General features: G+C 46.0%; 94 protein-coding genes, 2 tRNA genes, 1 other RNA gene, 3 pseudogenes, 2 CRISPR repeat arrays and 1 other annotated feature (1 of these 103 cut by a window edge). Of the genes and pseudogenes, 30 read left to right on the top strand and 70 right to left on the bottom strand.

The features are described 5' to 3' along the window. From recR to NYR52_RS00470, 7 genes are all read right to left on the bottom strand, one after another. Positions 1-298: the start of a recombination mediator RecR gene (recR, locus tag NYR52_RS00500; protein WP_022735706.1), read on the bottom strand. Its footprint begins 299 nt before the window's first position; the window shows 298 of its 597 coding nt (coding positions 1-298); its start codon is at positions 296-298; its stop codon lies beyond the left edge, outside the window. Between the two features lie 22 nt (positions 299-320). After that, positions 321-635: a YbaB/EbfC family nucleoid-associated protein gene (locus NYR52_RS00495; RefSeq protein WP_132222068.1), complete on the bottom strand. Its 315-nt coding sequence runs from the start codon at positions 633-635 to the stop codon at positions 321-323. Positions 636-657: 22 nt separating this feature from the next. Then, the gene (gene dnaX, locus NYR52_RS00490) at positions 658-2,352 is read right to left on the bottom strand and encodes a DNA polymerase III subunit gamma/tau (RefSeq protein WP_132222066.1); all 1,695 of its coding nucleotides are present in this window, start codon (positions 2,350-2,352) and stop codon (positions 658-660) included. A gap of 207 nt (positions 2,353-2,559) precedes the next feature. Next, positions 2,560-3,693, bottom strand: a complete 1,134-nt coding sequence (locus tag NYR52_RS00485; RefSeq protein ID WP_132221986.1) for a two-component system sensor histidine kinase NtrB — start codon at positions 3,691-3,693, stop codon at positions 2,560-2,562. Positions 3,694-4,086: 393 nt separating this feature from the next. Further along, positions 4,087-4,353: signal recognition particle sRNA large type (ffs, locus tag NYR52_RS00480), an RNA gene on the bottom strand. A gap of 182 nt (positions 4,354-4,535) precedes the next feature. Further along, positions 4,536-4,823 (bottom strand): hypothetical protein, encoded by a 288-nt coding sequence (locus NYR52_RS00475; protein WP_022735712.1) that lies wholly within the window; start codon positions 4,821-4,823, stop codon positions 4,536-4,538. Positions 4,824-4,951: 128 nt separating this feature from the next. Next, positions 4,952-6,259 (bottom strand): ArsB/NhaD family transporter, encoded by a 1,308-nt coding sequence (locus NYR52_RS00470; protein WP_259436100.1) that lies wholly within the window; start codon positions 6,257-6,259, stop codon positions 4,952-4,954. Between the two features lie 257 nt (positions 6,260-6,516). Between NYR52_RS00470 and NYR52_RS00465 the strand changes: the two genes are divergently transcribed. Next, positions 6,517-6,651: a hypothetical protein gene (locus tag NYR52_RS00465; protein ID WP_259436099.1), complete on the top strand. Its 135-nt coding sequence runs from the start codon at positions 6,517-6,519 to the stop codon at positions 6,649-6,651. 21 nt (positions 6,652-6,672) lie between these two features. On the opposite strand, the gene NYR52_RS00460 is transcribed toward NYR52_RS00465, so the two are convergent. Together NYR52_RS00460 and NYR52_RS00455 are read right to left on the bottom strand one after the other, a co-directional pair. Beyond that, positions 6,673-7,320, bottom strand: a complete 648-nt coding sequence (locus tag NYR52_RS00460) for a hypothetical protein (RefSeq protein ID WP_259436098.1) — start codon at positions 7,318-7,320, stop codon at positions 6,673-6,675. Positions 7,321-7,359: 39 nt separating this feature from the next. After that, the gene (locus NYR52_RS00455) at positions 7,360-8,046 is read right to left on the bottom strand and encodes an HD domain-containing protein (protein ID WP_259436097.1); all 687 of its coding nucleotides are present in this window, start codon (positions 8,044-8,046) and stop codon (positions 7,360-7,362) included. Positions 8,047-8,574: 528 nt separating this feature from the next. On the opposite strand from NYR52_RS00455, the gene thrC reads away from it, so the two are divergent. Together thrC and thrB are read left to right on the top strand one after the other, a co-directional pair. Further along, the gene (gene thrC, locus NYR52_RS00450) at positions 8,575-9,642 is read left to right on the top strand and encodes a threonine synthase (protein ID WP_259436096.1); all 1,068 of its coding nucleotides are present in this window, start codon (positions 8,575-8,577) and stop codon (positions 9,640-9,642) included. Beyond that, positions 9,639-10,559 carry a homoserine kinase gene (thrB, locus tag NYR52_RS00445; protein WP_259436095.1) on the top strand — a complete coding sequence of 307 codons (921 nt, stop codon included), beginning with the start codon at positions 9,639-9,641 and terminating at the stop codon, positions 10,557-10,559. Before thrC ends, thrB begins: the two co-directional genes overlap by 4 nt. Before the next feature lie 766 nt (positions 10,560-11,325). Here the strand turns inward: thrB and NYR52_RS00440 are convergent. Beyond that, entirely contained in the window at positions 11,326-13,188 is a 1,863-nt protein-coding gene (locus NYR52_RS00440; RefSeq protein ID WP_259436094.1) for a clostripain-related cysteine peptidase, read from the bottom strand. Between the two features lie 265 nt (positions 13,189-13,453). Between NYR52_RS00440 and NYR52_RS00435 the strand changes: the two genes are divergently transcribed. Both NYR52_RS00435 and NYR52_RS00430 read left to right on the top strand, forming a co-directional pair. Continuing rightward, the gene (locus tag NYR52_RS00435; protein ID WP_022735719.1) at positions 13,454-14,158 is read left to right on the top strand and encodes a response regulator transcription factor; all 705 of its coding nucleotides are present in this window, start codon (positions 13,454-13,456) and stop codon (positions 14,156-14,158) included. Positions 14,159-14,205: 47 nt separating this feature from the next. Beyond that, a complete protein-coding gene (locus NYR52_RS00430; RefSeq protein ID WP_259436093.1) occupies positions 14,206-16,212 on the top strand; it encodes a sensor histidine kinase in 2,007 nt (668 codons plus the stop codon). 187 nt (positions 16,213-16,399) lie between these two features. Here NYR52_RS00430 and NYR52_RS00425 read toward each other — a convergent pair whose 3' ends face one another. The 5 genes from NYR52_RS00425 to NYR52_RS00405 all read right to left on the bottom strand — a co-directional run bounded on the left by NYR52_RS00425 (position 16,400) and on the right by NYR52_RS00405 (position 20,845). Further along, positions 16,400-17,947: a DHA2 family efflux MFS transporter permease subunit gene (locus tag NYR52_RS00425; RefSeq protein WP_132221969.1), complete on the bottom strand. Its 1,548-nt coding sequence runs from the start codon at positions 17,945-17,947 to the stop codon at positions 16,400-16,402. 32 nt (positions 17,948-17,979) lie between these two features. Continuing rightward, positions 17,980-18,591, bottom strand: coding sequence for a biotin/lipoyl-containing protein (locus tag NYR52_RS00420; RefSeq protein WP_246026910.1), 612 nt, complete (start codon positions 18,589-18,591; stop codon positions 17,980-17,982). 49 nt (positions 18,592-18,640) lie between these two features. Further along, complete coding sequence (locus tag NYR52_RS00415) at positions 18,641-19,270, bottom strand: HlyD family efflux transporter periplasmic adaptor subunit (RefSeq protein WP_259436092.1); 630 nt, start codon at positions 19,268-19,270, stop codon at positions 18,641-18,643. Beyond that, entirely contained in the window at positions 19,267-19,734 is a 468-nt protein-coding gene (locus tag NYR52_RS00410) for a MarR family winged helix-turn-helix transcriptional regulator (protein ID WP_259436091.1), read from the bottom strand. The genes NYR52_RS00415 and NYR52_RS00410 overlap by 4 nt, the downstream gene beginning before the upstream one ends. 205 nt (positions 19,735-19,939) lie before the next feature. Further along, entirely contained in the window at positions 19,940-20,845 is a 906-nt protein-coding gene (locus NYR52_RS00405; protein WP_132222064.1) for a glycerophosphodiester phosphodiesterase, read from the bottom strand. Positions 20,846-21,141: 296 nt separating this feature from the next. Between NYR52_RS00405 and NYR52_RS00400 the strand changes: the two genes are divergently transcribed. Next, positions 21,142-21,351, top strand: a complete 210-nt coding sequence (locus NYR52_RS00400; RefSeq protein WP_022735726.1) for a cold-shock protein — start codon at positions 21,142-21,144, stop codon at positions 21,349-21,351. Between the two features lie 72 nt (positions 21,352-21,423). Here NYR52_RS00400 and NYR52_RS00395 read toward each other — a convergent pair whose 3' ends face one another. Then, entirely contained in the window at positions 21,424-21,912 is a 489-nt protein-coding gene (locus NYR52_RS00395) for a CarD family transcriptional regulator (protein WP_375163187.1), read from the bottom strand. Between the two features lie 258 nt (positions 21,913-22,170). On the opposite strand from NYR52_RS00395, the gene NYR52_RS00390 reads away from it, so the two are divergent. Then, positions 22,171-22,755, top strand: coding sequence for a hypothetical protein (locus NYR52_RS00390; protein WP_259436090.1), 585 nt, complete (start codon positions 22,171-22,173; stop codon positions 22,753-22,755). Positions 22,756-22,859: 104 nt separating this feature from the next. Here NYR52_RS00390 and NYR52_RS00385 read toward each other — a convergent pair whose 3' ends face one another. Then, positions 22,860-24,101, bottom strand: coding sequence for an amidase domain-containing protein (locus tag NYR52_RS00385; RefSeq protein ID WP_259436089.1), 1,242 nt, complete (start codon positions 24,099-24,101; stop codon positions 22,860-22,862). A gap of 621 nt (positions 24,102-24,722) precedes the next feature. Here NYR52_RS00385 and NYR52_RS00380 point away from each other — a divergent pair. Continuing rightward, positions 24,723-28,241: an efflux RND transporter permease subunit gene (locus NYR52_RS00380; RefSeq protein ID WP_259436088.1), complete on the top strand. Its 3,519-nt coding sequence runs from the start codon at positions 24,723-24,725 to the stop codon at positions 28,239-28,241. Between the two features lie 248 nt (positions 28,242-28,489). Continuing rightward, positions 28,490-29,008: a DUF1036 domain-containing protein gene (locus NYR52_RS00375; RefSeq protein WP_259436087.1), complete on the top strand. Its 519-nt coding sequence runs from the start codon at positions 28,490-28,492 to the stop codon at positions 29,006-29,008. A 59-nt stretch (positions 29,009-29,067) separates the two neighbouring features. Here the strand turns inward: NYR52_RS00375 and NYR52_RS00370 are convergent, their stop codons facing one another. The 5 genes and pseudogenes from NYR52_RS00370 to NYR52_RS00350 all read right to left on the bottom strand — a co-directional run bounded on the left by NYR52_RS00370 (position 29,068) and on the right by NYR52_RS00350 (position 32,233). Continuing rightward, complete coding sequence (locus NYR52_RS00370) at positions 29,068-29,466, bottom strand: DUF1259 domain-containing protein (RefSeq protein ID WP_132221954.1); 399 nt, start codon at positions 29,464-29,466, stop codon at positions 29,068-29,070. Between the two features lie 14 nt (positions 29,467-29,480). Beyond that, positions 29,481-29,828 carry a hypothetical protein gene (locus NYR52_RS00365; protein ID WP_259436086.1) on the bottom strand — a complete coding sequence of 116 codons (348 nt, stop codon included), beginning with the start codon at positions 29,826-29,828 and terminating at the stop codon, positions 29,481-29,483. Positions 29,829-30,122: 294 nt separating this feature from the next. After that, positions 30,123-31,472: pseudogene (locus NYR52_RS00360) on the bottom strand (IS1182 family transposase); the annotation flags it as partial. 26 nt (positions 31,473-31,498) lie between these two features. Continuing rightward, positions 31,499-31,720, bottom strand: coding sequence for a hypothetical protein (locus NYR52_RS00355; protein ID WP_259436085.1), 222 nt, complete (start codon positions 31,718-31,720; stop codon positions 31,499-31,501). Between the two features lie 135 nt (positions 31,721-31,855). Further along, the gene (locus tag NYR52_RS00350) at positions 31,856-32,233 is read right to left on the bottom strand and encodes an immunity 22 family protein (RefSeq protein WP_259436084.1); all 378 of its coding nucleotides are present in this window, start codon (positions 32,231-32,233) and stop codon (positions 31,856-31,858) included. Between the two features lie 579 nt (positions 32,234-32,812). On the opposite strand from NYR52_RS00350, the gene NYR52_RS00345 reads away from it, so the two are divergent. From NYR52_RS00345 to NYR52_RS00335, 3 genes are all read left to right on the top strand, one after another. Then, positions 32,813-33,052, top strand: coding sequence for a hypothetical protein (locus NYR52_RS00345; RefSeq protein WP_259436083.1), 240 nt, complete (start codon positions 32,813-32,815; stop codon positions 33,050-33,052). A 475-nt stretch (positions 33,053-33,527) separates the two neighbouring features. Next, positions 33,528-33,671: a hypothetical protein gene (locus tag NYR52_RS00340; protein WP_259436082.1), complete on the top strand. Its 144-nt coding sequence runs from the start codon at positions 33,528-33,530 to the stop codon at positions 33,669-33,671. Positions 33,672-33,728: 57 nt separating this feature from the next. Further along, positions 33,729-34,569 (top strand): IS5 family transposase gene (locus tag NYR52_RS00335; RefSeq protein WP_375163144.1). Its coding sequence is split into 2 segments (ribosomal slippage): positions 33,729-34,064 and positions 34,066-34,569, totalling 840 coding nucleotides; the frame shifts between segments, so codons are not numbered across the junction. Between the two features lie 905 nt (positions 34,570-35,474). Here NYR52_RS00335 and NYR52_RS00330 read toward each other — a convergent pair. Beyond that, complete coding sequence (locus NYR52_RS00330; RefSeq protein WP_259436081.1) at positions 35,475-36,038, bottom strand: imm11 family protein; 564 nt, start codon at positions 36,036-36,038, stop codon at positions 35,475-35,477. A gap of 42 nt (positions 36,039-36,080) precedes the next feature. After that, on the bottom strand, positions 36,081-37,658 hold the full coding sequence (locus NYR52_RS00325; RefSeq protein WP_259436080.1) for an AHH domain-containing protein: 1,578 nt from the start codon (positions 37,656-37,658) through the stop codon (positions 36,081-36,083). Between the two features lie 291 nt (positions 37,659-37,949). On the opposite strand from NYR52_RS00325, the gene NYR52_RS00320 reads away from it, so the two are divergent. After that, entirely contained in the window at positions 37,950-39,425 is a 1,476-nt protein-coding gene (locus NYR52_RS00320; RefSeq protein WP_375163165.1) for an IS1182 family transposase, read from the top strand. A gap of 93 nt (positions 39,426-39,518) precedes the next feature. Continuing rightward, a protein-coding gene (locus NYR52_RS00315) for an IS5 family transposase (RefSeq protein ID WP_375163157.1) occupies positions 39,519-40,359 on the top strand; the annotation gives its coding sequence in 2 pieces (ribosomal slippage) (positions 39,519-39,854 and positions 39,856-40,359; 840 coding nt in all). Between the two features lie 480 nt (positions 40,360-40,839). Here the strand turns inward: NYR52_RS00315 and NYR52_RS00310 are convergent. From NYR52_RS00310 to NYR52_RS00240, 15 genes are all read right to left on the bottom strand, one after another. Further along, the gene (locus NYR52_RS00310) at positions 40,840-41,298 is read right to left on the bottom strand and encodes an asparagine synthase-related protein (protein ID WP_246026928.1); all 459 of its coding nucleotides are present in this window, start codon (positions 41,296-41,298) and stop codon (positions 40,840-40,842) included. Positions 41,299-41,545: 247 nt separating this feature from the next. Then, positions 41,546-42,205: a hypothetical protein gene (locus tag NYR52_RS00305; RefSeq protein ID WP_259436079.1), complete on the bottom strand. Its 660-nt coding sequence runs from the start codon at positions 42,203-42,205 to the stop codon at positions 41,546-41,548. Positions 42,206-42,475: 270 nt separating this feature from the next. After that, positions 42,476-42,697 (bottom strand): LuxR C-terminal-related transcriptional regulator, encoded by a 222-nt coding sequence (locus tag NYR52_RS00300; protein ID WP_158283330.1) that lies wholly within the window; start codon positions 42,695-42,697, stop codon positions 42,476-42,478. An 83-nt stretch (positions 42,698-42,780) separates the two neighbouring features. Then, positions 42,781-43,008 (bottom strand): hypothetical protein, encoded by a 228-nt coding sequence (locus tag NYR52_RS00295; protein WP_158283329.1) that lies wholly within the window; start codon positions 43,006-43,008, stop codon positions 42,781-42,783. 257 nt (positions 43,009-43,265) lie between these two features. Further along, positions 43,266-43,357: transfer RNA gene (locus tag NYR52_RS00290), tRNA-Ser, on the bottom strand. Positions 43,358-43,482: 125 nt separating this feature from the next. After that, complete coding sequence (locus NYR52_RS00285) at positions 43,483-43,857, bottom strand: hypothetical protein (RefSeq protein WP_022738581.1); 375 nt, start codon at positions 43,855-43,857, stop codon at positions 43,483-43,485. A 163-nt stretch (positions 43,858-44,020) separates the two neighbouring features. Continuing rightward, on the bottom strand, positions 44,021-44,899 hold the full coding sequence (locus NYR52_RS00280; protein WP_259436078.1) for a DNA-binding domain-containing protein: 879 nt from the start codon (positions 44,897-44,899) through the stop codon (positions 44,021-44,023). Beyond that, entirely contained in the window at positions 44,877-45,293 is a 417-nt protein-coding gene (locus tag NYR52_RS00275; protein ID WP_259436077.1) for an ATP-binding protein, read from the bottom strand. Before NYR52_RS00275 ends, NYR52_RS00280 begins: the two co-directional genes overlap by 23 nt. Next, positions 45,248-46,165 carry a hypothetical protein gene (locus NYR52_RS00270; protein ID WP_259436076.1) on the bottom strand — a complete coding sequence of 306 codons (918 nt, stop codon included), beginning with the start codon at positions 46,163-46,165 and terminating at the stop codon, positions 45,248-45,250. The genes NYR52_RS00275 and NYR52_RS00270 overlap by 46 nt, the downstream gene beginning before the upstream one ends. 110 nt (positions 46,166-46,275) lie before the next feature. After that, positions 46,276-46,767 (bottom strand): tRNA adenosine(34) deaminase TadA, encoded by a 492-nt coding sequence (tadA, locus tag NYR52_RS00265; RefSeq protein WP_259436075.1) that lies wholly within the window; start codon positions 46,765-46,767, stop codon positions 46,276-46,278. 61 nt (positions 46,768-46,828) lie between these two features. Next, the gene (locus NYR52_RS00260) at positions 46,829-48,190 is read right to left on the bottom strand and encodes a TldD/PmbA family protein (RefSeq protein ID WP_132221928.1); all 1,362 of its coding nucleotides are present in this window, start codon (positions 48,188-48,190) and stop codon (positions 46,829-46,831) included. A 308-nt stretch (positions 48,191-48,498) separates the two neighbouring features. Next, positions 48,499-48,927 (bottom strand): Fur family transcriptional regulator, encoded by a 429-nt coding sequence (locus tag NYR52_RS00255; protein ID WP_022738588.1) that lies wholly within the window; start codon positions 48,925-48,927, stop codon positions 48,499-48,501. A gap of 35 nt (positions 48,928-48,962) precedes the next feature. Then, entirely contained in the window at positions 48,963-49,817 is an 855-nt protein-coding gene (locus NYR52_RS00250; RefSeq protein ID WP_132221926.1) for a metal ABC transporter permease, read from the bottom strand. Positions 49,818-49,866: 49 nt separating this feature from the next. Continuing rightward, the gene (locus NYR52_RS00245) at positions 49,867-50,625 is read right to left on the bottom strand and encodes a metal ABC transporter ATP-binding protein (protein ID WP_132221924.1); all 759 of its coding nucleotides are present in this window, start codon (positions 50,623-50,625) and stop codon (positions 49,867-49,869) included. Next, positions 50,622-51,578: a metal ABC transporter substrate-binding protein gene (locus NYR52_RS00240; RefSeq protein ID WP_132221922.1), complete on the bottom strand. Its 957-nt coding sequence runs from the start codon at positions 51,576-51,578 to the stop codon at positions 50,622-50,624. Before NYR52_RS00240 ends, NYR52_RS00245 begins: the two co-directional genes overlap by 4 nt. Before the next feature lie 292 nt (positions 51,579-51,870). On the opposite strand from NYR52_RS00240, the gene NYR52_RS00235 reads away from it, so the two are divergent. Further along, entirely contained in the window at positions 51,871-52,482 is a 612-nt protein-coding gene (locus tag NYR52_RS00235; RefSeq protein ID WP_259436074.1) for a poly-gamma-glutamate hydrolase family protein, read from the top strand. Positions 52,483-52,549: 67 nt separating this feature from the next. Here the strand turns inward: NYR52_RS00235 and NYR52_RS00230 are convergent, their stop codons facing one another. Together NYR52_RS00230 and NYR52_RS00225 are read right to left on the bottom strand one after the other, a co-directional pair. Beyond that, a complete protein-coding gene (locus NYR52_RS00230; RefSeq protein WP_259436073.1) occupies positions 52,550-54,574 on the bottom strand; it encodes a YhgE/Pip domain-containing protein in 2,025 nt (674 codons plus the stop codon). Positions 54,575-54,666: 92 nt separating this feature from the next. Beyond that, positions 54,667-55,269, bottom strand: coding sequence for a TetR/AcrR family transcriptional regulator (locus NYR52_RS00225; RefSeq protein WP_259436072.1), 603 nt, complete (start codon positions 55,267-55,269; stop codon positions 54,667-54,669). Between the two features lie 520 nt (positions 55,270-55,789). Between NYR52_RS00225 and NYR52_RS00220 the strand changes: the two genes are divergently transcribed. Then, positions 55,790-56,680 (top strand): sporulation protein, encoded by an 891-nt coding sequence (locus NYR52_RS00220; RefSeq protein ID WP_246026926.1) that lies wholly within the window; start codon positions 55,790-55,792, stop codon positions 56,678-56,680. A gap of 35 nt (positions 56,681-56,715) precedes the next feature. Here NYR52_RS00220 and asnB read toward each other — a convergent pair whose 3' ends face one another. Continuing rightward, positions 56,716-58,563, bottom strand: coding sequence for an asparagine synthase (glutamine-hydrolyzing) (gene asnB, locus NYR52_RS00215; RefSeq protein WP_259436071.1), 1,848 nt, complete (start codon positions 58,561-58,563; stop codon positions 56,716-56,718). A 172-nt stretch (positions 58,564-58,735) separates the two neighbouring features. Here asnB and NYR52_RS00210 point away from each other — a divergent pair, with 172 nt between their 5' ends. The 3 genes from NYR52_RS00210 (at position 58,736) to NYR52_RS00200 (ending at position 61,347) form a co-directional block, all read left to right on the top strand. Then, the gene (locus NYR52_RS00210; protein ID WP_259436070.1) at positions 58,736-59,398 is read left to right on the top strand and encodes a response regulator transcription factor; all 663 of its coding nucleotides are present in this window, start codon (positions 58,736-58,738) and stop codon (positions 59,396-59,398) included. Next, positions 59,391-60,848, top strand: coding sequence for a sensor histidine kinase (locus NYR52_RS00205; RefSeq protein ID WP_259436704.1), 1,458 nt, complete (start codon positions 59,391-59,393; stop codon positions 60,846-60,848). Before NYR52_RS00210 ends, NYR52_RS00205 begins: the two co-directional genes overlap by 8 nt. Before the next feature lie 85 nt (positions 60,849-60,933). After that, entirely contained in the window at positions 60,934-61,347 is a 414-nt protein-coding gene (locus NYR52_RS00200; protein ID WP_132221908.1) for a phage holin family protein, read from the top strand. Between the two features lie 98 nt (positions 61,348-61,445). Here NYR52_RS00200 and NYR52_RS00195 read toward each other — a convergent pair whose 3' ends face one another. From NYR52_RS00195 to NYR52_RS00185, 3 genes are all read right to left on the bottom strand, one after another. After that, positions 61,446-61,982, bottom strand: a complete 537-nt coding sequence (locus NYR52_RS00195) for an NAD(P)H-dependent oxidoreductase (protein ID WP_259436069.1) — start codon at positions 61,980-61,982, stop codon at positions 61,446-61,448. 373 nt (positions 61,983-62,355) lie between these two features. Then, positions 62,356-63,039 carry a winged helix-turn-helix domain-containing protein gene (locus NYR52_RS00190; RefSeq protein WP_132221906.1) on the bottom strand — a complete coding sequence of 228 codons (684 nt, stop codon included), beginning with the start codon at positions 63,037-63,039 and terminating at the stop codon, positions 62,356-62,358. A gap of 176 nt (positions 63,040-63,215) precedes the next feature. Beyond that, positions 63,216-65,435 (bottom strand): immune inhibitor A domain-containing protein, encoded by a 2,220-nt coding sequence (locus NYR52_RS00185; protein ID WP_259436068.1) that lies wholly within the window; start codon positions 65,433-65,435, stop codon positions 63,216-63,218. A 386-nt stretch (positions 65,436-65,821) separates the two neighbouring features. On the opposite strand from NYR52_RS00185, the gene NYR52_RS00180 reads away from it, so the two are divergent. Then, on the top strand, positions 65,822-65,998 hold the full coding sequence (locus NYR52_RS00180; protein WP_022738610.1) for a hypothetical protein: 177 nt from the start codon (positions 65,822-65,824) through the stop codon (positions 65,996-65,998). A gap of 112 nt (positions 65,999-66,110) precedes the next feature. On the opposite strand, the gene NYR52_RS00175 is transcribed toward NYR52_RS00180, so the two are convergent. Together NYR52_RS00175 and NYR52_RS00170 are read right to left on the bottom strand one after the other, a co-directional pair. Then, positions 66,111-67,493 (bottom strand): PepSY-associated TM helix domain-containing protein, encoded by a 1,383-nt coding sequence (locus NYR52_RS00175; protein ID WP_259436067.1) that lies wholly within the window; start codon positions 67,491-67,493, stop codon positions 66,111-66,113. A 191-nt stretch (positions 67,494-67,684) separates the two neighbouring features. Continuing rightward, positions 67,685-68,156: direct repeats of the CRISPR family, unit length 36 nt; unit sequence GTGCTAATCACATTTAATTCATCTAATCACTTAAAG. A 1,055-nt stretch (positions 68,157-69,211) separates the two neighbouring features. Continuing rightward, on the bottom strand, positions 69,212-69,421 hold the full coding sequence (locus NYR52_RS00170; RefSeq protein ID WP_154988179.1) for a hypothetical protein: 210 nt from the start codon (positions 69,419-69,421) through the stop codon (positions 69,212-69,214). Between the two features lie 208 nt (positions 69,422-69,629). Between NYR52_RS00170 and NYR52_RS00165 the strand changes: the two genes are divergently transcribed. Both NYR52_RS00165 and NYR52_RS00160 read left to right on the top strand, forming a co-directional pair. Further along, positions 69,630-70,937 (top strand): helix-turn-helix domain-containing protein, encoded by a 1,308-nt coding sequence (locus tag NYR52_RS00165; protein ID WP_259436066.1) that lies wholly within the window; start codon positions 69,630-69,632, stop codon positions 70,935-70,937. 124 nt (positions 70,938-71,061) lie between these two features. Beyond that, positions 71,062-72,411, top strand: a pseudogene (locus NYR52_RS00160) (IS1182 family transposase); the annotation flags it as partial. A gap of 287 nt (positions 72,412-72,698) precedes the next feature. Beyond that, positions 72,699-73,318: a CRISPR direct-repeat array (repeat unit 36 nt; unit sequence GTGCTAATCACATTTAATTCATCTAATCACTTAAAG). 378 nt (positions 73,319-73,696) lie between these two features. Here the strand turns inward: NYR52_RS00160 and cas2 are convergent. The 3 genes from cas2 to cas12b are packed head-to-tail and all read right to left on the bottom strand — an operon-like array spanning position 73,697 to position 78,957. Continuing rightward, positions 73,697-73,990, bottom strand: a complete 294-nt coding sequence (cas2, locus tag NYR52_RS00155; RefSeq protein ID WP_106341861.1) for a CRISPR-associated endonuclease Cas2 — start codon at positions 73,988-73,990, stop codon at positions 73,697-73,699. Positions 73,991-73,998: 8 nt separating this feature from the next. Continuing rightward, positions 73,999-75,645, bottom strand: coding sequence for a CRISPR-associated endonuclease Cas4g/Cas1g (cas4g/cas1g, locus tag NYR52_RS00150; RefSeq protein WP_132221896.1), 1,647 nt, complete (start codon positions 75,643-75,645; stop codon positions 73,999-74,001). 39 nt (positions 75,646-75,684) lie between these two features. Then, entirely contained in the window at positions 75,685-78,957 is a 3,273-nt protein-coding gene (gene cas12b / locus NYR52_RS00145) for a type V CRISPR-associated protein Cas12b (protein WP_259436065.1), read from the bottom strand. 250 nt (positions 78,958-79,207) lie between these two features. Here cas12b and NYR52_RS00140 point away from each other — a divergent pair, with 250 nt between their 5' ends. Then, positions 79,208-79,534: a hypothetical protein gene (locus tag NYR52_RS00140; protein ID WP_132221892.1), complete on the top strand. Its 327-nt coding sequence runs from the start codon at positions 79,208-79,210 to the stop codon at positions 79,532-79,534. 535 nt (positions 79,535-80,069) lie between these two features. Here NYR52_RS00140 and NYR52_RS00135 read toward each other — a convergent pair. The 4 genes from NYR52_RS00135 to NYR52_RS00120 form a co-directional block, all read right to left on the bottom strand. Next, positions 80,070-80,552, bottom strand: coding sequence for a hypothetical protein (locus tag NYR52_RS00135; protein WP_259436064.1), 483 nt, complete (start codon positions 80,550-80,552; stop codon positions 80,070-80,072). Next, complete coding sequence (locus NYR52_RS00130; protein ID WP_259436063.1) at positions 80,527-81,066, bottom strand: hypothetical protein; 540 nt, start codon at positions 81,064-81,066, stop codon at positions 80,527-80,529. The genes NYR52_RS00135 and NYR52_RS00130 overlap by 26 nt, the downstream gene beginning before the upstream one ends. Positions 81,067-81,615: 549 nt before the next feature. Then, a complete protein-coding gene (locus NYR52_RS00125) occupies positions 81,616-82,695 on the bottom strand; it encodes a hypothetical protein (protein ID WP_259436062.1) in 1,080 nt (359 codons plus the stop codon). A 34-nt stretch (positions 82,696-82,729) separates the two neighbouring features. Next, positions 82,730-83,329, bottom strand: coding sequence for a hypothetical protein (locus tag NYR52_RS00120; protein WP_022738615.1), 600 nt, complete (start codon positions 83,327-83,329; stop codon positions 82,730-82,732). A gap of 203 nt (positions 83,330-83,532) precedes the next feature. Between NYR52_RS00120 and NYR52_RS00115 the strand changes: the two genes are divergently transcribed. Continuing rightward, positions 83,533-83,757, top strand: coding sequence for a hypothetical protein (locus NYR52_RS00115; RefSeq protein ID WP_259436061.1), 225 nt, complete (start codon positions 83,533-83,535; stop codon positions 83,755-83,757). After that, complete coding sequence (locus tag NYR52_RS00110) at positions 83,754-84,968, top strand: YvbJ-related protein (protein ID WP_259436060.1); 1,215 nt, start codon at positions 83,754-83,756, stop codon at positions 84,966-84,968. The genes NYR52_RS00115 and NYR52_RS00110 overlap by 4 nt, the downstream gene beginning before the upstream one ends. A gap of 53 nt (positions 84,969-85,021) precedes the next feature. On the opposite strand, the gene NYR52_RS00105 is transcribed toward NYR52_RS00110, so the two are convergent. Together NYR52_RS00105 and NYR52_RS00100 are read right to left on the bottom strand one after the other, a co-directional pair. Further along, positions 85,022-85,447: a hypothetical protein gene (locus NYR52_RS00105; protein ID WP_259436059.1), complete on the bottom strand. Its 426-nt coding sequence runs from the start codon at positions 85,445-85,447 to the stop codon at positions 85,022-85,024. A gap of 22 nt (positions 85,448-85,469) precedes the next feature. Further along, positions 85,470-86,310 (bottom strand): IS5 family transposase gene (locus tag NYR52_RS00100; RefSeq protein ID WP_375163157.1). Its coding sequence is split into 2 segments (ribosomal slippage): positions 85,470-85,973 and positions 85,975-86,310, totalling 840 coding nucleotides; the frame shifts between segments, so codons are not numbered across the junction. Between the two features lie 118 nt (positions 86,311-86,428). On the opposite strand from NYR52_RS00100, the gene NYR52_RS00095 reads away from it, so the two are divergent. From NYR52_RS00095 to cdiI, 3 genes are all read left to right on the top strand, one after another. Continuing rightward, positions 86,429-86,761 (top strand): hypothetical protein, encoded by a 333-nt coding sequence (locus NYR52_RS00095; protein WP_259436058.1) that lies wholly within the window; start codon positions 86,429-86,431, stop codon positions 86,759-86,761. A 355-nt stretch (positions 86,762-87,116) separates the two neighbouring features. Continuing rightward, positions 87,117-88,484 (top strand): CdiA family toxin C-terminal domain-containing protein, encoded by a 1,368-nt coding sequence (locus NYR52_RS00090; protein WP_259436703.1) that lies wholly within the window; start codon positions 87,117-87,119, stop codon positions 88,482-88,484. An 82-nt stretch (positions 88,485-88,566) separates the two neighbouring features. After that, a complete protein-coding gene (gene cdiI / locus NYR52_RS00085; protein ID WP_102992376.1) occupies positions 88,567-88,968 on the top strand; it encodes a ribonuclease toxin immunity protein CdiI in 402 nt (133 codons plus the stop codon). Between the two features lie 87 nt (positions 88,969-89,055). On the opposite strand, the pseudogene NYR52_RS00080 reads toward cdiI, so the two are convergent. Beyond that, positions 89,056-89,897: pseudogene (locus tag NYR52_RS00080) on the bottom strand (IS5 family transposase). A 222-nt stretch (positions 89,898-90,119) separates the two neighbouring features. On the opposite strand from NYR52_RS00080, the gene NYR52_RS00075 reads away from it, so the two are divergent. Further along, entirely contained in the window at positions 90,120-90,560 is a 441-nt protein-coding gene (locus NYR52_RS00075; RefSeq protein WP_259436057.1) for a hypothetical protein, read from the top strand. A gap of 173 nt (positions 90,561-90,733) precedes the next feature. Here NYR52_RS00075 and NYR52_RS00070 read toward each other — a convergent pair. The 6 genes from NYR52_RS00070 to guaB all read right to left on the bottom strand — a co-directional run bounded on the left by NYR52_RS00070 (position 90,734) and on the right by guaB (position 97,101). Beyond that, positions 90,734-90,823: transfer RNA gene (locus NYR52_RS00070), tRNA-Ser, on the bottom strand. Between the two features lie 114 nt (positions 90,824-90,937). Continuing rightward, complete coding sequence (gene serS, locus NYR52_RS00065) at positions 90,938-92,218, bottom strand: serine--tRNA ligase (RefSeq protein ID WP_259436056.1); 1,281 nt, start codon at positions 92,216-92,218, stop codon at positions 90,938-90,940. A 44-nt stretch (positions 92,219-92,262) separates the two neighbouring features. Beyond that, positions 92,263-92,491 (bottom strand) — a binding site (T-box leader). Between the two features lie 32 nt (positions 92,492-92,523). Further along, on the bottom strand, positions 92,524-93,114 hold the full coding sequence (gene pdxT / locus NYR52_RS00060) for a pyridoxal 5'-phosphate synthase glutaminase subunit PdxT (protein WP_259436055.1): 591 nt from the start codon (positions 93,112-93,114) through the stop codon (positions 92,524-92,526). Between the two features lie 14 nt (positions 93,115-93,128). Next, positions 93,129-94,019: a pyridoxal 5'-phosphate synthase lyase subunit PdxS gene (gene pdxS / locus NYR52_RS00055; RefSeq protein ID WP_022737269.1), complete on the bottom strand. Its 891-nt coding sequence runs from the start codon at positions 94,017-94,019 to the stop codon at positions 93,129-93,131. A 96-nt stretch (positions 94,020-94,115) separates the two neighbouring features. Then, a complete protein-coding gene (locus NYR52_RS00050) occupies positions 94,116-95,357 on the bottom strand; it encodes a D-alanyl-D-alanine carboxypeptidase family protein (RefSeq protein WP_132221878.1) in 1,242 nt (413 codons plus the stop codon). A gap of 286 nt (positions 95,358-95,643) precedes the next feature. Next, the gene (gene guaB / locus NYR52_RS00045) at positions 95,644-97,101 is read right to left on the bottom strand and encodes an IMP dehydrogenase (protein ID WP_132221876.1); all 1,458 of its coding nucleotides are present in this window, start codon (positions 97,099-97,101) and stop codon (positions 95,644-95,646) included. 397 nt (positions 97,102-97,498) lie between these two features. Here guaB and NYR52_RS00040 point away from each other — a divergent pair, with 397 nt between their 5' ends. After that, positions 97,499-98,563, top strand: a complete 1,065-nt coding sequence (locus NYR52_RS00040; protein WP_259436054.1) for a YaaC family protein — start codon at positions 97,499-97,501, stop codon at positions 98,561-98,563. Between the two features lie 15 nt (positions 98,564-98,578). Here NYR52_RS00040 and gyrA read toward each other — a convergent pair whose 3' ends face one another. The 7 genes from gyrA to dnaA all read right to left on the bottom strand — a co-directional run bounded on the left by gyrA (position 98,579) and on the right by dnaA (position 107,500). Next, on the bottom strand, positions 98,579-101,041 hold the full coding sequence (gene gyrA / locus NYR52_RS00035; protein WP_132221872.1) for a DNA gyrase subunit A: 2,463 nt from the start codon (positions 101,039-101,041) through the stop codon (positions 98,579-98,581). Between the two features lie 31 nt (positions 101,042-101,072). Next, entirely contained in the window at positions 101,073-102,986 is a 1,914-nt protein-coding gene (gyrB, locus tag NYR52_RS00030; protein ID WP_132221870.1) for a DNA topoisomerase (ATP-hydrolyzing) subunit B, read from the bottom strand. Positions 102,987-103,036: 50 nt separating this feature from the next. After that, on the bottom strand, positions 103,037-103,291 hold the full coding sequence (gene remB, locus NYR52_RS00025; protein WP_022737275.1) for an extracellular matrix regulator RemB: 255 nt from the start codon (positions 103,289-103,291) through the stop codon (positions 103,037-103,039). A gap of 1 nt (position 103,292) precedes the next feature. After that, complete coding sequence (gene recF, locus NYR52_RS00020) at positions 103,293-104,414, bottom strand: DNA replication/repair protein RecF (protein ID WP_259436053.1); 1,122 nt, start codon at positions 104,412-104,414, stop codon at positions 103,293-103,295. Positions 104,415-104,428: 14 nt separating this feature from the next. After that, positions 104,429-104,644: a S4 domain-containing protein YaaA gene (gene yaaA, locus NYR52_RS00015; RefSeq protein ID WP_022737277.1), complete on the bottom strand. Its 216-nt coding sequence runs from the start codon at positions 104,642-104,644 to the stop codon at positions 104,429-104,431. Between the two features lie 23 nt (positions 104,645-104,667). Then, positions 104,668-105,801, bottom strand: coding sequence for a DNA polymerase III subunit beta (gene dnaN / locus NYR52_RS00010; RefSeq protein WP_132221868.1), 1,134 nt, complete (start codon positions 105,799-105,801; stop codon positions 104,668-104,670). 349 nt (positions 105,802-106,150) lie between these two features. Next, positions 106,151-107,500: a chromosomal replication initiator protein DnaA gene (gene dnaA, locus NYR52_RS00005; protein ID WP_029071952.1), complete on the bottom strand. Its 1,350-nt coding sequence runs from the start codon at positions 107,498-107,500 to the stop codon at positions 106,151-106,153.

Genomic DNA, 107,500 nt, shown 5'->3' with positions numbered 1-107,500 from the left:
ACTCACGCGTGCGTTCCATCGCCATCAAATCTTTGGTGTCCTGAACCACGCAAATAACCGACCGATCCCGCTGTTTATCCGAACATATATAGCATGGGTCATGATCAGTAATATTTCCGCAGACCGAACAAGTATGCAGATCGCGTTTGGCCCGAACCAAGGCTTTGGCCAAATCCAACACGTCATCCTCTTCCATCGTCAATACGTAAAACGCCAATCTCTGCGCTGTTTTGGGGCCAATCCCCGGCAACCGCATGAATCCTTCGATCAGTTTTGATATTGGTTCAGGCACATACAACGTTCGCCACCCCTAGCTTTTACTAAAACAGTCCGGGAATGTTCATTCCACCAGTAAACTTACCCAGATCTTTCGCCAACAACTCGTCAGCTTGCTTCATCGCATCATTAAAAGCGGCCGTAATCAGATCTTGCAACATTTCCACGTCATCGGGATCAACCACTTCCGGCGCGATTTCAATCCCCCGCAACTGTTTGTGCCCGTTCACAGTCACTTTGACCACACCGCCGCCTGCAGTGCCGGTAACTTCTTTGTGCTCCAGTTCTTGTTGCGCTTTAGCCATTTCCTGTTGCATTTTTTTTACTTGTTTCATCATTTGATTCATGTTGTTTCGCATCATAAGGACTGTTCCTCCCACACTAGTTTTGGTCAATTACCTTTACCAATCGCTCACCAAACAAGTCGATGGCCTTCTTAATAATATCATCTTCTCCGCCGGATTCCGCAGATTCATTCGGCTGTGTTTCCCGTTGTTTGCCATGGCGGGCCACAAATTCCTGCCATTCCGGCATCATGATGGTTTTCAACCGCATTGGCGTTCCAAACACTTGCGCCATTACCTGCTGAATCAAATCTTTGTGCTTATTTTCCACCGTCTCGCAATGGATCTTGCTACGGAAAGCCAACACAACCGTGTCTTTTGTCGCCCCCACTACTTCGCCGTCCACCAGCCAGGCATGCACCATGATTTTCTCTTCTTTGACCCGGTACAACACTTCCGGCCAAGCGCGCTTAATTTCTTTCAGTTTCTCAGAAGACAGCAAAGTGACCCACTGTTCGGTCAGAGCAGTCAACCGCGGTTGGCTTTTGGCCGCGGCAGCAGGTTTGGGATGTGCTGCCGGAGCTGGCGTTGCCCGTTCAACGGGTGCGGGGGGAACCGTTTGCAACGTGCGCAAGGCTTGCTCCAACTCACGAATCCGTTCTTCCAATTGGGCAAGTGGAGCCGAAGCAACCGCTTTCTGCTCCTGCCTACCCGTATCGCTGAGGCGAAGCATCGCCATTTCCAGCACAACCCGGGGATGTGCGACCCATTTCATCTGCTGCTGGTAATGGAGCAACAAATCCAACATCTGCGTCAAACGGTCTATGGACAACTGTTGGCCCAAACGGGGAAGCAAATCACTGTATCCCAGGCTTGATTTGACAACATCCAACTGCGGTGCCGTTTTAAACAGCATGACATCCCGAACCGCCTGAATCAAATCCTGAATCAGCTTCTCCGGCTCCATCCCGCCCGTGACGGCTTCATCCAACGCCTTCAGCGCTTCCGAAACGGAGCCGTCTACCACTGCTTGGAGCATGCGCAACATGATTTCTTTGGAAACGGCTCCTGTCACAGCCAAAACAGCTTGTTCGTCCAGCCGGTTTTCAGCAAAAGCCAGGGCCTGATCCAATAAGCTCAAGGCATCGCGCATGCCGCCGTCCGCCGCTCGCGCCACTGCGTACAGGGCTGTGTCGTCATAGGACACTCCCATCGACTCACAGATTACTTTCATATGGGCGACAATCAGCTCAAAAGAAATGCGGCGGAAAGAGAAACGCTGGCAACGGGAAATGATCGTCGGAGGGAGTTTGTGCGGTTCCGTCGTAGCTAAAATGAAAATGACGTGCGCTGGAGGTTCTTCCAATGTCTTCAACAAGGCATTGAACGCCTCTGTCGTCAACATATGAACCTCGTCGATGATGTACACCTTGTAACGAACTTCCGTTGGGGCATATTTCACTTTATCCCGCAATTCGCGGATTTCTTCCACTCCACGGTTGGAAGCGGCGTCGATCTCCACCACGTCCATCATCGCGCCCTCGGTGATCCGCTTGCACGCCTCGCACTCATTGCACGGTTCAGGTGCTGGGCCGTGCACACAGTTAACCGCTTTAGCCAAAATCCTAGCGGCACTGGTCTTCCCTGTCCCCCGTGGGCCATTGAAGAGGTAAGCATGCGAAAGATGCTTTTCCTTCAAAGCGTTTTTCAGCGTTTTTGTCACATGTTCTTGCCCAACCAAGTCTTCAAAACGTTGCGATCTCCATACCCGATATAATGCCCGATAGGACACACCCAACACTCCAGCCTTCCCCATGTGGGGCAAAATCTGATGATCCTTTTTATCATACTACACCGATTCTCTTTTTTCCAAAAGACAAGGCATCTTCGGAAAAACAAAAACCCACCGTCAAGTGGGTTCAGTCATCAACCGTAACAGCAGGATAGGAAGGGGTCACCAGCACGCCAGCATTGGTCGTGCTTCTGACAGAATCACAGATCAAGCCAGAGGCAAATAAAAGCGCATCGTCGTGCCTGACTCGTTGGAATCCGGCTCGATCGTCCCGCCCAACTCCATCAGGATTTGCCTGCAAATGGGCAGCCCCAACCCCGTGCCATTCTCTTTCGTGGTAAAAAAAGGCTCAAATATCTTCTCTTGTACCTCTTCGGGAATCCCCGGCCCCGAATCGATGATCTCCACACGCAATTGCCGTTCCTCTGCCATCGTAGCCAAACGGATGCTTAGCTTTCCACCCCGTTTCATCGCTTCGATGGCGTTTTTGCTCAAATTAAGAAAAACCTGCTTTAGCATCTCTCCGTCGGCGATGACAACAGGAAGAGCAGAGACGCTTTTTTCAAAAGAAACATCTATATTATGCAATAAGGCCTCATTTTTAATGATGGGCAATATCTCTCTCAAGACTTTGATCACATTCACAGCCCGCAAATCCGTTTGGCGGGGTTTGCTCAAGAGCAGGATCTCACCGACGAGATTGCTGATCCGCCCAATCTCTTTCAGCATGATATCGATATAGCCGCATTCTTTGCCTTGGCCGCTATCTTTTAACTTATGCCGGATCACTTGCAGAAATCCTTTAATGGCGGTCAAGGGATTGCGAATCTCGTGAGCCGTACCGGCCGCGATTTGCCCAATGGTGGCCAAACGGCTGTTGCGCCGAACTTGCAATTCCAACAATCGGAGTGCGGTCACATCTTCAATCACCAGCATATAGCCAGCCAACCGTTGCTCATAATCTTTGAGCGCTTGCATACGCAACGTAAAGTACCGCTCCTCCCCTTCATCATGCCACACCCAGTCCATCTCCTGTCCGTCCCAGGCTGAGTACACGAATGAAGTCAATTGCTCCTTTTCTTGTGCCTGCAAGCCCAACTGGGCAACCAATTCCTCAAATGATCGATAAACCACCCGCGCCCGATCCAATCTCAACAGCTTGGCGGCCGCAGGATTGAGTTCCAACACTTGGCTGCATTCATCCAGCACAATCACCCCAAGATGAATGTTCGCCATCATCTGGGCGGCCATGCGCTCAACCGTTATCATCGGATAAAAAGTAAGGTACTGGCAAGATGGATCAGCATGGTCTGTTAAAGATTTCATGTTCATATTAATCATAATCGCACCGCCACATCGTCGCTTCCCTTCTTCTCTTGAACTTCTTCCTACGTGAACACGGTTCTCTCGAAAGATTTCGCCTCGGACCAGCTACTTAGCATGGTCGCCGCCGATCCCAACGGATGCGCAACGTTCCGACAAGGGAAGGTTCCCCGCTCTCCATGAAAATCAGAAAAACAGGACGAGCCCCGATCGGCACGAGTCACCTCCATTTGGCTGACACTTTTTATGTTGGAACTTTTTTGTCTAAATTGTGATATTTTTTAATTCGCCATTTTCCACTTTCTTCCTTCAAAAAAATCAGTCTTTTTTGCCTTTTGCCGAAGAAGGGTGGAAAGCGCAAAAAAGCCCAAGCTCCAAAATGGAACTTGGACTTATCGTCATCTTATGTAGCCGCGCACCTATCCTTGACGCACCCAGCCCGAGCGGGCACTGGATCATCAGCTCAAACCAGGCACCCCTACGGCACACGAGGATTCTCCCTTAGTGCTGCTTCCGTCAGGACCTGACACGGTTCGGAAGGCCTCGTTGCGTAGGACCCAATTATCAACACTGATCATCCAGACCAGACCTCGCACAAGATGCGCCTCAGATAGGAATTCAACCCCGTTAAGGCGGATTACGGGTTACAGGGCACCGCCAGCTCCCCATCTAGCGCGGTGTTTCTATCATAACACAAGGTACCTTGCCATCGCAACGGGTGGATATATTTTACTGAAATACGATGAATATATAATCCAAGTATATAGAATCAATCTTGATTGCACTATTTTTCTTTGCAATCACTATTAGAACGTTCTGATGCATCAAGTTGGTGGGTTGAAGTGACGAAAAACCCTTTTTTAACCCCGGATGCTAATCCACTTGGTGGCCAATCGGATTGCCTCGAACTGGATCGCTTGATCGCTGTTCGAAAGCGTGAGACCTTCTCGGTCGACACACGGCTGGCATGCCCATCGTTCTTTTTCTGACGCGGCCACAATCCGGATCTCCCACGGCTTCACATTTTTATTGCAAAATTCGCAACGAGCTTGCGTATTTTCCGCATACTCTTCCATATCGAGTCGCCCTTTAAATTGAGCATGGTACTGCTTGGCCTGTTCCCGAACACGTGCTTTGCGCTCTTCCATTGTTCTTATCCTCCCTTGAGCCGCCGAAGGACTGTGCCGGCGCCGAATTTTCCTGTATTCGTGCATTTTACCACAACTTGCCCAGGTACGGGATTTCCGTTTGCGAACGAATTAAAACCGGTTTTGGCTTATTGAAAATGGATCAGGTAACGCAAATAGATATACAGATGCGAAATGGCCAAGGAAAGCAACATGATCGGCATACCCATTTTCATAAACTGCCAGAAGCTGAAACCGTGTTTTTCCCTAGCGGCAAGGCCCGCCACCACCACGTTGGCGGAAGCGCCGATAATCGTTCCGTTCCCACCAAGGCAAGCACCCAGGGACAAAGACCACCACAAGGCGTCAGCTTGCCGACCGTCGATGGCAAATCCAAGACCTGCAATCATATCTTGTATAAGCGGAATCATCGTAGCCACAAAAGGAATGTTGTCAACAAAAGCGGAAGCAATGCCAGATACCCATAAAATCAACACCGAGGCAACCGACACATCTCCGCCAGTCACTCGCAAGAGTTCGGTAGCCAATAACTTGATCACACCCACTTCTTGCAAGCTTCCCACCAGCACAAACAATCCAGCGAAGAAGAAGATGGTGGGCCATTCCACGTATTCAAACACCTTTTCTACATCTTCATCTTTCACACTGATCAGCAACAACAGCGTGGCACCAGTCATAGCCACCACAGCCGCCTCGATGTGAATGACCGAGTGAAGCACAAACCCCAAAATGGTCAAGCCCAGCACGATCAGGGATTTGATCAACAACTTCTGATCCGTGATGTAAGCCTTCTCATCCAATTTCATCAACTCAGTCACCATCGCTTGATCTACCTTCATCCGGCGACGGTAAATCAGGTACACCAGCAACAGCACCACCGCCATGATCACGATCACGACCGGCGCCAAGTTCAACAGAAAATCATTGAAGGTCAGATGCTTGTTGGCAGAGCCGATAATGATGTTGGGCGGATCACCGATCAACGTAGCGGTACCCCCAATATTGGACGCAACCGCTTCCATGATTAAAAAGGGAATCACATCCACTTTCAGCATGCGAGTGATGGAGAACGTCACCGGAACAATCAACAGCACGGTGGTCACATTGTCCAAAAAGGCTGACAATAGCGCCGTAAGTGCCGACAGCATAATCATGATGCGCACCGGATTGCCTCCAGACAGCTTAGCGGTTTTCACGGCGAGATATTGGAATATCCCCGTTTTATTGATAATCCCCACTAAGATCATCATCCCGATCAAAAGGATGATCGTCTCCCAGTCGATGTACTCGTGAAACGCTTTTTCCGTGTCCAAGATCCCCAACACAATGACGGCAGAAGCACCAAGCAAGGCCACAACAGCCCGATTCAATTTTTCAGTGATAATAAATGCATAAACAATTAAAAAGACCGTAACCGCTATCACCGCTGGGCTCATATCGTTTCTCTCCCCCTCTTGTTCATACTAATAGGGAGCCCAGGCCGAAGGGCTCCCTATTAGTATGGTTTCATTTCTTTTCCTATTATACTAGGACAGCCTAACGCCGTAAATTATCACCGTTCACTGGTAGCGTAATATCCGTCATACGCCGCCTGCTTCTTTTCGCTTATTTTTAAATATTCTCCTCTTCTCTCGCCCTACTGATCACCTATAATAGAAGTGTATCAAATTCCAACGATGAAGGAGCCGACAAGATGAGCTTATTTGAACCGTTCGATGTTGAAATTGAAGTGGATGAGAACGAGTTGGAAATTGAAATCGGCGGTGTCGAAGTGGAGTTGGAACTAAACGAAGACGGCCTCGAGCTCGAAGTAGAATTTGATGATTAAAGACAAAAAACGGCTTGGTTTTTATGAACCAGGCTGTTTTTTTGTCAACAGTTCAATCTCCTCGATCACTTCTGCAAAGGATCGGCCCGTTATCTCATCCTTAATCTGCACCTCTTCTTTTAATGTCACACGGGTGCCATCTGAAAGCTCTACAGTGGACTGGTTGTTTCTGCCGATCATAAGATTTGCCACTCCTCGCCCATCCCGTGCAATCATGAATGGTTGAAAAGCCGGTAAGTAAGTTCCGTCAGCATCGCGCCGGGACAAAAACAATACCATCGATTCGCCAGTCTTGGGTGCGATGTACTTCGGTCTTTTCAGCGCCACCTGCACTTTTTCCCCATCCACACTCAATGTCTCGACATGGCGATAAGGCACGCGCACATAAATGTTATCCGGCGCATCCCCCTTCAATGTATCCCGAACCTCAAACGAAAATACTTTGGTCTGCATGGAAGAACCAGTCGATGGCCGCTCCACCTCGCCTTGATGCACTGCTACCACGATCAGGGCGGCATCCTGAGTCATCTGTTTCAGAGTTTGTGCTACAATCGGTTCCGCCATGATAGTAATTCCCCGCTTCGAGGGACGCAACGCTTCATTCCCCCACCACAGCAACAGCCCGACAGCGCATATGCCTGCACTCCAAAACAAAACCGCTTTTTTCAAGGTGATCCCTCCCGATCGGCCGACGTGCGGCCCGTTTCATCAAACCAAGCCTGATCTTTCGCTCTTCGGCTGAATGAAAGACACTCCGCATTCCAGTTGTAATTCCTCCAAAAACCGTTCCATAAACGCATGGCGCTCTTCAGCCAACTTCCTTCCCGTTTCCGTATTCATCCGGTCTTTCAACAGCAGGAGTTTCTCATAAAAATGGTTGACTGACGTGCTTTGAGCCTGTTTGTATTCCGCGAACGAGGCATGGAGTGTCGGCTGGATCTCCGGATCATACAGGGGTTGTCCCTTGTACCCCCCATAAGCGAAAGCGCGGGCGATCCCAATAGCCCCAATGGCATCCAACCGATCCGCGTCTTGGACAACCATGCCCTCTTTGGTTTTCATCTTCGTTTGAACATGAGCACCTTTAAAAGAGAGATCAGCGATGATCTGCGAAACGTGCCTTACTACTTCCTCATCCACACCTAATCCAGTCAGCCATTCCTCAGCCATACGGGGCCCCACTGTTTCATCTCCACCGTGAAACTTGTGGTCAGCGATATCATGCAACAGTGCCGCCAACTGAACCACCAACATGTCCGCCTGTTCCGCCTTTCCCAACCGGATCGCATTTTTCCACACCCGTTCAATATGAAACCAATCATGGCTTCCCTCTTGTTGCCGCAGTGTTTCCTTCACATAGTCAACCGTTTTTTCAATGATTGCGTCCGACTCCATGTTCCCTGCCCCCCAGCCGAAGGTTTTGTTCTTTAAAGAATAAATTCATCCACAAACAACATAACTTTATCCCCAGCTCAATCAACATATCCACATACTTATCCACATTATCCACAATATATTGTGCCCAGTTTACACCCTAATGTGGAATCACTCACTAAACCATCCCTATTTTCCCAGTAAAAACCCTAATTCTGCCTGTTCAATCAATAAGCCTTTATTCCATTTCTATTCCGCATACTTCTAATTACTAACAGATATTTATCCCTTTCCTCATATGACTCCTTTCAACCAGTCTAAGTTGCACTCCTTCCCCGCTTATTTGTAACACGTTCCCAAATATAAAAAGCTGCTTATCCTATCCCCAAACGCAACAACAACACAACAAATCTTTATCAAAAAATATCTTGAAGAAGTATGCAAGCAAAGGTAAAATGTTCGCAACGAATGAACATATGTATTTTCTAGAAGAACATTGTCACATCGCCCATGTCAACCAGATCACAATCAAAAAAGGGGATCGATGCAATGAGACAAGGAATCTTGGAAAAATACCGTCCGTTTTTGCCAGTCACAGAGCAGACGCCCGCTTTGACTTTATATGAAGGGGAAACCCCGCTTTATCACGCGGCCCGACTCTCCCAGGAGCTCGGTGTTCAACTGTACCTTAAATTTGAAGGGGCCAATCCCACCGGTTCGTTTAAAGACCGCGGCATGGTTCTGGCCATAGCCAAGGCCAAAGAAGAAGGGAGTCAGGCAGTCATGTGCGCCTCTACCGGCAACACATCCGCTTCGGCCGCTGCCTATGCCGCTAAGTTGGGGCTTGACTGTTACGTTGTGGTTCCCCATCAACATATTGCCTTAGGGAAACTATCCCAAGCTGTCATGTACGGAGCCAAAGTGTTGGCGATGGAAGGAAATTTTGATCAGGCGTTGGAGCTTGTGCGCGAAATTACTGATGAATATCCCATCACCTTGGTGAATTCGATCAACCCTTATCGCATCGAAGGGCAAAAAACGGCTGCTTTTGAAGTGTGCGACCAACTGGGACAAGCTCCGGACATCTTGGCCATCCCGGTTGGCAACGCCGGCAACATCACCGCATACTGGAAAGGCTTTAACGAATACGCCCAAGCGCGTCGCATCCAACATCTGCCTATCATGTGGGGCTTTGAAGCCGAAGGTTCCGCCGCGATCGTGCGTGGAGTGCCGATTGAAGATCCGGAAACCATCGCTACCGCCATCCGTATCGGCAATCCCGCCAGCTGGCAAACAGCCGTGGCCGCCGCAACAGAATCCAAAGGATTGATCGGCAGTGTGACAGATGAGGAAATCTTGGACGCCTACCGTATGATCGCCCGCATGGAGGGAGTGTTTTGCGAACCGGCTTCCGCCGCCTCCGTTGCCGGGGTGATAAAACAACACCGTCAAGACTGCTTGCCCGCTGGATCTACCGTTGTATGCGTCTTGACCGGAAATGGATTGAAAGATCCTACCACCGCCTTGGAATCACTCGATGTCAAACTGGAAGTCATCCCCTGTAGCAAAGAAGCGATTCTTCAGCATGTCGTCATGGAGAGGGGTCTTACGCGATGATGTCGTTCGCTCCTTTTGAAGTATCTGTTCCTTGTAGCACCGCCAATCTAGGTCCCGGGTTCGACTCAGTCGGGTTGGCGTTTAATCGTTATCTGCGTTTGCGTTTTTCGCCTGCCACCCACTTACACATTCGTGTCGTCTCCGGAGCAGGAAAGGATATTCCCCTGGATGAGAACAACCTGGTCATCAACGTGATGAAACAGGCATTTGCGGAAGCCCAGACAGAACTTCCCCCCTTCACATTGGAGATCGAAAACGAAATCCCTTTGGCACGGGGACTCGGCAGTAGCGCGGCAGCCATCGTCGGCGCTTACCTGGCCGCCAACCGGATGTTAGGTGAAAAGTGGTCCAAACAGGAGTTGTTACAACGCGCCATACGGTGGGAGGGGCATCCCGACAATGTGGGGGCCTCCCTTTACGGTGGAATGGTGGTCGGCACCTGGGACGAAGAACAGGCTCACATCCTCCCTTGCCCTCCCCCTGATTTGCCGTTTTTAGCCGTCATCCCGCAACAAATGCTCTTCACCGAACAGGCTCGCCGCGTGTTGCCTGCGTCCTATTCCAAAGAAGATGCCATCCTATCAAGTAGCCGGGCCAATCTGCTGGTAGCCGCCTTGTTACAAAAACGATGGGAATTCCTTTCCGTAGCGATGAATGATTTGTTTCATCAGCCTTATCGGCTTCCGCTCGTGCCTGGATTGCAAGAAGCGATTGCAGAAGCACGGCATCACGGGGCGTATGGCGTGGCCTTGAGCGGTGCCGGGCCAACACTCTTGGCCGCCTGCGAAAACGTCCAACAAGCGGCATCCTACTTCCGGCGCTTATATGAAAAACTGGGCATCGCAATCGACCTCGTCGAGCTGTCTCCGTGCCTTTCCGGTGCCCAGGCGCGGCAACTTGATCAGACACCTTTTTAACCACATAGCGGCATTGCCGCCCAACAACCCTCACTACACACATCTAAATCATGACGCCACGGATACTTAACATCCGTGGCTTTTTCAACATCCTGCTTTGATAAGGAAAAATACACACTTTAAGAAATGAATTTCCATCACTTCTATAAAGCACCTTGGATAAAATATGCTATTTAATAATAAAATTAATTTTTAAATACATCACGAACTTCAACTGAATACCCACCCTGAGGCGAACTCACCACCTGAGAAAATCTCATCTGAATTATCTCTACAAAAACCATATAAATTAAGAACGTTACCCGCTTCATATCGCTCGCGATGGGTTCGTCTCCAACTTGATCTCCCCATTTTGATGACAAAACTATCAACTTAAAATATGAAAAGTATACTATTTGATAAAATAACTAAATAATATGTATATTTTTATGATTGTTATTTGGTGTTTTATTGTGCTTATTAACCCTGAAAAACGAGCAAATGAGGATGAAAGGTGCCGAAAATAATACATTGATACCTTAATAAGGTAAATTAAACAGGAAATATCCCTCCATATTTTGGGTGGCAGAAATAAAGGCAACACCCGGTTTTATCCCCTAAGTATCAAGGGATAGATGGGGCAACGTGCCATGGGCGAGGGATAAATAGGCTTGGACCGATTACTTAATGTAAAGTCAATTGGGCCACTACCCAAATCACGCGATGATCACTTATAACCATATAAAAAGCTCCCTGGGTTATCAGGGAGCTTATCTCCATCGCTCACTTATTTGATTGGCGTCAGATCGGACAAAACTGATTGTTGCGTGTAATCAGTGAGATAAAACCCGTAGGCGTATCTCCCTTTGGGCAATGGCTTGGTCTCCACCTGCAAACCTTGCGACACAACAAATGTTTTGCCTGCCACCATTTTGGTTTGGGCTGTCTTCTTATCATATTCTAGATACATGAGGGTCAACTTGTCTCCTGATTGGATGGGGGTCAAATTGCGGTCGGCCACGCCTGTTTCCGCGTCAATGCCGCGCCATCCACCCAACACTTCATATGATTGTCCCGATTGGTTAAACAGAACAATCAGCTCCATGTCCTCATCGTTCAATTCGGCCGGAATCGCATAAATGACATAGTTTCCTTGTTTATTCAACTCTTTCATGGGCACATACTCCCCACCCAGCGTAGGCCAAGCATTCGCCCAGCGCCCACGGATGGTTCCTGATTTGTCATCCAACCCAACTTGATCTCCCTGGATCCCCAAAAGGCGCACTTTGTCTTTTGCACCTGACACCGCTAGGCTCAGCACACCCTGCACATCCACAATGGAAGTGGCTTGCTCTTGGTTTACTTTTACTTCCACTGTGGGCCCATACCCGGCCGGAGACACCTCTTTCTTAGCCCGCGGGGTGGCGCTGTTGAATTTGATACCACTCTTCTTTTTCAACAAGTGGTTGATGTAAGAGCCTAAGAACGTCTCATAAGTGGGATTGATGTCATATTTGTCATATATATTCAGATTGCGTTTGAAATGTGTCTTGTCTTTGGACGGAAAATAGATGGAAATGCCTTTAGCTTTGGCATTTCCCGGACTGTTGAGGTTATGCTTCACCGCATTCTTGATAGCCTTGGCCACCGCAGCCGATTGTTTCGGATACCGCGCGGACAAATTAGCCGCCAGATCGGCCAAGTCAGCCATATCAGAACTGCCCTCTCCTCCCACATCCCCATAGTCCTCAGTGATGTAACGTTGCTTTGCGATCCATTTCACTTGCTCCACTTTCCCAACATCTGCATTCATCGCTTTTACCAAGTCTCTGAACGCAGTGACCACCGGGTTTAGCTTGGCCAAATCAACCACTGATAAAGTGATATCTTCCACCGTCTCTTCTGCTTGCGCCTGCTTTTTAAAGCCGTCCAAGATCACTTTTCCCAATCGGTCCCCAGTGATGGCACCATTTTTTGCAATGGCATTAACAATGGGAGTATAGTTCCAACCATGGCCCGGTTCCAACTCTTCAGAAGCAACCAAATATTTTCCATACGGCTGTAGCAATTGACCGATTTCCAAGCTGGCCATCAGGCAAGCATCAAATCCGATCAAGTCAAATTGGACATTTGTTTTTTTGCGGGCGGTCTCAAATGCCTGTCGCAATTCGTTCAGCCTCAGCGCGTTGTAATTGTGCAATTCATCCGCACCATACCCCTGCACCGCTCCTGAACCGTGGTTCCAAAAGACGATGGCGTACTTTTTAGCTGGATAATTTTTTACCGTCCATGTAATAAAATCGCTCAATGTGCTCGATTTCCCCATGTCCCGATTTTCCAATTTCTTTAAGAGTTGAAGCTTCCCTTTGTTGACTAACCAACGTTGATTGTATTTATTGCTGATCCCCTTTTGTCTCCATTGGTTGGAACCTCCGGTTTCTACGATCACGTTAGTTTTTTGTGTCGATCCGACTTTCATCATTTCCTGCAGATCTTTGCTTGCAAAACCGCTACCACTTTCCAAGTCAGACCCCACCATGTACACCATCAGGGTGTAGTCATCCTTTCCCGCTGCATACGTTTGTTGCGGCACAGGCGATAACGCGGTTGAAATCAAGATCAAGCTCAATGCCCAGCCGATAAACTGCACTAGGCTTCCCTCCCATATCTATCTAAATGTGGGCAGTTTGCCCTCCTTGCGTAACCAACCCATTATATTCATTACATATTACAAAACTTTTTCTAATGCTTATAGAAACTGTTGTATAAAAAGGGAAACATACCATTAATGATTGAATATCCGATTCTGCTCCGGTACCATGAGGAAAGAAACAAACTTTAATGACTCGGCAAACCCCTTTGTCCAATTTTCTGAAATTAATTGACCGATCACGGTTTACAGGAGGTGGAAACAAATGGCGACCATATTGATAGTGGAAGACGAAAGCGATTTGTCCCATCTGATCGCCCGGCATTTGCATCTGGATATGCATGACACCCTCATTGCCTCCGATGGTCAAGCGGGAATGGAGTTGTGGCAGAAGAAACAGCCTGATTTAGTGATTTTGGATTGGAACCTGCCTGATATGGAAGGAGTGGAAATCTGCCGGAAAATGCGTGAGTCTTCGGTCGTTCCCGTGATCATGCTCACCGCGCGGGGACATGAAATGGAGCGAATTTGGGGACTGGATGTCGGAGCGGATGATTATATGACAAAACCGTTTAGCATGGGGGAACTACGGGCAAGGGTGCGGTCTTTATTGCGGCGGATGGCCATGATGCACCAGCCAGGAACCTCTCCTATTCATACGCCGCAGAAATTGGACTATGGGTTCATCCAACTTGATCCGGAAAAAAGAGAAGTATCCATCGATCAACGTCTGCTTGATCTCACTCCTAAAGAATACGAGCTCCTCTACCTTTTCCTCAAGCATCCAGGACGTGTGTTCAGCCGCAAGTACTTGTTGGAGAAAGTGTGGGACATTACATATGAGGGATTCGACCGCACCGTCGACACGCACATTTCTCGTCTGCGAAGCAAATTGAAACCTTACTCTGCTTCATTACAAACTGTATGGGGAACCGGGTATAAATTCGTTGCCGACAAAAACGATTCTTGATCCAAGGAATGACCAGAGACGCAAACAGCCCGAAGGGAGGGAACCCTTTGCAGCCGAGAGGATTTAAAACAGCCACGGTCAAGCGCACGCTGATCGAAGCTTTTTGCCCTTTTATTTTGCTATATCTCATTTTAATCATATGGAATATCGATACGCTGAACGAATTAGCTATTGTCTATGTACTGACCTTCATACCTGAATTATGGATGAGCATGTGGCCTGCTTACCGCCTGCGGAGCGGGGGCAGAGGGCTGGACGGCGCGCGGAAATGGTTGAACTTCCTCTTGCCCTACTTGGGGATTGTCATCGTCACCGAATGGATCATGGAACAGCTGTTGGCCCGCTCCTCCATCTACCGGCAATACTCCGAGTTGCTCTACCAAAACCAGGAGCCGCTTGAAGATATTCTATTTGTGTTGTTTTTAGCATTTGCTATGTTTCTTACATTTCGACTCTTATTCCTGTTGCTCAATCGGCTGTGGCAATGGGCTTCCAACCGCTTAGTCAGACAGATGACATTGTCTCACATTTCGTTATTCTTGTTTCTGGTCATCCTGTTGATCTGCGTGGTTTTGTTCTACATCCTTTCTTTTTTCATTCCACAAGTGGTCCGCGGCGAGCAAGAAACGGAAAAAATGGCAACCATGGCAGCACCCATGATGAGTTCAACTCGCTTAATCGCCCAACTCCCCGAGTGGATCAAACACGTTCCGGAAACCGCTTGGGATCAGGTGATCTTCAAGTACACCACGTACAAACTGGAACGGCACTGGCGAATTTACGACAGGCAAGGCCGATTGTTAGCCTCAAACTGCCACCACAAACCATCCAAAGAACCGGCAGTTCCGCCTGTTTCCGATGAAGAAAAGAAATTTGTGAAACAAATTGTGCGCAAAGGGAAGATGGACAGCATTCCCATCAAAAGCGGGAGCATACATATGACCGGAGCACCCGTGCGCGGCGATAAAGGAACCGTCGTCGGCGTGGTGTGCCAAATCATTAAGTTTGATGATTTCTTTTATGTGGACACAGTAGTATTGGTCATGTCTCTCTTTTTATTGCTCTCTATTCCATTGATCTTGTTGACGATCGGCGTCGCTTTTCTGCTTGCGCTGCCCTTCGCCTATCTGCGTGCCAAACCGCTTACACTCCGCATCGGCGAGGTGGCGTTGGCGGCACACGCTTGGTCTACTGGCAAATTATCAGCCCGGATCAAAGACCAACAACAAGACGAATTAGGCGTGTTAAGCCAGCAACTTAATCAAGTGGCCGCCAGCCTGGAAGAAACGACGAACCATTTGGCAAAAGAGAAACGGCAAGTGGAAAATTTATTGATGGGGAAACGGGAATTTGTAGCTGATGTCTCCCATGAATTGCGGAATCCTATTGCCATCCTGCTCGGCTACTTGGAGCTACTGGATCAGCAACCGGAAGGGAATGAGCCGGTGGACATCGCCCTGTTGAAACGGGAAACCATTCGCCTAAAACAATTAATTGATGAACTGTTTTCTGCTGCGATTCAAGATGACAAACAATCACTGGAATCAACGTTGGAGATCGAAACGTGCGAGATTCCGCCTCTCTTAAAGCAATTGCACGCCGGATTTTCCCGTATCGCTTGGCAAAAAAAGAAAATCGCTATGGAATTGGATCTGGGACCAAATCTTCCACCGATCCAAGCCGATGCCAAGATTCTGGAACAAATCCTGCAAAACCTGTTGCGCAACGCTTTGCGCCACACCCCAGAAGGAGCGATGATCATGCTGTCCTGCCAGACAAACGGCACCGAATTGACAATTGAAGTGATCGATACAGGAAGCGGAATCCCCGAGGAAGATCTCCCTTACATCTTTGAGCGGTATTACAGGGGAAAATCCGGGCGCCACTCACAAGGCGCCGGACTAGGCCTCGCATTGGTCAAAAACATGGTGGAAGCCATGGGGGGTCGAGTGAAAGCGGAAAGCCGCGTGGGGGAGGGGACCGTGATCCGACTCATCTTTCCATTGAAACCGGCAAATGAAGAGGATGTAAACACACAAGCCCCCATCCAATAAACGGGTAGGTTTCTTGATTTATGCACATTTTTATAAGCTTTTGTATAACATTTGTAACAAGTTTTATATAAAATTCGTTTGTCTAGAACAGATTCACCCAGACACCTCAGTCAGCCTCTCTTACTGAGACCGCATTTTGTAAATGCGGTCTTTCTCTTTATCCGCCGCTTACCTTTCTCTGATGTGACTATGTTGTCTTGTGCTGATCTTTCCGTACATCCCTCATAAAAAAGCTCAAAATCATTCCAATCAGAGCAAATCCAGTTGCCCACCAAAAAGCGTCGTTGATTCCCATGACCGCCGCCATCTGGTTGGCTTTCCCCACCAAAAGCGAGGCGACTGTTTCCTGAGCATTAGCGATCGGCAAACCTGTCGCGCTAGCCACTTCACTCGCCTTATCATAAAAAGCCTGGCTGAACACCGGATCCATCCCATTCATTTGCTCGCCCAACTTGCCCAAGTGGAAATGGGTGCGCATCGAGAAAATGGTGGTCATCACACTGATCCCCATCGAACCGGCTATTTGCCGAAATGTATTGGACATCGCCGTTCCGTGACTGTTCAACTGTGGTGGCAACTGATTCAATCCGGCAGTCATGATCGTCATCATCAACAATGACATCCCAAACGAACGCACCATGTTGAGAATCAAAATAAAGGTATAACTCGTCTGCAACGTCAAATGGGTAAATTCATAGGTGGTGACTGTGGTGATGAACAGTCCCAACACCGCCAGGGGCCGTGGTCCAATCTTATCAAACATCGATCCCGAAATAGGGGACATAACACCCATGATGATCGCCCCCGGCAACATGAGCAGGCCGGATTCCAGGGGTGTGAATCCGCGTAGATTCTGGAGATAGATCGGCAACAGAAACATCCCTGCGAACATCGCGATCGTGACAATCACACTGATCACCGTAGACAACGTGAACATATCGTATGTGAACACGCGAAAGTCAAGCATAGGTGTTGAGGATTTCAATTGGAACACCACAAACAAAAAGATCGAAAAAGCCCCCACCGCCAGCGATCCCACCACCAGCGGATGATCCCAATCCTTGGTACCGGCTTCGCTCAACCCATACAGCAACAAACCAAATCCGAGTGAAGAGGTAAGCGTTCCCCACAAATCGAAACGCGGTTTTTCCCGCTTGCGGGGATCACGCAACATGAAGGCCGCCAACACAATTACCAGCGTCCCTAATGGCACCATGCCATTAAACAAAATGCGCCAACTGTAGTGTTCAATCACCCAACCGGACAATGTGGGGCCCACCGCGGGGGCGAACATCATCCCCAGACCAAAAATCCCCATGCCTTTCCCCCGTGCTTCGGGAGGAAAGACAGACAAGATAATCACCATGACCAGCGGCATCAAAATCCCACCGCCCACGGCTTGGATCAAACGCCCTAACAACATGGTCGAAAAGTTGGGGGCAATCCCGCACAACAGCGCACCTCCAGTGAAAAACACCATGGCTGCCAAAAACAGGACGCGAACTCCAAAGCGCTCAATCAAATACGCGGACAAGGGAACCAAAATCCCATTGACCAACATATATCCGGTTAACAACCATTGCGCCGTCGTCGCTTCTACATGAAACTCATTGATCAAATGCGGGATCGCCACATTGAGCAGGGTTTGGTTCAACACTGCCAAAAACATCCCCAACATTAACACCGACAACAAAGGGATATGTTGGGCAATTCCTGATTTATTTTTGTCTTCCATCGTTTCCCTCCTTTCTGCACCGTTTGGCCATATCACTTATGAATACGAATCGTCGCACTCAGGCCTGGAACCAACGAATCCGGATACCGCTCCATCTCGATCTTCACCGGAATTCGCTGTACCACTTTGGTGTAGTCACCACTGGCCGATTGTTGCGGCATCAAAGAAAACAGCGAATTGGTCGCTTTCCCAATTTGCACGACTTTCCCGTCGATTTCCGTTTCCTTTTCTGCATCGACTACAATATCTACTTCTTGCCCAATCTGTATATCTTTGATCTCTGTTTCTTCAATATTGGCTTGAATATACAGTTGACCCAAATCAACGACTTGAGCCATCACTTGACCTGGGGCTACCATTTGTCCATCGATTCCTTTACTTTGCACAATCGTGCCTGCAATCGGAGAAACAATCTCCGTCGCCCGATTCCCTACCATTACATTGCCTAGCACTTGTCCTTTTGTGACTTGCTCTCCTTCTTTCCCTTTCCAATTCGCAAGTACGCCACTGGTCGGAGCTGCTACCGATACAATATCTCCCGCTACCCGAGCGTCTTCAGTGTCAATGAAATGGGTGGCGTTATAATAATAGTTGTATCCACCAATGCCCAATGCCACGATCACAATGAAGATTACGGCATTCAATAATAATAATCTCCCGGTTTTCAATCTGTTCACCTTCCGTTTGTAATATTTAAGAGCGCTCCAGCTTGATGCTGGCATTCACGCCTGGAATCAATTTCATTGCCACGGCTTGATCCACCGTGATTTTAACCGGCACGTACTGAACGGTTTTTCCTTCGGTTTGCTCTGATCTACCGGCCGAATCGTCGCCAGCCTTTTTGCCTATTTCTGCGACACGGCCGGTCATTGTTTGCCCTCTATCAGAGGCTAATTTGATCTCCACGGATTGCCCTAGGCGGATGTCAGTCACATCTTTTTCATCCACATAGGCCAACACATGGGTTTGGGACAAATCTGCCACCACTGCCAGGGGACGGCCAGCTGGCACCACTTGCCCCGGCACAGCATGCGCCAGCAACACCACACCAGAAATGGGTGAGGTGATAGGAGTGGCAGCAACGCCCGGTTGGGTCGCTTCTTGCATGCCCAGCCGGGCACCGCGCTCCACCCGGTCCCCAGTGTGAACCGTCCACTCCGTCAGCTTGCCAACCGCCGGCGGCACCACGGGAACGGTATCCGTCCACACTTGCGCACGATCGGTAATCACATACCGCGCTTGCTGTTGAAAGTAATACCCCCCGCCGCCAAACGCCACAAGCACAAAAGTCCATATAACCAAATGGATCGTCAGGCGTTTCATCTCACTGTTACTCCCTTGTCTATGGTTTTGCTTAGTATCTTCACAAACCGACTCAATTTCTCAGTCAACAGGAAGATATCATCCAACTCCGCATGAGGCCACATCTGACGCAACATTTGGACCTCCCTTTCCTCCAGCGCTTCTAAGCACTTTAGGCAAGCCGGGCTCAAATGAACCCGTACCACCCGCCGGTCTTTTTGATCCCGCTCGCGACACAACAATCCCCTATCCTCCAACCGGTCAACAATTTCACTAAGTGAGCTGTTGGGCATATCCAACCTTCGACTCACTTGGCCCAATGGCTGGGGACCATCTCGCTTCAACAGATGAATGATCTTCGCTTGCAACATGGTGAGGCCCATCTCTTTATATTGGCATTGCAATATCTGGTGATAAAGATAAAGGCCATCTCGATACAGTTGCACCAGTCTTAGCAGGTGCTCCCCGATCTTGCCATCGTCCATCGGTTTCCACCCTCTAAATAATCATTAGGCTTATTAATACTTCGTCTCACGAATGATTTATATACTAAAATAGATTACTGCTATTTTCAAGAATAAAATGCGAACAAATTTTTACATTTGGAAACCATCCCTCCCTCCATCAAAAAAAACCGCCATAACGGCGGTTTAATCCTGTAGTGGAGTGGCCCGGAAGCTTTATTGGACTTTAGTCTTTCTGCTCTTCGCATAACACCTGATGTAGGCGGTCTGGATAGTTGGTGAACATGCCCGTGACGCCCCAACGAATCAATTTCTTCATTTCCGAAGGTTCATTCACTGTATATGGATGGATTTCCAAACCGGCCTGCCGCACCTTGCTAACGTAGGCTTGGTCAATTTTGTCGTAGTTTGGCCCCACGCCTACCGCGTACCGTTTGATGTTTTTAATCTCTTCATCCGTGATTTGCGCCGTGCCCGCCGTTTCGTACCAGAGCAATTGAACCAGCGGAATTCGCGGATTGAGCTGATGCACTTTCAACAGGCTTTCCTGACTAAACGACTGAATAATCACCTTGTTCGTACGCCCGCGCCCGTTTATGAGTCCTGTCTGTTTAAGCACTCGGAGCAACTCCTCTTCCATTCCTGGATATACTTCTGGCGCTTTTGTTTCAATATAATACCGTGCGTTGCGGCCAAACCGATGAATCACTTCCTCCAAAGTAGGCACTTTCAATCCAACATAGGCAGGATTGGCCAAGGCGGGGTATTTTTCATTGAACCAAGATCCCGCATCCAGCTTTTTAATTTCCGCCAGCGTCATATCCTTAACCCAGCCGGTGCCGTTGGTAGTGCGATCCACCGTTTCATCATGCATCGCAATGAGATGGCCGTCCTTGGTCATCTGCAAGTCAATTTCAATATAATCGCCTCTCATTTTCTGGCCCAAGGCATATGCGGGAATCGTATGTTCCGGAGCATACCCGGATGCTCCCCGATGCGCAATGTTTAAGATTGAATCCGACGGATTGGGCTTCTTTGTCATGGCTTGCCCCTCCAAAGGGAGTGCGCTGATCAGGCCGACTGTCAACACTGCAATGACACCGCATTTCAGCCATCGTTTCACTTTGCTCATCTCCTTTTCGCATCCCGGGGTAACCCCCGTTCTCTCTTCCCATTGTCCATCATCCCGACTTTCATCAGGAAAATTACGTATTTGATTTTTGTAAACATTTTATATAAAAAGACCGAATATTCCGTTTTATGTACCCAAACCAATTGTCTAACCAAGGTAACGCTGTAGATTGGTAATAATTCTCGGGTTAATCGCTTTTCATCAGGAGATACTTATATTAAACATGCGATGATGGAAAGACCCTAAGACATGTAGATTTCATCGTCCGCATGATTGTTTTTGGGAGGGTTATTCATATGGGTAAAACAACTGGCACAGTAAAATGGTTTAATGCTGAAAAGGGATATGGGTTCATCGAGGTTCCCGGAAATGATGATGTTTTCGTGCATTATTCCGCAATCGAGGGAGAAGGGTTCAAAACATTAGATGAAGGCCAGCGCGTCAGCTTCAACATCGTCGAAAACGACCAAGGACGGATGCAAGCTGCCAACGTAGAAAAATTATAAAAAATTCCCCCTTCTCATCCATGGTTCAAAGCTGTTGGCGTTTTAGCTAACAGCTTTCCCCATCAGCCTTGATCAACAGCTGACCATTTGATCCAACAAGTCATTAGCTTCATCTTCAGTAATCCCCTTCACCAACATCATCTCGCTGATGAAGATTTGCCTTGCTTGATCCAATACTGCTTTTTCACCGCGGCTCAATGTTTTGGTCAGACTGCGGGAAGCCAATTCGCAAATTACTTCCACCCCGTCATGAATGTTGCCCGTTTTAATTTTATCCAGGAACACACGATGCCGATGATTCCACTGGGTGGATGGGTCGGAATCCGGTTTTGCTGCATTGCGCAAAATATCATCCAGTTCGCATGCATCGACAACAGCTCGGATACCCAATTCCTCTGCTTTCTCCACCGGAATCATCACTTGCATGCTTCCTGTCGTGATTTTGAGCACGTAGTAATTTTGCTTCACACCTAAAATCTCTTTTTCTTCAATTGCTTCAATCACACCTGCGCCATGCATCGGATACATGATTTTGTCACCAACCTGAAACAATGCAACCACCCCCAATTCAACGCTATGATTAATCATAGCACATCTGAGGATCGATTACAAATAAATATAATATTTTACTACGATGATTAGATATCAGTCAATAATATATACCATTTTGTTTGTTAATCGTCAAATGACAGCAAAATTCCCCTTTTTTGACCACTGATAAGATAACGATATTGTTAAACATAAGCAACATGATTGGAATAGCGGTGTAATTATGCTACCATGTGGTGGCGTAGAGACCATCTGAAGGAGCTTGTTCGCATGGACAATCATTCAAGAAAGCGCAGTCATTTGCTGTCGCCCCATCGCAAACCCATCAAGCACACCCTTTTGGAAAGCCATTATATAGAGAAACAAAAAGAAGACCCCGCCACAAAAAGGCAGAATCCTCGTACAACTCAGTTTGTTTTAATAGCGGTCTGTTCCTTGTCCCTTGTCGGTGTCGTTTGTTGGATCATCCTCCTCCAGGACAAACGGACTTCCGCCGCTTCTTACCAAGCGTCACCCTCTCCAACAGGGATGTTTATTTCTCGGAGCAAACCGAACATCGCAATAGAGCTTGACGAACAGCAATCATCCAAACCACATACGTTAGTAGCTATTGCTGGCAATGCCAACAACCAGCCTCAGCAACAGTCGACAACGGCGGACACTCCCCTACCCTCTGCTGACAATACACCGGATGGGCCCTCGGCATCTACAACACCTGACACACCGACGGAGCTGCCCAATCCGCAGGAACCATCCACGCCGACCACGCCCCAGCCAGACGATCCGCCACCTGCCGGAGACAATCCCCCTGCTTGCCGGCCTTCTATTTGGAATTTGTTCCGGTGCAGAGACTGACACACATCACAACCTAAAAACGATCGGTCCTGTAAATCAGGACCGATCGTCATATAGTTGAACATCTATTTCAAGACTATCTCGCAACATTAATATCTTGTCATTTATTTCAAATTTGCCGTGCTCATCTTCCAAGCATACACATCATACCCGGCTCTCAGCCAAGGAGACAGAGGAGCATCTTTTTTATCGCTGGTATGCTGGGTGATATAGACTTCCCACATGTCGACTTTCGTGACAATAGCAGAATGCTCGATGTCGCCGTCATGGTCAAAGTCGACATTCACCACATCCCCCACCGACAAGTCTTTCCAACTCTTCACCTCTTGTGCTCTCTCTTTAAAATGCTTGTAGAAGCTGTTGGCTACTCCCCAAGCGTATGAAGGTTTTGTATCGCTGTAATACCAATACGTGCCGTTTCTCCTCTCCTCAATGCCGCCTGCTTTGATCGCTTGTGACACAAAATTGGTGCAGTCTGCCCAGCAATCATAACAACCGCCGCTCACTCGGGAATAATAATTGTATTGTTCATTATTACGCTTGTTCCACCATTGGTAAGCATAATCCCTAGCCTTGATAGGATCGTACTGGTTACCGGATTTTGGGTCTTGCGGTGCTGGCTGATCAGGTTGCCCTGGTTTAGGCTCTTGCGGCACCGGTTTGTCAGGCTGTTCTTCTTTGGGTTGTTGTGGTCCCGGAAATTCCAGGCCACCTTGTCCTGGCTTGTCTTTCGATGGCGGAGGCCCTTGCAACTTTTGCCCCGGCTTAATGGGAGTCACAGCGTCTAACAATGCCTTGTCTTCTTGGGTCAGCGGCACACCCATGTTGACCTTTTCCTTCATTTGCTTAATGATTTCATTCTTTTTGCTATTCTCATAGGCGTCCACTTTTTTAGCATAGTCAATCACCGCTTTCGCTTCGTCCGGGGTGAGAGACTGGATATTCGTGGCTGCCGCCACTACCATCTCGCGGAACTTGCTGTTGTTTACGTCCGGTTTCACATTGACTTTATGCTGTTTAGCCACACGGTCGATGGCTGCCAACGCTTTTTGCTCAGCCGACGGCTTTTGTTTGATCGATTTCTGGTAATAGTTCACTTTCTCCAAATGCTTTAGGTCTTCCTTGTTTGGTTTGGTCTTTTGGCTCACGGGTGCGCTTTTCTTGGCCACCTCTTGCGAAGCCGTTTCCACTACATCTACTGGGCTCAACTCGGATTCATTCGACTGGGTGGTTTTAGCCACTGGTTGTTTATTGGTCTCCTGGCCCTGTTGCGCATCAGTCGATGAACATCCGCTGGCGATCAATGCAAGAATCATAATGGAAGAAATCATGATTCTGTTCTTCACGGTGTTCCCTTCCTTCTAAGGTGTGATAAAATCATAACTTTAGAATATGATATGTTGCGCTATGATAGGGAGTTGTTTTCAAAATTGTTTTCGAATGTTTTTACTTTTTTAGAAAAAGATTTAGGAAATAGATATTGACAAATTCATTTCTCCAATATGGGAAACGGCAGATGTGGCGCCCCTTCGGCCCCAACCGGAAAGCTTCCTTTCAAAAGTGTAAGATGACTGTAATATTAAATAATGATTCTCCTAGTCTGTTCATGTTAATCTAAAATACAAAAGGAATAAAACCCTTTTTATAAAGCAAGCTTACCGAAACAACTCTCTTTCGGCAAGGTGGTATTTTTGTAAAATACAACAAAATGGGCAAATTTATAAACCGGACGGTTTGATATGGTCAGATTGGTGGTATGAGAGTATATACCTTTTGCCATTATCCGCCGGTTTGGTCCACCCCACCTCAATGCAATCCACGGTGATCCCCTCCCACCGGTAGCAAGTCCCTTTTCCAACATAAAAATTTCCCTCCAATCAACGCAAATGGGCCATGTGACCGTTTGCGCACATACCTGCTTAATCTTAAAGAGGCTACTGGCCGTTCAACATAAAGGAGAGAATGATGTGCGTATTGTGGATGGACTGACCCAGTTTTCGTTACGCAACGCAGCCATGGTTTTTTTGCTGGTTGTTCTCATCACCGCCGGCGGAGTCTATACTGCAACTCAATTAAAAATGGAGTCAATGCCCGACATTGATATCCCGGTCATCGCTGCTGTCACCGGCTATCCCGGCGCATCCCCGCAAGAAGTGGATGAAAAGGTGACCAAGCCGATTGAGCAAGCTTTGCAGGATCTGGAAGGTGTCAAAAAAGTCACTTCCATGTCTTCTGACAGTGTGTCCATGGTTGCGGTCGAATACGGTTTTCACACCGATTTGAATCAAGCCAAACAAGAGATGCAGAACGCCATCGAACAGACACGCCTGCCCAAAGAAACGACTCCGACCAGCTTTAATCGCTTTGGCTTTAACTCCAAACCGTTCATGATTTTGAGCGTCACCAGCAAAACCCAATCGATCACCGAATTGGAACAATGGGTCAAACAAACCATGACACCGGCCCTCAAACGCATTAAAGAGGTTGGTAAAGCGGAAATCCAGGGGCAAAGCTCCAAAGCGGTCTATGTCCGCTTAAAGCAAGACCAACTCAAAAAGTACAATTTGTCCGTGCAACAAGTGCAACAAGCATTGCAGGGGAACAACGTGACCATTCCCGTCGGCGATGTGCATGCGGAAGACGTCATCCGCCCTGTGCAAATAGACCAGAAAATCACTTCCGTGGAACAATTGAAAAACCTGCGCATCCCCCTATATCCCAATCCACAGGAAAACCTCCAGAAATCAATGAAGCAAATCGATCAAGGGTTTCAGGGATTGGGGCAATCAGTCGGACAATTGGGCCAAGGATTAGGGCAAGTGGGCCAAGGCCTGGGACTGCTTCAGGCTCAAATGCAACTGATGCAAGCCGCCCAACAGTTGCAAGCCAAATTATTGGCTGATCAACTGGCGTTAAACGCCGCCCAGCTCTGGCTTAAACAACATCCTGAAGACGAGAAGGCCAAAGCCACCGTCGCCACATTGAAGCCAAAAGTCGACGCGGAGACCAAAACGCTGGAAAAAATGAACGACAAGCTGAAGCAACTGCAAAACCGCATGCCAAAACCTGAACAGAACGCGGGCAAACTTCAGCCGGGCAAAGGACAGGCCACTCCTGCTCAGACGGCCGCTCCATCCCAATCACAAAGTCTCAAAACCATCAAGCTTTCACAAATTGCCAACGTGACGGAATCAATTGAAGATGCACCGCTGATCACGCGTGTCAACGGAAAACCCTCCGTCAACATCGAATTGCTTAAAAACCCTGATGGGAACATCGTCGATGCGGCTAACAAGGTGAAAGAAAAAACTGCCTCTCTCATGAAACAACACCCCGGTTTGGCGATCTCCGTCTTACTCGACCAATCGGCGATGGTCAAGCTTTCGATTCACACCATTATTCGCGAGGGTCTCTTGGGAGCCTTGTTTGCCATGCTTGTGATTTTGTTGTTTCTACGCAACCTGCGTACTGTGGTGATCTCCATCGTCTCCATTCCACTGTCCGTTATGGCGACATTGATTTTCCTGGATCAAGCGGATCTCACACTAAACGTGATGACTCTGGGGGGACTCGCTGTCGCCATCGGCAGGATCGTGGATGATAGTCTGGTCGTCATCGAAAACATTCACCGCCATCGATTGCAGTCAAACGGAGAGACCGTCTCTCTCATCCAAACGGCGACCAAAGAAGTGGCCTCAGCCATCACCTCGTCGACATTTACCACTGTCATCGTCTTTATACCGCTGGGGTTCATCGATGGCGTGGTCGGCAAGCTGTTCACCCCCTTCGCTTTGACCATTGTCTTCTCTCTCTTGTGTTCGTTGGTGGTTTCCATCACGGTTGTGCCGCTGATGGCCAAATATCTGCTCAAAGGAGAGAAGCGATCGCGCCGACGCCGAAAAAAAAGCCAAGTGGTACTGTTCTACCAAGCGAGTCTGGATTGGGCCTTCCAGCATAAAGCCATCATCCTCATCTCCGCTGCTGCTTTGCTTGCAGGCAGCTTGTGCTTGATCCCCGTTGTGGGCACCAGCTTCATTCCGGCAGATCAAAACCGAACCTTGCAAGTGAATCTGACATTGCCTCCTGGCACATCCCTGTCCGCAACCAACCAGAAGGCCAAAGAGATTGAAAGCCAGCTAAAGTCGCATCCCGAAGTGCAAATGGTGTCAGCTTCGATCGGCAATTTAAACAGTCCGATGGCGGGAGATACCAACCACATCTCCATGCTCGTCAACCTCCGGCCTGACACAGACACAAGCGCGATGGCCGAACGCATCCGACATAGGCTTCAGCGGCACAAAGGAAACGCCGAGCTTCAAGTGCTGGAACTAAAAAGCCTTGGCCCCTCTACCAATCAGATCACCAGTGTAGTGAAAGGGGAGCGAATCTCTGACATCCAAGCCGTGGCAGCTGAATTAACCCAACGTATGAAACAGATGAAAGGGTTAACCAATGTTTCCAATAATCTCAGCGAACAAAAAAAATTGTTGAACGTGGATATTGACCAACAAAAGGCTTCCAGCGAGGGGTTGACCGCCAGCCAAGTGGCGATGTCTGTGCGCGCCTTGCTAAAAGCGGACAAAGTGAACGAAATCACACAAGGCAACCAGTCGTTGGAAATTCGGTTGGGCCTTGAAAAACCACAAATCAATCTCGTACAGAAGTTGAAAGATCTACAATTGTTAAGCCCATCCGGCAGAATGGTTAAGCTCGGTTCCATCGCCACTGTCAAAGAAATCGATGGCCCTCTCAAAATCCAAAAAGAAAACGGCCAACAGTACGCCACCATCTCCGGAGATGCTGTCACGCAAGACACCGGTGCCCTCTCCGCAGAGTTGCGCAACATCATCAGCGAAATAAAATTGCCGCCCGGAGTGGAAGTGACCATTGGCGGTGACGCCCAACAAATGAGTGATAGCTTCCAACAGATCGGCATCGCCATCGCTGGCGCGACCCTTCTTGTTTATTTGGTCATGCTGGCCACCTTTAAGGAAGCGACAACCCCGTTCACTATCCTTTTCTCCCTTCCGTTCGCGGTGATCGGCGGATTGGTCGGCTTATGGATCGCCGGCTTGCCTATCAGTGTCGCCTCTCTGATCGGCGCCTTGATGCTAATCGGAATTGTTGTTACCAATGCCATCGTGTTGCTTGACCGGGTTCATCAACAGATGGCAGACGGCTTGGAACTGGAAGACGCGTTGTTGGAAGCCGCAGGCACTCGCTTGCGCCCAATCATGATGACGGCTTGCGCCACCGTGTTTGCCTTGATTCCGGCCGGATTGGGAATTGGCGAAGGGAATGCGATCACCCAAGGCTTGTCCGTTGTGGTCATTGGAGGGCTGATCTCCTCCACTCTGCTCACGCTGTACATCGTTCCCATCATGTACTTGTTGCTTTCAAAGATCGGACGGCGCAACCCAGCCAAGCAAAACCGATCACTACACTCAAGCCTGCCCAGTGCGCAGCCGATGAACACAACCTCATAATGTGCAGGCAAATGAAGAACTTCAACGCAAAAGGAGCTTCCGACAACGGACAGCTCCTTTTTTTCATGCATATGGACACGTTTGAGGAGGCGAGAACATCTTTCCCCGATGAGTGCTACTGGAGGAAAACCGGGCTCCCGCCATTTCTTTTGTTAATCAAGCCTCTCGCGGGTGAGCCGTCCAATACCCCTTTTCATCTGGTTCATATAATGATCTGAGTGCTGAAATCATGACAAAGGAGTGAGACGATGGGTCTTTTATTTCGCAACAGCACCAACTCAACCGTATATGTAGCCTACGCCTATCAAAATTCAGACTGCCGGCCCGTCACCTATGCGAAGATTGGCTGGTTCCGGTTGGACCCGGGACAACTCAGAGAAGTGTGGAGCGGATACGCCGGGGGCCGCACCTTCTTTTACTACGCTGAGAGTGACAGGCTGGTGTGGTCAGGTCCATACTTCACCCAAGTCCCCTTTCAAGCTTTCCATTGGTGTTGGAACGTAGGGTGCACCACCTGCCGAAATGTAGGGATGAACCGGGTCGATGTCGGCAATTTTGTCTTCAACCACACGGTAAACCTGCTCGGAGTCAGCAGTAGTCAACGTAAATCATCGGAGAATGTAACGATCGCCTTGCCCACAAGCCCAACAAACAAAAAGCCCGTGCCGCGGCAAATGCCCAAAACCATGCCTAAGAAACTGAGAAAGGGCCGCCCCGTATTAAGAAACCGTGTCACTTTTCCGCTGAAAGCCCGCAGACAAACTTAATGTCGGATCAGGTTGATTGCAATAAAAGGGTTCCGCAGTCGCGGAACCCTTAATCATTCCTATTTTTCCAGCACTCGGAACGCTTCTCTTACCTTTCTCGCGAAATCGAGCGGGCGATCAACCGATTCCCAGTGGATATACATCAAGCGCGGATCGTCAAATAACCAATGGTTGTGCACTGCCGTCACGATAAGACCCCGTTTGCGAAGCTCACTAATGAACGGATTGATCTCTCTCTGCAAGATGACCGTCTCCCCCAAGTTTAACGCCCTTCCTCTATTGTCCAGCCCTTCAAAGGAAAAGAGCGCCGCAATAGCCAATGGGGATCGCGTCCGACGCCCCAAAATCGTGGGTGACAAATTGCGCAAACGGGTGACCACGCAAACCCCGTTTACAATCTCCCCCGTCCCTCCCAGAATTTTAGCAAACCGATCGCATAATGTTTTACTGCGTTTCATAACGATTCCTCCTTTCAATCTAAATCCATCTCACTGTATGCCAGCGAAAACCAGGAAGAAACGGCAAGAAACCAAACGCCACCCGATTTCTGTAAAATGAAAAAGGGCTCCGTAATCGCGGAGCCCTTTTTAACCAAAGGTAATGCTTCTACTTTCTCTTTAACTAAGTCCTCTAAAACACCTAACGCCCTAGGCCAGCGTCTCCAAAACCATTTTCTCATTCGCTTCACTTGTGCATCGGCGCTCCTCGAGAAAAGGTTTTTCCGCCGCTTCTTTCCCACCAACTTGATTTGCCTGACACACCCTAGTTGAAAAGATTGGAAATCCTCATTAAGTAAGCTCTGTAATTGCCAAACTTTCATGGTATCCCTTTAACCAAATTAATGTTAAACATTAATAAATTAACATTCCGAATCCCAAACTTCGATAAACTTAAATCCACTCAGGTTATGAGACTCTACTACTTTTTTAAATGTATCAGATACAAAAACCATCCACATTAAACTCTCATCCAGATATACACGAAAGATATTCTCTGAGAATGTTGACAAACCCTGCGAATCAACTTTGTTGATCGCAGGGTTTTTGTATATAAAAGGGATATAAACAATTAATGGATGAATATCAACCCATATAAACTTAAAACCACCTCCCTTACCTGCTCTCGAAAGCAGCATAGCCAACTTTTTTATGTTTTGAGCCACAGCAGTTAGGAGGCATTGCTCTTGAATTTTTGCAAGCCCCCTGTAGCGTGCGTATCGAAGACCATGAAGTTCCTTCGCGTCAGCGAAGCTACGTTCAATCGTTTCTTTTCGACGCTTATATAAAGTTTTTCCACGTGGGCTCAAGCGATTTTGTCTAACCCACTCTTTTGCATCTTCCCATACATGACGTGTTAGGATTTTTGTGTGGTTCTTTGACTTTGTGCAATTCTTAAGAAAAGGACATTGCTTACAAATCTCGGGATTGGATTTGTACTGTCTGTATCCTTCACGGTTGGTCGTTCGATATGTAAGTTGATGCTTTGCTGGACAAAGATATACATCTTGCTCAGGAATATACTTAAATCTCCATTTCGGAAAGAGGTCTTTATCTGGTCGAAAACTCCGATGTGCAATAACCGTAAAGATTCCTTGTCCTCTCAATTCACGACAAATAGGCATAGTTAAATAACCAGAATCCAGAGCAACAGCTTTCACCGAAAAGCCGAAGCGGCTTTTCTGACGATTTAACCTTTCTAAATAAGGAACTGAATCATGGACATTTCCTGGTGTAACAAATACATCTGTAATGAAGTTATGTAAACCATCGACAGTACGATGATCGAGATAGAAAAAGCCTTCGGGTTTTCCATCTCGAACCATATAACCACTATCTGGATCGGTCGTACTTACACGAATTTCTTTCGTTTCAACCTTTATGGGCTTTTTTTTTAAAGGCTTCTTTCCGTGCTCTTCTCGATCTTGCTCAATTGCTTGTTCTAAATCATCCATATATCCTTTGGGAGTAACTTTAACTAATTGTTTTTTGAACTTTCCTTTATTGGCATTGGCTTTAAGAAAAGTGGAGTCACTAAAAAGCTCTTTTCCTTGAATAAATCCATGTTGGATCGCCTGAATGACAATTTCATCAAATATTTCCTGATAAATAGTGGAGCTTTGGAACCGTCTTCGACGGTTTTGACTGAAAGTAGATGCATGTGGGACTGGGTCGGTTAGAGATAACCCTACAAACCAACGGTAAGCGATGTTAACTTTAATCTCCTCAATGAGTCGGCGTTCGGAACGAATGCCGAACAAATATCCAATGAGTAGCATTTTAAATAACATAATTGGGTCAAGACATGGACGCCCATTATCTTGGCAGTATAATTCTTTACATTTCTCAGCAATGAAGGAGAAGTCGATCGTTTCATTAATTTTCCGTAACAAGTGATCTCGTGGAACTAATTCTTCTATGTTAACTAGTTCTGGTTGATGTTCTTTACTCGGATTTGTTCTAAACATAGAAAAAACTCCTTATAGAGTGTTTTTTATTGATTCGACAAAAAAGGCTGCTGACCCTGCCTTTCAAGGCAGTTTGTCAGCAGCCTCAAGATATTCTCTCTTTCCACTTTTTCTTTTACAAATGCATATTTTTCAAATTCCAAGCGTAATCCTGTAGATAATTTTTTAATAACTGCTCGATCATAATCAATAGCATCAATTGCATTTGTAACATGGATAGCAAAAAAATTTCTTTCAGGATGAGCCAATGGCAATACTTCTGCTTTATCCTGTAAAAAGTGTTGAGTAACATATAATGCCCCGGGGCATCTAAGTGATAACATAAAGTTAGCTAGGATTCTTTCTAGAGCTCAAAAAAAAGCACCACCTCTAGCTCGTTTTTACTATTTGTATTGTACAGTCCCCAAAAACTTAAACTGATTTGCTTTATCTACCTTTCCATCGTATTGAAAATCATAAAGCAAAATGACTGAGTTCACTTCTTGATCTAAACGTTCACCACAAATATTAATAAATTCCGGAACTATCTCCTCACTATAAGAAAAGCCTTCAAGCAAAAAACGTAAGTCATTCGATGATTGGCTGTAAAATTCAACTTCTCTAAAGTCCTCATTATAGTATTCAATACCAAAGTCCTTTTCAAATTTGGAAGGTATTGAATCTCCGTCTTCTGTATAGCTAACAAAAAAATATTTTTGAAGTTCCTCATAAGAATTTGAGTTACCAATAAACAATGATACAAATCCTTTTTTCTCCATCATGCTCTCTCCTTAGCTTTTACGGCCTAAGTCCCCTTGGTAATGATTGAGCCCCTCCCTCTAACCTATAATTAGCCCAGTTTTGGAGCCGTCTCTTGAATATATTATAATCCGTTGAAGAATCAATAATCTCTAATAATTCATTATGAGCCCTTGTAGATCCTTTTCTGCCATGTGCTCCTTGTGGATTAAAAAAATTTACATCTCCTATTGTTGTTCATAATTCTTTAATTACGCCCCACCGTTTAAATGGCCATCACTTGGTTTAACAATACAACACCACAGGCGATTATGATGAGATATTCCATTGTTGGCGACCCTTTACGACTCTGTAGAACCTTGGCCATTCTACTTAAGAATCTTTTCAAAAAGCGACCTTTCAAATGATGATTTGTGTACTATCCCATTGTATGTCAACCGGAAATAGCGAATAACTATGACGAAAATGGTAACGCAGATTTAGATATCGATTATACTAATCATGGGAATCCCAAACAACATTCCAAAGTACCACATCGCCATGATTGGACATGGAAAGCTCTCCCGTGGACCCTGTTACTGATTAGAGTTGGAGTGAATCATGTGGAACTGACTTATAAAAAACTGATTGATTACTTAAATATGGGTAGAGAAGTTGAGTTTACCTACAAGGGTGAACAATACTCCATTACGGTAACACCAGATGGTTTTTCATTTTGTAAATCTAATAGTGATCAGTCGGAAAATTTCCAAACGCTATCGAACCTATTAGATCAAATAAGAATAGATGGTCAACGTTTAGAGGAGATATGGTCTGACGTCCAAGTGGATGTCGTGTATTAATTATCGAGCCTAGCTTATAAAAGCTAGGCTTTTAGTTTACGGTTCAATTGTGGATCGAATCACCTTTGATTTAGGGGCATATCTACCGGGATCAGTGTCATTCTATGGCCTAATTTTCGTAGATAACTGGGATATTAACGGTGATTGCCACAAATATTAGTATCAATAAAAGAAAAGAAACTAAAGGAACAGAATACAAAAACAACGTAGTCCAGCCACTCAACAAAAAACCTTGGAAGTTTAAATCCAAGGATTTTTCATATCTTGATAAATAATTTTTTTATTCATCGTAATTACCTACATAAAAAAATGACTATAATAAAGGCTAGCCATAGGCCAACCTTTTAACATTATATTAAAAGTAGTTTGAAATAATACATTTATTAAAAATTGACAGATAAGTGTCCTATGGTTTAAAACTAAATTAAACTATTGTGAACGTAAAAGGTTAATACCCATGAGGGGTAATTGCTAGATGAAAGAAAATCGTGAATTAAAGCCTATACCACAGGAATACAAATCTCCTGAACTATCCCATCTATCCGATCTCCAAATTTATGAACTCATTGAGCGTTACTATAAAAAGGAAGATTTAAATGTCCTAGGGCGTGTCTGGTGAATCCATCATGATTTCCTGTTAGAATGTTCATAACAACAAAAGCAAGGAGACATCATGATGAGACGGCGTTATGAGATTACAGATGAGGCTTGGGAAAAGATCGAGCCTTTATTGCCTTCGAATGGGAAACGAGGCGGACAGTGGAAAGACCACCGAACCATTTTGAACGGAATCCTGTGGAAGTTTGGGACGGGAGCTCCCTGGCGGGATCTGCCTGCACGTTATGGTTCTTGGAAAACTTGCTACTATCGTTTTACACGTTGGCAAAAGGATGGGACGTGGGATCGCTTGCTTAAGCATGTTCAGACTTACTCCCACGCCGTTTCCGATGTCGATTGGGTTGTTTTCGTTGACAGCACGATTGTCCGAGCTCATCAGCACGCCGCAGGCGCGCCGAAAAAAGGGGGACCCTCGCTTCCAGAATGAGGCACTCGGACGAAGCCGCGGAGGTCTGACGACCAAAATCCATCTTGCTTGTGACGGAAAAGGTCGACCGCTTGCTTTTACAATCACTCCCGGTCAACAGCATGACTGTACCCAATTACAAGCATTACTCGATTCCATTTCCGTTCCCTGTTTGGGAAAAGGAAGGCCTCGCAAGAGGCCGGATCATCTGATTGCCGATCGCGGCTACAGTTATCCGTCTTGTCGTCGATTTCTTCAAAAACGTGGGATTTCCCATACCATCCCCGAACGCAGAGATCAGGCGGAGCGTCGGGCCAAAAAGCCGGGGCGTCCTCTGACCTTCAACAAAGAACAATATTCACGCCGAAACGTGATTGAACGCTGTATTAACCGCCTGAAGCAATGGCGTGGCTTCGCCACTCGTTATGAAAAACGGGCGGTTTATTTTTGTGCCGCCATTACCTTGATTTCCTTGATCATGTGGCTCAATTAATCATTCACCAGACACGCCCTAATCAAAGAATTTAGTCTTAAAGGTGTTCGTCCAACGACCTTGGTATCTAAACTCCCTCCTGAAATCGAAAATACTCTTTGCCCTTTTTGTGAAGTTAACTACATTACCTTCCGCAAACCAAGAACCGGTAAGTCAAAACCAACACATTGCCCAAATTGTGGTCACTTGGAACAAGCAGGTAAACGTGGTCGTTATTGAAGATGTGACAACTGTACTAAACAACGAAGAACTGAAATCGTACAAGAGACTGAAGAAAGAAAGCGGCTTGAAGAAGAAAGAAAACGACAGGAGCAAGAAAAACTAGAAAAGCATCGGGAATTGGTCGAGAGAGTATATGGCGTTTCTCAGTTTGAAAAAAAGAAGCTTAGTGACCTGTCATTTAAAGACCTTTGGTATTTAAGTAGTCTCCTTCGAGTAGGATTTGAGCAAGAAAGAGGCTTAGTAGGTCTTATCAAGATGAATTAGCACCAAAATGACAAGAGAACTGGAAGTTATCCAGCTCTTTTATAATCTAATGATATTCAACTCATCATCATATATGGTCCAAGCCAATAGGCCACTCATCTATATCTATAACGATGGATACCTACTCACATGTTACTCCGAATATGCAAAAAGAAGCCGCCCAAAAGCTGGACAGCCTTATTAGGTAAGTAAATTTAAAACTCAACTCAAACTCAAAATATTAGATAAAAAGTAAACGTCCAATAAGGATTGTAAAATTCACTCCTTATTGCGCGTTTTAAATTCCTAGTTAAAAACACTTTAGCACACTAACGTTAGAAGTTTGTTAGAAGGTCGCCCGATTTCGGTAAAATAAAAAAGGGCTCCGAATTGCGGAACCCTTTCAGCTCGCCCCAACTTATTGGACAACATTTAAAAAACTATTTTTCTGAATCCCACACTTCTATAAACTTGAATCCAACCAGGCGATTGGCTTCAACGACATGTTTAAATTCGTCAGATACAAACACAACTGGATGAACTTGATCACCCAAATATACTTGAAAAATATGTTCCCCTTTTACTTTTTCCTTGCTAAAGGCATATTTCTCAAAATCAATTAGTAGACCTGATTCTGTGGTTTCGACGATAGCTTTCTCATAATCAACGGCATCAATTGCATGTAGTACATGAATCAACCAATAACTATCTTCAGGATGAACCAAAGGTAATGCTTCTACTTTCTCTTTTACTAAGTCCTCTAAAACACCTAACGCCCTTTCGCTAAATACAAGTGCAAAACTGCATCCCCAAAATGGTGGACAATCACTTTTTCTTTTTCCTTCCTCAATACTATATACTTCGACAGGCTGCCAAAATTCAAACATCGGCTCCACTTCAAAAAATCTTTTATCAAAATACTTATTATAATCTTGCTCAAAATGAACTAGTTGAAGAGATTGGAAATCCTCATTTAATAAGCTCTGTAATTGCCAAACCTTCATGATACACCTCCATAGAATAGACTACATTATTTTTTCGTTGGGCTAGTTTAACGATAATGAACCATCTAATAGTTTTGCTCTAATTTGATTTATCTCTTTAACTGCATCCGATGTTGTTCCACCTTTTAATTTTACTAACCTTAATCGTTGCGTTACATATCGAATATAATTTTGTCCATGATTTCCACGATGCAGAGCTTCATCCCCAACATACTTTCCTTGTGGATGGTTATTGTCAACGTAAGGCAAAAACACACCATTTGCTGCAGAGTTTTCGTTTATGCCAAATTCCTTCAATAACTGTTGAGCTTCACGCGCTCTTGGATCATTCCATGGGATAATATGATGCGCAGCATTCGGATAAGGGGGAGCTTCAACACCAGCCTTCTTGAGCTCTTCACGTAATATAACGGATGCCTGCGTGCCTTCTTTATAATTACCCGTCAACTGAGTCCGGTTACTAACCAGGATAGAATACCCTTGAGCGGAATTTACTTTTGCTCCACTGCTATTGCTTATTTTACTGGTTTCCCCACCGCTACCCCGGTCAACTTGAGCATACAAGCACTCAATAATGTTTTCATTACCAAATCTAATCAGCGCAAAGTATTGAGGCGTTTGTTTAAACGCAAAACATTTGTCCACGTTTTTAATAACTGGTTTAACTTTCGACACAACCGGGCCTGCATGTTTTTCAATCGTAGCAGTAGCTTTATTAATAAGCGGTTGAACCAGTGGATAGGTGCCAGAGGCAAAACCGACAAATGTGGCTCCTGCTAAACCAGAGAGAACAGCTCGTTTCCAGTTCAACTCTTTCCCTCTTAACCTATCATCCACTCCACTGGTAATGGCTCCTTCTGCTACTGTCATTGCCCCCATTTTGCTAAAGAGCCCACCAGCCATACGTTGGACAAAAGCTGGAGCTTTGCCAAGAATCTGCTTCCCACCACTAATGATTGGATCTAAGAACCGCGATCCTGTAATAGCAGTCCCCAGTCCTGGTGCAAACTTCGTTAAGCCAGAAAAAAATGCACCCGCTGCTCCACCGCCGATTGCACCTGCCGCACCACCAATGGCCGCTCCCAACATCACCGTCTTGTCCACTTTGCCGCCATTAAGTAATGCGCCGAAACCAAGTGAAAGACCCCAGTTCGCCAACAGCATGAGTCCCAATGGTTCCATCCCAGGAATAAGTAGAAGACCCACTCCAGCAATAATCACCCCAGCTGAAGCAACCGCCTCTTTATTTTCCTTCACCCATTGCCATGCGCTGTCAAAAGCGTTGGTTGTATTATTCCATAGAGACTGAGTAACTTCCCCCAAATCTTTGTTTTTTACGTTTTCCCATACTTCAGATAATCCTTGTTTGAACTTGTTTTTTAATGATTGATAACCCGATATTAGATCGTTTATCCACTCTGGCTTTCCAAAAAGATCGTCCTTTCGTTCCTCAAGTGATTGTTCTTTAGGACTTTCATCAACTGAGGCAACCATGTTTTGTCCTGTGAGCACTTGCATGATCTTATCCTTTAGTGATCCTTGCACTTCTGCAAAGGCCATCACTTGGTTTAACAATAAAGCCAGTGCAACACCACAGGCGATTACGATGATATATTCCATCGTTGGCGACCCTTTACGACTCTGTAGAACCTTGGCCATTCTACTTAAGAATCTTTTCAAAAAGCGTTCACCTTCCAAATGATGATTTGTGTACAATCCTATTCTATGTCAACCGGAAATAGCAGGAAATAGATTGGATTATAAAAAATTTTGAATTAGCGAAAATTAATATAAAAAATAAAAAGCAACGGAGATTCCGTTGCTGAGGCTGCTGACAAACTGCCTTGAAAGGCAGGGTCAGCAGCCTTTTTTGTCGAATCAATAAAAAACACTCTATAAGGAGTTTTTTCTATGTTTAGAACAAACCCGAGTAAAGAACATCAACCAGAACTAGTTAACATAGAAGAATTAGTTCCACGAGATCACTTGTTACGGAAAATTAATGAAACGATCGACTTCTCCTTCATTGCTGAGAAATGTAAAGAATTATACTGCCAAGATAATGGGCGTCCATGTCTTGACCCAATTATGTTATTTAAAATGCTACTCATTGGATATTTGTTCGGCATTCGTTCCGAACGCCGACTCATTGAGGAGATTAAAGTTAACATCGCTTACCGTTGGTTTGTAGGGTTATCTCTAACCGACCCAGTCCCACATGCATCTACTTTCAGTCAAAACCGTCGAAGACGGTTCCAAAGCTCCACTATTTATCAGGAAATATTTGATGAAATTGTCATTCAGGCGATCCAACATGGATTTATTCAAGGAAAAGAGCTTTTTAGTGACTCCACTTTTCTTAAAGCCAATGCCAATAAAGGAAAGTTCAAAAAACAATTAGTTAAAGTTACTCCCAAAGGATATATGGATGATTTAGAACAAGCAATTGAGCAAGATCGAGAAGAGCACGGAAAGAAGCCTTTAAAAAAAAAGCCCATAAAGGTTGAAACGAAAGAAATTCGTGTAAGTACGACCGATCCAGATAGTGGTTATATGGTTCGAGATGGAAAACCCGAAGGCTTTTTCTATCTCGATCATCGTACTGTCGATGGTTTACATAACTTCATTACAGATGTATTTGTTACACCAGGAAATGTCCATGATTCAGTTCCTTATTTAGAAAGGTTAAATCGTCAGAAAAGCCGCTTCGGCTTTTCGGTGAAAGCTGTTGCTCTGGATTCTGGTTATTTAACTATGCCTATTTGTCGTGAATTGAGAGGACAAGGAATCTTTACGGTTATTGCACATCGGAGTTTTCGACCAGATAAAGACCTCTTTCCGAAATGGAGATTTAAGTATATTCCTGAGCAAGATGTATATCTTTGTCCAGCAAAGCATCAACTTACATATCGAACGACCAACCGTGAAGGATACAGACAGTACAAATCCAATCCCGAGATTTGTAAGCAATGTCCTTTTCTTAAGAATTGCACAAAGTCAAAGAACCACACAAAAATCCTAACACGTCATGTATGGGAAGATGCAAAAGAGTGGGTTAGACAAAATCGCTTGAGCCCACGTGGAAAAACTTTATATAAGCGTCGAAAAGAAACGATTGAACGTAGCTTCGCTGACGCGAAGGAACTTCATGGTCTTCGATACGCACGCTACAGGGGGCTTGCAAAAATTCAAGAGCAATGCCTCCTAACTGCTGTGGCTCAAAACATAAAAAAGTTGGCTATGCTGCTTTCGAGAGCAGGTAAGGGAGGTGGTTTTAAGTTTATATGGGTTGATATTCATCCATTAATTGTTTATATCCCTTTTATATACAAAAACCCTGCGATCAACAAAGTTGATTCGCAGGGTTTGTCAACATTCTCAGCCTAGCTTATAAAAGCTAGGCTTTTAGGGCGTGTCTGGTGAATCCATCATGATTTCCTGTTAGAATGTTCATAACAACAAAAGCAAGGAGACATCATGATGAGACGGCGTTATGAGATTACAGATGAGGCTTGGGAAAAGATCGAGCCTTTATTGCCTTCGAATGGGAAACGAGGCGGACAGTGGAAAGACCACCGAACCATTTTGGACGGAATCCTATGGAAGTTTGGGACGGGAGCTCCCTGGCGGGATCTGCCTGCACGTTATGGTTCTTGGAAAACTTGCTACTATCGTTTTACACGTTGGCAAAAGGATGGGACGTGGGATCGCTTGCTTAAGCATGTTCAGACTTACTCCCACGCCGTTTCCGATGTCGATTGGGTTGTTTTCGTTGACAGCACGATTGTCCGAGCTCATCAGCACGCCGCAGGCGCGCCGAAAAAAGGGGGACCCTCGCTTCCAGAATGAGGCACTCGGACGAAGCCGCGGAGGTCTGACGACCAAAATCCATCTTGCTTGTGACGGAAAAGGTCGACCGCTTGCTTTTACAATCACTCCCGGTCAACAGCATGACTGTACCCAATTACAAGCATTACTCGATTCCATTTCCGTTCCCTGTTTGGGAAAAGGAAGGCCTCGCAAGAGGCCGGATCATCTGATTGCCGATCGCGGCTACAGTTATCCGTCTTGTCGTCGATTTCTTCAAAAACGTGGGATTTCCCATACCATCCCCGAACGCAGAGATCAGGCGGAGCGTCGGGCAAAAAAGCCGGGACGTCCTCTGACCTTCAACAAAGAACAATATTCACGCCGAAACGTGATTGAACGCTGTATTAACCGCCTGAAGCAATGGCGTGGCTTCGCCACTCGTTATGAAAAACGGGCGGTTTATTTTTGTGCTGCCATTACCTTGATTTCCTTGATCATGTGGCTCAATTAATCATTCACCAGACACGCCCTAGTTTACGGTTCAATTGTGGATCGAATCACCTTTGATTTAGGGGCATATCTACCGGGATCAGTGTCATTCTATGGCCTAATTTTCGTAGATAACTGGGATATTAACGGTGATTGCCACAAATATTAGTATCAATAAAAGAAAAGAAACTAAAGGAACAGAATACAAAAACAACGTAGTCCAGCCACTCAACAAAAAACCTTGGAAGTTTAAATCCAAGGATTTTTCATATCTTGATAAATAATTTTTTTATTCATCGTAATTACCTACATAAAAAAATGACTATAATAAAGGCTAGCCATAGGCCAACCTTTTAACATTATATTAAAAGTAGTTTGAAATAATACATTTATTAAAAATTGACAGATAAGTGTCCTATGGTTTAAAACTAAATTAAACTATTGTGAACGTAAAAGGTTAATACCCATGAGGGGTAATTGCTAGATGAAAGAAAATCGTGAATTAAAGCCTATACCACAGGAATACAAATCTCCTGTCAGTAAGAACGTTATCTCCACCATCTCCACTTATATGCAATTCTGAACTAAATGAACAAGCTTTTTCTATAAGAGAGTTAATCCATCCATATGTTGTTAAAAAGATAATTGGTTCATCCGTTAGTGAAACTTCGTCCATTGATTCATAAGGGAGAGGATACTCACCAGGTTCCAATATCAGATGATAAATATTGTCTCGGCTTTGGCAGGATTCCATTGCTAAATTAACATCTTCAAACTCATGTGGTGAGAGACCTTTTAAAGTAATTCCAATTAAATTACGCTTACTTTCCTTCAGCTTATCAGCCGCCACGAGAGCAAGAGTAGTAGAATCAAGCCCACCACTAACTTCTGCACTTACTCGTTCTACATGATTTAATCTTTTATGAATCGATTGCATAAAAAAAGGCGAGCCGTAGCTCACCAAAAAGGAGGAAGCCTCCTATAAAACTCGCATACCCCTATTTTAGCAGGTAACTATAAGCTGATACAACAAATGTATAGCTTGTCCATTTTGTCCGTTTTGTCAGATCTGTTAACTAGATATATTTAAACCTTAGCCACGTCTCTTCTTTATCAACAAACGAACAAGCAAAAATACAACACTAATCACAACAGCAAACGCTATAATTTGCCATATCATCGTACCAATTGAAAACATTATTTCACTCTCACTTTACAGTATATTTGTAATGCATATTTACTGTTTGAGTATATAATTTCCCTGCTCCTTCAAAAAACAAAACCCAAGAAGCTTGTCCTTGACCCTTAATCATAGTGGAGTTACGAGAAACTTTTTCACATTTTGTTGCTTTTCCGTTTTCTTGCCAATCAACCGCAAAAGTAATTCCCGTCAGTGTAGTCCAAGCATCACAACTGGTAATCGTTTTACTAGAGTTCCATTTAATATCAGCCCACAACCCAATCTTTCCAAATCCAAATCTTTGGTATCTAACCTGTCGAGTTCCATATCCTCTTGTAACAGGTTGTTCTTGGATGTCTTCTATTTGGGCATCACGATTAACCATTTCCAGAAATTTTTGCAGGTCTTCCAGTTTATCAAATTTAATGACATTCGATCCTTCAGGCAAATTTTTAACATCCTGAAGATTATATTTGGAACTAATTTGTTCTTGATTTAATTTTTCTTTTGGTGATGGTTCGTTCCCTACAAGCTTGCTTCCATCTAATACATTATAATTAGTTAAATTTTTTTCTATTAACTCCTGTTGTTGCCCCTCAGCAGCATATGTACCAATGGAACCAAATCCAAATGCACTAGTTACCGTTAAAGTGGTTGTTAATATAAAATGGATTAACTTCTTTTTCATATTTATCTCCTATCACTTTTAGTTATTTTTTATCAATAGTAAAAACGAATCGTTACAAAAGTAACAACGAATTTTTACAAATATTTTTCATATGATTGTATATATTTGTAGTTTTATCAATTTCATTTCAAAAAACATACACATTTAATCCCCCTAATATCAACAGAAACACTTGCCAATGTACTTATTGTGTTAGTGAATCAGCTTCTGAAACTTAAAGTATATAAGCAAACGATGCTACTTTAAAAAGTAACATCGACTGAATGCTAATTACGTAATCCCATCACAATAAATTTCCCAAGCCATCTTTTTAAGAATCTTCCTCTTTATCTCGTTTACCTTTTGCCAGGATAATCCTACATGATGAGCAATCATCCCTATTCGCTCTCCATCCAAGATACATTCCAATACAGTCCGTTCCTTCTCATCCTCAATCTTTTCTGCTGCCTCCTTAACCGTTTGTTCAACTTTTACCAACCCATTTTCAATCACATAAAACACTCCTGCCCGGTTTGGGCACTGTTAGTTTAATTTTGTTTTTTGCCCCGTAAATTTTTGGGCAGTGCTACCTATTTTCAGGCTGATCGAATGTTAATCGTGTTAACGGATAGGCCCTTTGTCTGCCGTTCCCTTTTGCCCGCGCCTTGGTACGGCTTGCGTTCGTTTTTCAAATACGCTACATAAGCGCGGATAACGTCTGCCGTTAATTGCCGTATAACCTTAACGTCTGGATGGTGTTCGCTTAAATACCTAGTTAGCCATTCGATGTGTTTGCGGTAGTCATGTATCGTTCGCGCCCGCATTCCTTCGGCTTCCTTAGCCCGTACAAATAACGCAAGGGCTTCCTTAAACGTTAAATCCATAACAACTGCGCTATTTACTAACCTTACGCTCTTTAATGTGCGTCTTCCCACGGCGTTCTAATATTGGCTTTTTAGGCATAATAAAAAGCGTTACCCCTTTCCGGTTATGCACACGGAAATTAGTAACGCCTGCACGCGGTTTACGTTAAATTTAACGTGATGCACACGTTTAAAATAACGCCCTTAACACTCAAGTTTGGCGGAGAGAGTGGGATTCGAACCCACGGTACGGGTTACCCCGCACAACGGTTTTCGAGACCGCCTCCTTCAACCACTCGGACATCTCTCCATAAGTTAAACACTAACACTAATATATTATATCGAAATGCCAAAAAAAATCAAGCCTTCGCTCCCACTTTTCCTTTGCCCGTCTACACAAAAACAAAGAAGAGCCGATGCGAGCCCTTCTCCGCTCTAACCCCTTTTTCTCAGTGGCTTATCATATTCCTGCATCTGCGGTTGCGCCTTGGACATCGGTTCCCATCGGTCAAACGTGTCCACTGTCTTAGGAATGGCACAACCAATCAAGATGGCGATGATCACCAGGAGTTGCAACCCCAAAATGACGGCGTGACGAATGCGGCGCAATCTTTTGTTTATCGTGGGGCGGGTAAACCACACGACGGCACTCATCCAAACGACGGGAAACACGACGGACAAGAATTGAAACAACAGCGCCTCCAGCGGCGACGATGCGGCGTGGCCTTGCGCCTCATCCATCATCTGCAATCCCAACATCCCAATGCCCAACCCCAGCACCCATTGCACCAATTGCGTAAGGATTCCCATCTTATCCACCCCTTTTCCGGAATGTATCCTTATCGTAACTGGTGCACTTCAAAAAACTTCAAAAAGAATCAAGGGGTTGGCAAAAAAAATGCCCTTTTTTGTAAAAAGGGCGAGAGAAACTAAGCAGGATACGGATAATCATTGGCTGTCCTCTTTGGCCAATTCATAAAAAGGCGATCAGAAACTTTCGCGTATCCAGCCGCACATGGTACTCTTGGTTTTGGCGCATATGCTGAACCATCTTGCTCAGTTCAGCCCCACCGAAAAACCCGCTATACCGAACCACATGCTCATGCGCATATCCTTGATGCACCGCCGTCGCCGCCAGATTGCCAAAAGCCACCCGGATGGCGCGCCGCATGCGTTGCCGCACAGACTTTTCCAATTTGCGCAATTCCTCTTCCGTCACCTGCGTTCCCATCCGCTTCATCACCGGCGCTTGGCATATTTCTTTAAGTTGCGGCAATTCGTGTCCAGGATCGCTCTGTTCCCGCTCATGGAGGGTCAATAGGGCTTCCATCAAATCGGCCCTTCCACTCTCATCCCAGATGCCCAGCTCGGTCAAAATCGTCTTGCCTGCGCGCTGCAATCGTTCCACTGCGCTGGATGCGGCTTGGGGCGCGGGGGCTTCCGAAGAGGACATGATTTGGTAGATGCTCTTCAGCTTGTTTTCGTATTCCAACTCCCGTTTGATGTTTTTCAAGACCCGTTGCACTTTCAGGCGGTTCAGCGGCTTTTCAAAATGGTAATAAATCTCGTCTTTGGTCAACGAGATACTCTCGATATGATGGTCTTGGGAGATCATCACGATCTTGCCGTCAAATCCGTCGGCATTCAACCGCTCCACCGTTTCCAAACCATCGCGCCCCGACATGATGTAATCAATAATCAAGACATCCACTCTCTTGTTAATCATCAACTCTGTCGAAATCGCTTTCCCGTCATCCGCTTCTCCCACCACTTCACCCAGATCATAGTCCTCAATCAGATCGGTCAGCATCAAGCGAACAGCCTCATCGTCATCCACAATGTAAATGCGCATGGTTCTCCTCCTTTCGTTCCGGACGACGCAGGGGGAGGGGCAGGGAGACGGTGAATTCGGTTTCCCGTTTTTGCTGGTCGCTCCACACCTTCACTTCACCCCCGGCTTCTTCAACCAGGCCCTTTACATGAAATAAGCCGATGCCCGTCGATTGTTTCCCTTGTTCATCCCATTTGGTCGTGTAGCCCTCAACAAACACCCGCTCCACCGGTTGGCGGATGCCAGGCCCATTGTCCCACACTTGAAAATGTACCCAATCTTTGTCATAGATGGCGGTGATTTTAATCACCCCGCTCCGCTCAATCGCTTCAACCGCGTTGCTGACAAGATTGGTTAATATGGACAGCATCATGTTGGTCGGATAAAGGGGATGTTCCCCATAGACATGGCGCATAAACTCAATCCTCCGCCCTTTCCGCTCGCATAGTTGCGCCCCGCCAAGAAAACAATCTCCAACAGTTCATGCACATTTACTTCATCTGGCACATGCTCCCGTTTCATCAAGCGGGATAACCCCACTTCAATCACTTCCAAATGCTTGTGGATTTCGTGGCATTGCACGCAAATCTGTCGCAATTGCTGGATCATCTCATCCCGGTCCGCATTCCCGTCCTGCAACAGTTGTTGCACTTGCTTGACGTCATGAGACACCTGTTTGGCTTGGTCAAGCAACTTGTCCATGTAATGCGCCTCTTCGTACAAACCGGCCAGCATCATCAATTTTTGCTGTTTCTCCTGCCGTTCCCGCTTAAACATAATCATCGCGTACACACCGATCACAGTCAGGTTGCGAATCATAGCAATGATCCACAGGTAAGTGAATCGCCTCAGTTCGAATTCCGCGGGGCCAAATTGCTTGCGCAACATCAATTCAACCATGCCGCTCATCACTTCAGTGCCGAAGCCGATCAATAAAATGACAAAGGGTTGGTCGTGGTAATCCCGCACCCGCACCCAATGCAAAAGAGCTGCGTATGTCAAATAGTAGGAAAAAGACGGCATGTAGTCACCGAGGAACACATCCAAATCCACTCCGCCATAAAACCAAGCATGCAATCCGCTCCGCCAGGCCACGACGGCTATGGAGACCGCCAGCCCAATCGTCAACGGGGAATACCGTCGAATCCACAAGATGGCGAAAAAATAAATAGGAATGCTCATGCTCACCCGATAATCATCTTGAAATGGATGCACATTGTATTCGCCCGCGAGCGGAACTGCGAGGACAACGGCAATAAGCCACAACCAATCCATCCTCCTTTGCATGCTTATCCACCTCCTCACATACAGACGCAAACACATTATACACGAATCATCCGAATAATCTAACATTATTGATTCCCACAAACTGAAAAACAGGAAACCTCTTGTTCCGCTTAAGAGGTTTCCTGTTGCCGTTGTCGCTTTCTCTCTTTGTTCCGCCGGCGGAGCGCCCGAAAAAATTCGGTCAGAATGGCGCCGCAAGCATCTTTCCTTATGCCTGAGATCACTTCTGTCTGGTGGTTAAACCGTCCATCCGTCAATATATTCATCAACGTACCGGCACAACCCGCTTTGGGGTCCTCCGTTCCATATATCACCCGTCTGATGCGTGCTTGCAGAATCGCCCCCGCACACATGGGACACGGTTCCAACGTAACATAGAGATCACAGTCATTCAGTCGCCACCCTCCCACGTGCTCCGCCGCTTGACGAATGGCAATCATCTCTGCATGGGCGGTGGGATCGTGTTGCGTCTCGCGCAAGTTGTAACCTCTGCCAATCACTTCCCCATCTTTGACAATAACCGCCCCAATCGGGACTTCCCCAATCGCTTCAGCTTTTTTGGCTTCCTGCAATGCTTCATCCATCCAATGTTCATGTTCCAATGCGCTATTCACCTCTGCGGCGATTATAACACATGGAACCTTGTCAGGTCTCCCGACTCCATCAGTGATCAGCCGTATCAGTAAACCTAAACCGGTCGATCAAAAGCGCGGGCGTGCGGCAATATCCCCGCGCATGGCTGATCATTCGGCTTTCTCGTCCTACTGCCACAATCCGTTGCAAAGCTTGAACGACGCTCTCCCTCATGCACAAGTCCTTGATTGGCGCCACCACTTTTCCCTTTTCAACGAGGAAGGTGCCGTCCCGGGTGATTCCCGTCATGACCGTCTCTTTGGGATGGACAGTGGCCAAATAATCGAATCGAGTCACCACGATTCCTTTGTCCATGCGTTTAATCAACTCTTCATATGAGCAGGTCCCGGCTTCGACTTCCAAGAAAGAAGGTGCCACTCCCCGCATATCTTCAAGGGGAAATACAGCGCTGCCCGTTGACTGGGTTCCCACTTTCCGCGCCGTCCAATCGTCGTAGACCATGCCGCTAATTCTGCCCCGGTCAACCAAGGTGACAGGCCGCCTCGCCTGCCCTTCCCAATCGAAAGGAAAAGGCAACCCCGTCTCGTCCAGTGGATTTTCCTTGATGGTCAACAGTGGAGACAAATACGGTTCACCCATACGCGTAGAAGCGAAGCTGCGTCCTTCATGATAAAGAACGGGGTTAAAGCTGTAGCAAGCCCAATTGGTCACCAGATCGGCCACCGCTTTGGGTTCCAGCAATACTTGATACGTCCCCGGCTGCACCACGATTGGATGACGGCTCGCCAAGCACTTGTTTCTGGCTGTTTCCGCCACACGCTCCGCCTCCAGCTCATAGAAAGAACGCTTGGTGTCCGAGTCGTATCCCGAGCCGGATTCCCCGGTCACAACCGCATGCAATTCCGCTTTGCTACGCCGTCCATAAAGACGGACGCCCTTTGAGTTCACAACGGCATGATCTTGGATGGAGACCTGGCAAGAACCGGCGCCGATCAATCCCTTCGCTTTCGCCGCTTCCGCAATGACATACACCTTTTTGGCCATTTCCAACGGTGACACTTGCTCTGTCGCCTCGTCAAAGCCGATGATTTGAGGGATCGGCTCCGGCTTGACGAAGCTCGTCCGCAAGTGCTGAACATCCGCATATTGACTCAATCGCACCGCATGTTCCACCGTCATCCGCAGGGTGTCCTCATCCAACTGATTGCAAGAGGCCATGCCCAACCGGCCATCCAATATCACCCGCACGACCAATTGCAACTCACGTTTGCGTACATGTTGCACAATCTGGTTGTTATCAAGGCGCGACAGATAATGCGACTGGCCTAAAATCGCACAAGCAACCTGGTCAGCAACCTGTTTCCCATAATCCATCACATAATCGCAGGCTTGCAACAACCGCTTTCCTTCCATATGTTCCTTTATTTTCATCTCCGGCCACCTCGATCCGAATATTCAGATACCAAGCGTTTGCCAAGCCATTATGTTTATTTCCCTGGAAATATTCACCGTGCCATGACCTTTGCGTCCACCAGGGCGAATTGTTAATTTCTACAATGGTTACCTTTTTCCTTTTCACCAAGAACAATTTGCCGGAGGAAAGAACGGATACATACCAGACGTAAAAAAAACATGCCGCTCCCCTCGACAAGGGTGGACATGCCTCAATCATGCGTCGATTGCGTTTGTTCGTTTCCCGGCCCGGGAAAGCAGGGCGATCAGCCGTATGGAACCAGATGTTACGCATTTTTCTCGTATTCTTTGCACTCCACGCATATGCCATATATCTCAAACTTGTGGCCGGTGATCTCAAAATTCTCCGGTTGGCCAAAAATCGCCTTCATGGGACAGAGTTCAATCGCGCGCGTGCGACCGCATTCAGTGCATATGATATGGTGATGGTGCGAATCGCCCCCGCAATGAATGCGATAGCGCCGCTCGCCATTCCATTCCGTCCCTTCGACAATCCCCAACTGCTCAAACAAGGCCAAGTTACGATACACAGTATCAAAGCTAAGACCTGGATAATCTTTCTGCATCAAATCCAAAACTTCTTTGGCCGTCAAGTAACGTCCTTCTTCAAAGAAGAGCTGCACCATCATTTCCCGCTTGCCGGTATACTTGTATCCGTTTTGTTTCAACAGATTAAGCGCTTGTTTGATATCCATCGCTATCGCTCCTATATCGCCTGGTCCTTACTTTTCTATGATACTGGGTTGCGACGGAAAATGCGAACGATTCTCTTCACTGCCAAGATCAGCAACAAAATCGCCACCGAAACGAGGACAATCGTTCCCCCAGAGGCCCAGTCGAGATAATATGCGGCGAATAACCCGCTGAACACGGCCAATTGGGAGAAGACTACAGACCAGATCAATGTCTGGCGGAAGCTGTTGGTAAATTGCAGGCTGGCGGCGACAGGGATCGTCATCAGGGCCGACACCAGCAAAATCCCCACCACACGGATCGAAGCGGCGATCACCAGCGCTACGACCAGCATGAACAACAGATTGATGATTTTGCGCGAAATCCCCGTCAACACGGCATGCTCCTCATCAAAAGATAAAGCGAACATCTCTTTGTAAAAAAAGAGGAAAAACAAGACAACCAGTACGCCGATCCCCGCGATCAGGGTTAACTCGCCCTCATCCACGGCCAGGATGCTACCAAACAAATAGCCCGCAATATCCACATTAAATCCGTCAGCCGCGCTGATCAGCACCACTCCCAGACCGATCCCCCCAGACAAAAGAATCGGAATGGCAAGCTCCTGATAAGATCGATATAAACTGCGCACCTTCTCAACAAACATCGATCCCGCCAAAGAAAAAAACATGCCCGTGTATAGGGGATTTACCCCTTGGAACCAGGCGATTTCTTTTTGCAACAGCAAACCGGCCGCCACACCCGATAACGTAACATGCGCCAACGCATCAGCAATGAGGGATAGGCGGCGCACCACCAAATACACCCCCACCAAGGGTGAAATAAAACCGATAATTACGCCCGCGTACAGGGCATTTCTCATCCACTCATATTGGATCAGCAAATCAAACATACGAAAGGGCGCCCCAAAACATGGCGCCTCCCTCCCATCTCACTCTGTCTTAATGGTGATGGTGACTGACGACTTGTATGTCATGCCCATAGGCTTGAGTCAAAATCTCCTGTTCCCGTTGGGCAAATTCGTCCGGGTCACCGTGGAAAAACAAACGCTTATTTAAACAGGCGACTTGATCTACAGAAGTGGACAACACGCCGATGTCATGCGTGACCAAGAGCAACGTCAAGCCATGATGGCGATGCAACTCCGTCAACAACGCATAAAATTGTTCGGTCGACTTTGCGTCTACCCCCACCGTTGGCTCATCCAAAATAAGCAGATCGGGATCGGCCACCAAAGCTCTGGCGATAAATGCCCGTTGTTGTTGTCCGCCCGATAGCTTGCCAATATTGCGGTCACGGAACGCACTAAGCCCAACCTTGGCAATCGCTTGATCCACCTTCCTCCATTCTGAACGACCCATCCGGCGCAGCAGTCCAAGTTGCCCGTACAAACCGGAAGCGACCACTTCTTTGACCGTAGCCGGAAAGCCCAGATTGAAACTGTTCGCCTTTTGTGACACATAGCCGATACGGCCTCCCAATCGGGCATGGCGCACAGGCTGGCCAAATAGGCGAATCTCCCCGCGCTCCGGCTTCAACATGCCCAATACGCATTTGATCAGCGTCGATTTGCCAGAGCCGTTGGGGCCCACCAAGCCAAGGAATTGCCCGCGGTCAAGCACCAGATTGATCCCGTCCAAAACCGGTTGCTCTTCATATGAAAAATGCAGATTTTTAATCTCAATCACATGTTCTTTCATTGGGTCACGCCCAGCGCTTTGGCAAGATGCTCCTTATTCTTACGCATCACTTGGAAATAATCCATGCCTTGGGCCTTTTCCTCCTCTGTTAAACCTTCCAATGGGTTGAGGACAAGCGCTTCCGCTTTGACCTCCCGTTTTACCACTTCCGCAATTTTACTACTTACCAGGGTCTCAAACAAGATCACCTGAATGTCATGTTCACGTACTTCTTCAATGATGCGCTTCAATTCTTGCGGGCTCGGTTCATCGGAGGGAGACAATCCACTGATCGCCATCTGCTTCAAGCCATAACGATGCGCCAAATATCCAAAAGCGGCGTGGGAAACGGCAAACTCTTTCTTCGGCGCTTGTTTGACCATGGATTGAAACTCATTGTCCAGTTTGTCCAACTCCGCCGCCACTTGTTCAAAGTTTTTGCGGTAATCCGCTGCATGCTTGGCATCTTTCTTAATCAACGCATCACGGATCGCTTCCGCTTGTTTTTTGGCTAAAGCAGGATCCAACCAGGCATGCGGATCGATGTCGCCATGGTCGTGCTGATCACCGTGGTCTTTCCCATGATGTTGATCACCATGCTCTTCTCTTTTCAACAGAGGCAGCTTCTTGGTCGTCTCCACCACCAATGTCCGCTTGGTATCCAAATTTTTTGCGGCCTTTTCAGCCCACGCTTCCATGCCAGCACCATTGTAAATAAACAAGTCAGCATGGCTGAGGGCAGTCATGTCCCTTGCCGTCAATTCAAAATCATGTGACTCTACGCCAGGCGGAATCAAGTTGGTAACTTGCACATGGTCGCCACCAATTTTTTTTGCAAAATCCTCAAACGGAAATAAACTGGTATATACTTGTAATTTGCCGGGGTCGTTGCTTGATGGATTTGCGGCATTACCTGGCTGGCACCCAGTCAACAGCAGCAATATTGCCGCAAGAAAAATCAACCCTTTGTTCACTTCTAATCACCTACAATAGATTGATTTCGTTTCATAAGATTCTACTACTCATTATAGCCCCAGCTGTCAAACTTGTAAATCGTAAATATTACGATTTGACCAGTAGGGGGAATGAGAGTTCTACATGTTCTGTTCTAAGCCAGGCGGTTCACCTATCCCCTTTTCTGGTTGTCTGATCTCTTGTATCTATCTTAGTTTATCCTTCTCCATCTAGAATTAACGGCGGTTTCCGTCTTTGAACGGGGAAAACGCCGGAAGTCCGGTGAACAATCCTGCTTAAAAGGAGCGAGTCATGAAAGATCGTTATGTCAATTACAAGGATTTATCCCGCCATGAACAAGTGGGAAAAGATTACTCCATTCACCTTCATGTCCGTTCGCCTCAACTCGGCGTGTTTGCCATCCATGGCGGCGGAATCGAAACAGGAACGAGTGAGTTGGCCCTAGCAATCGCCGGCAGAGACTGGAGTTGTTATCTGTTCAGTGGTGACAAACCACGGGGCAACCACTGTCTGCACCTGACATCCACTCGCTTTGATGAGCCCTTGGCTATCCTGTTGGCGGGCCAGTGTGAACGGATTCTCACCCTGCACGGAGCGGCAGGAAACGAGGAAAAGGTGTATGTAGGCGGATTGGATGAAACGTGGCGGCAACAAATAAAAAAATGCCTGGCCCAGCAAGGATTCACCGCTATCGATCCCCCTCCCCGCCTGGGCGGAAAAGAACCGGAGAACATCGTCAACCGCGGTCGGCGCAAGCAAGGGGTGCAACTGGAGTTGACCAGCGGACTCCGCCGCACCTTTTTCCAAGGAAGCGGGCTTGCAGGGCGTAAACGGCCCACTCCACGCTTCCACACCTTCGTCGATGCGGTACGAGAAGCGATTTCCACTCTTTCACAACCCTGAGTGTAGCTGTGTGCAACAAAAAAGCCGTTTTACCCCAAATCGGAGTTAAAACGGCTTTTGTACAGCATCAGCTTGATTGTGCCATTCTGGTTTTCAATTTGGCAGACAGGCTTTGCATCCATGGTCGCACAACCAGAAGGAAGGTTTGCGTCACCATGTATGCCCCGGCCATGAACCCGAGCAATATCCCGGTGTCATGCAACACCGCTTGCACATTTCCATTGGACAGGATCGCTCTGAGGCCGTGAATCGTGTACGTCATCGGCAGATAAGGGTGTAGCGCCTTGAAAAACTCAGGTAGCAATTCCACCGGATACGAACCGCCACTGGAAGCAAGTTGCAACATCAGCACAATGATGGCCAAAAAGCGGCCTACATTGCCAAAGAGCGCAACCAGCATCTGGTTGATGGCAATAAACGTAAACGCCATGATGATCGTAAACAGATACAGCCATCCGGTCAATTTCGGCTGAAGATTAAGGGCGACAAGCAATATCCCACACAAGATGACTGCTTGTGCCGAGCCGATCAAGCCACCGGTCGCCAAGCTGAGCGGCTCTCCACCGGGGCGTTTGATCGCGCGGTACAGGTCGACGACCGTAAACAGCAACATCGCTCCCACCCATAATGACAGGGAGATGAAGTATGGCGCAAAACCGGTTGCGTAGTTGGGAACAGCATGGAAATTCTTCTCTTTGACCACAATCGGATCAGCCAACATATTTTCCTTGAGTTCAACGCCTTTGAGCTTCTCTTGGGCGTTGGTCACACCTTCTTTCAGCCCTTTCGCCAATTCAGCTTGGCCAGCGTGGATTTTCTTCAGGCCGTCTCGCAGGGCGTTTTGCCCGTCATGAATCTGGCGCGTACCTGACAGGGCTTTATTCGCTCCATTTTCCAACTGATTCAGTCCTGACGCAAGCACATTGATTTGATTCAAATCTTTTTGCACTTGCTTCACTTTGGCATGCAGCTCACGTACTTTCCCTTCATTTACGACCTGTTGGCGTGCCTGTTCCAACCGATCCAACTTATCTTTGATCCCCGGCGCTTGAATAGCGAGTTGCCCGATCTTTTGATGGCTCTGTCCTTGCAACCCTTCCGCATTCCCCAGCGCCGAGCGGATGGCTTCTATATCTTTATCACCGGCAAGCTCGGGATGACGCGCCAACAGACGATTTAACGCAGCCTGTGAGCGATCCAGTTGAACCCCTGATTGTGCCAGGTTCGATTGACTGGAGCGCAATTGGCTTACCCAATCGGCCATGTGCCGACCCGTCTCACCCAAAGGTTGGTTCAGCACTTGCTCCAATCGGCTCAATACCCGGTCTGCAGCTTCCAAATACGGCATTGCTTGCTCTACCTTCACTTTGGTCGCATCTACTTTGCCAGAAGCTAATTGCAACCCGCTGGTGATTTGCGACAACCCGTCTTCCAATTTGCCCAGCGCCGCCGCCAACTGGCCGCTAGCCGACAGGGCTTTGCTGGTGCCGTCGCGCAACTCTGCCGCGCCCTTGGCCGCTTTGTCCAAGTCCCGCGTAGACTGGGCGATCGAACCAAAAATCTCTTCTGCATAGGCTTCAGTCAAGTTTTCTTCCAGCGAGATCTCCAACTCGCGCCGCAGGGATTCCCCAATTTTTCCGGACAGGTAGTTGGTACTTTCATCCACATAGTACTCCAACTGTCCTTTGAGTGGTTTGGGGCTGTCGAGCGACACGGCTTTTTGGGATAAATCCTTCGGAATCACAATGCCGATGTAATACCGTTCCTCTCTGAACCCTTTCATCATCTGATCCCGAGACACAAATTCCCACTTCACCTTGGAGTCTTCGCTCAACTTCTTCCGCAACTCATCGCCAATATCAATCCGCTCTCCGTCTTTGACTACACCGCGGTCTTCGTTTACAACGGCTACGGGCAGATATTGCATATTCTCATAAGGATCGTAAAACGCTTTGAGATAGATCAAACTATAGACCAATGGAATGGCAAGGATGCCCATGAGTGCCAACCGCATCGGTTTTTGACTCCATAAGGACTGAAGGTCTCGAAAGCCGATTTGTCCTGTGGCCAACTTTTCCTTCAACCACTTCATCGTGCATCCTCCTCCCATAAAAAATTAGACTGACTGGTCAGTACAAAATTTAATTTACCGCTTCTCCTGCATAGTTGCAAGAGAAGAAGTGGTTACAATTCTGTTACATCAACAATACCCTTGATCAACAACGCATCAAGCGTTTCCAAAATGGACGGCAAATCTTTTTCCATCTCCGCTACCTCATGATCCTCTGCATGATACAACTTTTGCAACACGATCACACTGGCCGCTCCAAAAATAGCACTGGCTGTTTCCAATGTGTGATTAATATTAAAATCCCCTTTTTCTTTCCCTTCTATTAACACCTTTTCAATCAATGTGATATACTCCCGTATCTTCCCACGAAAATGGCGTTGCCGCTCTTTGGTACCAAACGCTTCATTTAACAGTAACTTTGCCAATTTGGCATGATGGATGAAAAAAAGAACATGTGCTTTGATCAGATGTTGAATTTTGGCCACGGGCTCTTCAACGCTCTCAATATGCCGATTGGCGTACTCGATCAGCTTTTCAATTCCTTCATTGATCAAACCAGCAAACAGCTCTTCTTTGCTTTTAAAATGATAATAGATCGTTCCCTTCGCCACTCCGGCCATTTGGGCGATATCATCCATTTTAGCCTGATCAAACCCACTCTCGGCAAACACTTCCACGGCGGCTTGGAAAATCATGTCCACTTTTTCGTGACGCATCCCTCACTCCCCCATCTACCCGATACTCCATCTTTCAAGTATAAGGGATTGTCTTTGATTTTGACACACTAAGACGTGCTTTGTTTATTATGTGCAAAAAAAAGCATCGCTTGCTGACAATTCAATCCATCCTGTCCACACAGTGGATGTTTTTAAAAAAAAACCACTCCCCCATCGGGGGGGTGGTTATCAGAGAAACTCATATGAAGCGCCTATAGCCCATGTTTTCCCAAGTCATAGAGAAGGGTGTAGCCAATGGTTGCACCTACTATATCATTCGCAAACAACCTTATTTTTGTGTCACTCACTGCCGCGTTTTTGTGACAAAAAATCGAATGTCCGTACGGAATGTTTTTTCCCGCCATGGCTGAACTTGGAAGCGTAATTTCCGCCCAGCCAGGGTATTATTCCGTCAGAGCGGATGACATCTCCCCATCTACATCCGCGTCTTCATCGCGAAAACCCTTTCAAAACATGGTAAAATATAAGTACATTCACATGAGGAGGCCCGTGTTCATTGGTGTTTAAAGATTATCTCGCCAAAATAGGCAAAGGCGGCACCCGTGTTGACTTGAAATTGGGGAAAGAAGAGTACACACTGGGTGAAACGATTGCCGGTTCTCTTGTTATCCAAGGGGGCATTGTAACGCAACAGATCAATAAAGTGGACATTGACTTCGCTATCCACATGCAACAGCATGATCAAGTCACCACCCATTTGATCCAACGTTTTTCATTCGGCGAACCGTTTGAAATTCATCCCGGCGCCAAAAAAACATTTCCGTTCACATACACCTTGCCCAATAATTTGCTCTTGTCCGGATATTCCATTTCGTATTCTTTTGCCACCCGGTTGGACATTGCCGAGGCCGTCGACCAAACCGACCATGACGCCATCGTCATCCTACCTCCACCCTCCCTGCAGCAAATACAAGTCGCTTTGAGGGAGCTGGGATTTCAAGAAAAATACGGCTCCCGTTCCTTTGATGGTTATTTGCAAAAGTTTGAATTCACTCCCACCTCCACGTTGGCCAAAGAAGTTACTCACCTTCAATTCGCAGCCAAAATGGAAGAGGACGGCATTGGGTTGTTAATGGAAGTGGATTTGGTGGGGAATCATCAGGTACGCCGAGAAGTTCATTTTACCTCTAAACAATTGGACGACCCTGTCATCCTTCTGCAAAGACTGCGTCAATCAGTACAAGAGATGATAAACGAACCTCATAGGCTGGGCGACAGTCAAAAATATTATTTCCGCGATCATAAGCAATGGAGCAAACTGGGAGCCATCGGCGGATTTGCGGCCGGGCTCACTTCTGGATCTTGGTTTGAAGACGATGTCAAAGTAAATCATGACCGATTGCAGGATCACAGCTGGTTGCACTTCGGCGGCAATGGAGAAAAAACATAGCCACTTTTCTAGAAGTGGCTATGTTTCGCTATGGACTAAATATCCACTTTGACCCGATACCGCTTTAACCATTCATTCAACTGCAACCAGTATGCCAACAGAGCTGGTACATTCATCAATTGCCCAAACCACGGCAGATGCGTGCGGTTCAAGTCCTGTTCAGCAAACTGACGAACTGCTTGCCGATCAAGCAATTGAAACATCGGTTCTTGCGCGTCTTCCGTCAATTGCAACACGCGTTGTTGCATGGTGCGCAAATAAACAGGGTGATGCGTCTTGGGATAAGGACTTTTTTTGCGCTCGATGATTTCCGGGGGCAATAAACCCTTCAACGCATAACGCAACAACCCTTTCTCCCGGTTTCCCAGGCTTTTCATGGACCATGGGATGTTCCAAACATACTCCACCAGATGATGGTCGCAAAACGGCACCCGTACTTCCAAGCCGAAAGCCATGCTCATCCGGTCTTTGCGGTCAAGCAAGGTGGGCATCCAGCGGGTCAAATTTAAATAAAACATTTCCCGCATTCGCGCTTCCGTCGCGCTTTCCTCTGATAAACGCGGTACTTCCGCCAATGCCTCCTGATAACGCGACTCCACATAGGACAACGGTTGAATTCGCTGCACGATTTCCGGGGAAATAAACGGAATCCGCTTATCAACCAAGCGCGACCATGGAAACGTGTCAGCATTGATCATCTCTTCCCGGTGGAACCACGGATAACCGCCAAACACTTCATCCGCACACTCACCAGACAGCACCACTGTCATCTTCTTTTTGATCTCTCTGGAAAACAAATAAAGGGATGCATCAATGTCGGCCATGCCGGGAAAATCGCGGGCGATCATGGCTTGAATCAGGTTTGCTATCAGTTCCTCATTATCCAACATCACCACATGGTGGTCAGATTTAATCGCATCGGCCATCAATTGTACCCACGGCGCATCGGAGTTGGGTTGAAACTCATTAACATGAAAATGTTTGTCATTGTCCGCGTAATCGACAGAGAAGGTGGACAATTGCCCCCTTCCCTCTTCGCTGAAGGTTTTGGCCGCGCACGCGGAGATCGCACTGGAATCCAGTCCCCCAGACAACATGGTACCAATCGGCACATCAGATACCAACTGCCGCTTGACGGCATCCTCAAACAGTTCCCGCACTTTGGCTGCCGTCGTTTCCAGATCATCGGTGTGGTGGTCGCTCACCAATTCCCAGTATGGGTGAATGCGCAAGCCATCTCGGTCAAAAGAGAGCATATGTCCCGGTCGTAATTCTTTGATATCCCGAAACACCCCGACACCTGGCGTGCGCGCAGGCCCCATGACCAGGATTTCTGCCAGCCCTTCCTCCCCAATGACCGGTTCAATGTCTGGATGAGCCAACAACGCTTTTACTTCGGACGCAAACAGAAACGAACCGCCCACTTGCGAATAAAAAAATGGTTTTACGCCAATGCGATCGCGCGCCGCAAACAACCGTTGCTCAGCCTCATCCCAGATGGCAAAGGCGAAAATCCCGTTCAAATGGCGCGGACACTCCATCCCCCACTGGATATACGCCGTGAGGATTAATTCCGTGTCCGACCGAGTACGTAACCGGTGTCCGAGAGACTGCAACTTTAACCGGAGCTCATCCATATTGTACAATTCACCGTTGTACGTGATCACATAGGTGCGATCCGCCAACTTCTTCTCCATCGGTTGTGTTCCGCCCTCGGGGTCGATGACGATCAACCGGCGGTGTCCCAAAGCGACATGATCCTCGACCCATTTCCCTTCCGCATCAGGCCCACGCGCTTCAAGCGTCTCATTCATCTTCTCCAGCAACGTGGTGCAATTCCGTAAATCCCGCTGGAAATCAACCCATCCTGTGATACCGCACATCAGACTCCCCACCCTTTCTAGGCGTATGTCTACTCTTCATCTTATGTGAGGTATTGCAAAAGGTGTCTTCAAATCGTCTGCGGCCGCTCCGTTTTAACCTGGAAAAGCCCACCGCTTCACACAAACTTCACGAAAACGCATTATAATAATGGCAATATGAGGTGAACCGCACATGTCTTATTCAATCTTGGTTATTGAAGATGACCTTGACATTCAAGAGCTGATTCAAGAGTTTCTGCTCTCGCAGGCGTATGATGTCACTGTGGCCAGCGACGGGCTGGAAGGCATTCGCATATTTAAAGAAAAGCCAGTCGACTTGGTGATCCTAGACGTGATGTTACCCCAGCTGGACGGGCACAGCGTTTGCAAGATGATTCGTGACCAATCCAATGTGCCCATCATCATGCTCACCGCGCTGGGGGAGGAGACAGACCAACTTAAAGGATTTGAGTTGGGTGTCGATGATTATGTCAGCAAACCGTTTTCGTTCAATGTGCTTATTAAACGCGTAGAAGCCGTGTTGCGCCGCACCCACCGGACCGAGCCATCTCAGCGGCTCAGTTATAACGGCTTGGTGTTGGACACTGAAGGACATACAGTGACGGTCGGCTCGAAAAAGCCCGATTTGACGGCCAAGGAATTTGACATATTGCACGCCCTGTTGCGCAATCGGGGCAAAGCGTTAAGCCGCGACATGTTGTTAAACCAAGTATGGGGCATTGATTTTTACGGAGATCCCCGAGTAGTCGACACACATATCAAAAATCTGCGCAAAAAATTGGGGAGTTCGTACATTCAGACGGTAAAGGGGATCGGTTATAAAATTGGTGACTAAATTACGTCAAGGCATTACCGGGAAAATTTTTCTCATTACCAGCTTACTATTGTGTGTGTCCGCTTTGCTCATCTTTTCGCTTTTCTACTTTCTGCTCCCTTCCTATTATTATCAATACAAAATCAACCGGTTGGAAAACGGATTCCGAGAGTTGAAGATCGAAGCCGCCACCATCCCGGTCGCCAACGCGCAAAAAACGTTGGACCAATTCGCCCATACCTACAACGCAGGGTTGGTGGTGGCCGACTTGGAAGGCCGCGTGGTGTACCGGCCCCCCCTCTACATCCAACTAAAGCAACTTCCAGACGCTTCAGCGCTGGGAATCCCCCAGGAATCGGACACCGGTGATCCGGAAACGGCCCGCGTTTACACGACTGAAAAGCCGCTTACCTTTGCCGACGGAACCTACATCGCCTTCATCAGCGTCACCATGCAACCGATTGAGGAAGCCTCCGACGCCATTTTCATGTTCATGCCTTATGTCGGCTTGATCATTTTGCTTGTCTCAATAGGAGGCGCATTTCTCTACGCCAAAATCATCTCCCAACCCCTGCTCAGCATCAATCGGGTAGCCAAACGCATGGCCCGGCTGGATTTCAGTGAACGATGTGTAGAAGGCGCACAAGATGAAATCGGCGAGCTTTCCCGCAGCCTCAATGAATTGGCTCACAATCTGGAAGCGGCCATGGCCGATCTGACAAAGGCCAATGCCAAACTAAAAGGGGACATTCAACGCGAACGGGAACAAGAAGCCAAACGGCGTGAATTTTTGGCGACCATCTCCCATGAACTAAAATCGCCGATCACCGCGGTCATGGGCCAATTGGAGGGCATGATCCACAAAATCGGAGCGTACCGCGACAGGGACAAGTATTTGCAACGCTCATATGCGATCATGCAAGAGCTGAGGAAACTGGTAAACGAGATTTTGGAATTATCCAAGCTGGAAATGGTCGACTTCAGCTTAAAGCAAGAAACCTTCTCTTTGTCCGAGATGATCGAAGGAGTAATCAAACGATTTGATTATTTCCGCAACGACCGACGCATTCAACTGCATACCGACATCCAACCTTCTTTACAAGTCCAAGCAGACCGGGCTTGGTTGGAAAAAGCCGTCTCCAATGTGATCGACAATGCCATGAAATACGCACCAGAGGAAGCCAGTGTCTCCATCTCCCTGACCGACGAGGGGGATCACCTGCTACTCAAAGTGCAAAACACAGGGTCGCACATCGATGAAGCGGAAATCGACCGTCTCTTTCAAGCGTTTACCCGGTTGGAAAAGTCGCGGAATCGTAGCACCGGGGGAAGCGGGCTAGGGTTGTTCATCGTGAAGCGGATCTTGGAAGTACACCGTTTCCCATATCAACTGGCCAACACCGCCGACGGAGTCTTATTCTCGATTCGCTTTCCCTCCGACGGACAGCACGTTCCACCTGACACGCCCTGATCCTTTGGCGAAAAGAGCCCAGCGCGAGCAAGATTTTTACTCGCTTTTGGCGAATTTATCAGGGCACCGATCTCACGGCAGGAGGGTGATGACCATCACAGCTTATTGGGATGCGAACAAAGCGATCCTTCAGCTATTGCTCAGCACACTCGCCATTATCGCGCTCGACTGGTGGGCGCAAGGCATTGAGGTGGAAGGAATGGGGATCGCTTTTGGCGTAGCAGCAATCCGGTTGATTGGTTATCTATTAGGTGGATTTACCGTGCTTCTTTTCCTGCCCTTTTTTCTGGAAGACTGCTCCATTCGTTTTAAATGGTCGGCATTCTTTTGGACCTTCAATCTGTGTGTATTCTTCATCAATCTATTCATGCTGGGGGGAATCGCCGCGTTTCTCGAAGGATTTGAGATGAACCAGTTTACCTCCGTACTGCAAGGCACCTTGATTGTCACCGCGGTAGATCTATTCACCCACAGTCTTGGAGTGAAAGTGCATCTGTAAACGCAGGCCGTTTCGTTATGTTGCGCACATAAAGACACCTCTGTCAAAGCAAGTCCTCACCCACGCTGACAGAGGTGTCTTTCGTCTCTCGCTATTATTTAATTGCTTTGGTGAAACACATATTGCGCATAATATTTGGCGCTTAATTCCAATTGCTCTTCATTCACTTGAAACGCCCCATGAAAGCGGAAATACGGAAGCAATTTCAGCCCCGTCAGCTTAGCCACTTGCTGCAACGGACGCAAAAATTCGTCAATGGTAAACTGGTTAAACCCGTTGGCTTGATAAGCATCCACAGAGCCGCCGGCTGAAAAGGCAATGATCAACTCTTTGCCGTGCAACTTGTTGCCATTTGTACCGTACGCCCAACCATATGTCAGCACATCGTCTTGCCATTGTTTGAGCAACGCAGGTGTGCTGTACCATTGCAATGGAAATTGGAACACAATGCGATCATGCCCCATCACCAACGCTTGCTCACGCTCCACATCAATCCGGAAATCAGGATATTCCTTGTACAAGTTATGTATGGTCACCCAGCGCGAATGCTGATGCATTTTCAATTCCTTGACCCAACGGCTGTTCACGCGCGAGTTTTCCAAGTTGGGATGGGCTACAATTACTAAAACTCTCATATCTCCTTCTCCTTTGGCCACCATCAGGGTCATTTTCATCTATTTTAACAATAATCAATTCAAATATAGAACACTTTCCTTGCATGATTTCAACTTTTCCCTCTTATCCGACCAAAATCGGGGCAAATCAAAGCCGCTCCCATCAGAACGACGAAAACGGCTTTTAAATGCCGCGTTTTCCTGTGATTGGCTATGTACTCACACAAGGGCATGTCTGATGAGTAGACCAGCAGCTTCAAAACCATTTTCTCATTCGCTTCACTTGTGCATCGGTGCTCCTTGAGAAAAGGTTTTTCCGCCGCTTCTTCCCCACCATTGATTTGCCAGACACACTCTAGTCATGTGGACTGTCCTCTGTCCATCTTATGCTGTGCTACCCTTTCAGATTGAGTACATACCCTTTTCCTCTCACATTCTCGATCTTTACCGCGTTTTTTAATTTCTGGCGCACGCGGTAGATCAATGAATTCACCTCGGTCAAACTGACATCCGGGATTCCGTTTGCTTGTGGCGACCGTTCAGCCCACACGGCCTTGATAAGATCTTCAGTGGATACGAGTTGGCAACGGCGTTCATACAACAGCAAGAGCAGATTCCACTCTTTTTCCGACAGCGAAATCGGTTTGTTAAAAACCGTACAGCTGCGTTTATGCATATCGATCGCGAAGGCGTCAGTGGCTGTATCCTGCATAGCGGACACGTCGAGGTTCAAATCCAATGTTTGTTCCGCGTACGCATAGACAAATTGCAATTGCACCATTTCCCCCGCCAAACGGATCAGGTCATAATTTTTCAACGGATAAGGCTGATGTGGGCGCAACCGCTCCGTCCCCACTTCCGTCCCCAATTTGCTTCCTAGATCACATATAAACGCTTTCCCTTCTATGATGTCAATCGATGCATGGAGCCGAGAGATGCATTGATGAACAAAAGCCAAATCCGGTTTGACATCTTTACTCGCTCTGCCCAAGGAGTATCTTTCCTTGTCAAGCGCAACACATGCTCCCACAGGAAAAGGAAGCCCCTTTTTCACATAAAGATAAGCTAGCGGTTCCATCCTGTTCCTTCCTCCATAGAAAAACAATAAAATTTACTGATTATAAAATAAATGTACCATGAACGCAATATAATTTGTGCATACGATATTCACATTTTTAGCACTTTGGCAAATGACCCCAATTGGAAGTCCAAAAAAACACCCCGCTAAAAAAGCCAGCGGGGCGTCGATCATTCTTATTTCTTGGAGATTTTGATCTGAGCAGCTTCTCCGTTTTTAATTACCTTCTTCAACTCGATTTGCACACCGTGCTTCGGCAAGATTTTGCCCACTTCAGGCGCTCCTTTGAGGGAGTAGTCATTGCCGTCATAGAAGGTGGAAACCCCGGGCAATCCTTTGTAATGCATAGAGCCGAAGCTCGCGTAATTTTCAATGTTGATGTCGGAGGTTTTCTTGAAACCGAAAGCAGCATCTACCAGTTGGTAGCGATCGCCAGCCGGTTTGGTCGGATCGTTGTTCCAGTAGTGAACGCGTTGGTGAGCGTCAACCAGCCCATTCATGCCATAACCTGCATGCGCGCTGGTGTTGTTGTCCAAGTAACGGCCATCCACATACCATACGAGCATACCGGGATCGCTGGTGATGAAGCTGTTGCCACGGCGCAAGTATTTCAGCCCTTTGTCCACTCCATTGTGCGTGCGCCATTCTACCAGATAGTAGTTGGGGTACATCTTCCCTTTGCCATCGAAATGGCTGAAGCCGGACAAGGTAAACTTCGGCGTTCCTTCGGCATCATCAGCAAAGACCGTTTTGCCGTCGGCGTCTACCACAATGTTGTCAACATAGAACCCTTCCATCGCCAACCCGCCGTCAGTGACATAGTTGAATTCTACTTTGATCTTTTTGTTGACGAAAGCGGACAAGTCGATTTCTTCTTTGACCCAAGCTTTCTTGGTGTCGTCGTCAAACGATTTGACCGTCTTCTTCTCGTTGGTTGCTACATCGATGACATTCACATACAGATAATCGTAACCAGTCTCGATTTGTCTCCAAGAATCGAAAAGCAACACCGCTTGTTTCGCACCAGTCAAATCAATTTCATTTGAAACCATGCGGGTGTTGAGATTGTCACCCATGTCGGAGAAATAAGCGAATTTGCCACCTGCCGGCTGAGTCGGTGGTTGTTTCTCCACATCGGGCAGATTAATTTTCAGCACTTTGTTTTCCGGCTTCAAGTTGACTGCTTCATTCAACTTGACAACCTTGCCTTTCTTGGTGAGGTCTTTGAGGCTGACTTCATTCGCGGTGATCCATTTCCCGCCAAATGTGGTTTGCAAGTAGAGCTTGGACCAAGGGTCAAATCCGACAGGTTCGGTACCGGACACTTTACCATTCCAGGAACCACCGGACATCAAGGACCATGTGCCAACCGGGGAACCAAGACCTGTGTTGGTGGTGTCATACAAGTCCGGCAAGCCCAAATTATGCCCATATTCATGGGCAAATACGCCAACTGCGCCATCTTCCGGTTGAATCATGTAATCATACGCTTTAAGTGAAGTTCCTGGGATTGGTGTCGGTTGTTTCAGCGTCCAACGGTGAGACCAGATCGCGTCTTCCCCGAGCTCTCCGCCGCCAGCTTCTTCACCCACGCCGGCGTGAACCAGCATCAGATTGTCCAGCATGCCGTCCGGCTCCATCACGTTACCGTCTTGGTCCAGGTCATAGGGGTCGCGTTGGTCATATTTTGCTTCGTTCCCTTTAATAGCTTGGCCCACTTGGGTCAAAGTTTCGACAACCAAACCGCGTGGGTCGGCATCGTTTTCTTTAGCCGTCCGCTTGGATTCCAACCACGGTGTAACCGTCCCATCGACGGTCCACGTACCGCCTGATTGTTGCAAATAGAATTGGGCCATCGTCGTCAGTTTAAGCCCTTCAGGCGTTGTGTATCCTTGCTGATTAAACAGCATTTTTTGATAATGGACCGGATTGAAGTCTTTGGTGTAGAGATAGCCAGGCTCTTCTTTCAGGCGGTTATGTTTATAGTCCGGAAATTCGACCAACGCCAGCACAATGTTGTCTTTATGAGCGTTTTTGCCGAATTTTCCCCTTTTGCCTTTGTTAGCCTTTTTGGCATTTTCCTTTTGGACGCCTTCCAGCCCTTTTTTCGCTTTTTTACCAAAAGTGGTAGAGGTGTCGATACCGCTTTCAAAAGCACGCTTCTTCACATATGCTTCCACCGCTTTTTCTACTTCTTTCTCGGAAGCTTTTTTGCTGATGACACCCCGTTCCTTCAGCGCTTTGGACAAACGCTCAACATCAACACTTGCCCAGTCGATGTGCTTTTCATGCGTTCCTGGTGCAGTCGGCTTTGCCAAGGCCATTGGCGCGGCAGCAAACCCGCTGATCACTAACGCGGAGGATAGCACACCAGCCATTGTTTTGCTGAATTTCACTCTAATCACCCTTTCCGGACTTTTTAGTGAATTACTTACATAACCAGCCTCTCTAAAAAAATGTGCAATAGACCCCTCAGTCACAGTATTAAGTAAATAATTCTAACTACATTATATTTAAATACTATGTTAAAAGAAAACAATATTATTAAAATAACCTATTTTTATTTATGAACAAAACGTGAACAACCAACTTGCATATCGATAAAACCTTTGCTATAAGCGTTGGGATTCCGCATAAAGCAAGGGATTTTCGGGTAAAGGGAAGGTATCCGTCGCCAAGAAACCTTTCACCCATCTACGCATCTACGCGCTAAAGAAAAAAACAATAAAACCTAATTATAACAAAATTAGGTTTTATAACAAAATTAGGTTCCCTTTTTAGCATGACCAATGATCTACATGGTCCGTCGGTGACGATGTTCTCCATGTCAGAAGAAATGGTGCAAGTCGGCAACCAGCTCTATGTCAGCTTTGAATCAGGTGCGAAAAAATATCGCAAAAGCGGAAAACGTCAAACTTATCACTTGTATGATGGCAATATCAAGTCGCTCGTAAAGTAAGCGGCGAAGCACACGACAAAAGGCACCGCCCCCCGTTTAAATACAGGAGGTGGTGCCTTGTTTGCAAGCGGCATCCTTCAGCCAAAAAATATTTCTAAAGTCCTGTTCAAGCCTATGCACCCAACCACCGCTGGACAACAGGCAACCTTTTGACAACCAATCGATCCAGCATGAAAACAAACAACAACGACAATCCGGCCAGCGGCATCAGAAGCCCCAGACCAATAACAATAGCTGTCAGGCCCCTGGTCAACTTGGCGTCCTTGGGCAGAGCAGGGGCGCCCAACTTGCCGCGCGGCCTCCGCTTCCACCACATCACCAGGCCGCTGATCGCCACCGCTACCAAGCCAAGACAAACCACCAGCCCGATCACTTGGTTAGGCAAGCCAAAGTAACGGCCTTCATGTAAGGCAATGCCAATGGAAATCGCTTTGGCCATCCAGCCATAATCGGAAAAGCCGACACGAACCAACACCTTCCCGCTGTACTGATCAATGTGCAACACCGTTTCATCTTCTGGTTTGTCAGCTGACAACGACACCGTGTAAACCCCTTTGTCCCCCTCAGGGAAATACACCGTGTAACCAGAGGCCACTTGGTTCGCTCTGGCAATCTCCATCACCCGTTCCAAGGGCAAGGGAGTCGCCTCACCGGATGACTCTGGGACGGGCACCTCTTCCGCTGCCCAAGGTACATCGGCGACTTGTTTGGTTGGTTTGGCGGATTCCGGCTTGGGTCCGCCTACAAATGCAAACGCGGGGTATCCCGTATGAGTGGATGTCGCCAATTTGCTGATCAAATCCCCGGCCACGCCAGACCATGGCAACCCCGTCAAGATCAGTAAGATAGCAAACCCAGATAACCAAACGCCGGTGACGGCATGGGTATCGCGCCGGAAGATCCGCCCGCCTTTGGTCAAACGCGGAACCAACGCACCACGGATCGTTTTTTCCTTGGGCCACCACAGATACAGGCCTGTGATGATCAGGATCATCGCCCAACAGGCAGCCAGCTCCACCAACCGGTCACCCATCGTCCCCATCATCAGCTCACCGTGCAACATCTCGACCTTCTCCAACAACCGCTCTTCTTCCTTGATCTCACCGACAACACGGCCCGAATAGGGATTGACGAACACTGTTATCGCCTGCCCCTTGTCCATCACCCCGACTTCGGCTGTCCGGTTTGGCTCATCACTTGGCCGATAGCTCGTGATTTGTCCATTGGGGTATACCTTACGCACCGCCTCCACCTGCATGGATGGCGTCAACGTGCCGTTTTGCTTCTGAGGTTCCTGAATATAGTAATCATCCCGATAAAGCCAATCCTCCAATTGCGGCTTAAACAAATACACCGCACCGGTAATAGATAACATCACAATAAACGGGGCGAAAATAATCCCCGCATAAAAATGCCAACGCCAAATCAACTGCGTCAACCGCTGAGGTTTGTGAACTGTGGTAGACACTGATTCTCCTCCTGTCTTCTCAATCATGCAGGAATGCCTCCTCGATTATAAAGCGGTATCCAAAACACCCACATGACTCCAAGGAGCTATCATTTGTGTCTATCCAGTGACTAAATAAGCGGCAACGTGTTCAGTAGGGGTAGAAACTAAACGAAAAATTCATCTAATCACTTAAAGTAGTTTCTTTCAACTCGTGGAAGAGGGAGCCAGTCAAATATGTGCTAATCACATTTAATTCATCTAATCACTTAAAGGTTGTCACTCAATGCTAAACCGAACATCACGGTGTCTGGTGCTAATCACATTTAATTCATCTAATCACTTAAAGGATTGCGTCTTCGACTGACTTATTATGCTTTGCCGAGTGCTAATCACATTTAATTCATCTAATCACTTAAAGAGAAACCAACGAGATAGCGAAGTCTCTTGGAGTATCGTGCTAATCACATTTAATTCATCTAATCACTTAAAGGTAATTTGTTGTAAGTGCCAATGTGTTAGGGCCAGGAGTGCTAATCACATTTAATTCATCTAATCACTTAAAGGAGGCAACAAGACCGCTGTTATAATCAGCGGTCTCGTTGTGCTAATCACATTTAATTCATCTAATCACTTAAAGACAATTGCTTCAAACGTTTCCGAAGGGGGTGTTAAGTGCTAATCACATTTAATTCATCTAATCACTTAAAGAGTATCCCTTAAAAACCTTTGTCTTACGTGCAGTTTCACTTGCAAATTCGAGCACTTCCTCTAGAACACACTTTTAATGAATCTATATGTTAATAAAATAGACCAATGTGTTGGAACACATCTTGATACTAAAGGGTTACGAGGATCGTAAGCCTTTTTTGTCATCACTAGGCGCTCGCAAGCTTATTTTACTTCTAAGCACTTTCTTCTATTCAAATAAAAAGACCTTGCATAATGCAAGACCTTCTTATTTAAGTGATTAGATAAATAATGTAATCCTGTGGTTGAATGGATTTTTTCCATCCTTAGCACACGCACAGTATTCTTTGCCCTTTAGGCAAATTTAATGTTACCACATTTAGAAAATACAATCAAATACTAGGGCGTCTGATGAATAGGCCATCTACTCCAAAACCATTTTCTCATTCGCTTCACGCGTAGCGAGGCGCTCCTTGAGAAAAGGTTTTTCCGCCGCTTCTTCCCTGCCAACTTGATTTGCCAGACACACCCCAAAACGCCCCGCCCAAAGCTCATGGCAATGGACAAGGCGTTGTGGTTTGGTTGATCGGCAATAAACAACTTCCACTAAAAGCGTTTGAATACTGATCTGATAAGCAGCAGTGCCAATTTTTGACCTTGAGTCACAGGGGCTGTACTGATATTACGCTTGGGGCGGCTCCCCTTGGAAACGCTTCGCCATATAATTCACCCCCTTTCATTGATTATCTATATCATCCTTGATGATCCACGGAGGAACATCTGGTTGGATGCCATTATCTAACAGGCGCTGGCGTGTTTTATTGTAAGAGTCGAACACAAGTTTATTTACGTTGCAATGTCCAATTTTTAGTATCCAGTAAACATCATTCACTGTCACAACACGAAACTCAGTATTCAATTCGTCGATGGGGATTCTGTAGTTCCGCAAGCACTCACGGAACAAAGTATAAGACCATTGCAAACCACGTTCTGTATAAAAACTGAATGTTTTCCCCTGTGGGTACTCTCCATCTTTCCTCCAAAATGTATATCTGTATAAGGTCATACCAATCACTTTAACTGTGCGCCACTATCTTAGTTGTTGTGGCGGCTTTTTTGAGTTGTTCATACAACCAGACAAACCTGCCGTCGCTGATAATGAGAGTTTCATTGATAAGCATTTCTGAGACACAGTTTAGGATTTCCTTTGATTTCTTAGGGTCGATATTCACTAGCACACAGGCATACGCTACTGCTCCTAGTGTCTTTTGAACATCAACTTTCACGTTGTCAACCCCTTTTCAATTAGCTCGTTTATGAGTATAGTATATATTGGTTTTGTTGCAACATTCAATAAATTGCATCAATTAAAACAATAAATGTTGCTTTTTTGCAAAAATAAACGATATGGATATATCAAACAGCAAAATGACGATATATTATAGCAAGTTGCAATAATATGTTTCACTGATATGAAACTATAGGAGTGATTTCATGGATTTCGAAAAAATAGGAAGGATGATACGGAAAGAACGGTTGGAAAGAGGTTTGCGTCTAGAAGACCTAGCCGACGAGCACGTGTCGGCATCAACTCTCTCCGCAATGGAGAGAGGTAAAAACACAAGCCACCCCAAATTCCGCTATGTACTTGATAAGTTAGGTTTAACAATAGAAAGTCTTAACAAAAAAGAAAGCGAATCTACTGAGCGAGAGGACCTACAGCTATCTATTATTGAAAGTTTAGTGTACATGAATCCGAAAAAAGCCATCACTGAATTGAAGAAAAGAGACTGGGCTCCGTCCAAAGCACCCATAATTAAGTATCTTAACGCAAGGGCACGTATGAGACTGGGTGAGGATGCAGAAAGTGAATTCCATGAAACCTTAAAGGCCCTTGAGAAGTCAATAGGGTATAATAACTCAAATCTGCGCTCATGCTGCTTCGGTTATTTGTCGGTACTCGAGTATCGAAGAAAACATTACTACCGGGCATTGGAACTTGTTGAAAAAGGCATTGAATGTTTCAACGTAGATGGAGAGCGAAAAAACTTTTATCTAGTACTCTCTTTAAACAGAAGCATTTACTATAAACAACTAGGTCAGATAGAGAAGTCCTTGAACGCGCTTGAAAAAATAGATAGTCACACCTCTTTTGACTTAAACATAGATTCTGTACTTGGAATATATGACCTTAAAGCGCGTCTAAAACTAGAGATCAAATTATATCAAGAAGCAATCCAGATTGCGAAATCGGGAATAGAGATCGCAAGGATTAACTACAACTATGATCGCCAGCTTGAGCTTTGGATTACTTTGGGCAGTATCTACAAGGCTAAATGGAGATCAGAGAAGCGGAAACACTACTTGGAGATGGCAGGTCGATGTTTTAGCGCAGGAATTCTCTTGGAAGGGAAGGTGAAAAGGAGAAAAAAGTTGATCTTTGACGCTTATAAAGAGCTAGCAATAATTTACAGAAAGACCAAAGAATTCGAAAAGACACATCAAATACTCAGCGAACTTATCAAAATTACAAAAAATGATGAAAACATGGTACAATACTCTAGAGTCATGGTTGAGGTAGGCAAAGTCTGCCTCGATGAAAACGATCTGGAGTCAGCTATCCAATCATTCCAAGACGCCTTGAACACATGTGATTCCGAAGATTTAGAATATCAAGCTGTATTTGGTCTTGTTCGCGCCTATTCCCATTTAGGTAAATCGCACGAATCACAAGTACTTACACACACAAAACGTCTGGTGCGACTCCTTGAAAGGAGGGTTGACGATGACGGAACCGACTGATGACTAAATATTTAATAAAAGCCGCCATTTGGCGGCTGAGGCTGCTGACAAACTGCCTTGAAAGGCAGGGTCAGCAGCCTTTTTTGTCGAATCAATAAAAAACACTCTATAAGGAGTTTTTTCTATGTTTAGAACAAATCCGAGTAAAGAACATCAACCAGAACTAGTTAACATAGAAGAATTAGTTCCACGAGATCACTTGTTACGGAAAATTAATGAAACGATCGACTTCTCCTTCATTGCTGAGAAATGTAAAGAATTATACTGCCAAGATAATGGGCGTCCATGTCTTGACCCAATTATGTTATTTAAAATGCTACTCATTGGATATTTGTTCGGCATTCGTTCCGAACGCCGACTCATTGAGGAGATTAAAGTTAACATCGCTTACCGTTGGTTTGTAGGGTTATCTCTAACCGACCCAGTCCCACATGCATCTACTTTCAGTCAAAACCGTCGAAGACGGTTCCAAAGCTCCACTATTTATCAGGAAATATTTGATGAAATTGTCATTCAGGCGATCCAACATGGATTTATTCAAGGAAAAGAGCTTTTTAGTGACTCCACTTTTCTTAAAGCCAATGCCAATAAAGGAAAGTTCAAAAAACAATTAGTTAAAGTTACTCCCAAAGGATATATGGATGATTTAGAACAAGCAATTGAGCAAGATCGAGAAGAGCACGGAAAGAAGCCTTTAAAAAAAAAGCCCATAAAGGTTGAAACGAAAGAAATTCGTGTAAGTACGACCGATCCAGATAGTGGTTATATGGTTCGAGATGGAAAACCCGAAGGCTTTTTCTATCTCGATCATCGTACTGTCGATGGTTTACATAACTTCATTACAGATGTATTTGTTACACCAGGAAATGTCCATGATTCAGTTCCTTATTTAGAAAGGTTAAATCGTCAGAAAAGCCGCTTCGGCTTTTCGGTGAAAGCTGTTGCTCTGGATTCTGGTTATTTAACTATGCCTATTTGTCGTGAATTGAGAGGACAAGGAATCTTTACGGTTATTGCACATCGGAGTTTTCGACCAGATAAAGACCTCTTTCCGAAATGGAGATTTAAGTATATTCCTGAGCAAGATGTATATCTTTGTCCAGCAAAGCATCAACTTACATATCGAACGACCAACCGTGAAGGATACAGACAGTACAAATCCAATCCCGAGATTTGTAAGCAATGTCCTTTTCTTAAGAATTGCACAAAGTCAAAGAACCACACAAAAATCCTAACACGTCATGTATGGGAAGATGCAAAAGAGTGGGTTAGACAAAATCGCTTGAGCCCACGTGGAAAAACTTTATATAAGCGTCGAAAAGAAACGATTGAACGTAGCTTCGCTGACGCGAAGGAACTTCATGGTCTTCGATACGCACGCTACAGGGGGCTTGCAAAAATTCAAGAGCAATGCCTCCTAACTGCTGTGGCTCAAAACATAAAAAAGTTGGCTATGCTGCTTTCGAGAGCAGGTAAGGGAGGTGGTTTTAAGTTTATATGGGTTGATATTCATCCATTAATTGTTTATATCCCTTTTATATACAAAAACCCTGCGATCAACAAAGTTGATTCGCAGGGTTTGTCAACATTCTCAGCCGCCATTTGGCGGCTTTTATCTTTGCAAGTAGCAATTGCTCAATTATGTTTGCCTCCTGATTGACGGCAGCCTTTTCTGCTCACTACAAGATGGGTACAAGCCCTTCTACCGTGTGTTTACCTCTTGCATCTATTTCAACTTCGTCAAGACCAAGTAACGAAAGCTCGCTAATTAAATTTAATTCATCCAATCACTTAAAGGATGCCTACTTTTTTTTATGGACTTGCAAAACTCGCAGTGCTAATCACATTTAATTCATCTAATCACTTAAAGGGGATCAGTTTACTTGTCGTGTTGTGTTGAAGGGATCAAGTGCTAATCACATTTAATTCATCTAATCACTTAAAGGAAGAAGCGAAAAAGGCCAAAAAAAACAAATCCAAGTGTGCTAATCACATTTAATTCATCTAATCACTTAAAGCCTGACGCCTCTCGAAAATCGTCATCAAATTGAGCCAAGTGCTAATCACATTTAATTCATCTAATCACTTAAAGCCGGACGATCCAAACTATGCGTTGATCGAATCCTTAATGTGCTAATCACATTTAATTCATCTAATCACTTAAAGCGTTTAAAAAAATGGTTGTTTGACGCTTTATATGAGTGCTAATCACATTTAATTCATCTAATCACTTAAAGGCGTGCAAGGCGGGGCCTGGCGGCGGCTAATTAGTCGTGCTAATCACATTTAATTCATCTAATCACTTAAAGGACATCTTTCAATGGAACAGCTAATCCCATTCGTTCGTGCTAATCACATTTAATTCATCTAATCACTTAAAGAGTATTCCTTAAAAACCTTTGTCTTACGTGCAGTTTCACTTGCAAATTCGAGCACTTCCTCTAGAACACACTTTTTATGAATCTATATGTTAATAAAATAGACCAATGTGTTGGAACACATCTTGATACTAAAGGGTTACGAGGATCGTAAGCCTTTTTTGTCATCACTAGGCGCTCGCAAGCTTATTTTACTTCTAAGCACTTTCTTCTATTCAAATAAAAAGACCTTGCATAATGCAAGACCTTCTTATTTAAGTGATTAGATAAATAATGTAATCCTGTGGTTGAATGGATTTTTTCCATCCTTAGCACACGCACAGTATTCTTTGCCCTTTAGGCAAATTTAATGTTACCACATTTAGAAAATACAATCAAATGCTAGTACACAAGGTTTTTCAAATCCATTGCAATATATTTTCGTCCAATTGTTGAAATTCGTTTTTCCAATTGTTCTGAAGTAACAGGACCAATGTGTACCAACATGATTTGATCCTGAAATTGATGAATGACTGGATCAAGTTTAGCAATTAATTCCGCTTTTTGCGTATTGGAAAGCTGACAAAGAAAGACTGAATACTGTACGTGTTCCCCATATCCTTTCATGATTTTGAAAATTTTTCTCCATCTCTTCTGATCCGATATATCATAGGAGACAAGATAATAATGACGCATGTATTCACCTACCGTGTCATAAGAGGGCGGTATTCTTGCAATTCACCCTCTAAAAACCGTGAAAATAATCGAGTTTCTACATCAAGGATTCTACGATAAGAAACCTTATACCCAAAAGTCGGGTGAGTGATTAGCTCGTTCATTCTTTGTTCGTATGCTCTAAAAAACGCCTGTCGCCCACTTTTCTTCAATAAGCAACTATCATCACCTATGTAGAAATCCTCTAATTGAATTTGCTTGGTGTTCCATGCTTTGATGACAACACTATCCACAATAATGGGACGAAATGTTTCCATTAAATCCAATGCTAAAGATGGACGTCCAGGGACCTCTTGATGAAAAAAGCCAAAGTGAGAATCCAACCCAACTCCAGCGCAAACTGCAATCATATCCCTCAGCAAGAGAGTATAACCTAAAGATAGCATGGCATTAATGGGGTCTTTGGGTGGGCGGCGATTTCGTCCATTCATAATCTCTTCCGCTTGAATTAAACCGCTTTTTAACATCGACGGAAAAGCGGAGAAATAATACTTGCTTGCCAACCCCTCGATGCCAAGAAGTTCGGCTAGGTTCTTCGTAACCAAAGCTCTTTTTTTCAAATCCATCAATTGACTGAGTACTTCTTTTGAAGCTTTGCCGTTTCGACGAAGAATCGTTCGCTGATTGTGAATCTTCGCTTGAACAATCCATTGTGCTAATTTCAATGCTGTTTCTGGGTGTTGCAATCGTAAAAACTGCTTACTTCTTAATTGTATATTTTTTGTTGACAATGGACTGGACACACCGATTAGTCTACCGTGTGAGGTCAAATAACTAACAGCAATACCATTGTACATCAAGGTATGAAGAAGCTGGGTTGAACACTGAACATTCCCCATGATGGTGACATGAACCAAATCCTTAATAGGAACTGTTTCAACCTCTTCTCCATTTTTATTCTTAATGATCAGAGACTCACCACTTTTGCTTAATCTACTCCCATGCTCTGATACATACAATACACCACTGTCTACACGGTCAGGCACTATCCGGCGTATGTTGGAGTTTGATCCCATCAAATAATGGGTTTCATCCGGCAAACACAAATAATTCAGGGAACAACGGAAGCATTTGTTTGAGTCAACCAAAGGCTTAGGAATTTCCGATGATTGAAGATTTCGCGCTCGGTCAATGCAGTATTTCGTCGCAGAAATCAGACCTTCTGTAAAGTCGATGCGGACACGCTTTTTATTACCTCGATAGTAAAGGTAACCATGATTTGAGTCATAACCATTAGCTTGAAGTAATAATGCTTGTGCACATAATTGAATTTGATCATTTGGCCAAGCTACACCAGACAAAGCAAAACCACCCACATAGAAGACATGCGAAGAATCTGGAGCCGATGAGTGTTTCCACTCAATCGGCGCCCATGTACCATCTTCATGTGATATGGCATCTAATTTTCCAACCAAATTCAGTGAAGGATCACCTAGATGCAAACTTTGAGGAGTCAAATCCCAGAAGTTTTCAGAAACTTGTTGTTTGACTCGAGATCGCTTTTCCGACCTGCGATGTTGCATTGATCCTTCAATGGTATCTGCATTTTCTTCAAAAAGACCTTGGACATGCATGAGATAAAATAAACGCTCACAATATTGGACTTCATTCAGCATCCTTACGGGTATGGGCTCCAATGCTCATTAAACCTCCAATTATTCCTCCATCCTTTGAACAATTGTTTTTTTCATATAAGCTTGAATCATAGATTGAACTTTTCCCCAGAAAGTCTTTTGTTCTACCCACTCTTGCTCTTTGAAAAATGTTCCACTTGGATCACGAAACAGTATCATCGATGAAGGGGGTTTTCTCTCAGTGATGGAAGAAAAAGTATTCTTATTCCTATTTTTTGACCATTTCGCCCATTCATATACATCTGAACCTTCCACTTTAACAAAGCGAAAAGTTTTGCCCTGTTTTTTGTGTACCGTTTTATTTTTCGGTACATAGGTGACAATCTCCCCTTCCATAACAGATTCGCAGTTCACGCGAAACCACATAGAAGGATGCCAAAAACGCTTTTGAATATTTTGCGCTGCGTTAATATCCGCGTGTAGTGTTAAGATTCTCGGGTTATCATAAGGTTTTTGTAAGGTGGCAAACAGTTCCCCTCCACTCCAAGGAACCAAATCCCCTTGTTGAAGATATGGACGATGCTCTTCTTTGATAAATCCGGCTTCTATTAATTCATGGATGATATTCGTTTCATTGCGAAGGTCTGCCTCTGTTAAAGCATGACAACGAATGCCTGGTGCCCCCGTGCGCCCATGGTATCGAGAGGAATAGGCGGCATAGACGTCGGCAACTTGCAGACCGAACAATTCCCCTTGCATTTGAACGAGTTTTGGAATAGAGCGATGAGACCATTCCATCAATTTCTTATTCTCCCGTCGTGAACGCTCAAAGGAGAAGCGGTAACTGCGAAGATTTTCAAATAGAACCACTTGGCATGCTGGATAGACTTCTATCCATTTTTTCTGCTCTTGTTCATATTTGTAACCAAGCGCGGTCATGACGATCAAATTAGCCAATTGTTTGAGGCGGTTTTCTTTCACTTGGTTGATGTGGTGTTGTATCTGTTTGGCAAAGGTCTCAAACCGTTCAATCCGTTTGACGACGCCGGGTTCTCGACTTCGTTTACTCCAGCGCGTGAGAAGTTTTTTAGTTGCTTCCAACTCCTCAATACTCCATAAAGATAGGCCGGCAATGCCTTGACGCCCAGTTGAAAGGTCTTTTCTCCACAAGCTGATTTGCTTTCCAACAACCGGTTCTAACTGGTGATGGGCATTTTTAATTGCTTGGTTCCATTGCAAATCATTCTCTTTTGCTTTTGAGTAAAGTTGAGATAGGGCTTGATTCCAAGCAGTTGCAATCTCTTCGTTTAACTGCCAAGACGCTACCTTCTGTAAGAGCTTGTCTATCGCCTGTATTCGCTCGTCCTCATTCACTTTTTTATGCAGTCTCAAAATCGCAGATAATTGATCGACTTGTTGCTTGATTCGGTTTCGCTCTTTCCAACGTATCTCACGCATCTGCTTAATTTTTTGAGGTGGGTTTTCACCTGGAAGTGCAAGGAGAAAACTGCGTTGATGTACTGCAAACATTTCCGTTCCCTCTAGTTGATAGAAGAATTTGTAGGGGTTATCAGGTGCTTCTTTGGTAATTTCAAAAACAGAGACCGTTGCACTGGTGCGCTGGCCAAGATCGATACTCATCACACGTAGCCCTTCTGAAAGCGAGTCCAGTCCTAAACTTGAAACACGACCGGATTCCCCCACCCATTTCTCCAATTGCTCTGCTTTCCATCCTGTTACGATCTTGGTTCCATCAGGATGCGTTAGAACGGTTAAGGCCTTGCCCAATCCGTTTTGCAGTCGACCATTTTTTACTTCCACTGCTGGCCGAACATCAACTGATATATTAAAGAATACCTTCCCGATTTCACCCGTTTCTTCAATTTGCTGTTGTGTGCGTTTATTAAGGAAATTTCGGTCCCATTGCAGTTTGGCTCCTGCGAGGGTTCCCAAATGAGGCAGATTCGTACTGTAGTCATAAAACACAACTTCCCGCTTTTTTTGCTTTTGTTCCTCTTGTAACCAGACCTGACGATGAAATTGTTTTGATTTAGCAAGTGAGAAAGGCACTTTTTTCACTTCATGCCATGAACCATTTTCATCTGGCAGAATGAACTTATCTAGTATGAGTGTCAGGTTTCGTTTGGTATCCTGAACGAGGTCATAACCATGTATATTCGTTCCTCCTGGTGCCTCATAGCGTACCCACAAAGGATGATCCACGGAGTCTGGTAGGGTAAAGGTTGCATCTTCTTTTGCTCTTCTCAATTCCCGCTGCAAGTGATTAAGCTCTGCAAAATCAATGACTCGCTCGGGATAACCCCGCCAAATATCATGATTTTCTTTTTGGGCGAGAAATTGATAAATGGCTGGGTCTCCAAATTCCCCTCTCATCGCGGTTTGACAAGTTGCGACCTCTTGCCAATATGCTTCTTCACTTGCTGCCGAATCTAATCTCATCCAACTATGGTAAACACGCTCCCAACCACGAAGCGCTTTTTTGGTTAGCGCGTACGGTTCATTTGGGGCAAATGCATTTTCTTCAAGACTTTTCTCTTGTTGGGCTTCATATTCTCTCAACTTATTCATCCATTGAACATCCGATTCGGAAAAGCGGCTTGCAAAGTCGTGGGTTTTCTTCTCAAATTGTGCACGCCGTTCTCTTACTCTCCGATTCCATGATTCCCAAGAAAGTAATCGTTCAATGGCTTGTTGAAACATATCCCGATCCCAGGTACGAGTATATCCGCTAGCCTGAGGTAGCCAATGAATGTCACCCACTTCATCCGTGTACATAGGAAATAGAGGAATAAGCCCCATTTCCTCAAGACGTACTAATGTTTGGCGTTCAGCCATGTATTTTTCGTACTCTTGTACCCAGTTTGGATCACCAGCATCCTTCATTTTTTTCCATTTGGGAGTAGGCCCGGACTTGGATACATCTTTCGTCGTCTTGTTGTTTGGGTCAACGAGCGGACCTAAAAAGAAACGAGCCTTTAGACTTGCATTTCCGCTTTTTCCAATGACAGATGGGACGATCTCTTCATATAACTGGCGTAGCGCTTGTAATAACGTTTGTTCATCCACTTCTCCTGACCATTGGTTGCGCTGTTGCTGTTTATGTACTCTTTCCAAGAGTTCGGCTTGGATTTCTTCCTTTGACCGTTTCTCAATTTCGTTGGTTTCTTTATTGCGAATGAACAGGTCTTCTTGTCGAAGTAAAACCAGCCAGTTCATATAATAAGCGATACCATCGTTGATTAATTGATGGATGCGCCATAACCCTCTACGAAGTTGCTCTGCGTTGACACCCGATTTCGTCTTTAGTTTTAGCTTAAATGAACGAATGGACATAAAAAACCTCCCAAGTAGTTAGGATATTTCATCTCATTTTAATCCTTTCTACTGCTCATTTGAACATGTATTCATAATAATCCAACCAAGAGATTATCAACCAATTTCTATTTATGCAGTTTGTATTAAACAGTCAGAATAGGGAAAAATGAAATAAGAGAGGATAAATGTAAACGAATTATTTCAAAGTGTAAAAAAGTGGTGTATTGAGTGTTTTAACAAGTTAGTTTGAATGAAATGAGGAATGAGAATGAATGAATGTCTGTATGATCAATACTTTTTACTCTCACAAGAACAAATTTATTTTAAGACACACGAAAAAGAATGGGAAGAGATTACCAACAATCTCACTTTACTTATTGAAGCTCATCTTCGTTACCGATCGTCCCCATTTTTCAACGAAACGATTTGGCAAAAAGAATTCAACGAACACGCCCAATTACTCATTTTATTAGGTACGTTCCTTCAAAAACAGACACAATTCCTATCACCGTTTGGCCAAATTAGAATTATCCCTCTTATCGATGAGAAAGGCAGGCATTATGACGGATTTGATTATCAAATAGATAGATGTTAAAAACATTGGAATATCAGGTAACACATTTTCTACATGAAAATAAAAGGTTCCCCTTGGTCATCAAGGCTGGAACCTTTATTTTATATTATACCCTGATAATTTGAGCTGACGAACTGTTTCGAAACTAAACACAAAAGCCACAATATACTTATTAATCAAAAAAACTATACCAATCATGCTTAAATGAACATAAAAGCAAAATCTTATCTTGTCTTCACTCGTCCAAATTATCAAATTTCATACGCGTTGGACGAGTGAAGCGACAAAACTCCCATGAAGATGGAAGACCATACTATGATGTATCTGCTCTATTTGTTCACCGCCATTTTAGGCTTGGCGTGTCTTATAACCATCCTCTCCTTACTCATTTACCGGATCTGGACTAATAAAAAACATATTTACTCATGGTTTATCATCATAGCAGTTTTATTCTTGTGTCTATCCATCCATCAATGTCTGCATGCATTCAACATCATTTAGCATTTGGACGCATAATCCTTCGCAACATCTACAAACTCAATTTCCTCAAAGTCCATTACTTATGCTCTTTCCTTTCTTTCTGGTCAAGCAAAATAAAACTTTGCACCAATGTATCTCGAATATTGGGCAAGCTGATTTTTTGTTTTATTTTCAATGTATTTTTATCGTAGGTAATGAGATATCCAGCGTACTGATCCGATTGGATTTGTGAAAGAACATAAAGGTTTTCCTTATCTACAAGCATATTTAAAATAAGAGGGTTGCTTTTCGTCCCCTTTTCTACTTCATAATTTTGATTCAATTTCATGATGTATCCTTCTTTTGTAGATACATACAAATAGTTATGATCTGCAACCATTCGGTCGGGGTTATCATATGGCAACGGCCGATACTGCACTTTCCGGTTTTTTGGATCCAGGGTGATCAAAAAGTTTGCATCAGATGGAGGACTTACAATTTGACCATGGAAAATATCCATATCATCTGCTCCGCTTTTTTTACAGGTATCTTTCTTATGATCTTCCCCGTTTAAATCCAATCACATATATATAACTCTTACTTTCTGTATCACAAAAAACATATACATAATTGGAATCAAATGTAGCCATGCGAGCAAAGCTCGGGAGATTAAGTCTTTTTATCTTATTTTTATACTTAATTTCTAATGTATTAATATCAACATTGGTATTAAATAATGTTACTTGATATCCATATTGATTATTGATGTAATTATGTACATTGAAATTTTTAGATGTAGTTATCTTCCCTTTTTGATCAATATGAACTAGCGATGAAGTAAGTTCAGATGGTAAGAAATAACCACCTCTCCCATCTGAGGCTATTTGGTAAATCCCTGTTACATCTAGCTGCTGAGATGATTTAGTCGTCCCGTTGGCATCAATCACAGAAAATTCGCTATCATCTTTCAACGAATCAGTATAAACGATTCCAAACTTCCCTAAATCCAAATCTATTTGATTGTTACTGCAAGCAGCCAATATTGTAGAAATTACAGTTATAGTAAAAATGAAGATTAACTTTCCTTTTTGCACCTTAGAAAAACCCTCTTTATAGAGAATTAGAGTAGAGCACCTCTCTATTTTAAAAAATAATTAAAATTACAATATTTATTAGAGTAATCAAGAAAAAAATTTAGATAAAGATGTTGGGCCATATGAACATTCATCTTCATCTATATTTAAGTCTAAGATATTATCATCGAGTTTTTTATCTTCTATATCGGCAGAATAAATCAATTTCAGACATGGTTTTGACAATACACTTGTACTTGTTCTCGCCGGTTTTGGTTAAATTACGTTCATGGATAAATTGGACTTCTTTCCAAATTCAGACATCGTCCATTTCTTACCCCCAGAAAAAGTAAGAAAAAGTGGACAAGCACTTTTGTCTCCATCCGTATTTATCCATCTACATTCAAGTGACTGGGACATAGGATGATTAAAATAGTATATACCTCCAACAGTTAATACACAGATAGCCCCAAGAAAAAGTAAAATGCTTTTCATCGTTGTCATCGTTCCTTCTCATCAAATATCAATTAACTTCTGGATTTCATCTTAACTTATGATTGCGCGAGGGGGTTATCTCTCCATTTCTTGACTCTTCTCATTGACAATTATTCGGTTGATATCCGACTGCTTAAAACCCATTCCTTTGAGGGTCTTTACAGGTTCGAACTTTTTGCCTTCCATATCATTCTTTTTTAATACCTCTAGCGCCATTTTTGAAACCGTTAAAGACTTAAAGGATTGCAATTTTACGTTGGGATACTCTTTTTGAAACATATTTTGAATTTGCGTATTAATTTTATCGATTGTTTCTTTTAATTTGGGATCTAATTCCCCTCTTTGCTTATCATAAATATCGGTAACACGGTTATGGTATTCGATCAGCTGTTTAAGAACTTGCGAATTGACTTGGGATGTGGCTTGTTCGCTTTGAGCTTCTGGTTTTGGAAGGTGTTGTTCGGCCGAGTGTGTTTTTTCTTTTGGCAACCCGACTTCCACCATGCGGTTTCTGTCATCCCTTTTAAACTGAAGAATCAGTTGGTTTTCATGATAAACGAATACTTCTTTTAAAGATCGGAGTTGACGAGGGGAACACTGTCTTGTTATTACATTTGAAATCTCCTCTATCGACAGCTTCAACTTTTCCCCGTTTTTCTCTATGATTTGAATATTTAATTTGCCTTGTGGATAACCTTCCTCCGTATATGTTGGTGTTGCGTATCCAGAACCTTTAATTTGTTCATTTGCTTCCTCTAAAGCTTTTCTTATTGCACTTTTGCCGGATTTGCTTAACCTTGATTTGATTTCAACAATTTCATCCTTTACTCTATAGTCAGGATTCTTGATGTTCAAGTCCGGATCAAGTGGATGGGGGAGGTCACGGTTGTCTTCCAACACTTCGATCTTTTGCTTTTCTTCAAAAGCCATTCGTTCCAAAAATTCCAATTCCCCTTGGGCACCTATTGCGGCCTTCTCATCTTTTGAATGGTAATTATTTTCAATCTCCCGTATCTTGGCCTGGATATGTTCGGGTTCCCCTATCAGCGCATGCTTTACAGCATCAATCCGATCTTTGAGAGTGGCTTTTCGATGTGCTTCCCAATCCAGTTTAGTATGTTCTAAATCGAGGTATCTAGGCAATTTGCTGCTCAAACGACTTTCTCCTCTCAACTAAGGAAATACATTGTTAATTTAGTTCCAAATACTCCCTCATATGAGGAGTTGCTTCTTCCCATTCCCAACTGGTTACGGGCAGGAGAGCAAGAAAATCTTTAATAAATCGTTTAAATATCGGTGTATTTCGGCGGGCCATCTCCTCTGTTCGTTCATCTCGTCCCCCAAAAAATGGAACAAAGATATCGGTATTGATATTAATGTACAATCCCCAGTCGTCTTCATCATAGTCTACATATAGTGACACGCCAGCAGCGTCTCTTAATAAAATCTTCCTACTCAGCTCATCGTAACAAGCCGTTCCTAAATAAAAGCGGATCGTTCTTATGTCGTGATTAGTTTCCAAATAGGAAATAAGTCCATTGGTCGGTTTTTTGGTTGTGACACTGATTTGGTCAATCGGCTCCCATGTTCTGACTCCTTGTGGATTGAGTACCTCCACATACGCTTCATCCCCTGCGGATTCGGTAACCACCTCGACAAAACTGACAAAACCAAAGCTTTCAGCAGCTGTAAAAACCTTGTGAGTGAGATCAAGTGCGGAGGTTTTACTTTTGTCCAACTCGACATAAATCGATCCCAAGCTAAGTTTATTACGCCATATTCTTTTCATATGATCCATTCACTTCCTTACCGATTGTTTGCAACATTCGTATTATAATCTAAATGGATATGTACAAACAACATTCAAATAAATGGATTATCAGCAGTTTATCCTGCTAATTCCATATGGTAAAATTACCATTTGTTATCGAAAGAGTAGAAGATTTATATTTCTTGCACACTTCATTTAAAATCGGAGGTCTATGATTGATCATGGAACTTGCAAAAAAGGAAGACACAGAAAAAAGCACTTCCCCCTTGCAGAAATTGCAAAATTCTTTGCCTCCTTGGGTGTCAAAATATAAACTCCCCCTGCTCATTATCGGATTGGTCATCATTGCCCTTGGACTCGCATCCATAATATTTCAAGCTCTAAACGACCCAAGAGATACGGTGAAAGAATTCGTCACCTCCAAACAGGTGACATTGACAAGATGAAATCATTGATTGAACCCGATGACAACAAGATGGAAGTCACCGATAAACAACTGGCTAACATCGTAAAATACGCCCATCAACACAACGATTACTTCCAAGCCACCCAATCCGATTTGTATTTTCAAATTGAATTGCAAGAGGGGCCCGATTATGACGTGGAAGAATTGGCCAGCATGGATGGACCAACGGTTGGGGAGATGGCCAACCAAAGTGACTTCTATCTGAAAGCAAAGGATTATTTCTTCTTCAAGACCTATTCCATCGGAATGAAGCCCTATTATTTGCACTTGCAAACCAACGAAGCGGGAGCATCATTAAAAGTAGAAGGCAAAGAAGTATTTAAAACCACGGAAAATCGAAAAGAATTTACTTTTGGTCCGTTGATGCCGGGTGTTTATCAAACCAGTGTGGAAAAGAAATACCCTTATGCCAACCTTACAGAAACAAATGAAGTTGAAATGATAGGAAATCCAGAACACCAAGGGGTTTCTTCTCTTAGGCTCTCTGGGGAGACCGTTACCATCCAGTCTTATTTCAACGACACGTTGGTTTACATCAATGGGAAACCTTTGGGCAAACAAGTGAAAGACTTGGATAACTACAACCAATACACCCGTTCTGGAGAATTCGGTCCCGTCGTATTTAACGGTACGATCAAAATCCGAGGCGAACGGCAATTTCCATGGGGAAAATCGCAAAGCTTTGAGCAAGCTTTGGACAATAATGCGACTAGCATAGACATCACACCAAACCCATTCATCACAAAGGAACAACAAAAAGTGGTACAAGATGTGATTAATACTTTCGCCAAACAATATATCGAGGCGCATGTGACTGGAAATCCCAATGTTTTAACTGTAGCCGACGATAGTTTCAGAAGTGGAATTTCCAATTACATCCATACGGCTATAAGTGTAGGTAGCACATTTAAAGGAAAAGCCTTGGGAACACGGATAGACCTCGACCATGCCAATCTTTCGTTTGAAAACGGCTTATATCGCGTTAAAATTCCCGTAGAGTTTCATCAAACGTTTATCGAACTCAATAAGTATAGTACCAACACCACCCCTGAAGAAAAGTATGATAAACAAGAGGTAACATTGACTTACAATGAAAAGACCAAAACATGGATAGTGACTGACAGCGAAAGTGGATACTTTACAGATGACGTATTTAACGGAAAAAACACAGTGAAAAGTGTATTTAAATAACCGCTCACGCTAAACGGCTCCTGCGCAAACAGGAGCCGTTTTTTATGTATACCCTATAAATCCACTTCTTTTTGCACAAGGCTTTTTAACGATTCATCTGTGCTCACATCTACGCTTTTATATTCGATCCCATCTATTATCCACTTTCCATTCAACTCGGCAACGTGAAGCATTAATGATGCATCATCTCCGGGAACACCGATGAGATAGGTAAAAGCCGTTTTATTGTCGGTAAACAGCGGTACCGTGTAAATCGTGACAGAATCCGGTGTATCATTTAAGGCACCTTTCATTTTTAGCGCCTCTTTTATAGACCCAGGATCTTTCAAAAATTCCACCGCCTCGTCATCACCATCCAGAACGGCTTCATAAAAATCGACCGCTACCTGTTCTGACTCGGTTAAGTCGGATTTGCCGCATTGAGCCACTAGGATGAATAATAAAACGATGGCTACTACTGTAATTGTCAGCTTCTTCAATTAGGGCGTGTCTGGTGAATGATTAATTGAGCCACATGATCAAGGAAATCAAGGTAATGGCAGCACAAAAATAAACCGCCCGTTTTTCATAACGAGTGGCGAAGCCACGCCATTGCTTCAGGCGGTTAATACAGCGTTCAATCACGTTTCGGCGTGAATATTGTTCTTTGTTGAAGGTCAGAGGACGTCCCGGCTTTTTTGCCCGACGCTCCGCCTGATCTCTGCGTTCGGGGATGGTATGGGAAATCCCACGTTTTTGAAGAAATCGACGACAAGACGGATAACTGTAGCCGCGATCGGCAATCAGATGATCCGGCCTCTTGCGAGGCCTTCCTTTTCCCAAACAGGGAACGGAAATGGAATCGAGTAATGCTTGTAATTGGGTACAGTCATGCTGTTGACCGGGAGTGATTGTAAAAGCAAGCGGTCGACCTTTTCCGTCACAAGCAAGATGGATTTTGGTCGTCAGACCTCCGCGGCTTCGTCCGAGTGCCTCATTCTGGAAGCGAGGGTCCCCCTTTTTTCGGCGCGCCTGCGGCGTGCTGATGAGCTCGGACAATCGTGCTGTCAACGAAAACAACCCAATCGACATCGGAAACGGCGTGGGAGTAAGTCTGAACATGCTTAAGCAAGCGATCCCACGTCCCATCCTTTTGCCAACGTGTAAAACGATAGTAGCAAGTTTTCCAAGAACCATAACGTGCAGGCAGATCCCGCCAGGGAGCTCCCGTCCCAAACTTCCATAGGATTCCGTCCAAAATGGTTCGGTGGTCTTTCCACTGTCCGCCTCGTTTCCCATTCGAAGGCAATAAAGGCTCGATCTTTTCCCAAGCCTCATCTGTAATCTCATAACGCCGTCTCATCATGATGTCTCCTTGCTTTTGTTGTTATGAACATTCTAACAGGAAATCATGATGGATTCACCAGACACGCCCTAGTATGTAAAATGATCGTAATCTTCAGTAATAAAGGGGTGTAAATATGAATCAATGGAAGCTTTGCATTTTAAAGCCAGGAGAAAAAGAAGTTATATCAAATCCAAGTTGGGATCAGGTTCATTCCATTTTGGATCAATTGGATGGATGCAACCTTGATCATGTTTCTTTATTATCTGATCAGGCTGGAGATTTGATGGTTGCCGGGGGAGACGAATACAACGGAGTGAGACTATATTATTTATCCTATTATGATGATGGTTACAGTGAAGAGTTGGTTAATTCTTCTGTATCAGAGATGGATGAAGAGTACATAAACATTACTGTGCAAAAGGTAGGTACGGATATACCCAAACGATATCTTGTTGAGTATGATTAAAGCAGTGAAACACTTTTTTGAAACAGGAAAACTTACTGAAGATCAAGAGTGGGAATAAATAGAGATAAAAATACCAATTACCTTCCTCAAACCTAATAGAGTATGAATATGTCGTCACCATAGAGGTGGCCTTAACATCACAATATTTCAAGCGAAGCAGGGGATTATGATGATTTTTGCCACGTGATGGGGACTTCTTTCAAAAAGGTACGCATCAGTAAGTAGTTAAGGTTTAGCAATGTGGGTATATATCATTGTACTTGCCTGTGGATTGGGTCTTGTCATCTTGTTAAACCAGATAATGATTTTTCCAGAAGTGAAGGTAGTTTAAGATGAAGGAGGAATATTATTGTTTATGGGAAAGTGGAAGATATCTACTATTCTATTAATACTATTAATCATACATTTGAATATCCCCCATTTAGCATTAGCACAGACTCATACATGGTTGGGCACAAAATCAGAGAAGATATTGCTTGCAGAAGGCATTGAAATACCAAGCATTCCGAGTAATGACCCGATTGAGATACCGAAAGTGGAGATACCGAGTGACCCGATTGAAATACCGAAAGTGAAGATACCGGAAAATAAGATTGAGGTACCGAAGGCGGAGATTCCTAAAGCCCCGGTGCAAGAATCGACCGGCTTTATTGATCAACTGCTAAAATGGTTGCAACAGCAGTTATCCTTGATTTTGGCGCTGCTGTGTCTGGGGCTGGGTCTGTTTTTTCTAAGTTCCAACCCCCTTGTGGGTATTTCGATCGTGATGGGAATGGCGGTTGGTGGATTTGGAGCTTGGATGGCTGATAAGGATGTTTCCGGTATTGCGCAAGAGGCGTTGATTGGTGCAATAGCTGGTTTGGTCGGATTGGGGGCCGGAGCGCTCGCATTTCGATTGATCGGGGGGAGAATTGCAACACTGGCTCCTCCGTGGCTAGGAAAATGGCTTCCGTTCGTTGGCTCAGGTGGTATGGCAGGAGTGGCGGACAGTGCATCTTTTGATTATATGCGTGATGGGAAGGTGGATTGGAAAAAAGCAGGGCTTGTTGGATTATTAGGTGTCGCGATCGGTTTTGCTTGTATGGGGGTTGCTCAATACGGAGGCAAACTCGTTGCTCCTACCATTGTGTCCAAAATCAATGATATTCCATTAACGGCCGTTTCAGTTTTTAAGGACGGGACGACTTTTCCAAAGACTGTTGGGGATACACCGTTTGGTGTTTGGTTACAGAAGTTTGCTTCGAATGGTAACAATAATACAGTAAAATTCAAAAGTGGATTTGATACTCACTTTACCGTTGGAGAAGGAATAGGGAAAGGGAAAAAAGGGGTTGTCGGAGGACATAATATGCATGACTTCTATAAAACATTGGAAACAACAGGTATGGATCCGAGCGATTTAATAATTAATAAAAAGCAACATCCAACTTTTCCCGGTTTGTATCAGATAGAATACAAGCTTCCGGCACTAACCTACGGAAAAGATGGAAAATTGATTCCCTCTGGTCAATATAAATTAATACCAGTACCTAAAACTGTGTATGACCCAACCGTTTATTCTGATGCTCAAATGATTCAATGGGGAAAAGAGGCGATGGAAGAAGGCATTAAAATGAAAAGGATTGAAGGGAGAGAGATTACAGGATTTAGTAAAAATGGAATGAAATTTAGGGGTTTTATTAACAATCAAAGGGAAGTTACAAATTTTTTTCCCACGTTTTAAAAATAGCTAAACACAATCTTGTGTTGGAGTATAAAAATTATTAATTATAAATATTTGGATGTTATTTCGGAGGGTAAACTTTATGTTCAGTTATGAAGATGACGGATACCAAAAAAAATTAAAGACTATAGAAGAGAAGCGGAAGTTTATCGAATATTATTTTTGGCACATAGAAGATACAAATTTCGTTAGGTCATTGAATAGATTTAAAGAAAAAAAAGGGTTTGGAACAGAGTATGTCAGAATTCTATTTCATGCAGATTTTGATGGATGGGAAGAATATATGTGCAATGAAGGTGAAGTAGCTCTTATCATGGATTATCCTGCAGCAGAAGAAGATATGATAGGTTATTTGGATTTTGAACAATTTTATATATTTCTTTTGGAATATAGTGAAAAATATATTGAAAAATATCCAGAACAAGAAGTAGAGGTTGGTAAATTATTAAGAGAAATTAAGGATAGCTTTAATATAGGCAAGTGACGTTCATTTAACATCATATTAATTCTCCGGATCGAGGGCCAAGTACAACACTGGCTCATCCATGGCTAGGGCGTGTCTGGTGAATGATTAATTGAGCCACATGATCAAGGAAATCAAGGTAATGGCAGCACAAAAATAAACCGCCCGTTTTTCATAACGAGTGGCGAAGCCACGCCATTGCTTCAGGCGGTTAATACAGCGTTCAATCACGTTTCGGCGTGAATATTGTTCTTTGTTGAAGGTCAGAGGACGTCCCGGCTTTTTTGCCCGACGCTCCGCCTGATCTCTGCGTTCGGGGATGGTATGGGAAATCCCACGTTTTTGAAGAAATCGACGACAAGACGGATAACTGTAGCCGCGATCGGCAATCAGATGATCCGGCCTCTTGCGAGGCCTTCCTTTTCCCAAACAGGGAACGGAAATGGAATCGAGTAATGCTTGTAATTGGGTACAGTCATGCTGTTGACCGGGAGTAATTGTAAAAGCAAGCGGTCGACCTTTTCCGTCACAAGCAAGATGGATTTTGGTCGTCAGACCTCCGCGGCTTCGTCCGAGTGCCTCATTCTGGAAGCGAGGGTTCCCCTTTTTTCGGCGCGCCTGCGGCGTGCTGATGAGCTCGGACAATCGTGCTGTCAACGAAAACAACCCAATCGACATCGGAAACGGCGTGGGAGTAAGTCTGAACATGCTTAAGCAAGCGATCCCACGTCCCATCCTTTTGCCAACGTGTAAAACGATAGTAGCAAGTTTTCCAAGAACCATAACGTGCAGGCAGATCCCGCCAGGGAGCTCCCGTCCCAAACTTCCATAGGATTCCGTCCAAAATGGTTCGGTGGTCTTTCCACTGTCCGCCTCGTTTCCCATTCCGAAGGCAATAAAGGCTCGATCTTTTCCCAAGCCTCATCTGTAATCTCATAACGCCGTCTCATCATGATGTCTCCTTGCTTTTGTTGTTATGAACATTCTAACAGGAAAACATGATGGATTCACCAGACACGCCCTAGACCAAGGGTAAGTCGTGAGGTAGGGGAGGACGACACCAACTCCCCCCTCCCTAAGCATGGGGAGTTGTCAATATGGATTTGTATAGTGTAAATAAAATTATTATTTACTAAAAATATAAATGGGATGAATTATTGGAGTGATTTAAAGTGGCTTGGAGAGACGTTATCCTTAACAAAAGGGTTGATAAGCTTACACTAAAACAAGTACTGCTTGAGGTTTTTCAATCCAGTATTGAACAGTCGAAGATTGAAATAGATGAAATTAAAATTATTGGCAATATTACGGAAATGGCAGACATAGAAGAACATACACGATTAGTCTGTGAAGTCTCACTTTGTCAAAATGATGAGTTCATGTTCATGCTATCGATTAGTATTTTAGATGAACAATTATGGACTGAAAATGATATCGAGGTTGTCTCGAAAATTTGTTCAAAACTAGGTTGCAAGGCTTTAATTGAGAATGTTAATGAACTCGCTCCTAGTATTATGTTTCTTGTTCATCCCGATGGACGATATGAACATATTACGGTAGATCCTGATGCACTTGATGGTTTTCCTGTAGAGGATTCGTATTTTAAAGGTTGATAATACCGGGAGCCGTAAACGCAAATATGTTTGTTCTTGCGAACTTTATAACATATAAATAACCTCTCCTTTTCTTCACATCGTTGACCTAAGACCAAATCTAAAATATCAAAAAGGCAAAAACGCTATAAAAAAGCCGCCCCACCATGATGGTGGGACGGCTTTTCTTCATTTGGCGGAGAGGGTGGGATTCGAACCCACGGATGCCTCACGACATCGGCGGTTTTCAAGACCGCTGCCTTAAACCACTCGACCACCTCTCCATGATGGTGAAAGTGAGTTACAGATATTAATTATACAGATTTTTTTGCGATTGTCAAATGAAAAAACAAAGTGGTTCGGGAGCGGAGCCATCAGGGAATCCGCCCCCTAAACACTTATTTCCCCAAAATTTCCAATCCGCCCATGTACGGTTGCAACGCTTTGGGAATGCGGATGGTGCCGTCGGCCTGTTGGTGATTTTCAAGAATCGCAGCCACAGTGCGTCCCACCGCCAAGCCAGAGCCGTTGAGGGTGTGCGCAAACTCCGGCTTCGCTTTGGCATCGCGGCGGAAGCGAATGTTGGCGCGCCGTGCCTGGAAGTCGCCGCAGTTGCTGCAAGAGGAGATTTCACGGTATTGGCCGTTGCTTGGCATCCACACTTCCAAGTCATAGGTCTTGGTTGCGCTAAAGCCCATGTCGCCCGTGCACAAGGTGATGACACGATACGGAAGCTCCAGCCGTTGCAACACCGTTTCGGCATTGGCTACCATCTTCTCCAATTCATCATACGAGGACTCCGGTTGGACGATTTTGATCATCTCTACCTTGTTAAATTGGTGCAAACGAATCAAACCACGGGTGTCTCGGCCCGCCGAACCCGCCTCAGAACGGAAGCAGCTCGTATACGCGGTGTAGTATTTGGGCAGGTCATCGCCGTTCATGATCTCGCCTGCATGATAGTTAGTCACTGGCACTTCCGACGTCGGAATCAGGAAATAATCCTGATTATCGGCCAATTTGAAAGCATCCTCTTCAAACTTGGGCAGTTGCCCCGTTCCCGTCATGGCCTGCCGGTTGACGATATAAGGGGGAATCATCTCTGTGTACCCATGTTCGGTGGTGTGCAAGTCGAGCATGAAGTTGATCAAAGCTCGTTCTAGCCGTGCCCCCAACCCTTTGTAGAAAACAAACCGTGAACCAGCGACTTTGGCCGCCCGTTCAAAATCGAGGATGTCCAGCTCCTCCGCGATTTCCCAATGAGGCTTCACTTGATGATCCGTTTGCGGCACCTCACCCCAAGTGCGAACCACCACATTCTCTTCTTCCGAAGCACCCACTGGCACGCTCTCGTGTGGCAAGTTGGGCAGAGTCAAGAGCAAGCCTTCCAATCGCTCATCCAACTGGCGCAGTTCTTCGTCCAACTGCTTAATCTCGTCCCCCACGCGGCGCATCTCCAAAATTTGCTCTTGGGCGTCTTCTTTGTTCTTCTTTTTCTCCGCGATTAATTTGGAAACGACATTGCGCTGATTTTTCAACTGTTCAGTTTGCTGAATCAGTTCACGGCGGCGTTGGTCGAGATCGATAAACGCGTCTAATCCGGACAAGTCGCCCCCCCGCGTTTGCAATCGTTGTTTGACCTCTTCCAATTGGCCGCGCAACAATTTGATGTCTAACATCAAAACACCTCCTATCATGAATCAAAAAAAGGGCCTCCATCCACAAAAGGGACGGAAGGCCCGCGTTGCCACCCTTATTGACCCATAAGCGCACACGCTTACAAGTCCGCTCTAACGAGATATCGGCTCGCTCCGTCAGCACTTAGGCGGGACAATCCCGCGGTCGCACCTCGCTCTGAGGGTGGATTCGCTGGCGACCCGGGACGACTCCCACCAACCGTCGCCTCTCTAAGCCGGCATCCTCCAGCTACTATTCCTCTTCATTGCGGTTCGCATCATATAAAAATGTGTTGTTCTATTATATCCTATTTTGCCACATTTGTAATCATCGATTCGCGCACCATCTCAACAAAATAGGCGTGAAAACGGACATCATCCGTCAACTCAGGATGGAACGCCGCACAGAGCAATCGATCTTGTCTCGCCGCCACGATTTTGTCTTCGATGACCGACAGCACTTCCACACCCTCGCCCACTTTTTCTATATAGGGGGCACGGATAAAGACGGCTGGAAACACATCAGCCACGCCCTTGATCGCCAAGTCCGCTTCAAAGCTTTCACGCTGGCGTCCGAAGGCATTGCGCTTCACATCGATGTCCATCAAATCGAGATGGGGTTCATCAAGGTTCTCTACCCGTTTGGCGATCATGATCAATCCTGCACATGTGCCGAAAATGGGTTTCCCCTGCTCATGCAGTCGCATGATCGGCTCCCGCAATCCATATTGCCGCATCAGCTTGCCGATCGTGGTCGACTCGCCGCCTGGGATCACCAATCCGTCCAAGTCGGCCAGTTCATCGGCACGTTTGACCGCCACCACTTTCGCCCCGGCCAATTCAAGCAAGCGGATATGTTCCCGCACTGCTCCTTGCAAAGCGAGTACACCAATTTTCATCGTTACGAAACCTCCTACCAACCGCGTTCTTGCATCCGTTCAGCCGCGCTCAGTTTGGAGATTTCCAGACCGGTCATCGGTTCTCCCAAACCTTTGGACACTTCTGCGATTAACTCGAAGTCTTCATAATGGGTGGTCGCCTGCACAATAGCTTTCGCGTATTTCTCCGGATTCTCCGATTTGAAGATACCGGAACCGACAAAGACGCCATCTGCGCCCAGTTGCATCATCAACGCTGCGTCGGCCGGAGTTGCCACCCCACCGGCTGCGAAGTTAACCACAGGCAGACGGCCGGTCTCGTGAATTTGCAACAGCAATTCAAACGGCGCACCCAATTGCTTAGCTTCTGCCATCAACTCATCACGAGACATGCTTTTCACTTTGCGGATCTGGCTTTGCATCATACGCATATGGCGAACCGCTTCCACGATATTCCCTGTGCCTGGTTCTCCTTTGGTGCGGATCATGGAAGCCCCTTCACCAATACGGCGCAAAGCTTCACCCAAGTCGCGCGCCCCGCAGACAAAAGGCACCGTGAATTGCGATTTGTCGATGTGGTACAAGTCATCTGCAGGTGTAAGCACTTCACTTTCGTCAATGTAGTCTACACCCATCGCTTCCAACAGGCGCGCTTCCACGAAATGCCCAATCCGCGCCTTCGCCATGACGGGAATGGTTACCGCATTCATCACTTCTTCGATGATCGTTGGATCCGCCATGCGAGCCACCCCGCCGGCCGCACGGATATCTGAAGGAACGCGCTCCAGCGCCATAACTGCCACAGCGCCGGCTTGTTCCGCTATTTTCGCTTGCTCCGCGTTGACGACGTCCATAATTACGCCGCCTTTTTGCATTTCGGCCATGCCGCGTTTTACCCGATCAGTTCCTGTCTGGCGAGTTGTCATCTTTGTTGCCCCCTATAGCCTTATCAAAATGGTCGAGAGGTGATCTGCCTTTCCTCTCTCATTTATTATAAAGAATTATGGCCATTTGAAAACAACCTAGTTAAACCAGCCCTTGATCGTATCTCCTGCTTTGCGGAAAAACAGGCGGAACTCACTAGCTTGTTCCACTGGTGCAGCGGCGACCATTTGGATTGGTGCTACCCCTTTGACAGGCTGATTTTTGTAAAGCAATCTCGCCTCGCCAACCACATCCCCTTTGTTGAGTGGGGCTTGGACACCCTTTTTAAATGTCACTTGGATGGTGTAATTTTCCTCTTCACCAATACGAGCAGGGATCACCAGCTTGTCATTGGCAACCACGGGAACAGTCCGTTCCACCCCATTAGGAAGGGCGAGCGTTTCTTTGCCCTGAATCTTGCCATTCTTGGCGATCCATTCCTTTGGTTGGAAGGAGCCAAAGCCATAATCAAACAGTTTTTTAGTCTCCGCAAAACGTGCATGTTCGTTGCTGGTACCCATCACAACCGAAATCAACCGGTAACCACTTTGTTCGGCCGTCCCGGTGAAGCAATATCCGGCACGATTGGTATGTCCTGTCTTCAATCCGTCGACGCCTTCATAAAATTGGTTGAACCCGGGCAGCATTTTGTTCCAGTTTGGTTTTTTCAGAGCGTGATCCGTGCCTTCAAAGAACGTGGCCTCTGTCATGGCGGTGGTTTGCAACACTTCCGGATAGGTGCGGATCAATTCTCTCGCCAAAATGGCCGAATCTCGGGCTGACATCACATGGTCACCAGGCACTTGAGGTGGATCAGGATACAAATGCAAGTCCAAACCAGACGCGCAGCGATAATGCGTATGTACCATGCCTAAAGCCTGCGCTTTTTGATTCATGAGCTCCACGAAACCTTCTTCCGTCCCTCCCACATGTTCCGAAAGGGCCACAGTCGCATCATTGGCAGAGTAGACCAACATCGCCGTGAACAACTCTTTTACCGTCACCTTTTGGCCTGCTTTAAGAAATATCTGGGCTTCTTCAATGTTGGCAGCTCGTTGGCTGACGGTAACCACATCTTCCCACTTCAGTTTGCCTTCGTTGATTTTATCCAACACAACAAAAGCCGACATCATCTTGGTCATGCTGGCTGGCGCCCTCTCTTCATCCGCCTTAAACTCCCCCAGAACGGCGCCCGAGTCAAAATCCAGCAAAATATATGACTTCGCTTTGATATCCGGGGTCAATTCTTCCGCCGACACTGCGATCGGCGAGAAGAAAAGGGCGGATATGGACAGCAAAACAAAAAGCGCGATCATTCGCGCGATGCGCATGGATTTCATTTTTTGTCCTCCCACCCAAAATTATTTTAAAACAAGCGTGCCGATCCGCCATATTTAAGTTGAAAATGGAAAGCTGAATGATGGACCAAGGCTTTGCAGTTTGTATTAGGAACCCACGATCCGTCGTTCAGCATCCCTTTCCATTTCATGACTGATCGACTCACTAAATTTATAAATTAACAGTTATGTTCAAAAAGGACGATAATCTGATATTAAATATATCAAAAAAGGAGAGCAAAAAGAAATGAACAAGCAGAAAAGTTCTGCTTGTTCACAAAAACGCCGTTTATACGTGGTAGTTTGGCGCTTCTTTGGTGATTTGTACATCATGCGGATGGCTTTCGCGCAAGGAAGCTGAAGTGATGCGGATAAACTGGCTTTTCTCCTTCAGATCAACCAGCGTGGCAGCACCGCAATATCCCATACCAGCCCGGATTCCCCCGACCAATTGATAGACTGTATCAGCCAATGGCCCTTTGTATGGCACACGTCCCTCAATGCCCTCAGGCACCAGCTTTTGCTCGTTTTCTTGGAAATAGCGATCCTTGCTTCCCGCTTGCATTGCACCGATGGAGCCCATGCCGCGATACACTTTGAAGCGGCGTCCTTGGAAGATTTCCGTTTCTCCTGGAGATTCCTCCGTACCGGCAAACAAACTACCCAACATCACCGCATCAGCACCTGCGGCCAACGCTTTGACGATGTCCCCAGAATAACGGATTCCGCCATCAGCGATAATCGGAACGCCATACTGACGGGCTACGTTGGCACAATCATAGATTGCGGTCACTTGAGGCACGCCGATTCCCGCAACCACACGAGTGGTGCAGATCGATCCTGGGCCGATACCTACTTTCACCACACTGGCACCCGCTTCGATCAAGTCGCGCGTACCTTCGCCAGTAGCCACGTTTCCAGCGACGATAACAAGATCGGGGTATTGCGCTCTCAAAGTGCGAACCGTTTCCAACACACCTGCAGAATGGCCATGAGCTGTATCTACCACGATCAAGTCCACTTCCGCTTCTACCAATGCGGCAACACGACGCATGGTATCTTTGGACACGCCAACCGCTGCCCCAACCAACAGGCGCCCTTGGCTGTCTTTGGCTGAATTGGGGAAGAGGGTTGCCTTTTCAATATCCTTAATCGTAATAAGCCCTTTAAGGATGCCCTGATGGTCAACCAACGGCAATTTTTCAATCTTATGTTGTTGCAAAATCACTTCCGCTTCAGCAAGTGTTGTCCCCACGGGCGCGGTGACTAGATTTTCTTTCGTCATCACTTCAGAAATGGGGGTGGAAAAATTACGCACAAACCGCAGGTCACGGTTAGTGAGGATCCCAACCAATTTACGTTGTTCATCGACGATCGGCACGCCCGAAATGCGATATTTGGCCATCAATTCTTCCGCTTCATGCACTTTATGTTCAGGCGTTAAATAAAAGGGGTTGGTAATCACTCCGCTTTCGGAACGTTTAACCCGATCCACTTCTTCCGCCTGCTCTTCAACTTTCATGTTTTTATGAATGATTCCGATTCCACCTTGTCGCGCCATGGCAATGGCCATCGCTGACTCGGTGACGGTATCCATCCCCGCACTGATCAAAGGTATGTTCAACTGTACCTTGTCCGCCAGCTTGGTGGCCACACTGACATCGCGCGGCAAAACTTCAGACTTGGCCGGAACTAACAACACATCGTCAAATGTGAATCCTTCTTTGGCAAATTTCTCTTCCCACATACCTCACTATCCCCTTTGGCCCTGAGTTTTTTTTGCAAGTTTAACAAGCCTTACACAATACTGTCAAGAATTCGCCCGACAAACATTGGTTTTCCACGAGCTTCCCGAAGTTATCCACAGGAACTGTGCATAACTATGGCGATATTGTGGATAACTTGTGGGATACTTGTTTTTTTATTTCCAAGGAAATAATTACAGTTCAGTGATCTTCTTGTGAAGTAGTATATCCACTTTGCCATAAGTCATTGGCTTCCTATGTCCGCTGTTTCGCTTTCTAAAGGGCGAACCCTCGTGCTTCAGCTTTCGCATCCGGCCACACTTTGACTCAGTTATAGCATGCAACTTTTTTTCTTACAATAAGCGTAGCTAAAGCCCATGACAGGGAGGTGACATGCACATGGACATTCAGTCAATCAAACTCATCCGCACTGAAAATCCCGACCGTTGGTTGTGGTCTGCCTTCATGCCCTTTCAAAACGAAGAAACGGCTCGCCGCTATCTGATGGACGTTTATTCCCGCGCACAGGCAGAGCATCCCGGCCGTCTGGCCTACCGCAATGTACCCGCCTTCACCTCATACATGAACCAGGCCGTTGCCCTGATCCAAGACAGTGGGCGTAGTAATCAGCCTTGGTCTCGCCCCATCCTGCTTTATTATGGCATGATGAGCATGTTCAAAGCGTGGCTCTTGGCCCGCATGCCTGATTACCCCCAAAACGCCACGGTTTTGCGCCATGGCCTGTCCACCCGCAAAAGAAAGCGGAGCGGTTTTCGCTTTGTTGAAGATGACATTCGGATTCAACGGGAAGGACTATTCCCTCTCGTCGCGGAAGCACTTCATCTCCCTATACAAACGGGCGAAAGTTTTACGGCCAAAGACCTGTTTGGTTTTATTGCGGAATTGCAACCAACCTACCGGTTCCTTTTTGGACAGGAAAGCTTAATTCCTGTGTTTTTTTCACATTCTGGCGATGACATCCTCCTACATATCCCCGAACGGGTACAGGATTCCTTTCATTGCTCTGCGGAGCGCCTTGCGGACAAATTGAACCGCGTGGGTTCCATCCCCTTTTCCGCAGTGGAATCCGGTAAAACTGCCGGTCATCTGACACTGCGGGTAACGATTGACCCAAGCTCCCCCACCCTTTGTACTGCGGAATCCGTCTGGCTGAATATCCAGCATCCTTGGTTTTATGAAGACAAAAAGGGCGACCATTACCTATGGTTAGGAAATGGCCGCCCTCTCGCTCCGATCCCAGAGCTTTTGGCTCACCTGATGTTGCTCTTTTCTCTTAGCATGTTGTGTCGGTATGATCCGCCGTTATGGGGAGAAATCATGTTGGACAACCAACATGCCGAGCAAATCCTCATCAATGAATTGCTTGATTTAGTTCCACGGAAATTCCCGCAGCTGATGCTAGCTATCTTCACCGGGGAGAAAGCCGTCTTACGTGTCGAGTGAGGGATCACACCCTGCTCACTCTTCGGTCGGCACAGAGGCGGCTTCCAACTCGCCATCATCATCATCGGTGTTCACTTTGGCTACCGCTGCCACTTCATCATCATCCAGCTTAATCAGTCTCACGCCTTGTGCATAGCGACCCATGATAGAGATCTCGTTCACATTGAGGCGAATCACAATGCCGGACTGGGTGACAATCATGAGATCCTCATCGTCGGAAACCACTTTGTGTCCGATGACATCCCCTTTTTTCTCTGTCAAGCTGAGTGTTTTGATACCTTTGCCACCACGGGATTGCACACGGTATTCTTCCATCGGTGTGCGCTTACCATAGCCGTTGCGAGTAACGATCATCACGTTTTTGTCCGGGATGACGATATCCATATCAATGACCCGGTCGTCTTCACCTAAGGTGATCCCTTTCACCCCGGTGGCGGAACGTCCCATTTCCCGCACTTCCATCTCAGGGAAACGGATAGACATACCGCCTCTGGTTCCCATGATGACTTCCTGATTCCCGTCAGTCAAACGGACACCAATCAATTCGTCGCCGTCGCGCAGATTGATCGCGAACAAGCCATTGCGGCGAATGTTTTCAAATTCGCTGAGAGCGGTCTTCTTGACCACCCCTTCTGCGGTGCCGAAGAAGAGATACTGATTGGCGGCGAATTCTTTTACTGGAATGATCGCTTGAATCCGCTCATCCTGATCGATTTGGATCAGGTTGATGATCGCCGTGCCTTTGGCTGTCCGTCCTAATTCAGGCACTTCGTAAGCTTTCAAGCGATACACTTTCCCTTTGTTGGAAAAGAAAAGGAGATGATTGTGGGAATGGGTGACAAAGATGTGTTGGACAAAGTCGTCATCCCGTGTCCCCATGCCGGTGATCCCTTTGCCACCGCGGCGCTGAGCCCGATAGGTGGAAAGCGGCATCCGCTTGATGTATCCCCGATGGGTCATCATAATCGCCACTTCATCTTCCGGAATGAGATCCTCTTCTTCGATGTTGTCCACGTCCACCTTGATCATGGTGCGACGCTCATCCCCGTAAGTTTCCTTGATTTCGATGATTTCTTTGCGCAGAACCCCACGGATTTTGCCTTCATCGGCCAAGATGGCCTTCAACTCCGCGATCAGCTTCTGCAATTCCTGGTATTCGCTTTCGATTTTTTCACGTTCCAAACCGGTCAACCGGTGCAAACGCATATCCAAGATCGCTTGCGCTTGTTTCTCGCTCAAGCCAAATGTTTCCATCAAGCCGGTGCGAGCTTCAGCCGTATTGGCGGACGACCGGATCAGAGCGATGACCGCATCGATCTGGTCAAGCGCAATCCGCAATCCTTCTAAGATGTGGGCCCGTTCTTCCGCCTTATTGAGTTCAAATTTCGTGCGTCTGCGAATAACTTCAACCTGATGCAAAATGTAGTAATGCAATACTTCCTTCAGATTGAGCACGCGCGGCTGGCCATCGACAAGAGCCAGGGTGTTTACGCCGAAGCTCGTTTGTAAGCTGGTATGCTTAAAGAGGTTGTTGAGAACCACCCGCGGATTCACGTCACGGCGTAATTCCACCACCACGCGCATCCCGTTACGGTCAGACTCATCGCGCAAATCGGTGATGCCCTCAATTTTTTTGTCGCGCACCAAATCGGCGATTTTCTCAACCAGTTTAGCTTTGTTGACTTGATACGGCAGTTCTTCAATAATGATCCGCATCTTGCCGTTGCCGGCTTCTTCAATGCGCGTCTTGGCCCGGATCTGAATACTGCCACGACCCGTGCGGTATGCCTTTCTTATGCCATCGTAACCAAGGATGATGCCCCCGGTCGGGAAGTCAGGACCTTTGATGATCTTCATCAAGTCGTCCACGGTGGCTTCTGGATTTTCTAGGAGCAGCAAAATCCCGTCAATCACTTCCCGCAGGTTATGGGGAGGAATATTGGTTGCCATCCCCACGGCAATCCCCGATGCTCCGTTCACAATCAAGTTGGGAAACCGCGACGGCAACACAAGCGGTTCTTCTTGCTGTCCGTCATAGTTGGGCCCGAAATCAATGGTGTCTTTCTGAATGTCCCGTAGCATTTCCATGGTGATCGGGGCCATTCTGGCCTCGGTGTAACGCATGGCCGCCGGGGGGTCGCCATCGATCGACCCGAAGTTCCCATGCCCGTCAACGAGCGGATAACGGTATGAAAAGTCTTGGGCCATCCGCACCATCGCATCATACACCGCCACATCTCCGTGAGGGTGGTATTGCGCAGTTACGTTACCGGTGACACGGGACGATTTTTTGTACGGCTTGTCAGGGGTCATTCCCAACTCATACAGCGTGTAAAGAATTCGCCGATGCACAGGCTTTAATCCGTCACGCACATCGGGAAGAGCACGGCTGACAATGACGCTCATCGCATAATCCAGGAACGAAGTTTTCATTTCCTGGCTGATATTTACTTTCTGTATCCTTTGCATATCTGCCATCTTTTCATCTCCCCGTTACTTACCCACTGCTCTATACATCGAGATTCGCCTGATTCGCGTATTCCTGGATGAACTCGCGCCGCGGTTCAACCCGGTCGCCCATCAGCATCTCAAATACCGAATCTGAATCGATCGCATCTTGGAGGGACACTTGCAACAATGTTCTTGATTCCGGGTCCATCGTCGTTTCCCACAGCTGGGTTGCGTTCATTTCGCCTAACCCTTTGTACCGCTGGATTTCGATCTTCCCGTTCTTTCCTTCAATTTCCTTGAGAATTTCTTCTTTCATCCGGTCATTATACGCGTAACGAATCGTTTTACCTTGCGTGATTTTATATAATGGCGGCTGTGCGATGTACACGTAGCCGTGTTCGATTAACGGGCGCATGTAGCGGTAGAAGAATGTCAACAAAAGGGTACGGATGTGCGCCCCGTCGACATCGGCGTCCGTCATGATGACGATTTTATGATAGCGCGCTTTTTCGATATTGAAGTCGTCGCCAATCCCCGTTCCCAAAGCGGTGATAATGGTGCGGATCTCTTCGTTGGACAAGGCTTTGTCAAGCCGAGCCTTCTCTACGTTGAGCACCTTCCCCCTCAGGGGCAAAATCGCTTGGAACATCCGGTCACGCCCTTGTTTTGCGGTTCCTCCCGCAGAATCCCCCTCCACGATGAACAATTCGCTTTCAGCGGCGTTCCGCGAGGTACAGTCAGCCAATTTCCCTGGCAATGAGCTTACTTCAAGGGCATTTTTCCGGCGGGTCAACTCGCGCGCTTTCCGGGCCGCTTCCCGGGCCCGTGCAGCCATGACCGCTTTGCCGATCACTTTCTTCGCCACCGCTGGATTCTCCTCCAGGTAGGTTTGGAAGTGTTCGGTAAACAGTTGCTCTGTCGCCGATCTTGCTTCACTGTTGCCCAATTTGGTTTTGGTCTGTCCTTCGAACTGCGGGTCAGCAATCTTGACACTGATGATTGCGGTCAAGCCTTCGCGCACGTCATCACCAGTTAAGTTGCTGTCGTTATCTTTCAGCAAGTTGTTACGGCGGGCATAATCGTTGATGACCCTTGTCAACGCCGATTTGAAACCGGCCTCGTGCGTTCCACCTTCATGAGTGTGGATATTGTTGGCGTAAGAGTAGATGTTGGAGGAGAAAGAATCATTGTATTGCATAGCAATCTCCACTTGAATCGACTCTTTCTCGCCTGAAATATAAATCGGTGGTTCGTGCAACACTTCCCGATTGCGGTTCAAGTGTTCAACATAAGATTGAATGCCGCCTTCATATTGGAAGACGACGTGTTTCCCTTCACCGCGTTTATCCTCCAACACAATTTTGATGCCCCGGTTTAAAAACGCCAATTCTCTAAGCCGGGACTGTAGCGTCTCAAAATCATAAACCGTCGTCTCGGTAAATATGGTGGGGTCTGGTTTAAATGTCACCGTTGTCCCGGTTTCTTCCGTTTCGCCGACGATTTGCAAGTCATGTTCCGGCACCCCACGCCGATATGACTGGCGATGGATTTTGCCTTCCCGCTTTACTTCAACTTGCAACCATTCGGACAGGGCGTTAACGACGGATACGCCCACCCCGTGCAACCCGCCGGAGAACTTATATCCTTCCCCGTCGAATTTCCCACCGGCATGTAATACGGTCAACACCACTTCTACAGCCGGGCGGCCCATTTTGGGATGAATCCCGACCGGAATACCGCTTCCGTTGTCAATGACGGTCACGCTGTTATCTTCGTTGACGATCACTTGGATCGTGTCGCAACGACCGGCCAACGCCTCGTCAATACTGTTGTCCACTACTTCCCATACCAAGTGGTGCAATCCGCGGCTTGATGTCGAACCGATGTACATCCCGGGACGTCTCCGAACAGCTTCTAAACCTTCAAGTACCTGAATCTGTGTTTCATCATAATTGGTTTTATTTACGGACACGTTTGGTCACCTGCTTCCTTATCCAGAACTACTTGAAATCCAACCACAGGTCATTTCCACGGCTTCTGGCTCTGATCCGCCCTTTTTTTCAAGGTGGTTGATGAGATGGGCGAAGCGAACACGCGATCCTTGGTGATCACGTAGGACTTGACCTCATCTGGGGAAATGTGTTCCAGCCTCCCCGCTTTTTTGGCTAATTGTACAAAATGCGCCTCATTGGGCGCTTGTTCCGTCGCGCCTGCATCCAAGATGGCCACCACCTCCCGAATGCGTATCATGCGACTGCCTCCCAGGTGAATAAACACCTTATCCCCCCAGTTCTGTGATGCTCCCTTGCCGCACCTGATAAATGCGGGCCCGCGCAATCGTTTCGGGGTCAATCCCCTCTAAGCCGGTCGTGGTGACAAATGTTTGCACTTTCCCGCGAATCGCCTCTAGCAAATGCGTTTTGCGTGAATCATCAAGCTCTGACAACACATCATCTAATAATAAAATTGGATAATAGCCCGTTTCTTGGCGGATGAGTTCAATTTCAGCCAATTTCAGGGACAAGGCGGCGGTGCGCTGCTGTCCTTGAGAGCCGTACAAATGCAAATTTAATCCGTTTACAGACAAATAAAGGTCATCCCGATGCGGTCCGACCAGCGTGCTGCCGCGCATCAGTTCTTTATCCCTCTTCTGTTCCAATTCCTGTTTCAGTAGGTTACCCCATTCTTGTTCATCTTGCAAAGCGGATATCGGCAAGGAAGAGCGGTACTCCACCAGGAGTTCTTCTTGCTGGCGGGTGATCGCGCGGTGGATCTCTTTGGCCCATTCTTGCAAAGAGGCGAGGAACTGAAAGCGTTTTTTCCACAATTGAACGGAGATGTGGATAAACTGTTCATCCAACACCTCCAGCAACGAAAACTGAGCGTTTCTTTTTTGCGCCGACTGTTTCAACAAGCTATTGCGTTGTGTCAACAACTTGTTCAGTTGGGTCAGGTTGTGCACATAAGTGGGGCTGACTTGCCCGATCTCCATATCTAAAAAGCGCCGCCGAATTTGCGGGCTTCCTTTGACGATAGCGAGATCTTCTGGAGCAAAAAGGACAGCGGGCAACGTGCCGATGTATTGGCTCAGCTTTCGCTGTTCAATGCCGTTTCGAATCACTTTTTTCCCTTTTTCAGAAAGTTTTACTTCGAGGCGCACGCCCTGCTGTCCTCTTTTTACGCTCGCTTTGATGTTTGCATGATGTTGGCCAAACTGGATGAGATCCTTGTGTGAACGGGAACGGTGGGATTTCCCCAACGCCAAACAATACAATGATTCAAGCAGATTGGTCTTCCCTTGGGCGTTGGGGCCCACAAACAGATGAAGCTCTTCCGGACAGGAAAGAGAAACATCGCTTAAATTACGATAATGTTTGCATTCCAAGCTTTCTACACGCAAGCGGGGTTCCTCCCTTAGTCTTGAACCACTTGCACCGAACCAAAACCATCTACTGCCACAATATCTTGTGGATAAAGCTTTCTTCCCCTTCTCGTTTCCACTTCACCGTTCACTTTCACTTCAACATCCATGAGGAAGTGCTTGGCCTGTCCTCCACTGTCAATCATATCTAACATTTTAAGCAATTGGCCCAGTGTAATATAAGAGCCTTCTATGTGAATTTTTTTCAAAATGGCAAACCCTCCTATGCCCGTCACCGGGTGCGAATGGGAACGATCAAGTGCAAGGAATCCTCGCGGGCAGTGGGCAGGATGAGAAACGGCGTCATCGGTCCGGTGAATTGGATGCGAATCTCGTCGCTTTCTATCGAACGGAGGGCCTCCATCATATACCTCGCATTGAAAGAGATGCTCAGCTCTGGTCCATTCACTTTCGCGACCACTTCTTCCGTAACGCTTCCGATATCTTGAGCGGCGGAATTAACTTCTACTTTTCCGTCTCTTAACGTCCATTTTATCACATTATCCCGTCCATCCCGACTAATAAGCGACGCACGATCAACGGATTGTAACAATTCTTTGGTGGAAGAGATCAATTCCGTCTCCCCATGTTGCGGAATAACACGATTCGTGTCCGGATACATCCCTTCCAACAACCTGGAATAAAATTCCAATCCATCAGTTTTGGCAAGCAGTTGATTTTCAGCGACGATGATATCCACAACCCCGGTGTAATCGGCCAATGTTTTGGCAAGCTCTGACAGGCTTTTACCGGGAACGATCACATTGCTGAGCGAGATATCCTCGGAACCCTCCACGTTGGCCTGCTGCTTGGACAGGCGATGGCTATCTGTTGCCACACAGGTAAGAACGCCCCGCTCCAATTGAAACAGCACGCCTGTCAACACTCCGCGCGCTTCATTGGTTGCCACCGCAAATCCGGTTTGGCGGATCAAGGACTTCAACGTGTCTGCGGAAATGCTGAACATCTGGTCTGTGGATAAGTGCGGCAACCGCGGATATTCTACTGGATCAAATCCGTTCAAATGGAATTCGGCTGTTTCAGAGCGAATCGTTGCTTGGAATTTCTCATTGACCACCCATTCAACTTGATCGCCTGGGAGTTTGCGCACCAAATCGGCAAAAATGCGGCCGGGCAGAACGACACTACCCATTTTTTCCACAAATACTTGTTCTAAATCATCTTTCTTCTTGGGTACGCGTACTTGAATAGTGATATCGGAATTACTCCCCGTCAGAGCGAGTCCCTCTTCATCGGCTTGAATTTTCATCCCAGTCAAAATAGGAATGGTTGTCTTGGAAGATACCGCTTTGGATACTTGCGATACGGCATCAACCAGAGCTGTTTTGGCCACACGGAACTTCATCATTCATCCTCCTTGTATGTAAAAACAAAATAAAAAAGGAAAGGGGATTGAGTCATCAACAAGGTGCCTGTTTCATATATATCTTTTTTTAAAAACAGCAGTAATAGTACTAGGGCCTGTGGATAATGTGTATAAGTGGGTTAAACCTAGATGAACAGCCTATACACGGGTGTGGAAAAAGTGTGCATAGGCTGTCCCTAGTTGTCCACATCATTCACAGGGCTGTGCAAAAAGTGAAGACTTCCACTTTAAAATAGAAAGAGAAAAACGCCGTTCACAAGTTAGACAAAAAATTCGACATCGGGATTTCTATATAAGAAGAATAATTCCCTCAAGCGGGTTGCCAGGGTTATGATCTGCGTTTGATGCGGCTTGTCAACTCGTTGATCGCCTGTTCCAGCTGTGGGTCTTGAGTTAGGACGCGGCTGATCTTCTCATGGGCGTGAATCACTGTGGTGTGGTCGCGTCCACCAAAATCTTCCCCGATCTTGGGCAGGGAGTGGTCTGTCAATTCACGGCAGAGGTACATGGCGATTTGGCGCGGGAATGCGACCGACTTGGTTCGCTTCTTGCTTTTTAACTCTTCCACACGCAACCGGTAGTAATTGCACACTTCCTGCTGGATGTCTTGGATGCTGATTACCTTGGGGCGCGAATGCGGCATGATGTCTTTCAACGCTTCGGCTGCCAACTCCGGCGAAACCGGCTGGTTCATCAGCGCAGAGTAAGCGACGACCCGGATGAGTGCCCCTTCCAGCTCGCGAATGTTGGTATCGACGCGGTCGGCGATAAAGGCGAGGACTTCGCTCGGAACATCTAAATTATCAGCTATTGCCTTCTTGCGCAATATCGCAATCCGGGTTTCCAGATCAGGCGGCTGCACGTCGGTAATCAAGCCCCATTCAAAACGGGAACGCAGCCTATCTTCCAGCGTGGGGATCTCTTTGGGCGGTCGGTCGCTGGAAATGATGATTTGTTTGTTGGCTTCATGCAGGGCGTTGAACGTGTGAAAGAATTCTTCCTGTGTCTGTTCTTTTCCCGCTAGAAATTGAATATCGTCTATTAACAAGATATCCACGGAGCGATATTTGTTTCGAAATTGAATCGTCTTATTGTCCCGGATCGAATTGATAAATTCATTGGTGAATTTTTCGGACGAGATGTAGACGACACGGCTCGATGTTGAATGTCCCAGCACATAATGGCCGATGGCGTGCATCAAGTGGGTTTTTCCCAGACCGACGCCCCCATAGATGAAGAGCGGGTTGTAAGCTTTGGCTGGCGCTTCCGCCACCGCCAAGGAAGCGGCATGGGCGAAGCGGTTGCCGGACCCGATTACGAAGGTGTCAAACGTATAGCGCGGATTCAGTTGTGACTTGGCCGGGGCTTCTTCTTCCGGCGTTTCCGGAACGCGTTGTGCCGGGGCCTCGTCTTGATCGTCGTTTTTTTCGGCGGTGTGGCTGACAAATTTCACTCCGAGTGACGAGCCGGTTACTTCGCGCAAGGTGTCCCGCACGAGGTCGGCATACCGGGACTCCAGCCAATCGCGCGCAAAATCGTTCGGCGCGGACACAATGAGGATATCCGCCTCCAAATCGACGGCTTCCGTCGCCTTCAGCCAGGTTTCAAAACTGGGCTTGCTGATCTTGTCTTGTATAGCTTCAAGTGTTCTTGCCCATAATTCCTGTATGTGAGCCAC

It is taken from the genome of Laceyella sacchari, from assembly GCF_024927925.1.
In the GTDB taxonomy this organism is placed as follows: domain Bacteria; phylum Bacillota; class Bacilli; order Thermoactinomycetales; family Thermoactinomycetaceae; genus Laceyella; species Laceyella sacchari.
This window is presented reverse-complemented; position numbering and strand designations above follow the sequence as displayed.

Coding starts and splice junctions, on each gene's coding strand:
- NYR52_RS00495 (WP_132222068.1), bottom strand. CDS start 635: ATGCGAAACAACATGAATCAAATGATGAAACAAGTAAAAAAAATGCAA.
- NYR52_RS00485 (WP_132221986.1), bottom strand. CDS start 3,693: ATGATTAATATGAACATGAAATCTTTAACAGACCATGCTGATCCATCT.
- NYR52_RS00475 (WP_022735712.1), bottom strand. CDS start 4,823: ATGGAAGAGCGCAAAGCACGTGTTCGGGAACAGGCCAAGCAGTACCAT.
- NYR52_RS00470 (WP_259436100.1), bottom strand. CDS start 6,259: ATGAGCCCAGCGGTGATAGCGGTTACGGTCTTTTTAATTGTTTATGCA.
- NYR52_RS00465 (WP_259436099.1), top strand. CDS start 6,517: ATGAGCTTATTTGAACCGTTCGATGTTGAAATTGAAGTGGATGAGAAC.
- NYR52_RS00455 (WP_259436097.1), bottom strand. CDS start 8,046: ATGGAGTCGGACGCAATCATTGAAAAAACGGTTGACTATGTGAAGGAA.
- thrC (WP_259436096.1), top strand. CDS start 8,575: ATGAGACAAGGAATCTTGGAAAAATACCGTCCGTTTTTGCCAGTCACA.
- thrB (WP_259436095.1), top strand. CDS start 9,639: ATGATGTCGTTCGCTCCTTTTGAAGTATCTGTTCCTTGTAGCACCGCC.
- NYR52_RS00435 (WP_022735719.1), top strand. CDS start 13,454: ATGGCGACCATATTGATAGTGGAAGACGAAAGCGATTTGTCCCATCTG.
- NYR52_RS00425 (WP_132221969.1), bottom strand. CDS start 17,947: ATGGAAGACAAAAATAAATCAGGAATTGCCCAACATATCCCTTTGTTG.
- NYR52_RS00415 (WP_259436092.1), bottom strand. CDS start 19,270: ATGAAACGCCTGACGATCCATTTGGTTATATGGACTTTTGTGCTTGTG.
- NYR52_RS00410 (WP_259436091.1), bottom strand. CDS start 19,734: ATGGACGATGGCAAGATCGGGGAGCACCTGCTAAGACTGGTGCAACTG.
- NYR52_RS00405 (WP_132222064.1), bottom strand. CDS start 20,845: ATGAGCAAAGTGAAACGATGGCTGAAATGCGGTGTCATTGCAGTGTTG.
- NYR52_RS00400 (WP_022735726.1), top strand. CDS start 21,142: ATGGGTAAAACAACTGGCACAGTAAAATGGTTTAATGCTGAAAAGGGA.
- NYR52_RS00390 (WP_259436090.1), top strand. CDS start 22,171: ATGGACAATCATTCAAGAAAGCGCAGTCATTTGCTGTCGCCCCATCGC.
- NYR52_RS00375 (WP_259436087.1), top strand. CDS start 28,490: ATGGGTCTTTTATTTCGCAACAGCACCAACTCAACCGTATATGTAGCC.
- NYR52_RS00370 (WP_132221954.1), bottom strand. CDS start 29,466: ATGAAACGCAGTAAAACATTATGCGATCGGTTTGCTAAAATTCTGGGA.
- NYR52_RS00365 (WP_259436086.1), bottom strand. CDS start 29,828: ATGAAAGTTTGGCAATTACAGAGCTTACTTAATGAGGATTTCCAATCT.
- NYR52_RS00350 (WP_259436084.1), bottom strand. CDS start 32,233: ATGATGGAGAAAAAAGGATTTGTATCATTGTTTATTGGTAACTCAAAT.
- NYR52_RS00340 (WP_259436082.1), top strand. CDS start 33,528: ATGAAAGAAAATCGTGAATTAAAGCCTATACCACAGGAATACAAATCT.
- NYR52_RS00330 (WP_259436081.1), bottom strand. CDS start 36,038: ATGAAGGTTTGGCAATTACAGAGCTTATTAAATGAGGATTTCCAATCT.
- NYR52_RS00325 (WP_259436080.1), bottom strand. CDS start 37,658: ATGGAATATATCATCGTAATCGCCTGTGGTGTTGCACTGGCTTTATTG.
- NYR52_RS00320 (WP_375163165.1), top strand. CDS start 37,950: ATGTTTAGAACAAACCCGAGTAAAGAACATCAACCAGAACTAGTTAAC.
- NYR52_RS00305 (WP_259436079.1), bottom strand. CDS start 42,205: ATGAAAAAGAAGTTAATCCATTTTATATTAACAACCACTTTAACGGTA.
- NYR52_RS00295 (WP_158283329.1), bottom strand. CDS start 43,008: ATGCGGGCGCGAACGATACATGACTACCGCAAACACATCGAATGGCTA.
- NYR52_RS00285 (WP_022738581.1), bottom strand. CDS start 43,857: ATGGGAATCCTTACGCAATTGGTGCAATGGGTGCTGGGGTTGGGCATT.
- NYR52_RS00280 (WP_259436078.1), bottom strand. CDS start 44,899: ATGCGCATTTACATTGTGGATGACGATGAGGCTGTTCGCTTGATGCTG.
- NYR52_RS00275 (WP_259436077.1), bottom strand. CDS start 45,293: ATGCGCCATGTCTATGGGGAACATCCCCTTTATCCGACCAACATGATG.
- NYR52_RS00270 (WP_259436076.1), bottom strand. CDS start 46,165: ATGCAAAGGAGGATGGATTGGTTGTGGCTTATTGCCGTTGTCCTCGCA.
- NYR52_RS00260 (WP_132221928.1), bottom strand. CDS start 48,190: ATGAAAATAAAGGAACATATGGAAGGAAAGCGGTTGTTGCAAGCCTGC.
- NYR52_RS00255 (WP_022738588.1), bottom strand. CDS start 48,927: ATGGATATCAAACAAGCGCTTAATCTGTTGAAACAAAACGGATACAAG.
- NYR52_RS00250 (WP_132221926.1), bottom strand. CDS start 49,817: ATGTTTGATTTGCTGATCCAATATGAGTGGATGAGAAATGCCCTGTAC.
- NYR52_RS00245 (WP_132221924.1), bottom strand. CDS start 50,625: ATGAAAGAACATGTGATTGAGATTAAAAATCTGCATTTTTCATATGAA.
- NYR52_RS00235 (WP_259436074.1), top strand. CDS start 51,871: ATGAAAGATCGTTATGTCAATTACAAGGATTTATCCCGCCATGAACAA.
- NYR52_RS00230 (WP_259436073.1), bottom strand. CDS start 54,574: ATGAAGTGGTTGAAGGAAAAGTTGGCCACAGGACAAATCGGCTTTCGA.
- NYR52_RS00225 (WP_259436072.1), bottom strand. CDS start 55,269: ATGCGTCACGAAAAAGTGGACATGATTTTCCAAGCCGCCGTGGAAGTG.
- asnB (WP_259436071.1), bottom strand. CDS start 58,563: ATGTGCGGTATCACAGGATGGGTTGATTTCCAGCGGGATTTACGGAAT.
- NYR52_RS00210 (WP_259436070.1), top strand. CDS start 58,736: ATGTCTTATTCAATCTTGGTTATTGAAGATGACCTTGACATTCAAGAG.
- NYR52_RS00195 (WP_259436069.1), bottom strand. CDS start 61,982: ATGAGAGTTTTAGTAATTGTAGCCCATCCCAACTTGGAAAACTCGCGC.
- NYR52_RS00190 (WP_132221906.1), bottom strand. CDS start 63,039: ATGGAACCGCTAGCTTATCTTTATGTGAAAAAGGGGCTTCCTTTTCCT.
- NYR52_RS00180 (WP_022738610.1), top strand. CDS start 65,822: ATGACCAATGATCTACATGGTCCGTCGGTGACGATGTTCTCCATGTCA.
- NYR52_RS00175 (WP_259436067.1), bottom strand. CDS start 67,493: ATGATTGAGAAGACAGGAGGAGAATCAGTGTCTACCACAGTTCACAAA.
- NYR52_RS00165 (WP_259436066.1), top strand. CDS start 69,630: ATGGATTTCGAAAAAATAGGAAGGATGATACGGAAAGAACGGTTGGAA.
- cas2 (WP_106341861.1), bottom strand. CDS start 73,990: ATGCGTCATTATTATCTTGTCTCCTATGATATATCGGATCAGAAGAGA.
- cas4g/cas1g (WP_132221896.1), bottom strand. CDS start 75,645: ATGCTGAATGAAGTCCAATATTGTGAGCGTTTATTTTATCTCATGCAT.
- cas12b (WP_259436065.1), bottom strand. CDS start 78,957: ATGTCCATTCGTTCATTTAAGCTAAAACTAAAGACGAAATCGGGTGTC.
- NYR52_RS00140 (WP_132221892.1), top strand. CDS start 79,208: ATGAATGAATGTCTGTATGATCAATACTTTTTACTCTCACAAGAACAA.
- NYR52_RS00120 (WP_022738615.1), bottom strand. CDS start 83,329: ATGAAAAGAATATGGCGTAATAAACTTAGCTTGGGATCGATTTATGTC.
- NYR52_RS00115 (WP_259436061.1), top strand. CDS start 83,533: ATGGAACTTGCAAAAAAGGAAGACACAGAAAAAAGCACTTCCCCCTTG.
- NYR52_RS00110 (WP_259436060.1), top strand. CDS start 83,754: ATGAAATCATTGATTGAACCCGATGACAACAAGATGGAAGTCACCGAT.
- NYR52_RS00095 (WP_259436058.1), top strand. CDS start 86,429: ATGAATCAATGGAAGCTTTGCATTTTAAAGCCAGGAGAAAAAGAAGTT.
- NYR52_RS00090 (WP_259436703.1), top strand. CDS start 87,117: ATGGGAAAGTGGAAGATATCTACTATTCTATTAATACTATTAATCATA.
- cdiI (WP_102992376.1), top strand. CDS start 88,567: ATGTTCAGTTATGAAGATGACGGATACCAAAAAAAATTAAAGACTATA.
- serS (WP_259436056.1), bottom strand. CDS start 92,218: ATGTTAGACATCAAATTGTTGCGCGGCCAATTGGAAGAGGTCAAACAA.
- pdxT (WP_259436055.1), bottom strand. CDS start 93,114: ATGAAAATTGGTGTACTCGCTTTGCAAGGAGCAGTGCGGGAACATATC.
- pdxS (WP_022737269.1), bottom strand. CDS start 94,019: ATGACAACTCGCCAGACAGGAACTGATCGGGTAAAACGCGGCATGGCC.
- NYR52_RS00050 (WP_132221878.1), bottom strand. CDS start 95,357: ATGAAATCCATGCGCATCGCGCGAATGATCGCGCTTTTTGTTTTGCTG.
- guaB (WP_132221876.1), bottom strand. CDS start 97,101: ATGTGGGAAGAGAAATTTGCCAAAGAAGGATTCACATTTGACGATGTG.
- NYR52_RS00040 (WP_259436054.1), top strand. CDS start 97,499: ATGGACATTCAGTCAATCAAACTCATCCGCACTGAAAATCCCGACCGT.
- gyrA (WP_132221872.1), bottom strand. CDS start 101,041: ATGGCAGATATGCAAAGGATACAGAAAGTAAATATCAGCCAGGAAATG.
- dnaN (WP_132221868.1), bottom strand. CDS start 105,801: ATGAAGTTCCGTGTGGCCAAAACAGCTCTGGTTGATGCCGTATCGCAA.